This is a genomic window from Marinobacter sp. (assembly GCF_048259445.1).
GTDB lineage: Bacteria > Pseudomonadota > Gammaproteobacteria > Pseudomonadales > Oleiphilaceae > Marinobacter.
In genome coordinates, this window is the sequence record NZ_JBLXHQ010000004.1 from 173,015 (window position 1) to 261,592 (window position 88,578).

Consider the following 88,578-nt stretch of genomic DNA (forward strand, 5'->3'; position numbering starts at 1 on the left):
GAAGCATAATGCACATCTCCAGCCCAGGTGTAACCCAGCCACTCAACATCTTTCTTGATGGCGTCAATATACTCCTGGCTTTCCTTCTCCGGGTTGGTGTCGTCAAAGCGCAGATTGCACTCACCGGAAAATGTCTCGGCAATGCCAAAATTCAGGCAAATAGATTTAGCATGACCGACGTGCAGGTAACCGTTGGGCTCAGGTGGGAAACGGGTCACCACCTGACCGACGTGCTCACCTTTGTTAACGGCGTCTTCAATCAGGCTCTGAATAAAGTTATGGGCTTTCTTCGGCTCGGCGCTCATACAATCTCTGTTAAAAGAAGTGGGTCGTAAACCGGCTATTATACTCATAAATCAGTGCCGGACTCATGCATCGCCGGAAACTCTTGAGTACAATATCGGCTTTAACTGATTTAAACCCAACGAACAGGAAAACCTGATGATTCTGCTGACAACCAATCACGGTGATATCAAGCTCGAACTGGATTACGAAAAAGCCCCGGAAACCGCAAAGAACTTTGAGCAGTATGTTCGTGACGGTTTCTATGACGGCCTGATTTTTCACAGGGTAATCAGCAACTTCATGGTGCAGGGCGGCGGTTTTGAGCCCGGCATGACCGCGCGTAAAACTCGTGAACCCATCAAGAACGAAGCTGATAACGGCCTGAGTAACATGAAAGGAACCGTCGCCATGGCCCGCACAATGGATCCGCATTCGGCCTCTGCCCAGTTCTTTATCAACGTTGAGAACAATGGCTTTCTTGACCACACCGCAAAAAATGCAGAAGGCTGGGGCTACTGCGTATTTGGCAAGGTAGTGGAAGGCATGGAGACAGTTGATGCCATCCGCGCTGTACGAACCACTATGGCCGCAGGCCACCAGGACGTTCCTCACGAAAACGTGGTGATTGTAAAAGCTACTGTTCTAGAGGACGGAGACGCAGCGTGAATACGCTGTTCATTTCCGATTTACATCTGGAAGAGTCACGCCCCGATATTACCGGGGCGTTTCTTGGCTTTCTGGATAAAACAGCTCCCGGCGCAGAGCGGTTATACATTCTGGGTGATTTTTTTGAAGCCTGGATCGGTGATGATGAACGCACTCCGCTGCAAGAACAGATTGCAGCCGCCCTGCGCGCGCTGAGCGACAGTGGCACTGACATCTTCCTGATGCACGGTAACCGGGACTTTTTGCTGGGTGAGGATTTTTGTGCCCGGGTCGGCGCGACACTGCTGGACGACCCCACGCTTATCGATCTTTACGGCACCCCTACCCTGCTGATGCACGGTGACAGCCTTTGCACCGCGGATGTCGAGTACCAGAAATTCCGCGCTAACATGCGCAATCCTCAAACGCAGAAACTCATTCTGGCCCGCCCTCTCAAAGACCGCCAGCAAATGGCCCGGCAACTCCGGGAAATGAGCATGGCCACAAACCGGGGCAAAGCCGAAGACATTATGGATGTGACGCCAGATGAAGTGGTGCGTGTTATGGAAATCTCTGATGTACCGCTGATGATCCATGGCCACACCCACAGACCGGCCGAGCACGATCTGACTGTAAACGGAAAAGCGGCAAAGCGGATTGTGCTGGGCGACTGGGACCAGTACGTTTGGTGGCTGAACGTTGAGCCCGGCAAGAAGCCGGAGCTGAATAAAACGCCACTCTGAGGCTTCCAAAAGCTATCTTCCCTGAGAGTTACAGTTAGAACACAGGGCCGCCAACGCGAGGACTGCAAAAAAATGAAGCAACGCCCGACCCGTTATGCAGTTCTGACAACATGGCTGGCCGGGGTTCTTCTTCTCTGCATGCCTACCTTATCTGCATTGGCCGAAGAGCCCGGGAATACCCGGGAGCAAACAGAGGAAGCTCGCCCGGCGGTAAAGCCGGAACTGGAGGCCAGCAACGAAGCGCCTCCGGAAATCAAACTGCCGGACGCGGTCAACGCAGATATTCAGGATCAGGTCCTTGCGTTGCTGGCGGCACTTGAACAACGTCAGGCTGCCGTCAAAGACACCCGCGAACGATTGACCTATGCCGAATCCATTCTGACCCGCCTGCAGGATGAGTATAAGAGTTTTGAGTTAAGGCTGGAGAAAGCGGGCCTCAACCTGACCGCCCGCTATGCTGACCTGTTAAAGCAGCGGCTTGAGCGTCTGCAGAGGCAAAGCGTTGCCAGTGATCTTATTCAGGGAATTGAAGACAAACTCTCCGTAGCAAGGGAGGCACAGCTGCGACTGGAAGAGTTTGAAGCCATTGCCGAGCCTGGCGACGATGCGCGCAACCAGCTTCGCAGCCGTCGCTCGCAACTACTGCGCGAACTGCACAGAGCCGTTACCGAACACATAGATGTGCTCAATGAATACTACGGTACTGTGACGACCCTTCAGGACCAGGTTCAGGAATACCAGAAGCTTTTGCAGCAAAGACTGTTCTGGCTTCCCAGCGCGGCCGCCGTCAACCTGGAAACCGCCGGGGAGCTATACGAATCTGCCAGTTGGTTCATCTCGCAGCTAAGCTTCAATGCCCTGAGCGAAGCGCTTTCCCGATCTGTAGGCGAGCGCGGAGCGCGCATAGGTCTGGTGGCGCTGCTCCTTATCGTATTGCTGATAAAACGCAAGACGATCAAAAACAACCTCCTGGCCAACAGCCGCCACATTGGAAACGTCGGTCACGACCGAACCGCCTATACCCTGCAAGCGCTGATCAACAGTATTCTGCTGGCATTGCCGGGAGTTATTGTATTTTCTCTGACAGCTTTGTTGCTGATGGAAGGTAACGCCTTTTACTCTGCACTTTCAAAAGGCTTTACGGGGGCTGCCTTTATTATGTTTTTGCTCGCGTTTATCCGAAACGTGGCCCGTAAGCAGGGGCTTGGAGAAAGCCACTTTCACTGGAACACCAATTCTCTGCTGGTCATCCGGCGGGAGTTGCCGCTGCTTATGGCGTTTGTTATTCCCGTAGCCGTCATCACCACGTCAACAAGTTCAACGCCCGAAGGCGCCCGGTTTGATGACAGCCTTGGCCGTCTGCTTTTTACTCTCGTATCCATCGCACTGTCCGTTTTCGCGCACCGGATCATCAAAGCAGTTCGGGTTGGAAAACCCGACAGTAGTGCTTTGCTGTTGCTTCATGTGACAGCTATATCGGCGCCTCTTGTGCTGGCCGTCGCATCCCTGATCGGCTACCACTACACAGCCTTGCAGCTTGAACGCAACCTGTTCATCACCATCTGCTGGCTGGCCTTTAACACTATGATTTACTATTTAGGTTTGAGAGCACTTTCCGTTCGTGAACGCAGGCTAACCCTCGAACGTCTCAGGGAGCAACGTGCTGCTGAACGCAGGGCAGCGGAAGCCAGGGAGGCCGCCGACAACACCGGTGAAGGTGTGATTCAGAACCTTGAGATGCCAGAGATGAACCTCAAGGACATCAGCCAGCAAAGCTCTTCGCTACTGAGGATTCTGGTATCGGCTCTCGCTATCACTGGCTTGCTGCTCCTGTGGGCCAGCGTTATCCCCGCACTGCAACTGTTCAACGACATTACTCTGTGGACGATTGCGACTGACCTGCAGGGCGGCGACCCACTACCCATTACGCTTGCAGACATGCTCCTCGCTCTGCTTGTTGCAGCCGGCACGGTGCTTGCGGCAAAAAACCTTCCGGGAACCCTGGAGGTAATCTTACTGAGCCGGATGAATCTGGCCCCGGGCACAGGCTACGCCATTACAACCATTACAACCTACGTTCTCGTACTCGTGGGTGTAGTGATCTGTCTCGGCGTAATCGGTGTTCAGTGGTCTAAACTCCAGTGGCTGATCGCAGCTCTCGGGGTGGGGCTTGGCTTCGGGCTGCAGGAAATCGTCGCCAACTTCGTATCCGGTATCATTCTTCTGTTTGAACGCCCTATTCGGGTGGGCGACACGGTGACCATTGATGGCATAACCGGAACGGTTTCCCGCATACGTATTCGTGCAACAACACTGGTCGACTGGGACAGGAAAGAACAGATTATCCCCAACAAAACTTTCGTTACCCAGGATCTGACCAACTGGACGCTCTCTGACCCGATTACCCGCGTTATCCTTCGGGTGGGTGTTGCTTATGGTTCTGATGTGGACAAGGTTCAGGAAATACTCACCCGGGTGGCCCGCAGCAATGAACGCGTAGTGGATGATCCTGCGCCTGCAGTTTTCTGTGTCGGGCTCGCGGACAGCAGCATCAACTTCGAAGTCCGGGTTTTTGTCAAAGACTTGCTGGACATCATGCCACTATCCCATGAAATACATGCATCCATCACAAGAGCCTTGATGGAAGCCGGAATAAGCATTCCCTTCCCTCAGAGAGATATTCACGTGCGCACCCTGCCGGAGCCCCATTCAAGAGCATCCTGACGGGACACTAGGGCTTTGCCTGGCTGAATGTATGCGGTGGCGCCGTCCGGCTGCCTGTATGTTTCGAGGCGTTTCAGCCAACCTTTCAGCCAGCGGCTTTTTTCGATCGGGTTCACTGCGTTTTCAGCTCTTCTGGTGAGGACTTTTGCCGCCGCCTCCCGGAACCTATCCAATGTTGTGATTTCAGGATTGGTCTCCATAGCCAGAAGCACGTGCCGGAGCCCCCAACCTTCGCCCTCATATCGCTCAGCGTCTGAAAGGCCTTCGCCCTTGAAGTTGACATAATCTATCAAGGCATAGATTCCACCCGGGGTAGAACTCAGGGCCTCCAGATCAGCTTTCAATCGGGTTTTCCGGTCTTCAGGCACAGATTCGAGGATTTTGGCAAACGAGGCTTTGGTGCGCCGAACAATAAACTCTGCCTGAACCCCCTGGGTGCCAGCCAGAAATTCCCTTAGCTCGGCAACATCGACTGAATTTTCCACCGCCTCAAAAGAAGCCTTATCTGGCCAGGGCGCTTCAAACGGCTCAAGCTCCCTCAGCCACGAGGGGATGTTGAGTTGCCGCTGTTTCATGTATTCAACGAGCGCCGGAAAACTTTCTATAAATCGCTCGTTAACGCCCTCCGGATACCAGATAAAGTGGCCAATACCCAGCGAGGGAAACGCCTCACCATCGTTCCAATGTACGAGACACTGGAACTGGCCGGCGCATTCGTTCTGGAATATCTTCTGGCCAACCCAGTCCAGTTGGGCAGGCTCAAGGGCAAGGGATATATCGATTGAGGTTTCCTCAGAAACCCCAAAAGCCTCTTCCGGGGCAACAGCTTCCGCTCCGGCATCAGCAGGACTGTTTTCGGAATCACAACCGGAAAGCATTAAAACGCAAGACAAAACAGTCAGCCGGAATGCTTTATAAACCACTTGAGCACCTCATCAATAACGTCGTTTGCAGCTACTCATGGCGTAGCGCATCAATAGGATTGAGCCGGGCAGCTTTACGGGCAGGAAAAAATCCAAAAATGACGCCGATCGCAACCGAGAAGCAAAAACCCAGCAGCATGACCCCCGGCGCCAGCAAAAACGGCATATCGAGCCGGGATGTTAAAAGCCATGTGCCTCCGACCCCCAGAATCAGGCCGATAATCCCGCCCAGAGTCGACAGCGCAATCGATTCAACGAGGAACTGTGTCAGCACATCACGGGTTCTGGCTCCTATAGCAAGGCGAATGCCTATTTCCCGGGTTCGTTCGGTGACGGACACCAGCATGATATTCATGATTCCTATACCACCCACCAGAAGACTGACTGCGGCAATGGCACCCAACAAAATAGTCATGGTATTGGTGGTACTGGCCAGGGCATTTGCGATGTCCTGAGTATCCCGGACATAGAAATCATCATCTTTCGGGGAGGCAATATTCCGGCGCTGACGAAGCAGCGACTCGATGTCCTTCTGCACCCGGCCTGTACTGCCGTCAATAAGCGCCGATACATAGACTACCTGCACATCCAGACTGCCGAGCAACCTTCGCTGCACCGCCTTGACCGGCATAAGAATAGTCTTGTCCCGGTCCTGGCCCATGGACTGCCCTTTCTCTTCAAGCACACCGATCACCCGACAAGCGGTACGCCCGACACGAAGAGTTGTTCCCAGGGGCTCCTGGCCAAGGTACATCTCATCAATTAACGTAGTGCCGATAATGCACACAGCTGATCCGGCATTCAGTTCGTCCGGATCGAAAGCCCGGCCGTAGGCGATCTCGTGGTTGCGCACGGCAAAGTAATTGTTATTTGTTCCAATGACAGGAATCGTTTCGTTGGCGTTGCCAATGACCACCGTCGGATTGACCGTAATTGCCGGAGCAACAAGGACTTCCGGCACTTCCTGTGCCATGGCATCCACGTCTTCAAGATCAAAAGGCTCCGCGGACGTGCGCACACCTCCGGGGCCACGTTGTGCGGTTCCCGGAATAACAAACAGAAGGTTAGAACCGATGCTGGCAATCTCGTCGGTAACGCTTCGGGTAGCGGACTGGCCAAGATGAACCATGGCCACCACACTGCCAACACCAATGATGATACCCAGCGTTGTCAGAAACGAACGTAGCTTGTTCCTGACAATCGCCTGGAAGGCCATGACAAAGATGTCCAGCCACCTCACGACAAAACCTCTTCCGGGGTTCCATCCTTGACCAGCTTTCCATCAACAAAGTAAAGCACTCTGTCGGCATAGCGGGCGATGTCCGGCTCATGGGTTACCATGATAATGGTGATACCCCGTTCAGCACGGATCTGCGCCAGTTGCGCCATAATGCTATCTGCCATGGCAGTATCCAGGTTGCCGGTAGGCTCGTCCGCCAACAAGACAGGCGGCTCAGTGACCAATGCCCGGGCAATGGCTACCCTTTGCTGTTGGCCACCGGAAAGCTGATTGGGGGTAGCGGCTTCGCGCCCGGAAAGCCCGACAATTCGCAAAGCTTCTTTTGCCCGGGTCTTGCGCTCTGAACGCCGGACGCCGTCATAAATCAGAGGCAGTTCTACATTAGCAAGAGCATTAACCCGTGGCAGAAGGTTGAAGCTCTGGAAAATAAAACCCATAAAATGGCGGCGTAACAAGGCGAGCTCATCACGATCCAGGCCGCCTACATTTACCCCACGGAACAGGTATTCACCGGTCGAAGGCACGTCAAGACAGCCAATCATGTTCATACAGGTAGACTTGCCTGATCCACTGGGGCCCATAATGGCTACAAATTCGCCTTCCCGTATGGTCAGGTCAACACCATCCAGGGCTCTTACCTCGGCAGATCCACTGCCATAGATCTTGAAGATGTTACGCATTCGGATTATGGCCGGTGGCAAATCAGGCACATCCGGTTGGTTATTTCGAAGCTGAGCGCCGCTACTCAACGGAGCCTCGCAATATTCCGGTCAGTACCTCATCGCCTTCGGACAACTCATCGCTCAGAACTTCCGTATATCGACCATCTGTATAGCCACTGCGCACAAGTACCCGGCGGGGTTGATCATCCTCAAGCACCCAGAGAGTATTTGAGGATGCCAGCGAACCCTCCCTTGAGCGGTCCGCTGGGTGGCTGAACATGCCACCGCCCTCTGTATCGGTTGCGGGCGGCGTAAAACGGAAAGCGATATTCGGAACCCTCAAAGCCTGATCGCGTTGCCCTGTATTGATGGTTGCAGTGGCGGTCATTCCGGGCTGAAGGAGATGCCCTGAATTTTCGACCGCCAGCACAGTGGTATAGGTAACAACATTGTTTTCAACCGTGGGGTAAAGGTAAACCTTCAATACCTCGGCCTCAAACTCCCTGCCCGACCAGGCATCCACGGTAAACGTCGCAGGCTGGCCGGCTTTCACCAATCCCACATCCGCTTCATCCATAGAGACATGAAGCTCCATCTGCGCCAGATCTTCAGCCAGCAAAAAAAGCACAGGTGTCTGGAAATTTGCGGCCACTGTTGCACCTGGTTCGATACTGCGCTGAAGTACCACGCCATCAATAGGCGACGTAATGACAGCTTTCTCCAGTCGGGTTCGGGCCTGGGAAACCGTTGCTTCAGCCTGGCGCACAGTAGCCCGGGCATAGGCCGATCTCGCTTCAGCACGCTTCCGGGTAGCAACGGCTTTATCCAGCGTTGCCTGGGGCGAAGTTCCCCGCTGCACCAGAGACTCCGTTCTGCGTTCGTCTACCAGGGCTTCTTCCAGAGTAGCCGCGGCCTCGGCCAGAGACGCGCGCGCCAGCTCAAGGCCCGCTGCTGCCTGCAACAAAGCAACTTCAAGCTCTTCCGTATCGAAAAGCGCAAGAACCTGTCCCCGCTGAATTTCATCATTTTCCGAGACCAGAACCTCGCTCACCAAACCGGAAATTTCGGCGCCTACCGACACTTCACTCTTGGGCTGAAGATTCCCGGTCGCCATGGCTGTGAGTACCATGTCGGCTCTGTCCAGCTTGTGCGTCTGCCACTGAATGCGGGAGTCCTCAGGCCATAGCCACCATGCCAATCCAGCAATAAGGGCCGCTCCAAGCGCAACCCAGACCAGAATCGAGAATCGCCCCCGGTTCTTTTCAGCCCGGATAACAGAGTTCACCTCGTCCGCCATGCTCTTCAAAGAAGGATCAGTGTCAGATGCCATTAGTCACTCGATACGGTGTTTAGCCAATTGATTGCGGATTTCATCAGGTATAGGCACTGCTTTTTCAGTTTCATAATCAAAGTGAATCAGAACTGCCTGGCCCCGCGCAATCTGCTTACCATCCTGCCAGGCTTCCTGAACAGCCTGAAACGAACTGTTGCCGATCTTCCCGACGCCCGTGCGAATCTCAACCGGAAGGTGCCAAAAGCTCTGTGCGACAAAATCGATTTCCACGCGAGCAATAATCAGCGGCCAGGTTTTCACATCCAGTGTCGGATGGAAGATGCTGAACAAAGGCATTCTGGCCTGCTCGAACCATACCGGCAGCGTTGTATTGCTGATGTGGCCCAGGGCATCTGTGTCGCTGAAGCGGGGCTGAAGCTCATAATAAAACATGCAACTCTTCCTGATCGTTAAAACCAAATACTATACACTTAGTTCCCGACTTCATAAAAAAACCCGAAGCTTTCGCTCCGGGTTTCGAATCTGACGATTCAAGCCTGCAGGCGTGGGGTTTACTGCTCCACAAAAGCCCTTTCGATCACAAAGTGCCCCATGTCGCCGCCGCGAGCTTCTTTGAAGCCCATTTTGTTAAGGATCGCACAGGTATCCTTAAGCATACTGGGGCTGCCGCAGATCATGAACCGGTCGTTTTCCGGGTCGAAATCCGGCAGGCCCATATCACGGGTTATCTTGCCACTTTCCATTGCAGCGGTCAGTCTGCCTTCATTACGGAACGGCTCCCGGGTTACCGTGGGATAGTACTCAAGCTTGCCCTTGACCATCTCACCGAAAAATTCGTTTTCCGGCAACTCTTCAATTTCATGCTGATAGGCAAGCTCCGAGATATAACGCACCCCGTGAGTCAGGATGACCTTATCAAAGGCATCGTATACATCCGGGTCTTTAATGATGCTCATAAAGGGCGCAAGGCCGGTGCCAGTGCTTATCAGCCAGAGATTCTTGCCGGGTAGCAGGTTATCCAGGATCAGCGTACCCGTAGGCTTGCGGCTGACGAGGATTTCATCCCCTACCTGAATCTTCTGCAAGCGCGACGTGAGCGGTCCGTTTTGCACTTTGATAGAGAAGAATTCCAGCTCCTCTTCATAATTGGCGCTGGCAATGCTGTAGGCACGCATCAGCGGCTTACCTTCAGTTTCAAGACCAATCATCACAAAGTGGCCATTCTTGAACCGGAACCCCGGATCGCGACTGGTCTTGAAGCTGAACAGTGTATCGTTCCAGTGATGCACGCTGGTTACAGTTTCTTTTATCAGGTTACTCATTTAAACCTCTGGCCTGTCCGGTTTGTTATCGGCGGCGAATGTTGCAAATATGAATTGCCTTAATTCTATCCCATCTCTAACCTATCGATGAAATGGGTTATTCCCATAACCTTATTCGGATACATCGATTTAGAGCATTTTGTTATGAAATACAGTTTCAGACAACTCGAAGTCTTTCTGGCGGCCGCTCACTTCCAGAACATTACCCGTGCTGCGGAATCGTTGGCCATGTCCCAGTCTGCCGCGAGCAGCGCGCTCAAAGAGCTGGAGAACCAGTTCGACATCCAGCTATTTGATCGTGTTGGCAAACGCCTCCAGCTGAATGAACTCGGGCGACTCTACCGGCCCAAGGTGGAAGCTGTTCTTGCCCAGGCAGCCGAGCTCGAGCAGGCCTTCAGCAAACATTCTGAAGTAGGCGCCCTGAAAGTCGGAGCCACCTTGACTATAGGTAACTATCTGGCCGTAGGCGTTATGGCCCAATACATGAATACCCCTACTCAGCCACGGGTTTCGCTGGAGGTAGCTAATACGAGCACCATCGCTCGCCGGGTCAAAGATTTTGAACTGGATATCGGCCTGATCGAGGGCGAACTGCAATCTTCGGAACTTGAGGTTTTACCCTGGCGCGGCGATAAACTGGTGGTGTTCTGCTCACCTAGCCACCCACTCGCCGAAAAGGAGGAAGTTTCGGATGAAGACCTTCGGAGCGCCACCTGGATTATGAGAGAGCAAGGCTCCGGAACACGTCAAACCTTCGAACGGGGTATGCACGGCCTGCTTCCGGATCTGAACGTACTTCTGGAACTGGAACATACCGAAGCCATCAAACGTGCCGTGGAAGCTGATCTCGGCATAGGATGCCTGTCAGAAGTTGTTCTCGCCGATGCATTCAAACGTGGCAGCCTGATGCCACTCAAAACACCGGAAAACCGGAACTTTGAACGCCAGTTCTATTTCATCCTGCACAGGCAAAAATACCGCAGTGCTGGCATTGATGCCTGGATGGGCCTTTGCCGCGCGCTAGCCTGACGGCTCTTAGCCAAGAGGGCCGCTGTGAAACCGGAACTCGCTATCTGGTTCGAGAATCAGTTCTTTTTCAATAGCCAGAAAGTCTGCGACCCTGGCATCAACACATTCTCCGTTGGCCTGCTCTGCCAGAGCCAGATAATCGCGGTAATGACGGGCTTCGGATTTGAGCAGACTGCTATAGAAATCCGCCAGCTCTGCGTCCAGGAACGGAACCAGTGCAGCAAAGCGTTCGCATGAACGAGCCTCAATGATAGCTCCCACCACCATAACATCGACCAAACGACCCGGATCATCCGTGCGTACTTCTTTGCGCAGCCCCGCCGCGTAGCGCGCCGGAGTCAGGTGGCAATAGGATATCCCCCGCTTGTTGATAATGGCCAGAACCTGCTCGAAATGGCGCAGTTCCTCCCGTGCCAGGCGCGACATTTTGTTGAGCAGATCCGAGTTATCCACGTAGCGGTACATAAGGCTGAGCGCGGTAGATGCGGCCTTTTTCTCGCAATGGGCGTGATCGATCAGCATCAGATCCTGATTGGCCAGCGCGTCATCAATCCACTGCCGGGGCGTAGCGCAAGGCAAAAAGTCGTGAATCTCTTGCAAGGCCTGAGCCATGGTGTCGGTTTTGCTGTTCATGGTGGGTAACTATGTCAATAAATTGGGTGCGCGATTATAACCCAGCTAACAGACTTCTCCGACCTCTGTCCAACTTAACTTTATAAGGGGTTTCCTATAGAATGCAGCGCCAACTTAAGGTCTTTCCGCCAAAAAACTCCCGCCAGGCGTATTGCCAGAGCGCGGGACATACCAACTGATGAGGGTCCATATCGTGTTAGAAGCCTACCGTGAACACGTTGCAGAACGTGCGGCTCTGGATATTCCGCCGAAGCCGCTGAATGCTGAACAGACTGCCGCTCTGGTTGAGCTGCTGAAGAACCCGCCGGCCGGCGAAGAGGAAACTCTTGTTGATCTGCTGGAAAACCGTATTCCGCCAGGCGTGGATGAAGCAGCCTACGTTAAAGCTGCCTTCCTGAGCGCTATTGTCAAAGGTGAGGCCTCATCCCCACTGATCGACAACAAAAAAGCAGTCCAGTTGTTGGGCATGATGCAGGGCGGCTACAACATCGCCACGTTGGTTGATCTGCTGGACAACGCCGAACTGGCTGAATTGGCGGGGAATGAACTCAAGCACACCCTTCTTATGTTTGACGCATTCAACGACGTCAAAGAAAAGATGGATGCTGGCAACGCAGTTGCTAAATCCGTTGTTGAATCCTGGGCTAACGCCGAGTGGTTCACCAACAAGAACAAGGTTGCGGAAAGCACCAAAATGGTGGTTTTCAAGGTTACCGGCGAAACCAACACTGACGACCTTTCTCCCGCGCCGGATGCCTGGTCCCGCCCGGACATCCCCTTGCATGCCCGCGCAGCCTATAAAATGGAACGCGATGGTCTGAAGCCGGAAGAGCCAGGCGTTACTGGCCCCATGAGCCAGATTGATGAAATCAAAGCCAAAGGCCTGCCCGTTGTTTTTGTAGGTGACGTTGTAGGTACTGGTTCTTCACGCAAGTCTGCAACCAACTCTGTTCTGTGGTTCTTCGGTGACGACATCCCGGGTGTACCGAACAAGCGCGCAGGCGGTGTCTGTATCGGCAACAAGGTTGCCCCGATCTTCTTCAACACCATGGAAGACGCTGGCGCTCTGGTATTCGAAGCACCGGTAGACGACATGAACATGGGCGACGTGATTGAAATCCGCCCATACGAAGGCAAGATTCTGAACGAAGCTGGTGAGGTTATCTCCGAGTTCGGCTTCAAGTCTGACGTTATCCTGGACGAAGTTCAGGCTGGCGGCCGTATTCCTTTGATCATCGGTCGTGGCTTGACCGCGAAAGCTCGTGCAGCTCTGGGCCTCGGTGCAACAGATCTGTTCCGTCTTCCGAACGATCCCGAAGCCGGCACCAAGGGCTTCACCCTGGGCCAGAAAATGGTTGGCAAAGCCTGTGGACTGGAAGAAGGCCAAGGCGTTCGTCCGGGCACCTACTGCGAGCCACACATGACCACCGTTGGTTCCCAGGACACTACGGGCCCAATGACCCGTGACGAGCTGAAAGACCTGGCTTGCCTGGGCTTCCAGGCTGACCTGGTTATGCAATCTTTCTGTCACACAGCGGCTTATCCGAAGCCGGTTGACGTCGAAATGCAGCACACCATGCCAGACTTCATTCGTAACCGTGGCGGTGTTTCCCTGCGTCCGGGCGACGGTATCATCCATTCCTGGCTGAACCGTATGCTGCTGCCAGATACGGTTGGTACCGGTGGTGACTCTCACACCCGTTTCCCGATGGGCATCTCCTTCCCGGCCGGCTCTGGTCTGGTTGCATTTGCTGCTGCTACCGGTGTTATGCCGCTGGATATGCCAGAGTCTGTACTGGTTCGCTTCAAGGGCGAAATGCAGCCAGGTATCACTCTGCGTGATCTGGTACACGCCATCCCCCTTTACGGCATCAAGCAAGGCATGCTGACCGTTGAGAAGAAAGGCAAGATCAACGAATTCTCAGGCCGCATTCTGGAAATCGAAGGCCTTGAGCAGCTGACCGTTGAGCAGGCGTTCGAACTGTCTGACGCATCTGCTGAGCGCTCTGCAGCGGGTTGTACCATCAACCTGTCTGAAGAGTCAGTAGCCGAGTACCTGCGCTCCAACATCACCATGCTGCGGTGGATGATTGCCGAAGGTTACGGCGATGCGCGCACTCTCGAGCGTCGCGCCCAGCAGATGGAAGAATGGATTGCCGATCCCAAGCTGATGCGGGCCGATAAAGACGCGGAGTATTCCCACGTTGTAGAGATCGATCTGGCAGATATCAAAGAGCCCATCGTTTGCTGCCCGAACGATCCAGACGATGCCCGCTTCCTTTCAGAAGTCGCTGGCGACAAGGTAGACGAGGTATTCATCGGCTCCTGCATGACCAACATTGGCCACTTCCGTGCCGCAGGTAAACTGCTGGAGCAGAACAAGGCGCCTCTGAAGACCCGTCTGTGGATGTCTCCTCCTACCAAGATGGATCAGGCACAGCTGATGGAAGAAGGCTACTTCAACATCTACGGCACCGCTGGTGTGCGCACGGAAATGCCGGGCTGTTCATTGTGCATGGGTAACCAGGCACGTGTAGCAGCCAAGAGCACTGTGCTGTCTACCTCTACCCGTAACTTCCCGAACCGCCTGGGCGATGGTGCCAATGTGTACCTGACCTCTGCGGAACTGGCTGCTGTGGGCGCGATACTTGGAAAACTCCCGACTCCGCAGGAGTACATGGAGTACGCCAAGGATCTGAACAGCATGTCAGCAGAGATCTACAAGTATCTGAACTTTGACCAGATGGAGAACTACACCAAGAAGGCGGCTGAGGCGGATGTTGCTTAAGCGCTGACCTTCAAGGTTCAGCTCCACGAAAAACGCCAACCTCCGGGTTGGCGTTTTTTTTGCCGCTTTAATTGCAGCTTGCCGCCACTCCCCGATTAATAGACCACGAGCCGGATCAGTATTGCACCTGCCATTACAAGGGTAATCCACTTTACCCAGTGGGCGCCCTTCTCACTCAGATTCACTTTCACGGCAACAAATGCGCCCGTGATATTACCGATTGCGAGCACCAGCCCCATGCCCCACCGCACCTGCCCGTTAAGGGCAAAAATCAGCAGCGCTGGTAGGGTATAAAGCAGAATGATCGACACTTTGAACACATTCACCTGGCGCAGATCAATGCGCAGCATGCGGTACAAAACGACAATAAACAGTGCGCCTACACCTACCTGAATAAAGCCTCCGTAGACACCAATCAGAAACATGGCGATATAGATCACCGGGCCAAGCCGGTCCGGCGTCAGCGGATTGGTATCCAGCCTGGGCTGAGGCAGCAGCATGAACACGGAAGCGCCGATCATGGCGGTGATCAGCACCAGTTCGAATATGGCGTCTGCGACCCAGGTTGCTACCCAGGCGCCCAGCAGCGACCCCAGAACCGCAGGCACCGCAAGATGCAAGCTGACCCGGAGATTGCCGTGCCCCATGCGCCTGAAGCCCGCTACAGCGGTTGTGCTCTGCAGAATGATGGCAACCCGGTTGGTACCATTCGCGACCTGTGGCGGCAGCCCCAGAAACATCAAAAGCGGCAGGGTCAGCATCGAACCACCTGCCGAGAGTACGTTTATAAATCCTGCAATACCGCCCAGCGCCAGCAATGCTATTACTTCAATTGCAGTCATGTGGCGCTCGAAAATCCCGCCTTGTCAGCATCCAGACGCTTTCCACAACGACTACTCCAGACCAGAACAATGAGAAAAATAACCAGCCCCGCACCGTCGACCAGAATCTGTCCATGGGGCCAAAGCATCAGCGCGCCGAGTGGAAACATCAGTAGCCGCACAAGCCAGTTGAGTTTGTGTTCAAGATAACCTTCAAGGCCTGCGATGATCGCGTAAATACCGAACAGGGCAAAACAGAATACCCGGATCATTTCGGTAAAGTCTCCAGTGATCAAAGGCGAGTACGCGAAAAGAAGAGGCACAATATAAAGCCCTTTGGCCAGCTTCCAGGCGGTAAAACCCGTACGCATCTGGGGTGTTCCCGCGATCGCTGCGGCGGCAAAGGCGGTGAGGCAGACCGGCGGTGTCACGTTCGAATCCTGGGACAGCCAGAAGATAACCATATGGGCCGCCACCAGCAGCATGGAAAGAGCTTCCATCGATAGCGCCTGCTCAAGAAGCTGGCTGCTGAACGTATCCGGCACCAGAGCGAGCATCTGCTGAGCAGTTGCAGCATCCATGGGCCCGTCGAGCAGCGACAGCTTGTCAGGCGCCGCCAGCATGAAGATGGCTTTGGCCTGCTCTGGCAGGTTGCCGCTTACCATCAGCTCAACCAACTGGCTTTGCGCGATCAGGTTGTATATTGCAGGTGCAGAAAGCGTAGCAAGTACAATATAGGCTGCAGTCACAGGTAAGCCCATCCCGAGAATCAGGGAGGCCAGAGCGACCAGCAGAATCGTAATCAGTAAACTTCCTCCTGCCCAGTCAGTAATCATCAGCGAGAATGTATTACCAATGCCGGTAGTGGATACGACCATTACAATGAGACCAACTGTAATCAGCAGAATCGCTGTCGTTGTTATGTTCCGCGTACCCATCGCCAGAGCATCCAGAATATCCCGTGGCCCCATCGGATGTTTTGAGAGCCAGGACGCCACCACCACCGACAGAATAGCAATCCCCGCCGCATAGGTTGGCGTGTATCCGTATACAAGCGCTGCAACAAGAACAACCAGCGGCAACAAAAAGTGCCAGCCACCTTTCAGGACCTCCTTGAGCGAAGGAGCAGAATCGTCTTCCAGTTTAACGGCGTGGCTGCGCTTGGCCTCGATCCGCACAAACATTCCCACCGAGATGAAGTAAAGCAGAGCCGGCAGGGCGGCAACGCTGATTATGGTGAGGTAGGACACCTGAGTATAGGAGGCCATGATAAACGCCCCCGCCCCCATCACCGGTGGCATCAGCTGGCCCCCCGTTGATGCCGCAGCTTCTACACCCGCCGCAAAACGCGCAGGAAAGCCCGCCTTGCGCATCAGCGGGATAGTGATAACACCTGTAGAAACCGTGTTGGCAACGCTGGAACCCGAGACTGACCCCATAAGGCCGGAGGCGAACACCGCTACAAATCCCGGACCACCCACAAACCGGCCTGCCGCGCAGCGCGCCAGCTCTATAATAAAGTCCCCCGCCCCGGACTTTACCAGGAAGGCACCGAACAAGATAAACATGAACACGTAGGTCCAGGAAATACGGGCGATCGACCCCAGCATCCCCTGGCCGCCGATATAAGAGCGATAAAGAACCGTCTCCCAGGACAGACCGGGGAAATTGAAAATGCCGTCAACATACTGGCCCCACCAGGCGACGTACGTCAGCGCAACCACACAGAGCACCGGAATAAACCAACCAACCGTGCGGCGGGCCAGCTCAAGCACCAAAGTTACCGACACAATTGAGACAACCCAGTCACCCGTATTAAAGTTGAATCCACGTTGATACAAATCATCTTCAAAGAAAATCAGGTAAAAAGCACAGGCAAGCGCGGTGAACCCCAGTACCACATCAACTCCCAGAACAATCCTCTGGCCACCGATAGAGCGTGCTCTGAACATCGGGGTCGCAAGCGTGCAGATCAAACCGAAAAGGCCGAAGTGCAGAGAAGAACTCCACAGCTCCGACAGGGTAGAGATAGTATTGAAATAGAGATGAACGAGCGCCGTGCCGACGGCGAGCCAGAAGACCACCGGCCCAATCAGCCGGTGCTCCAGACGTTCGCTCGCCTCGCTGGCACTCTCATCGCGAACCGTAACAACCGGTTCGCTTTCTGTTTTATCCGGCACCATTACTCTGCAATCAATCGGTCAGGAATTGTCAGCCCCTGCTCCTGATAGAAGCGCGCGGCTCCGGCATGAAGCGGCATTGGCAGACCGGCAATTGCTTTCTCGAGCGCCATCGCTTTGGTTGCAGGATGGATGTTGTTCAGGAACGGGAGGTTTTCGTAGATTGTTTTGGTGATCTCGTAAACATCGTTCTCCGGGACATCGTCACGGACGGCCAGGATATTGGGCTGCGCAATGGTGTTGATATCCTCAGCCTGCTGCGGATAGGTACCCGCCGGAATGGTGTAAGGCGTCCAGAGCTCGAAATCACTGTTCACCTGAGCAACCTGCTCCGGGGTGAAGTTCAGAGTGGTAATCTTGTCACCCATGTTGGCATAGGCTCTTGTTACCGCAGCAGCAGGAACACCCGCCGGTATGTTCATACCATCAATATTTCCGTTCTGCAGAGCATCAGCACTTGGACCATAGCCCTGGTATGCAAGATTTACCTTTTCCAGATCGATACCGACCTTACCAAGAATAAAGCGGCCCGAGCCTTCTGTGCCCGAATTTCTGGCTCCGATGGAAAAGCTCTCACCATAGAGGTTGGCCATGTCTTCGATTGTGCCGGTTTTCGTGACTTTTCTGGTAACCACGAAATGCTCAACGTTCTGCCACAGCATGGAAACCGAACGCAGGTTTTTGTAGGCTTTGGGGACTGGCCCGGAACCATTCCAGGCATAGGCGCCATAAAGCCCCTGGAGAATGCCAAACTGGATCTGGTCTTCGTCCATTAACTTCAGATTCTCACCAGAGCCGGCCGAACTGATTGCCGAAACCGATATATTGGTAGAAGGCTCAAGTTTAACCTTGATCAGCGTTGAAATAGCGACACCCACAGGATAATAGGTGCCTCCCGTTGTGGCAGTGCCCATCACATAATTACCTTCCGCCTGGGCGCCGGCAGAAAGAGATACCATGGCGGCTGCCAGCAGCCCCGAGGCGTATTTCAGCGTTCTTTTCTTACTCATGAAGTGGTTCCTTTTTATCATTATTCTGGTTCAAGCCTGCAGTGTAACCCTGTAAAGATAGCTGCCAAGCGCCCTATGTACCAGTTGTGTGCCATACACCTGGCACCCAGACAGAAAAAGGGCTCCCGCAGGAGCCCTTTTCAATTTCAAGCGATTTACGCTCTGTCTTTAGCTATGGTCGACTGCCTGATACTCATTGGCATCAGAAGTGGCAAGACTCACCACAATGATAGCAATGAAGGAGGCAATGAAGCCCGGAATGATCTCATAGACGCCAGGGCCGCCCATGAACTCGCCATTCCAACCCAGAGACACCCAGATCATTGCGGTACCTGCACCCACAATCAGACCCGCCAGTGCACCTGCGCCATTCGTGCGCGACCACATCAACGACAGAATGATCAGCGGACCAAACGCAGAACCAAAACCTGCCCATGCATTACCCACCAGCGCCAGAACCTGCGAGTTGGGGTCGGAGGCGATAACAGAAGCAACAAGGCCTACAAGCACTACGCATACACGACCAACGTTTACGCACTCTTTATCGCCAGCTTCCTTACGCAGGAACAAGCGATAGAAGTCTTCCGTCAGAGAGGACGAAGACACCAGCAGTTGGCTGGAAATGGTGCTCATTACCGCCGCTAACAGAGCTGCATAAAGGAAGCCCGTGATCAGCGGATGGAACAGCAAGTCCGCAAGAATGATAAAGATGGTTTCCGGATCTTCAATATCCATGCCGTTGCGCACTGCATAAGCACGGCCGAAGACGCCCAGGCCAATTGCACCGATCAGGGAGATAGCCATCCACGACATGCCAATGTTTCTGGCAGCCGGAACTTCTTTCACCGAACGGATTGCCATGAAGCGCACAATGATATGCGGCTGGCCAAAATAGCCCAGACCCCAGGTTACTGCTGATAGCCAGCCGATGAAGGTCAACCCTTGCGTCCAGGAGAGCAGTTTCGGATCAACCTCGTTCAGAGTCTGAGTTGCCTGCGCAAAACCACCGCCGCCTTCGCCGAAAAGAACAACCGCTGGCATCAGCACGAGCGCCACCATCATGATGCAACCCTGAACAAAGTCCGTCATGCTCACGGCCAGAAATCCGCCAACAACCGTGTAGGCCAATACAACGCCAAGTGTTATAACGATGCCAACGCTGTAGTCACTCAGACCACCGAAGTTGAATATTCCTGCGAATGCACTTTCAAACAGCTTGCCGCCCGCTACCAGGCCAGATGCTGTATAAACCGCGAAGAACACCACGATAACGATTGCCGATACTGTTCGCAGTGGCAATGCCTGGGTAGGAAAACGGTTCGCCAGAAACGCCGGAATCGTCAAGGCGTTACCGTAATGAACGGTTTGTGCACGCAGCCTGGGAGCAACAAGAACCCAGTTGAAGAACGCACCCACAAACAGACCAACGCCGATCCATGCCGAAGCCAGGCCCGAGACATACATGGCGCCCGGCAAGCCCAGAAGCAACCAACCACTCATGTCAGAAGCACCAGCAGACAAAGCCGCTACTTTCGGACTGAGCCCCCTGCCACCAAGCATATAGTCTTCGGATGAAGACGTAGATGTGCGCATCGCATAAACGCCAATAGCGATCATGAGCGCAAAATAACCAATCAGACTAATCCAGACACCAATAGCCATGGGGTTCCTCCGGTTTAAAGAGCGGACAATATCCGCTCGCAAAGCACAGGCCTGACATGCACGTCAGCTTACTGTGTCGTTCTTCTTGTTTACTGGAATGCCTTTCGAATCTGAGCGAGGCAACGTACCGCACACTCGACCTTAACTATAGTTAAGTATTGCCAATTTGCGACCGCAACGACCACCAGATCGAAAGGATGAGATTTGACACAACAAGCCTAGTATTACTACGTATTATCGGCTTACAAAATCCTACGATTTTTTTATGGAATTCTACGGGAGTAAGGTAATTGACAAGCAGATCAGGCAACGTTGTCGCGAGCTTGCAGCCTGGTAGGGGTCGTTCCCTTGTGTTTACGCAAAGCATTGGTCAAAGCGCTCTGCGATGAAAAGCCTACCCGATAACTGATTTCCGACACAGAAAGTGGCGTCGAGGCCAGGAGTTTTATGGCCTGATTAAGGCGGGCTTGTAACAAGAACTGGTGCGGTGTGGTTCCAACCACTTCACGGAATACCTCATGGAAACGGCTTACGCTCAGACAGGCCTCGCTGGCCAGTTCCTGCACCGTAATTTTCCGATGGAGATTGTCCCTAATATAATGTTGCATGGCGTCTGGACTGAGGCTATGCCGGCTCGGTGCGCTCACCTTCGGGTCAACAACCCTGTCTGCCATACAATAGAGGATACTGGCAGCAAGATGGCCATGCATTCCGAGGTTGCCGGGGGATCGATCAAACTCACCGGCTGCAAACTGGACCAGCCCCTGCAAACGACTGTCCATATGAATCGTCCGTGGCTTTTCGAAGACACGCACCATCCGCTCATAGTCGGCGTGGTGTGGTGACGTAATAGCAGGAGTTGAGGGATCCAGATTGATGACCATCACGTGATTCTGATGATCACCGCAATAGTCGTGCCTTGCATCTGTTGGTACGAGGCAAGCCTTCCAGGTATCAAGATGAGATCCGGTTCCGTCAACGCTCAAATCCGCTTCGCCCTGAACACCAATCACTATCTGATGATGCTCATGGCGGTGCTGGTGAGATGCAATTGGCAGTTTGAGTAAACGGGCATCCAGCATAGACGCGACCGGTACCTTTAATTGAGAATATGGCTCAATTAAAGCAGATCTGGCTGGAACTTGCACATAAGTTCGCGGACTCGGGCGCTTACTTCCTCCAATGGGGAAGCTGCGTCCACGATATTGTAGCGCTCGGGTTCACTCGCAGCACGAGCCAGATAGGTTTCTCGAATACGTTGGAAAAAAGACACTGCTTCCTGCTCAAAGCGATCCAACTGCCCCCGGTGCCTCGCCCTGGTCATGCCGGTTTCGACTGGCGCGTCCAGCAACACCACATGATCGGGGCGCACCTCGCCTTGCACCAGGTTTTCGAGCAATGCAATGCGCTCGTATGGAACGCCGCGCCCTCCTCCCTGGTAAGCAAACGTTGCATCGGTAAAGCGATCACAAAGCACCCACTTTCCTTTTTCAAGCGCGGGAAGGATAAGCGTGTGCAGGTGCTGTGCCCGGGCTGCGAACATCAGTAGCAATTCGGTGAGCTCGTTCACAGGCTCATCCCGTGGGGCCAGGAGCAGCTCCCGGATTGCCTCGGCCACAGGCGTGCCACCAGGCTCACGGGTAACAATACAATCAACGCCAAGCGCTTTCAGAGTTTCAGCGGCATTCGCGATCTGGGTGGATTTGCCAACACCCTCGGTTCCCTCAAAAGTAATAAACCGGCCACGGGCAGTCATTCTTTTTCTTCCTTCTCGGGAGCAGGTGAAGACCGGTAATCCGACCGCCGGTTCAGCTGAAACGCCCGGACCGCCTTCTGGTGTTCTGCCAATGTGCTGGAAAACTTATGGGTACCATCGCCCCGGGCTACAAAGTAGAGGGTTTTGCCGGGGTCCGGGTGCAGTGCGGCATGGATGGCCTCTCGCCCCGGCAACGCTATTGGTGTGGGCGGAAGGCCGTTGATACGATAGGTGTTATACGGAGTGTGAGTGCGCAGATCCCGGCTACCTATTTTTCCTTTGTACTTGTCTCCCATGCCATAAATAACAGTGGGGTCTGTTTGTAAGCGCATGCCTTTTTGCAGGCGGCGTACAAATACTCCTGCAACCTGCCCCCGCTCATGGGGAGCACCGGTTTCCCGCTCAACAATGGAGGCCATTATCAGAGCCTCATAGGCATTGTCGTATGGCAGACCCTCTTCCCGGCCCGCCCACTCTTCCGAAAGGACGCTTTCCATGCGCTGGAAAGAACGCCGGAGCAGGTCGAGATCAGACTCGCTACTGGTAAACAGGTATGTGTCCGGAAAAAAGCGCCCCTCCGGGTGTTCACCTTCCGCACCTACGGCCTTCATGATCTGTGCATCCGTCCACTCGGAGGTCAGCACTTCAAGGCGATCCGTTGCGGAAAGCGCCGCGCGCATATCGCTGAATGTCCAGCCCTCAATAAACTGCACAGACCAGTGTTTGGTATCACCTGCCACCATTTTTTCGAGCATGGTTTCAGCGGTCATACCGTCAGTAAATTCATACTCTCCGGCTTTGATTCTTGCCTGATCAGGAAACAAACGACCGTATACTCGCACCCAAAAGCTCTTTTCAATCAGGCCACGAGTTTCCAGCTGCCTGGCAACCTCGCTGAACGCTGTACCTCCAGGCACGTTGAATAACACCGGTTCAACCAGGATCACTGGCCTGGATAATGAGCCCAGCCCTTGCCAGACCCACAAACCTGTCCCTGCGCCAACCAGCACAGCAGCGCAAATTCCTGCAATCAAAAGTTTTTTGAACAAACGAATTATTCCAGCAGCTCGAGAGGATTAAAGATTGTCGCAAGTCCATCATCTACAGGCAAATCCTGCCCGGCAAGACTTCGCGCAGGTACAACTCCGATAACGCTGTTTAACAGGTAGAGTCCTCGACAATCAGCCCCCAATACATCCCCGATACTGACAGCCCGCTCTACGACCAGCTCTCCCCTGGCTCTGAGCCTTTCGAGCACCCACTGGCGCAGCACGCCGGCAACCGCGAGATTCCTGGCTGGAGGTGTTACCCAGCCTTCTGACATTTTCAGTAGCAGATTGGTACGAGTACCCTCAACCAGATTACCGGCGCTGTCTGACATGATCACTTCAAACAGATCACCTTCAATCTCTCGAGCGGCCATAACCTGTTCCAGCCGGTTGAGCGACTTGATCCCCGCAAGCAGCGGATTCACCATCAAAGGGACCGGGGACAGGTCAACCGCAACACCATAGGCAACCGGAGGAGCTTCCGGCATAGGCCCGGCAGACACCATAAGATTTGGCCTGACTCCCGGGCCCGGCCGATATCCCCGGCCGCCCTCGCCCCGGGTGAGAGTCAATTTGAGCACCCAGTCGCCGTCCGTCTGCTGGTTTATAAAACGGTCATAGTAACGGTTAATCGCGGCGGTACAGGCTTTTCGAAGATCGGTCAGAGAAACCGGGATACCCAGTCTCCCGGCATCACGAACCATCCGGTCAAGGTGACGGGAAAGGAGCACACCCCGATTTCCGTGCATTCTTATGGTCTCGAACAGGCCATCGCCATAAGCAGCACCCCGATCGCTGGCCGGGAAGCCACCTTCTTCAGCCCAGCGCAGATTGAACATACCGGATCAGCCTTCGTATCGGCTGACAATCAAGGTACCGTTGGTGCCGCCAAAGCCAAATGAATTGGACAAAGCCACGCGGACATCGGCGTTGCGGCAGACATTGGGAACAAGATCAAGATCGCAACCCTCAGCGGGGTTATCGAGATTGATCGTTGGGGGCAATACACCATCGCGTATGGCAAGCAGGGAAAAAATTGCCTCTACGGCTCCCGCAGCACCAAGCAGGTGCCCGGTCATGGATTTTGTACTGCTCATAGCCACCCGGCTTGCGTGGTCACCAAACACACGCTTGACCGCCGCAATTTCAGCTAGATCCCCCACGTGCGTTGAGGTTCCGTGCGCGTTGATGTAATCGACGTTTTCAGGCTTCAGGCCGGCATCCCTGAGCGCATTACTCATGGAACGTGCCGCGCCTTCTCCGTCTTCTGGCGGCGCTGTAATATGGTGTGCGTCATCACTCATTCCAAAACCGACCATCTCACCGTAGATGGTTGCACCACGCCTTTTGGCATGTTCCAGCTCTTCCAGCACCAGCACCCCTGCACCGTCACTGAGTACAAAACCATCCCTGTCTCTATCCCATGGGCGGCTGGCTTTCTCAGGTTCATCATTTCGGGTAGACAGGGCGCGAGCAGACGAAAATGCGGCTATACCTGTGCGCGTCGTAGCCATTTCAGAGCCACCGGCAAGCATCACATCTGCATCGCCATAGGCAATGGTTCGGGCGGCGTAGCCTATATTGTGGGTACCCGTCGTACAGGCGGTAACAATGGCAATATTTGGTCCCCGGTAGCCGAATCGAATGGCGGCATTACCGGAGATCATGTTGATCACTGACGCCGGAACAAAGAACGGTGATACTTTGCGCGGACCCGACTTTTCCATCGTCAACACGCTCTTCTCGATATATTCCAGCCCACCAATACCTGAGCCTATGGCTATACCGACGCGATCACGATCCAGCTCGTCGTATTCTGCAAGCCCGCTGTCATCCACCGCTTGCTGAGCCGCAACCAAACCGTAGTGAATAAACGCATCAAGCTTTCTGGCTTCTTTCGCAGAAAGGTAGGGTTCCAGATCAAGATCCCTGATCGCACCACCAATACGGGTATTGTATTCAGAGGCATCAAAGCGATCGATCTTTCCGATTCCGCTACGACCTGCCCGGATACCTTCCCAGGAAGACGTCACATCGTTCCCCAGAGGAGACAACATACCCATGCCAGTGACTACAACCCGCCGTTTACTCATAACCCGTTCACCTGTTATTCCGTCTTTGCGCTGTTACCTAATGCACCCGAAGCATGGGTATTTCTCAGGCAATAAAAAAGCCGTCCCTCGCTGAATAACAAGGACGGCTTTGTGCCTAGCTTACTTGAATGCAGAGTATCAGGTGTGCGCGACGATGTAGTCGATCGCGTCCTGTACACTGGCAAGCTTCTCGGCTTCTTCATCCGGAATTTCGGTTTCAAATTCCTCTTCCAGTGCCATGACCAGCTCAACGGTGTCCAGTGAGTCAGCGCCAAGATCCTCTACAAAAGAAGATGAGTTCTGAACTTCGGACTCTTTAACGCCCAACTGTTCACAAACAATCTTCTTCACGCGCTCTTCAACTGTACTCATAATGTCCTCACTTTGTGTATCAACCAAGCAACTCAAGTGCTGCCAGTTTAGTGTAAACCCTACCTGCAAACAAGCAGGGATCCGGTTAAACATGTTGTGCGACAAGGGGTTGCGCACGAGCTCCGAAACCGGAGCTTATCCCATGTACATTCCGCCGTTTACATGAATGGTTTCACCAGTCACATAACCAGCAATATCAGAGGCCAGAAAAGCAACGATAGCCGCCACTTCTTCAGGCTGCCCCAGACGACCCGCAGGTATAATTCCCAGCATAGCTTCGCGCTGCCCGTCGTCCAGTTTTTTTGTCATATCTGTATCGATAAATCCGGGCGCAACACAATTTGATGTGATGCCACGATTCGACATTTCCTTCGCCAGACTGCGAGTAAAGCCTTCCACGCCAGCCTTTGCGGCACAATAATTGGCTTGTCCGGGGTTACCCATGCTGGCTACGACGGAGCTGACGTTGATAATTCTGCCCCAGCGCGCCTTGGCCATGCCTCGCAATACGGCTTTGCTGGTACGGTACACGCTTGAGAGGTTCGTTTCGAGCACCGAATCCCAATCGTCATCTTTTAAACGCATCAGCAGGTTGTCACGGGTTATACCCGCGTTGTTGACCAGAATCAGAGGTGCACCGGATTTACCGGCAATCTCTTTCAGGCCCGCTTCAATACTTTCGGGATCAGCGACATTCATTACGATGCCATAACCGCTGACGCCTGCAGCCTGAAGGCTATCCGTAATCGACGCTGCCCCATCGGCGCTGGTCGCGGTACCAACTACTTCTGCACCCTGCTTTCCAAGTGCCAGAGCGATAGCTTTTCCAATTCCTCGGGTAGCACCTGTTACCAGTGCTGTTTTGCCTTCCAGAGACATGCGCAACTCCCTTTCTTCAAGACGGTTCAAATGCCGCAAGTGCAGCTGTCAGAGCATCAGGATCCTCGATCCCATGAACAGCAAGCCCACGGTCAATTCGCTTGGCCAGCCCTGCAAGCACTTTGCCGGTGCCACATTCAATAGCGACAGTAACATCGCTATTCACCAGAGCGCGCACCGAATCGGTCCATAGCACCGGGGAATAGAGCTGCTTGAGAAGATTGGCCTTAAGTGTAGCCGAATCTGTGACGGCTGCCGCGTTAACATTCTGTATAACCGGCGTGACCGCATCGCTGAAGCGAACCTCATCAAGGGCCTGAGCCAATTCCTCGGCAGCGCCTTTCATCAAAGCACAATGTGAGGGAACACTGACGGGCAAAAGCATGGCTTTGCGAGCGCCCCTGGATTTGCAGGCTTCAATAGCCCGGTCGACGGCCGCGGCCGAGCCGGCAATCACTACCTGACCCGGGGCATTAAAATTCACCGCTGATACAACATCGCCATTAGCAGCTTCTTCACAGGCTGCGACAACATCAGCATCTTCAAGACCAAGAATCGCTGCCATTTTGCCCTCACCAGAGGGCACAGCTTCCTGCATCAGCTCACCGCGCAAACGCACCAGTTTGACGGCTTCGACGAAATCCAGGCTTTCAGCGGCAACCAGCGCACTGTATTCACCGAGGCTGTGTCCAGCCAGAAAATCGGGTTTAACCCCCCCTGCAACTAACCACTGTCGCCATAATGCAATACTGGCCGTCAGCAGTGCTGGCTGGGTGATCATTGTCTGGTTAAGTTCTTCTGCCGGCCCTTTCTGGCAAAGCTGCCAGAGATCGTAGCCAAGCACATTAGAAGCTTCTGCAAAGGTTTTATTGATCATGGGCCAAGACCCAGCGGCCGCGGAAAGCATGCCAACTGACTGGGAGCCCTGTCCGGGAAATATAAACGCTGATTTCATAAGCGGGATCTTATCGTCAATGGAAGTTTCAGGAGATTAGCCAATAGTACAAGCTGGCATGATTTTGCGCGAGTAAGCCGTAAAAACGAAAACGACTTTAGTCTGACGCTGTCACAGCATCAGGTCGTCAAGACGCTCATTGATACGCCTGGGCACTTCCAGCTCAACCTCACGGACGGCCTGGCGAATGGCAGCCAGCATGGCGCGCTCATTGGCATTTCCATGACTTTTTATGACCACACCCTGCAGCCCGAGCAAACTGGCACCGTTATGGCGTGAAGGATCCATCAGCCTAAGCAGTCGCCCGATTATGGGGCGGGCCAGAACGCCCACAAAACGGCCATAAAGCGTGCGGGTGAAAGCCTGCTCCATGAGCTCAATAAGCAACCCTGCAACTCCTTCGCCGGTTTTCAGCGCAATATTGCCGACAAAACCATCGCACACCACAACATCGGCAACATCCCGGAACAGATCACTACCTTCAACATACCCGATATAGTTAACAGAATCGCACTGGGCAAGCATGTGTGAGGCAAGGCGAACCTGCTCATTGCCCTTTATTTCTTCTTCGCCAACGTTCAACAACGCAACTCGCGGCTCACCCTGGCTGCATATTGCTGAAGCCATGAGTGAGCCCATCAGAGCGTACTGGTAAAGGTTTTCCGCGCTGGAATCCACATTGGCGCCAAGATCCAGAACATGACACCGCCCCCGAAGCGAAGGGATCAATTTTGCAATTGCCGGACGCTCAATACCCGGGTACATACGGATAATAGATCGACCAAAAGCCATAAGGGCCCCGGTGTTACCCGCGCTGACACAACCCTGGGCTTCACCATCGCGAACGAGGGCCAGAGCAATGGCCATGGAGGAGTTTTTCTTGTGACGCAGCGCATGGGAGGGTCGTTCATTCATGCGGACAACATCCGCAGCCTCCACGATACGAATTCGCGGGTGTCCTTCACGCAAAAAAGCCTCGAGTTCACTCCGGATTCCCACCAGAATGAAACTCAAGGCTTTATTTTCACGCACCGCTTCGAGGGCAGCGGCGACCACCACTGCAGGCCCCCGATCGCCACTCATCGCATCAACCGCAATGGTGACCGGCTTCACCGCTCTTCCATTCGATTGATTGATGTGGCTATGCAACGAGATTACTCGTCGCTGGCTTCAATTACCTGCTTGCCACGGTAGAATCCGTCCGGAGACACGTGGTGACGACGATGAACTTCGCCAGTTGTTGAATCAGTGCTCAGAGCTGCCGGGCTCAAAGCATCGTGGGCACGGCGCATGCCACGCTTGGAACGGGTCTTGCGGTTCTTCTGTACAGCCATGGTTATACTCCTGACCTGTTAACGTAAACTTTGCTTGAATATCGTTACAAGTAACGTGTGTTCGTTTAATTGCGCCGGCTTCTGTAAAGATGCCCACGCCCGCATTAATGCTTTGTTTTTCCGAGACCCGCCAGCACGCTGAACGGGTTATCGCCCGACTTCTTCTCTGCCACTGCCGAGGCATGGTCCGGCTCGTAAGCTTCCAGATCTTCTTTTGCCGGACATTCATTCCGGTCGTGAAGAGGATATGGGGGCAGAACCAGCAACAACTCGTCCTCCACCATAGACCAGAGATCTGCACTGAAATCGTCCGTCAGGAACGGCTCCAGATCTTTTGGCAACCGCTCTGCCTGCGCATCGCTGGTCACCAGCCCGAGTGTAAACCTGGAGGACAGCAAGGAATCCATGGACTCCATGCACCGCTGGCACTCCAGTTTAACCGGAGCCTCCAGCTCACCGGAGACGATGCGACGGCGTTCACCATCCTGATAAAAGGACAGTTTAACACGACATACAGCACCGTCTTCGAACCCCAAAACAGATTCACGGAAACGAGACAATGCACTGACAGGAATTTCTCCCTCCAGCACGCTGTTATGCTCCGCCAACCGGTATGGGTCGACTATTTTCGGCAACTCGGCACTAGACGCATTTGACATAGGCGCGCAATTCTAGGGGCCAAGCTCGCTGCTGTCAAAGACTTCGTCGGGTTTTGATCGGGGGTTCCGGTTTCCGTAGGTGTATTCTACGATAAGCACACTTAAAAGTGGCGCATAAAACCCGAAAGGAACAACCTCATGCCCCAAAATCCTCTGCTACTGGCATCCTCATCCCGATATCGCCACGAACTGTTATCAAGGCTTGGGTTGCCGTTCTCCAGCGCCAGTCCGGACATTGATGAGTCACCCCTTGATGGAGAGGCGCCCGAGAACCTCGCTATCCGCCTGGCCACATCTAAAGCCAGAGCCCTTGCCTCAGCCTACCCGGGGCACTGGATTATTGGTTCGGACCAGGTGGCCGCCCTGCCAGATGGCACTCTGCTAAGCAAACCCGGAAACTACGAGAATGCCTGTGAACAACTTAGCCGAAGCAGTGGCCGGAGCGTTAATTTCCTGACCGGACTCGCTCTACTGGACGCAAGTACCGGTAAGCTGCAAAGTTCCTGCGAGCGCTTTACCGCTCACTTCCGGGACCTGACCGCCGAAGAAATCAATGAGTACCTTCGTAAAGAGAAGCCGTACGATTGTGCTGGCAGCTTCAAGATGGAAGGTCTGGGCATCTCTCTGTTCCGGCAACTGGAGGGGCAGGACCCGAACAGCCTGATCGGCCTGCCTCTGATCGCCCTGACTGACATGCTGAGAGCCTGGGGCAGAAACCCGCTGCTAGAACCTTAGCACTCGCCCTGAACGACGAGCCTGACCCCTGTCACTAACGCAGCTCCAGTCGGGACTCAACCAACTGCCCTACAATGCCCTGACCAAAAGAAACTCCCAACTGATCAACAAGGTCGCGCAACGCTCCCTTCCGGTGGCTGTAATCAACCAGGTCTTCCTGGCCGATTACCTGTCTGGCGACATAAGAGGTACTGCCAAGCCCATCAACAAGCCCCAACTCCATCGCCTGCTGGCCACTCCACACCAGACCGCTGAACAAACGCTCATCATCAGCGAGGCGGTCACCGCGACCTTCTTTTACTGCTGCTATAAACTGCTGGTGAGTGTTTTCCAGCACGCTCTGCCAGAAATCCACTTCCTGCTCCTGCTGGGGCGAGAACGGATCCAGAAAGGCCTTGTTTTCACCTGCCGTGTAAAGCCGGCGCTCCACTCCAAGCTTGTCCATGGCACCGGTGAACCCGAAACCACCTGCCACAACACCAATAGACCCCACAAGGCTGGCCCGGTTTGCATAAATCTCATCAGCTGCAGCTGCAATATAGTAGGCACCGGACGCTCCGATATCCGAGATCACTGCATAGACCTTCTTATCCGGATACTCGCCCCGCAGTCGTTTGATCTCATCGTAAACATAGCCGGACTGAACCGGGCTCCCGCCGGGGCTGTTGATACGCAGAATAACCGCCACCGCATCCTCTTGCTCGAAAGCTGAACGGAGCGAGCCTACAATGTTGTCCGCACTGGCAAGCTCGTCTGCAGCGATAGGGCCATTCACTTCAACCACCGCCGTGTGCTTACCGGCCGTTGCGTCCAGGCTGCCGCCAAATGGCGACCAGACGATGGCCAACAGCGCAAACAGATAGGCAAGTGTGAGAAATTTGAAAAAGATGCCCCACCGGCGACTCCGGCGCTGCTCAGACTGCAGAGACATCACAAGCTTTTCAATCAATCGCCAGTCACGCCCCGACTCCGGCGGCAAGCGCGGTTGATTGCGCCCTGAACGAGGTTCTGCAGGTTTGTCACCCCACTCTGGCGGTTTGTCGGAATCCCAGTCACTCATGCATTTTTTCCTGTCAGAAATAAAATCACTAAAATTGACTTACAAGCCGAGCACGCTGCGCAGGTCCCGCACAGAATCGACGATAGCGTGGGGAGCATAACCACCCAGCACATCACGCTTGTGCACGCCCCACTCAACACCAATAGAGGGCATACCAATGCGCTGAGCCATTTCGAGATCGTAGCGGGTATCGCCGATCATAACTGCCTCGGAAGGCTCAATTCCGTAAAAAAGAAGGATCTCTTCGAGCATTCGCGGATCTGGCTTGGAGCGGGTTTCGTCGGCACAGCGGGTAATATCAAAATGCGCTCCCAACCCGCTGGAAACAAGCGCTGACTCCAGACCTTTGCGGCTTTTACCCGTGGCAACAGAACACCCGCGCCCGGCACCACGAAGGTCGGCGACAACATCCGCCATACCCTCAAATAAATTCTGAGGCGTCGTTACCTTACGGAAGAAATAATTTCCGTATCCCTCGCGGATAGCCGTCATTTCTTCGCGACTGATACCCGGGTATAGCCGTTCAAGTGCCTCAACCATGCCAAGGCCGATAATGTCACGGTAGGCCTCCCTCTCCAGCGCAGGGTATCCCAGCTCAGTGGCAGCTTGATGCAGACTGTCCGCAATATGATCTACTGAGTCGACAAGCGTTCCATCCCAATCAAAAATTACAACTTTGACTTCCATTAACCTGCTCCCGTTGCACGCACTTCGAGCTTGTTCAGCACGTGACTGAATACTTCATCATAAGGCGCCTCGAACCGGACTGATTCCCCGGTAACCGGCAGCAAAAGCTCAAGAGCGCGGGCGTGCAGCATCAGGCGCTGACCACCCACGGACCGGAATGCTTTCAGACTAACATCATCCATATACTTATCATCACCCGCTATCGGATGACCGGCGCAGGCACTATGAACACGAATCTGATGGGTACGGCCGGTAACCGGCGATGCCTCCACCAGACTGTAACCGTCATAGCGCGCAAGACAGCGAAAAGTTGTAAGCGAGGCCTTTCCGGCCTCATCCACCCTCACCCTGCGCTCGCCATTGGGCATCTCATAGCGAAGCAATGGCTCATCCACCCGGCCAAGCTTGTCAGGCCAACTCCCGGCTACCAGAGCGTGATACTGTTTACGAATCCGCCTCTGCCGGAGTTCATCCTGCAGGTAGCGAAGCGCTGATCGCTTTTTTGCGATCATCACGAGCCCGGAGGTATCTCGGTCGAGGCGATGCACCAGCTCAAGAAACCGTGCTTCCGGGCGGGCTGATCGCAGCACTTCAATCAGGCCGAAGCTGAGGCCGCTTCCTCCATGCACGGCAATACCAGAAGGCTTGTTAACCACCAGCATCTGATCATTTTCAAATACGACCGCAGCTTCGACCACACCCTGAACCCGACTACCAGGTGCGGTTTGCGGAACCTTCTCCTTACGGATAACCGGCGGAATACGCACCTGGTCACCCGTCGAAAGGCGTGTGTCGGGCTTCACCCTACCTTTATTCACCCGCACTTCACCCTTACGGACGATGCGGTAAATGATGCTTCTGGGCACACCACGAAGCTGGGCCAGCAGAAAATTGTCCAGCCGCTGCCCGTGGTTGTCCTCATCAACAGTGACCCACAGAACCCCCTGCTGAACCGCTTCCCGGCCGCCGCTTCCCGACCTTGCATTCGCAGAGCTGACCGGGCGTGACACCGGTTTTCTGGCCCTGGCACTGGCTGGTTTTCCGGTAGCAGATTTGCGGGACATAAGGTTCCTTTCTCGGGTGGTGTAGCTGGTGATACGAGCGGGATTGAACGACTCCCTGAATGCTGTTATATTCCGGCGTGATCTGTCGTTTGTCTACGGCCTGACCAATTCGAGTCAGAAGCCGGAGCGGCAGAAGTATACCGACACTATTCAAGAGTTTGAACGCCGAACGCCCAATCACTATCGGGCCCGGCGCAAGAAATGCTTCCGAAGCGCCAGAGACAACCCGTTCAAAAAAACGGCGAACTGGCACCGGAATAACTGTAACCGCGCGGAAAACCGCCGGGCGATATCGCGAAGATTCACTGCCACGCAAGGCCGGGCCGTCCAGCTTACGAATAAGACGTGAGACCCAGGCACTTGTGTGAACCTGAAAACGGATTATATGCGCCAACAGACACGAACCCTACGCGACACTTCCCTGCCAGCAGGCATGCGGGATGTCGGCGGTGGTCTCAGATCAACAGGATCATACCCCGACAGGGTGTGATCCGTCTGTCCGTCGCTTTGCCTCTGATTCAGCGAGGCCCGCGGCACGCACATCCTGCTTCGCAGATGCGACGCCTTCCGGTTTTCTGTCAAAATCAAACGACAGGAAAATTCCCTTTCCATGAAAAGAATGCTTATCAATGCAACTCACCCAGAAGAGTTGCGCGTCGCCCTGGTTGACGGCCAGCGCCTGTTTGACCTTGATATCGAATCCAGCTCCCGTGAGCAGAAAAAAGCTAACGTCTACAAAGGGCGCATAACCCGTGTAGAACCAAGCCTGGAAGCCGCCTTTGTTGATTTTGGCGCCGATCGCCACGGTTTCCTTCCCCTGAAGGAAATCTCCAGAGATTACTTCAAAAAATCTCCGGGCCAGATCGAAGGCAAGGTCAACATCAAAGAAGTGGTTTCCGAAGGCCAGGAAGTTATCGTTCAGGTCGACAAGGAAGAGCGTGGCAACAAAGGCGCAGCCCTTACCACTTTTATTTCCCTTGCTGGTCGCTATCTCGTTCTTATGCCCAACAATCCTCGTGCAGGCGGTATTTCACGCCGCATTGAAGGAGAAGAACGGGCCCAACTCAAAGAAGCCATGAACAACGTACAGGTGCCCAAATCCATGGGCATCATCGTACGCACTGCCGGCATTGGCCGGACATCCGAAGAGCTTCAGTGGGACCTCGACTACCTGGTGCAATTCTGGGAGGCAATCACCCAGGCAGCAGGCGAGCGCAAAGCGCCTTTCCTTATCCACCAGGAAAGCAACGTTATAATCCGTGCCGTTCGCGACTACCTCCGCCAGGATATCGGAGAGGTATTGATCGATTCGGAGAGCGTTTATGAAGACGTACTGAACTTCGTACGCGCTGTCATGCCTACGTTCGAGAACAAGATCAAGCTGTACAAGGACGAGATCCCCCTGTTCAGCCGCTACCAGATTGAAGGCCAGATCGAGACTGCGTTCCAGCGGGAAGTCCGGCTGCCTTCTGGTGGTTCAATCGTTATTGATCCTACCGAGGCACTGGTCTCCATCGACATCAACTCATCCCGAGCCACCAAAGGTCAGGATATCGAAGAAACTGCCTTCCAGACTAACCTGGAAGCGGCAGAAGAAATTGCCCGCCAGCTGCGCTTGCGTGATATGGGCGGCCTTATTGTGATCGATTTTATCGACATGACCCCCGCCAGACACCAGCGCGAAGTTGAGCAGAAAATGCGCGAAGCGCTGGAAATCGACCGGGCTCGTGTTCAGGTAGGCAAGATCTCACGTTTCGGACTGCTCGAAATGTCCCGGCAGCGGCTAAGGCCTTCGCTGGGTGAAACCCGCAGCGAAGTCTGCCCTCGCTGTGAAGGCCAGGGCACAATCCGTGGTATCGAATCTCTTGCGCTAAGCATCATGCGCCTGATCTACGAAGAATCATCCAAGGAAAAGACCGGCGAAGTACGGGCCATAGTGCCAGTGTCCGTAGCCACTTTCCTGCTGAACGAAAAGCGCAAACAGCTGGCAGATATCGAAGCACGCCAGGAAGTCAGCGTTGTGGTTGTACCGGTTCCTCATATGGAAACGCCACACTTCGAAATTCTGCGTATGCGCGATGATGAAACGACGCCAGAACACATTTCGAGCCACCAGGTAGCGCAGGAATACAGCGAGCGCGAGGAAGAGGTGCTTGAAGTTCCGTCCGCTGAAAAGCCGGTTCGCGAGCAAGCCGCAGTCAGGGCTGTTCGCCCGAGCGCCGCCGCACCGACCGCGAAAGCTGAAGAAGCCAAAGTACCCGCAGAGCAGGACGACGGACTGTTTCGTCGAATTGGTCGCAAAATTGCGTGCTTCTTCAACAACGAGGAAGAGCAGCCGACCAAGGCTCGCGAAAACTCAGAAGCCAACCGCGGAGAGCCGCGCAACCAGGTGCGTCAGGATCGGCGCAAAACCCGCGTAGCGCGTGATGGCCAAAGCGCCGGCAGCAACAATCGCAATGCCAATGAGCGCCGCCAGGGCAACAACCAGCCAAACCGCAGCGACGATAATCGTTCGCGGGGACGCAACCGCAATGATGATCAGAACCGCCCCAACCAGAGCCGTCAGAACGCCGATAAAGGCGCCGAGAACAAAGGCTCCGACAACCGCGGTGACGATAATCGCCGGGACGGCCGCAAAGAAAGCCAGAGCCGCGGCCAAAACCGTAACCGGCCTCAGCGCGACACCAGAAGCAATGGCGATCAGAAAGACGCGAATCAGCAGGAAGCACCACAAAAAGCGCCAGCGGCCGAAAAATCGGGTTCCGATGACAGCCGTCGCAAGCCGCGCCGCCCACGCAACCGGGACGGCTCATCTTCCGATACTCCAGCTTCAAGCCCTGCAGCTCGCAAGAATGCTCGTAACGAGAAGCATCAGAAAGACACTCAGCCTGAAGGAAGCCGCGATGACGTCAATGCGGATGTGAAAACAACTGCAGTGACGGACAAGAGCGCAGACCAGGCCATTAGCAAATCTCCAGCGGCGCCGCAAAGCGAAAAGAAGCAGCCGGAGCAGAAGGTAGCCGCTGAGTCTGAACCCGCGCAAAAAACAGAGACCGTCACTGAAACGGCCTCCGCCGATGCTACGGCTGACAAACCGAAACAGACCTCGGCGCCTAAATCTGAAGAGCAAGAGGCCTCGAAGGCTCCGAAGCCCGCAGACAAGGCTCCTATAGATACACCCGTGCAGCCAGAAACACCTGCACAGGCAGAAGCACCGGTATCCAGGCCGAAAACAGAACCCACGGCCAAAACATCTGCGCCCGAGACAACCGCTGCGGCAACCGAAACGAATGCGGAGTCCGGTCCGAAGCCTGCCAATAAAACCAGCGAGACCGCTGAGGCCAGCAAACCATCAGCGGAGGCGAGCAAACCCGCACCCGCTGCCAAGGATAAAGAGCCCTCAGCCGAGACTGATAAGAAACCAGCCGTTAAGTCAGATCAAGAACCGGCACCCGAAAAACACTTGACGAAAGAAGACAAAAACGCCCCTGCAGACGCAGAAGCGAGCATCGCTGAAGACGAAAGCAAAGCTGCTCCTGCTAAGAAGCAAAGGTCTGCGCCCGCCAGAAGCCGGAAAAAGACTCCCGCAGCGGATAAGCCAGAGGTAGCGCCTGCAGAAACAGCATCTGCAGACAAGCCTGAAGCTGCGCCGAGCAAGGATGTGGCCGAGACTGCTGAAAAACCCGCAGAACACACGGCAGCTCCAGTGACGCCCGGGCGCGCGTACAACGACCCACGTGAGGTTCGTAAGCGTCAGAGAGCAGCAGCTGAAGAAGCAAAAAAATCCGGGGGTAACTAAAAAATGTTGTCCGATTCCGACGTTGAAGCTCTGGAAGACATCCTCTTTGCCGAACCATGGGGGGATGACGCCCTCGATTTTTTCGGCTTCCATGGCGTGGTTTGTGCCAGCGTCGTAGGGCCGACCAAGCTGAGTGTCGAAACGGTATTTCGCCTGGTTACAGGCGCCGATGAGACACCCGGCGGAGGAATTCCGGAAACATTCCGCCAGTGCGTCACACGGCTGGCGGGGAGCATGGTTCAGGCGCTGGACACGGGCCAGGCTTTAGAGCTGCCGGAACCGGAAGACGGCGATCCAATGAACGCTCTGGAAAACTGGTGTGCGGGCTTCGTGGACACGTTTCTGGAGCACGAGGATGAGTGGCTGGATGCTGCCAGTGAGCAGGAAACCGCCGACTTGATGGTGCCCATGCTGACTTTGTCGGGTCTTTTTGACGACGAAGACTTCCAGAACGTGCGCAACAGTGAAAAACTCTCACGTCAGATGGCCGACGCTATCCCCGACTCCCTGACTGACTTGTACCTGCTGTTCCACGCGCCGGATTAAACCGACGCGTTGACGTCAGGAACCTGCCTGAAATGATGCCAGACCGGCTCCAGCCCGTCTGGCATTTTCATAATCCGCCCAAGCTCACACCAGGGCGCACCCGGAAAGTGAAAATCACTGCCCTGGGAGGCCAACAGCTTTTCCCGCATACACAGTTCGGTCAGAAACCCGAGATCACCGCTGGATTGTCCAGAGGTAGACACCTCAATAGCCTGCCCTCCAGCCCTTCGGAAATCGGCAACAAGATCCCGGAGTTTCGTTGCAGTAAGCTGATACTTCCGGGGATGAGCCAGCACAGCGAGCCCGCCGGCCGAGTTAATCCACTGCACAACCTCCTGCAACTCCGGCCAGTAAGCCTTGACGTCTCCTACCTTTCCACTGCCAAGGTAACGCTTGAACGCCTGCGCAGAATTTTTCACGATGCCCGCCTCAACCAACACTTTCGCGAAGTGCGGGCGCCCGGGAACATCACCGCCGGATTCTGCGACGGCGCGATCAAGCAAATCAGGAATCGCAAGCTTGCCAAGGCGATCAGCAATCATGCCGGCCCTCGCCCAGCGATTGCGGTTCTGCTGCTCCAGTGCATCGCGGAAATCGCTGTTTCCGATGTCAAAGTCAAGACCGACAATATGGATGGTGTGGCTCCGCCACAAGCAGGAGAGCTCAATACCCGGAATGAGTATTACACCGTTGGCTTTTGCGGCAGCCTGCGCCTCCTCAAGGCCGTTAATCGTATCGTGGTCGGTGAGCGCAAGGTGCGTGACCTTTTGATCCGCAGCACGGACCAAGAGCTCCGTAGGCGTGAGAGCACCATCTGACGCAGTGCTATGACAATGCAGATCAATGCACAAAACAGGGTCTTGCGGTATAGTCACAAAAATTCCAGAGTGAAGTGAGTGGCAGTGCGCGCCTGAACCAGGCAGCGCTAATCACGAAGCACAGTGTACCAGCCATTCCACTGCATGCATTATTTAACACGAACTGTCACGGAACCGGAGAGCAGTATGTACTACGCCATTATCAGTGAAGATGTCGATAACAGCCTGCCTCTGCGTCAGACAGCCAGGCCCGCTCACGTTGAGAGACTGCAGCAACTTAAGGCGGAAGGCCGGCTTCTGGTAGCAGGGCCTCACCCTGTTGTCGATACGGCTGACCCGGGAGAGGCAGGCTTCTCCGGCAGCCTCGTTATTGCCGAGTTCGATTCCCTGGCTGCAGCTCAGGCCTGGGCAGACAGCGATCCTTATGTGGATGCGGGTGTTTATCAGAAAGTGACAGTCAAGCCGTTTAAAGTTGTATTGCCCTGACACCATTCAACTCGGTCCATGAGCTTATTGTAATGACAGCTCGCTTGAATGGCCGGAAATCTGTGACAAAATTGCGGCTTTGATAGCAACTTACTTCCAAAACCGCCTTTTAATTTGAACACCTTGGGAATCTTGCCAGTGACGCTTTTTCGCCTTGCCATCAGTGCGCTTTTTATACTGTCTTCTATTGCTGCTGCTCAGGCAAAAACCGCCTGGGTCGATGACCAGCTATATCTTCCCGTCAGGTCCGGTGCCGGCTCTCAATACCGCATCATTGAAAACGCGGTTCCCAGCGGAACGGCACTGGAAGTTATTGAAACTTCAGATTCCGGCTATACTCGCGTACGCACCCCGAAAGGCAATGACGGCTGGGTTTCAAGCCAGTACCTCAGCGACACCCCGATTGCCGCAGACCGACTGAAAACTGTAAGCCGGCAACTTGAACAGGCTCAGACTGAGCTATCCTCTCTTAAAGCGCAGTTATCAGAAGTCTCCAGCGAAAGGGACTCATTGAGTAACGCGGAAACTACATTATCTACCCGCTCAGAGGAGTTGCAGGAAGAACTCAGGCGTATAAAGAACATCGCTTCAGATTCGATTAACCTGAAGCGTCGGAACGGTGAGTTGCTGGGCGAGAACCAGAAACTGCGCAACGACCTGGAAGTGTTGACCGCGGAGAACGAACGGCTGGAAGCCAGCAAAGAATCTGATTTCATGCTGGTGGGCGCTGGCCTCGTGCTGGGAGGAGTACTTCTCGCTTTGGTTATTCCGATGCTCAAACCCACAAGAAAAACCGATAACTGGGCATAAACGTTATGAAGGATTATTCGGAAAAGCGTGATTTTCATCGCATGCAGGTTGAGTCGGAAATCGAGATTACCGACAGCAAGGGGCATGTATTTATTGGTACCTGCAAGGATCTCAGTGCAACAGGAATGCAGCTGCTTGTAAGAAACCCTGTGATGGTTGGAGAAGAACTGATCACGGTGCTGCATCCGAGCAATGATCAGTTCCCCCCCTTGGAGACGATTTGCGAGGTAATCCGGTGCGAGCCGGAGGGTGAGGGCTTTTTGCTGGGAACCAACATCAGCGAAGTCACCCGCTAACCTACCCTCACTCCTGCCCCTGGCTCTGACAAACCAGGGATTGAAACAACTAGACCAACGGCTTTTCTGACACAATGATGCCGTTGTTGTCGGCGTATACATAGTGGCCCGGACGGAAGGTCACACCATGAAATGTCACAGGCACATCCAGGTCGCCCAGACCGCGCTTTTCACTTTTTCGAGGGTAGGTAGCCAGCGCCTGAACTCCCAGATCCGTTTTGCCGATCTCGTCAACATCCCGCACGCAGCCATAGATGATCAACCCCGCCCAACCATTGCTTGCCGCTTTTTCAGCGAGCATGTCGCCTAACAGCGCGTGGCGCATTGAACCGCCACCATCAACTATCATCACGCGACCTTTTCCGGGCAGGCCAACCTGCTCCTTCACCACAGAGTTGTCCTCAAAGCACTTTACGGTGACGATCTCGCCACCGAAGGCTTTTACTCCGCCATAGTTATTAAAGCCGGGTGCGACCACTTCAACTTCCGGAAACTCATCACACAAATCCGGGGTAATAATCGTTGTCACCTTATCGCTCTCCTTACGCACAGAGTTAAATCAGTCGATTTTTTCATCGGCCAGGAAGAACCAGGTATCCAGCACCGAATCCGGGTTAAGGGATACTGTATCAATACCCTGATCCATCAACCACTTTGCAAGGTCGGGATGGTCAGATGGCCCCTGACCGCATATACCGATGTACTTACCTGCCTTTTTGCATGCCTGAATGGCGTTGGAAAGCAGTATTTTAACGGCCTCATCCCGCTCGTCGAAAAGGTGCGCGATAATGCCCGAGTCGCGATCCAGGCCCAGAGTCAGTTGGGTGAGGTCGTTCGAACCGATGGAAAAGCCATCAAAGTGCTCAAGGAACTTCTCTGCCAGCAATGCATTGCCCGGCAGCTCACACATCATGATCACGCGCAGGCCATTCTCACCACGCTTGAGGCCATTCTCAGCCAGCAACCTGACCACCTGCTCTGCTTCGCCCACGGTGCGTACAAAAGGCACCATAACCTCTACGTTGGTCAGGCCCATTACATCGCGCACTTTTTTGAGCGCACGGCATTCCAGCTCAAAACAGTCACGGAAGGTTTCCGAGATATAACGGGACGCGCCACGGAAGCCCAGCATCGGGTTTTCTTCGTCTGGTTCATACAAAGTACCGCCGATCAGATTGGCGTACTCATTGGATTTGAAATCAGACAAACGCACGATGACTTTTTTGGGCCAAAACGCAGCGGCCAAAGTAGAGATGCCTTCAACCAGTTTATCCACGTAGAAATCAACCGGTGAGCTGTAACCGGAGATACGCTTCTCTACCGTCTGCTTGATATCCCGGGGCAGGCCTTCAAAATTCAGGAGGGCTTTCGGGTGCACACCAATCATGCGGTTAATAATGAATTCAAGACGCGCCAGGCCAACCCCTTCGTTCGGCAAAGACTGGAAGTCAAAGGCACGATCCGGGTTACCCACGTTCATCATGATCTTGAACGGGATATTAGGCATGGAGTCCACGGTATTTTCGCGCAGTTCAAAATCCAGTGCGCCTTCGTAGATCAGCCCCGTATCGCCTTCAGCACAGGAGACGGTTACTTCCTGCCCATCCTTCAGGACTTCCGTTGCGTCACCACAGCCCACAACAGCCGGAATACCCAGTTCCCGGGCAATGATCGCTGCGTGACAGGTACGACCGCCACGGTCTGTAACAATCGCAGAAGCACGCTTCATAACGGGCTCCCAGTCCGGGTCCGTCATATCCGTAACCAGCACATCGCCATCCTGCACACGATCCATTTCCTTAATGCTGGTAATGATCTTGACCGGGCCTGCACCAATCTTGTGACCAATACTGCGGCCTTCCACCAGCACTGTGCCGGTTTCGTTCAGCAGATAACGTTCCATTACATTGGCAGACGCCCGGCTTTTAACCGTTTCCGGACGGGCCTGCACAATGTAGATTTTTCCATCATCACCATCTTTGGCCCATTCAATATCCATGGGACGCTGATAGTGCTTCTCGATGATCATGGCCTGTCTGGCCAGCTCTTCCACTTCGGCATCAGAAATACAGAACCGGCCACGCTCTTCCGGATCCACTTTAACGGTTTCAACAAGCTGGCCTTCACCGGGCTCTGAGTGATAAACCATCTTGATGGCTTTGCTGCCAAGATTCCGGCGCAACACGGCCGGACGACCCGCATCAAGGGTGGGCTTGTGAACATAGAATTCGTCCGGGTTAACAGCACCCTGAACAACCGTCTCACCCAGGCCATACGAGCCGGTGATGAATACAACGTCCCGAAAGCCTGATTCAGTATCCAGCGTAAACATAACGCCACTTGAGGCGGTTTCGCTGCGCACCATCTTCTGAATACCCGCAGACAGGGCTACAAGCTTGTGGTCAAAACCATGGTGGACACGGTAGGAAATCGCCCGATCATTAAACAGGGAGGCAAACACCTCCTTCACAGACGTGCGTACCTGTTCAAGCCCGACCACGTTCAGAAAGGTTTCCTGCTGGCCGGCAAACGATGCATCCGGCAGATCTTCAGCAGTTGCTGACGACCGCACGGCCACCGCCATTTCGTCATTGCCATCGAGTATTTTTGCGTAGGCATCCTTGAGCGCGACTTCCAACGCCTCCGGAAAGGGGGTGTCGATAATCCACTGACGAATCTTCGCCCCTACCCGGGCAAGCTCATTCACATCGTTTATATCGAGGCTGTCGAGGACATTATCGATCTTGCCCTTCAGACCATCTTTGGCCAGGAACTCACGATAAGCGTGGGCCGTGGTGGCAAAACCACCAGGAACCGTTACACCTGCATTGGCGAGATTACTGATCATTTCACCGAGGGAGGCGTTTTTGCCACCTACCCGGTCAACATCGGACATTCCCAGGTGATCAAACCAGATTATGTAATCTTCCAAAGCGTGTCTCCCTTAAATCTGTAAGGCTAAGAATTAAACCGGGCCAGCGGTATCAAGCGTAAAAAGCGGATAACAACCACTGCGGAGTATCGAACATGGCGTGTATGATACTGTAACCTTCGGATTTTACCTAGGGAGCCGGACCAACACCATGAAACGCACAGCCTTCTTTATTTCCGACGGCACCGGCCTGACCGCCGAAGCCCTTGGGCACAGCCTTCTGGCTCAATTCGAAAAAATTGAATTTGAGCGGGTTACAGTACCCTATATTGACGATGTTGAAAAAGCCCGCGACATGGTCAAACGCATTAACAGTGCGGCAGAAGCCGACGGCGCTCGTCCTCTGGTCTTTGATACTATTCTGGATGGCGCTATCCGTGAAATCATCTCGGATGCTCAGGGCTTCATGGTGGATATCTTCGGCACCTTCCTGAACCCTCTGGAGCAGGAACTGCAATCGTCATCATCCTATTCTGTAGGCAAATCCCACGCGATTAATAATGAAGGCGTCTACGAGCGCCGCATTCACGCGGTTAACTTCGCGCTGGACAACGACGATGGCGCGCGCACGCGGCATTATGATGAAGCGGATCTGATTCTGATTGGCGCTTCCCGCAGTGGCAAAACCCCTACGTGTCTGTATCTCGCTCTTCAGTATGGCGTTAAAGCCGCCAACTACCCGATTACAGAAGAAGATCTTACAGACCAGCAGATGCCCAAGGCGCTCAGGCCCCACAAGGAAAAGATTTTTGGCCTGACGATTGAGCCTGAGAGGCTGGCTACGATCCGTAATGAACGTCGCCCCAACTCCCGCTACTCGTCCATTCAGCAGTGCATGCACGAAATCGAAGAGATTGAGCTGATTTATCGAAGGGAGCGCATCCCGTTCCTGAACACGACAGCCTATTCTGTAGAAGAAATTTCGACGCGTATCATGGTCGCCACCGGTTTGAAGCGGAACCGCTGAAAAACTCATCCAGGAACATGCAGGCAGGCCTCCAATGGCCTGCCTGCTCTTATCTTACAATTCCTGAATATTCAGACCGAGGCCCTCAACAAGCGCACGATTCTCCGGGCCTGTCACAACAGCAGTACTGGCTTTATCGGGCACCAGCCAGGTTGCAGCAACCCGCTTGAGGTCCTCCAGCGTTACCGACAGAACCCGCTCACGGAATCGCGCCTGCTGCTCAGGGCTGCGTCCGAAGAGCTTGTTATGGAAGGCATGGCGAGCCGCACCTGCCGGTGAGCGCGGTCGATCCAGCTGCCCGATAACGCCAAGGATCGACTCTTCCAGCTCCTGATACTCATGATCAGTTTCCTGAAGCCACACCAGCGCCTTGTCAAAATCATCAAGGGTTTCGGCCAGACGAGGATCCCGGTATGAGAAAAAGCGGAAGTTACCGTTCACACTGTCCTGTGCCGCACCGCCGCCGTAGGCACCGCCTTTTTCTCGAATGGCCCTGTGCAGATAGCCATTACGCAGAAAGCCACCAAGCACAGAGAGCGCGGCAGAGTCAGGATGATCAACCGGCACAGTGCTGTATGCGCGAGCGCAGAAGTTGACTTGGGTAGACGTCAGCCAGGCTTCGCGGGTTACGAAACTCACCGGCTCCATCTTCCAGTTGGATGATTCAACGCCTATATCACCCTGCCAGCAGGACTTGAGATCATCAATCAGTGCCGGTAGCTGTTCCTCCTCACCGATAATCAGGAACTCTCGTGCCTGCTTGCGAATTTTGTCGTGCAGGCCTGCAAGTTGCTGACAAAACTTATCAAGCGCTGCCGGATCCTTGAGGGACTGATCAAGCTCTTTGGTGCCACGAATGCCCGCGAGACCACCGAGGCGGAAGTTCAACCAGGCTCCCGGGCTCACGCCCTGTGCCGCGGCCCCCATGGCCAGCGCGTGACCACTACCTGTGACCGCCTGTTCCCGGCGGGCGCGAATCTGGGCAATTATTTCCCGAATGCGATCTTTTTCATCGAAACGCGCATTGGTGTATACGTCCCGGAGCAGCTTTGTGAGTGCCGTTCTGTTGCGAGCCAAAGCCTTACCACTAAAGATCATATAGCCAGAAAGATCCTGAACATCATCAATGCGGCCTTTGGCGGTGAATGAGGCGCCAATACCGCCGGATTCTGCCGAGATCCTGTCCTGCATCTGCAGGTAGTCCAGGTCGCCGCAGCCGACCTCCGAGATAAGCGCACTGTAATAGGGGAGCAGCAACAACTCGTCTTCAGTCAGCGCCGGCAGTGGCAGCACCACCTGTTCATAAATCAGCCCGTTGGTGCCTCGCGCAAAAACGGTTGCCGAAATATCACCATCAAAGCGGGCTTCCGGCTCTGGCATTTGCAAGGGAACATCGGTCAGATCAACTTTCGGCAAAATGGAATCGTCATCCTTGCGCATCTGGCGCTCTTCCAGAGCTTTGGCACGATCAACGATCTGAGTGACTTCTTCGCTGGTCAGCTCCGCTTTACGCCTGGCCAGAGCTTCGCGAATGGCCTGCTGACGCCGGGCATCCAGCTTGTCATCCGGGCGCAGCGTGAGCGTAACCCGGTGCGGGTTGTCCAGCAGCTTGCGGCGAATAAGATCCGGAACGTACTGCGGATCACGGATTCTCTCACGCAGGGTTGCAAGAACCGGGTCCAGATCGAGCAGCTCAACCGGGTCGCCGCCGTGAACCATGGGCGCAATCGCACTCATAATAAGCTGAAGTCCATAAGGAAAACTGTCGCCGGCAATTTCGCGCTGGTGCAGTTCAAGCTGATGCAGAATGGCTTCCAGGCGCTCCTCACTGACGCCCTCTTCGACCACTTTCTGAAGCGTGCTTTCAACAAGGGCTTCCAGATCTTTTTGTTTCTCTGGCTCGCTGCCTTCAATACCGCAGATAAAAGTCATTTCCCGGTTGGAGTCCTCCAGACCGCACATGGGCGAGGGCGCATGTCCGATATCTGTTGTCTCCAGCGCCCGCATCAGCGGCGATGCGCTGTTCTCCAGTAACACGGCTGACAACAGCTGCCCTTCCAGGTTTTCCTGCAGATCAAAACTGTGACCCAGCAGCCATCCCACAACAATGTGGGTTTTATTGGCAATATCCTCGCCCTCGTTTACGCCATAGCCCTGCTCAACGCGAACCGGCGCGAACATGCGCTTTTCATCCCGTACCGGCAGCTCAATATCAAGTTTGTCGAAACGCTTCAGGACAAGCTCTTCAAACCGTTCGTGATGCTCGCAGGCCGGTATGTTGCCGTAGGTGGCAAAAATCGCATTACTCGGATGATAGTGATGCCGATAAAACCGGATAAGATCGTCATAGCTCAAATCAACGATATGATCCGGTTCACCACCACTGTTGTAGTGATAGGTGGTGGTCGGGAACAAGTGGCTGCTCAAATTCTGCCAGAGCTGCGAAGTAGCAGAGCTCATGGCACCTTTCATCTCGTTGTAAACAACACCCCGGTATACCAGATCGGTGTCAGGGTCATCCGGTTTTTCAAACTCCAGCCTGTGGCCTTCCTGGGCAAAGTCGAGTTTATCCAGTTTTGAAAAAAACACCGAGTCCAGATAAACAGACAACAGGTTATCAAAATCCTTGCGATTCATGCTCGCGAAAGGATAGGCGGTCCAGTCGCTGCTGGTGAACGCGTTCATGAACGTATTAAGGGAACGGCGAATCATCATGAAAAACGGATCGCGAACAGGGTAACGCTCACTGCCACACAGCGCCGTATGTTCAAGAATATGGGCAACGCCGGTAGAATCCATCGGAAAGGTTCTGAGCGCCACAAAAAACACGTTTTCGTCGTTATCCGCTGCAAGATGAAGATGGCGGGCACCGGTTTTCCTGTGACGATACTCCTCAACATCGAGATTAAGCGTATCAATCCGGTGACTGCGAAGCTTCTCAAAAGCCGGATGGGTTGCGTTGTCGATCACTGCAGCCATTCAAACTATCCTGTCGTTAAACAATTGGAGAATTACAGGGTAACACGTAGTATCGATTATCATGCACCAGTCCCCCAGCGATAAGGTAGCCCCCAGATCCATGAGCACACCTTCAGGCCAAGCAAAAGCCCCACAGGCTCCCGAAGTAGCAGCCTATTGGGCAGAGCGTCGCCGATACATCGAGCGCATACGGAAATCTCCGGAAGTGAGGCAAAAGTACTGGCGCGAAGTTGCCATTTATCTGGCCCGTCGTCTGCTCTGGTCGTTTGGCTTCTTCCCCGTATTCATGGCCTTCTGGGTCCCATTGGTGCTATCCAGCTTCAACCCCGTCGTCCTGGCGTCCGACCTGATCCCCGTGCTCCAGGATTTCGTGAACTCGAACCCCGAAGTACAGGCAACGACGCTTAGTACGTTTGCCATTGCCTGGGCATCGGTCGGATTTTTCTTTCTGATCTTCGATTTTGTCTTGACCCCTTTCAAATCACCTTACGAATACGAAGCCGATGTATACATGAGAGCTTGGGAACAACTCAATCATGAACAACTTCCAGCCAAAGTGTGATTTGGCCTGCATTCTCACCAACTTCAGGCGCTTTCAGTTACATAACTCAGCTTTTGCTGGGTAAGATAAAACCACAATCGAATTTGTAGAAGGCTGGATCAAGAGGTTCCATCATGGTCGATTTCAGACCACTTCTGTTTTTGAATGCTCTGGCTCTCATGCTTCTGGTCACAGCCGGTTTTGCTTCGATTCGCAATGATCAACCCGCTGTTGAAGTCGTTGAAGCTGCTGCACCTGCCGTTGGAAATGCTTCAGAGGCACCGACACCTATAATAGAAGCCGTTTCAGAAGCTCCGGCCGAACCTGAGACGGCACCCGCGCTGCCAGAGGTAAACACTGAGCCATTTCACATTCCCGAACCCGAACCCGCCCCGAAAACAGGCATGCTGACGCTGCGCTCAAACGTGGCAGATGATCGAGTGGAAATTAATGGCAATGCCTATGGCGCAACGCGTCTGGACCTTGAACTGGCCCCGGGCAGATATGATATCACCATAAGCAAAACCGGTTTCCGGCCCTGGCAGCAAAGCGTCACAATCGACGCCGGCAGTGAACTGACGCTGGTGGGCAAACTGGAAGCCTACACAACCGTCGATTATCAGTACGGCGTCTGGCGGGGTAATGTAAAAACGGGGGACGGAGCCTATATCGATAGCGACGACCTCCGATACAAAGGCCACTTTGTGGATGGTACTTTTCATGGCACAGGTACCGCCTGGTATGCAGATGGCAGCCGCTACGAGGGCGACTGGGAAAACGGCAAACGTACGGGTGAAGGCATATGGCGCGATGCGGATGGCTCAAGCTATACCGGCCAGTTCAGGGCGGATGCATTTCACGGCCAGGGCACACTGACACTTGAGAATGGTGATATTCTCGCCGGGGAATGGTCGCAGAACCAGCTCAACGGCCATGGTTCTCTGGCCACGGCCGACGGCATGCTATATGTCGGCAGCTTCCGTAACAGCGACTTTCACGGGCGCGGCGTCCTCACCTATCCTGACGGCCGCCATTACGAAGGCGATTTTTCCAATGGGTCATTCCATGGTAACGGCTCGGAGATTTTCGCCAACGGAAAGAAATACGAAGGCGAGTACATCGAAGGCAAATTCCACGGGAACGGTTTACTGCGCAACCCGAATGGCAGTTCGATCGAGGCAACGTTTCTCCACGGAGAGCCCTACGGGCAGGTTCGCCTGACCACAGCCGCTGGAGAAATATTCACAGCTCGAACCACAGAACCCGGCATATGTTATCGGGACAAAAGCTACCGGGCGACACAATGCCCTACACTGGAAGGCTGGTAGCTCCAATAGTAAAACCAGCCCGATAACCAACGCGATTGAAGTAACAGCTTGAGGTAGTTAGATGGCGATCAAGAATGCTCTTCTGGTGGATGATTCCAAGGTAGCCCGGTTTGCCCTGAGCAAACTGCTCGAAAGCCGTGACATGAACGTAAGCATGGCCGGCTCTGCCGAAGAGGCCCTGGAATTACTCAATAACCGTGAACACCCCGATGTCATCTTTATGGACCATCTCATGCCGGGGATGAACGGCGTGGAGGCTACCAAAGCCATCAAAGGCAACCCGGATACTGCCAGCATCCCAATCATAATGTGCACATCCCAGAAGTCCTCATCATTCACAAAAGAAGCCAGAAACTTCGGTGTTTACAACATCCTGACCAAACCGACGCAGCCTGATGGCCTGGGCCTGATGTTGGAACAGCTGGCAAGTGACGTTCTGCAGGGCGCGCTTCCCGAGGCACCCCGGATCGAGCCGGAGCCCGATACCGACGAATACCTGGCCCACGTGCCAGACAATGCCGAGCTGGAGATGTCAGCAGAGCAGCCCGAACAGGAAACCGCCCGTAATGGCAGCACTCAGCCCGGCGTTGTTCCGCTGACCAGCGAGCTGATCGAACAGATTTCACGCTCCGCCGTCAAAACACACATCAATAATCGCCTTCATGAATTACTGAGCTCCTTGTTTGACGAGCAGTTTGACCACCTGAAACGGGCGCTGGACGAATCGCGAAGCAAACAGGAAAGCAACATTGAAGCGCGCCTGAATGCAGTGAGCGAGATGGTGGAAGAACGCACCCGCAACCTGCGAGACAAGGTTGCGGCTGACGTTAACCTTAACCTGGGCCGGGAACTGGCAGATCTTAAAGAGGAGCTCTCACATAATTCCGGCTTCACCAGTGATCATATGGCCGAGCTGAAGGACCACATTACCAGTGTGCAGACCATTGACACCGACTTCTGGCAGACGCTTCAGTCTGAAGCCATTCAACAGGCTCACGAGATTTCCCGAGAGACAGCTGAAGATATCGCCCAACGCACTATTGATCTGTTTGTCGCGCAGCAGCGATCTGCCTCCTCCAAAGTCTATACTGTCGGCCTGGCCTTGAGCCTTGGGGTATTCAGTCTTGGAATCGCCTGGCTTGCAGGCCTTTTCGGGTAACCAATTCGCGAATCCTGTGCCAATCTTCCGGCGTGTCTATGTCGTCATGGACACCCGGAATGGCCAGTCTGGTCGCATTTGCCTCAACCAACAAATGGCCTGCTCCTCGGTCACCCTCAAGTGCCAGAACTTCAGGCCATAGCCATCGAGGCAGGAAGGCCGGAACGCCCGGCCGGCGACCATAGTCTGCGGCAACAGCCTGGCCCGGAAAACATCGCGCCATTTTGCCAAACGCTGCAAGAGCCTCTGGGTCCAGCAGCGGCTGATCTGCCACCAGCACAAATACACCTTTCGCATGCGGCCCCAGGCTGCGGATACCTTCTGACAGCGAAGCCGCCATACCGCTTTGCCAGTCCGCCACGTGCACCCAGCGAGACGCCTGCGCATGGCAACGGAAGCGAATCAGTGGGTACCAGGCGCCACACACAACACGAACATCCCGGCTGAGCAGCCTGCCCTGACCAATGGCGCAATCCAGAAGCGTGCGGCCGCGCCTGTGCTCACCACCCAGGGTCAGCATGGCCTTGGGACGCCCAAAACGACGGGAAGCGCCCGCCGCAAGAACAAGTGCCGGAAACTCCTGATCGCGGTCGTGGCAAGAGGCAGTTATGATTTCGCTCCTTATGAAGAGATGCAAATGGAAATAGTGGCAAGAATCGGCTCAGGCTAACAGCCTGACAGGTCACTCTTTCAGGATTTTTGCTAGAATCCCCAGATCATTCAACCTTACCCGCCCGGAAATTTAATGAACCACCTGTTTGTAGACAATCTCACCGTTATTGATTTCGCTTACCTGGATCCCTCCCGCGGATTAGTTGGGGAAAGCTGGATTGCCGACGTTGTGCTTGGAGGCGAGCTTGATGATCAGGGCATGGTATTCGATTTCAGCAATGTGAAGCGCACTATCAAACGCATCATTGACGAACGTGTGGATCACCGACTGGTAATACCCCGCGGTTACGAAGGCCTCTCGTGGAGCCAGGATACACCCGATACTTTTGCCTGGGCCCTGACCGATGGCAGCCAAATAGTGCACCGCTCGCCGGACGAAGCCATCGTATGGCTTTCGGCAGAGCGGGTTGTCCCGTCGGCGGTAGCAGCCCTGCTTGAGCGTGAGCTGATGGCGGTACTGCCGGCAAACGTAACGTCGGTGGAAATCAATCTTCGGGAAGAAGAGATTGAAGGCGCGTACTACCATTATGTTCACGGACTGAAAAAGCATCTGGGGAACTGCCAGCGCATAGCCCACGGCCACCGCTCACCTATTCGCATTGATCGTAACGGGCGCAGAGATTATGACCTGGAGCGCACCTGGGCCAGGCTGTGGCAGGATATCTACGTAGGTTCTGAGGAAGACGTAGTCCGCAGGCATGTAGCGAAAGATGGCGTTCCGTACATCACCTTCGAGTACGAGGCCAACCAGGGCGAGTTTGCTCTGACATTGCCGGAAAAGCACGTTTATATGATGGGTACTGACACCACGGTTGAATTGATTGCTGCGCACATTGCCGATCAGCTTAAAACAGAGTTCCCTTCCGATACGATTCTTGTAAAAGCCTATGAGGGTGTTGGCAAAGGAGCCATAGCCTCGCGTTAATGCCGGCCACTCCAGAGCCAAGTGAGCAGGGCACCACCTCCCAAAACTGTGTGTTGCCAGGGATGGCAACACCAAGCCCCCATGGATGGGTTTACGGCGTGTTTTGGGAGGTGGTGCCCTGCTCACGGTTCGCGGCACTCAACTAAACTGCCTTTTTCATGCAGACACAAAAAAACCGCCCGAAGGCGGTTTTTTTGATGGCTATCCGGTGGACTAAACCGTCAAGCCGTATTGGCGTCCCCTAGGGGGTTCGAACCCCTGTTGCCGCCGTGAAAGGGCGGAGTCCTAGGCCACTAGACGAAGGGGACTAGAAATTGGTGGAGCCAGGCGGGATCGAACCGCCGACCTCAACACTGCCAGTGTTGCGCTCTCCCAGCTGAGCTATGGCCCCTCAACGGATGCGTATATTAAGGATCCACCCCATGGGCGTCAACCTTTCGCCCCACTTTTTTCCAGTTTTCTGAACATCCTTGTCCAGACCGCTTACTTCTTCACCAAAGTGGCTATTAAGCACCCAATGCTGCGTACTCTTTTTCCACTTTCTTCGTTTCTTTCTTGGAAAAACCACCAAGCACTTCAAGAGCCTGCCGTAACCGCGCACGGGTCATATCCGGGCCCAGCACATCCATGGAATCCATAACAGACCAGGAGTTCGGTGTGCCTGCAATTGCCACGAACACAGAGAACATGAAGTCGCCCATTTTCAGATCCATGGCCTTGGCCAGGAATTTGATATCAGCAAAGATGGTTTCCTTGCTCCAATGGCGCTGAGCTTCGAGTTTCCACAAAGTGAACTGGAGTACCCGCTTGATCGTGCCTTCTTCAAGCTTGTTGTGCGCAAAGTCTTCCGGCTTCAGGTCAAGCATGCCAGAGAACATGAACTGCGCCATGGGCGCTACATCCGAGAACACCTCAGCCCTGCCCTTGATATGCGGCACCAGTGTCTTGAGTGAGCCTTCGTTGAACCACCACTGGCGCATGCGCTCGATAAACTGATCTTCCGTGAGCTCGTCACGCAGCCACTGTCCGTTGAGCCAGCGCAGTTTATCAACATCAAAGACCGGGCCACCAAGAGATACACGCTGAATGTCGAAGTTCGCAATCATTTCGTCCAGAGTGAACTTTTCGCGCTCATCCGGCATGGACCAGCCCATACGGCCAAGATAGTTGGTAACGGCTTCCGGCAAAAAACCCATGCGCTCATAGAAATTGATGCTGGTAGGGTTCTTGCGTTTGGAAAGCTTGCTCTTATCCGGGTTGCGCAGCAATGGCAAATGGCAGAGCACCGGCATTTGCCAGCCAAAATACTGGTACAGCAACTTATGCTTGGGCGCAGAATTGATCCACTCTTCGCCGCGCAGCACGTGAGTAATTTCCATCAGGTGGTCGTCAACCACGTTAGCAAGGTGGTAAGTCGGCATACCATCTGATTTCAGCAGAATCTGGCAATCTACCTGTGCCCAGTCGATTTCAATGGTACCGCGCAGCATGTCATCGATTTCACAGACACCCTCATGGGGCACCTTCATGCGAATAACATAGGACTCACCCGCATCCAGGCGGCGCTTCACCTCTTCCTGAGAAAGCTCCAGATTTCCTTTGATTCCGGGGTTCAGACCCTGCGCTTTTCGCTCCTCGCGAATCACATCCAGCTCTTCCGGCGTGCGGAAGCAATAAAAAGCATGGCCAGCGGTAACCAGGTCTTCAGCGTACTGGCCGTAAGAATGCTTGCGCTCAGACTGACGGTACGGCCCATGGGGCCCACCTACATCGGGCCCCTCATCCCAGTTCAATCCAAGCCAACGCAGCGCCTTGAGGATATCCTTCTCAGATTCCGCAGTACTGCGTACCTGATCGGTATCTTCAATGCGCAGGATAAACTGTCCGCCGTGCTGCCGGGCAAAACACAGATTGAACAGGGCCACGTAGGCGGTACCCACGTGTGGATCACCGGTGGGTGATGGAGCAATTCGGGTACGTACAGTCATGAAACCTTCCTGAAAATCGATGGCCGTGTGATAAACCAGGCATTATACCGGTCCGGGCATTATTTCGCATGGCCCCAACGCATCAATGCACAGCCACCCGCCAAGTCAGAACAGGTTTTGCGAGTTCTGAACGTTTGGTGTTATATTATAACGTTTCAACTACATATCAGGACTCAGATAGCCATGCGCATCGTCAAAACAGCTATTTCTATAACTCTGAGTGCCAGCGCCCTCCTTTACGGAAGTAACACGCTTGCAGATACCCAGATACTTACCTCCATCAAGCCGCTGGAACTTCTGGTTCGCGCGATTGCAACGGATGACATGCAAACGACCACGTTGGTACCCCCTGGTTCCAGCCCGCATAACTATTCAATGGCACCATCCAAGCGCCAGGCGCTGGAAAGCGCAGATATCATATTCTGGGTTGGCCCGGAGATGGAGACGTTTCTGACCCGACTTTTAACTGGCGGTGAATTTGCTGAACGCTCAGTCGCACTGATGAACTCAGGCATCAAAAGTTCTGAACAAGAAGACGAAGACCATGCCCATCATGATGACCACGATGAGCATGGCGAACACAGCGAACATGACGAGCACGAAGAACGCGCAGCCCACGACACTCACGGGCATGACGAGCATGAAGAACACGCAACTCACGATACTCATGGGCATGACCATGGAGACGGAGAAGATCCGCATATCTGGGTAGACCCCCAAATAGCGATTACCATGGCGGAAAGTATCCGGGATGCTCTGGTGCAACTGGACGACGTTGACCAACCGGCTCTGGATCGCAACCTGGAAAGCTTCAAAGCCGCGGTTGCGCAGAAAGAAAAGCAAATCCGGAAGCAACTGGAACCCTTGAAGGATATCAGCCTGTTTGCCTACCACAGCGCCTTCACTCCTTTCGGAGAACACTACAACCTGAACGTGGAAGGGGTTTTGACGCTCAACCCGGAACTTTCCCCGGGAGCACGACACATTGCTGAGGTTCAAGACCAGCTACGGAGTGCACACCATCCATGCCTGCTGACCGAGCCGCAATTTAACCGTCAGTGGTGGCACTCAGTCACCGAAGGACTGGATGTAACATTCAGCACCTGGGATCCACTGGCGACCGACATAGCAGCAACTAAAAATGGTTATGAAGCATTTCAGCAAAGCATCGCTGATGCCGTGCTCAAATGCCTACCAGAGAATACTGAGCATTAAAGGAATGGAGACCATGGCCAGAAGCGTCTGGCCACTGATTATGCCTGCCATCAGAGGTGCATCACCGCCTAACTGGCGGGCCAGTATATAAGCCGATGTTGCCGTCGGAAGCGTGGCCATCAGTATCGCCACCTGCACAAGGGTGCCCTCAAGGCCCAATAAAATCGCCAGCCCGGCTGCCATCAGCGGAAACAGCAACAGCTTCAATACCGAAGACACCATAAACGGCACGGAGCCGCCGCGCAGGGCTTTAAGCTGAAGCCCTGCGCCGACTGTCATCAACCCCATAGGCAGCGCGAGGTTGCTTAATGGCTCCAGCGTGCCGGCAAGCAGCGGATGAAAGCCGATCTCGAAGAAGCTCCAGGTAACACCGAGAACCGACCCGATAATCAAAGGATTTGATGCTATCGCACGAAGCATCGGCCTGACCCGCACTGGCCCGTCCGTTGCCACAAGAGAAAACATGAGAATGCACAGTAAATTGATCAGCGGCACCATGATGGCAACAGCGATGGCAGTCAGCGACAAGCCTTCATCACCCAGCAGCATTCCACCCGCCGCAAGGCCCACGTAGGAGTTAAACCGAATAGCACCCTGATAGACAGAGGAAAAAATCGGTCCGCTCCAGCGCCAGAAAAATTGCGCGGCAACTAACAGAAGGGTCATCGCCAGAAGCATGCAGCCTATCAGCAAAGCGGTATCGCCATAGGCCGAAGCTGGCAAACGAGCCTGACCCAGCTTGAACACCAACATCGCGGGAAAGAGCACGTAGTAAGTGAAACGCTCCGCCTGAGGCCAGAACTCGACCGAAGGAAACGCCCAGCGCCTGAAAAGATGCCCCAGTACGATCAGCGCAAAAACAGGCACCAGCGCCTGGACCATAACCGGCATACCAAAGACTCCAGCATCTGTGATTCAAAATGGGTAACTATTCTGGTTCGTAAACCATTGAGCCGATAAGCATATCAGATGGCCAACAGGCAGTCTCCGGGCCGAAGCAGTTGCCGCACCCCTTGCCGGTGATCAACTCACCCGGTGGTCAGGCGCAACCTGGCCTGCCAGAATGACTCACATCAAGCCAACAAATCGCGTTTCAACCTTTCATTCAGCGCCAGGAAGAGCCCATGCAGCCTGAGTCCGAGCCCAATCCAGAACCGGGTAAAGCAACCCGCATTATTCATAACCGCCGTCACAAGGATAGCTTGGGCAGCCCCTATTCACCGGTCTACAACACCACCACTTACCGCTTTGCGGACACGGCTTCATTGCAAAATGTGATTGAGGGTCGTATGCCGGGCAATCTATACACACGCTGGGGCAGCAACCCGACCATCCGGGAGCTTGAGCAAGGTCTGGCAAGTCTTGAAGACGCAGACGATGCACTGGCGTTTGCCTCCGGCATGGCGGCCATTTCGGCGACATTATTTGCTCACGGCCGCAACGGCATTGTCTGCATCGGTGACCTTTACGGCGGCACTCAGGAACTGCTGACCAAGCACCTTCAGCCTCTGGGTATTCCTGTTACCTTCCTGTTGCAGAATGAGTGCGAACAACTGGCCAGTGCACTGAACGTGCCCGGTATGCTGGTGTACTGTGAAACCCCGGCCAACCCGACCCTGGGCATACTGGATATCCGGAAGCTGGCGCAGCAGGCTCACTCCGGGGATGCCCTTCTTGCAGTGGATAACACATTTGCCTCGCCGGTGAATCAGCGCCCGCTGGCGCTGGGTGCCGACTTCAGTATACACAGTGCTACCAAGTTCCTTGGGGGCCACAGCGACCTCACCGCGGGTGCTGTCATGGCCTCCGCCGACCACATCAGACCCATTGCACAGTGGCGCAAGAATCTCGGCCAGATACTGGCACCCGAAACCGCCGCCCTGCTCTCACGCAGCCTCAGAACCCTGCCTGTGCGAGTGCGACAGCATAATGAGAATGCAATGGCCGTAGCCCGCGCGATGCAAAATCACCCGGCAATCAAGCGGGTACTCTACCCGGGATTACCTGATTTTCCCGGCCACAGCCTTGCCTCACAACAGATGGAAGGGTTTGGCGGGGTGCTGACGCTGGAGCTCAACGGAGGCCGGGAAAAAGCGGCTAAAGTAGCTGACAGCCTGAAGGTTTTCCTGCTGGCCACCAGCCTGGGGGGCGTTGAAAGCCTGGTGTCCCAACCCTGTGCCACCAGCCACCACGGCATCAGCCGGGAGGAACGGGAGCGCCGCGGAATCACCGACGGAATGCTACGACTGTCTATTGGGCTGGAAGATGCGAAAGACCTGATTGCAGACCTGAATCAGGCTCTGGGCCAGTTATAAATCGCCGTTGTTGAGGAAGTCGCGAAGGGCTGCCGCGTTGTTATGCTCGGTATCCTTGGCAGCGAACACAAGCGTTATTCGCTTGTGTTCGTTCAAGATCGACTGCAACTCTTTCAGGTCATCAGCCGCATCAGTTTTTTTCAACTCCTTCAGATACCGCTGCCGGAACTCGTCCCATTTCTCAGCGTCATGGTCAAACCACTTGCGCAGATCAGTAGACGGGGCGAGCCCTTTCAGCCAGCTTTCGAGTCCGGCATCTTCCTTGGCAACACCGCGGGGCCATATTCTATCTACCAATATACGTGGCCCATCAGAACGCGCAGATTCTTCGTAAGCTCTTTTGATTCGAATTTCCATCATCAAGCCTCCGTTTTTTGCTCAGACAAGATCGTCCGCGTTCAACTGTTCTACCGAATTTTTACCTAACAGTGCAAGGGTCAACTCTACCTCGTAGCGGAAGTTTTCCAGCATCCGGGAGACGGCCTTTTCGCCACCAGCCGCCAGCGCATAGGCCCATGCACGGCCCACCAGACAGGCGTTTGCACCCAGACAAAGTGCCCGCACAACGTCTTGGCCGGATTGCACGCCGCCATCAAACAGAATCTCGGTTTTTCCTGACACAGCTTCGACAATACCCGGTAGCGCCGAGATAGTTGAAGGCGCACCATCAAGCTGTCGCCCACCGTGGTTAGAGACAACAATGCCATCGGCCCCGACATCCACAGCAGACCGGGCGTCGTCGGGGTCCATAATCCCTTTGATCACAAGTTTGCCGGGCCAATGCTGCCGTACCCAGTCGAGATCTTTCCAGGTGACAGACGCATCAAACTGCTGGTCAACCCAGGCTTTAAAATCTTCGGGATTGCGACCCGAGGGAACGGCCTCGGAGAGATTGCCAAAGGTCAGAGGTTTGCCCTTGATGGCAACGTCCCAGAGCCAGAGAGGATGGGAAAGGAGGTCAGACAGCTTTTGTATTTTGCCCCACGGCGACAGGCCGCCGTTCATGCCGTTGCGGACATCCCGGTAGCGCACACCCAGCTTCGGGAGGTCTACCGTAAACACCAGCGTTGAGTAACCGGCTTTGTGCGCCCGGTTGAGCAGAGCTTCCGAGTAGCTTCTGTCTTTTAATACATAAAGTTGAAACCAGTTGGCCGCGCCGGTTGCCGCCCCGGCAACCTCTTCCAGCGAACAGATCGAGACGGTACTCAGGCAAAATGGCACATCCCCTTTCTGCGCTGCCCGGGCCGCCTGAACCTCACCCCGCCGCGCAAGCATGCCGGCAAGGCCGACAGGCGCGAGCACAAGCGGCAGTGAGGCACTCTGGCCAAGTATCTGCGTTGCCGCGGAAGCGCTGGAAACATCCCGCATGACCCGCTGACGAAAGTGCAGGCTCTGGAAGTCCGCCGTGTTCTCTCTGAGCGTCTGTTCGGAGAAAGCACCGCCATCAAAGTAGTCGAACATCATCCGGGGCAACCGGGCTTTGGCAAGTGTACGGTTATCGGTTGTATTTGCAGGTGTAATCATTGTAAAGCCTGTTCTCCGGAGGACCACTCAGGGTAGGTTTTCCATTCATCTTTCCAGGCACCCATTTTCTCTGGTTTCATTGGCCTCGCAATGGCATATCCCTGCGCATAATGGCAACCGAGGCTGAGCAGAAGTTCGCCATGCTCCCGGGTTTCTACACCCTCTGCAACCAGCTTCCTGTCAAATGCATCAGAGAGGCCTATGATGCCTTTGAGAATGGAAATATCGTCCTCGTTGGAGAGTGCACCTCGAACAAAACCCTGATCTATTTTCAAAGTCTTTACCGGCAACTGTTTGAGGTAAGACAACGACGAATACCCCGTGCCAAAATCATCGAGAGAAAAGGTCACCCCAAGTCCCTCACAGCTACGGATAATGCCGCTTGCATTATCCAGCTCACCGAGCGCTGCAGTTTCGAGTATTTCAAGATCAAGCCGTTGCGGGGCCACATGGGGATAGCGGGCGAGAATCTTCTTCATATTCTCGATAAAACCCGGTTGTTGCAGATGCATTGCCGCAATGTTAACGCCAACATCAAGGCTTAATCCCTCGCTGTCCCAGACCGTGATCTGCCTCAAAGCCTGCTCAATAACCCACTCGCCAATCTCGATAATCAGCGGGTGGTGCTCCAGAGCCGGCAAAAAATGAATCGGGCTCAACTTGCCCTTAACAGGGTGATCCCAACGGATTAGTGCCTCGGCGCCTAAAACCTTGCCCGAGCGCATGCACACCTTGGGCTGATACGCTAGCCGGAACTGATTCTCAGCCAGGCCTGTTCGAATGTCAGCCAGAAGCTCCTGGCGTTCGACAGACTGACGCTGCGCACTTGCATCCACGAACAACCAACCACCCTTTTGTTCCTGTTTGGCCCGAAACAGCGCATGGTAGGCCTGCCGCAACACCGTATCAGCATCGTCAGCACCCTCATGAGGAAACAGGGCAACCCCTGCCGTGAAACCCATTGAAACGCTGTCACTGTTCAAGGCGAACGATTGCTCTGCAGTCAGCCTCATGGTGTTGAGCTGGGTGTCGACTTTCCTGCTATCCGGCAGCAACACCACAAACTCGTCTCCGCTGATGCGAGCAAGATGCGCACCTGGTGCGAGGGCGTCTGACCAGCGCTTCCCGAGCAGACCAAGTAGCCGGTCAGCGGATTCCTCGCCAAAGCGCGCATTCACATTACCAAAATTATCGAGATCAATAAGGACCAGCGCGACGGATTCCGCCGCCAGATGTGTTTGCTGGATGACACTCCGGATTTCCCGGACAATTCCGTTACGGTTCATCAGGCCGGTAATCGGATCTGAGTAGGCCAGAAACTGGAGTTGCCGCTCATGGTCTGAGGCCTGCATCTCCAGCGCAGCATCAAGTTTCTCGCTCTGCAATCGGGCCAGTTCGTCCTCGGCTTTGAGCCTCGCCATTTTCTCGCGCATCAGCTGTATTGTACTGGCAGACAGCTTGCCGTATATCTCAAGAAGTGCCGATACCATTACCGAAACCGAACCGCTCAGTTGGCCGTCGACCTCTTTTTTCGCCTCTGACAAGGAAACACCACGCTCAAGCGCCTTGATCGTCAGGGCCATTCTGCGATCGGACTCCAGAATATGAAACGCCAGCCATCGGGTCAGATAGTTGAACAGTTCTCCCATGATCTTCTCATCCGGCTCATCGCTGGAGCGATACATCTGAATCTGCACAAAAAACAGCTGGTGACCGTCGTGGTGGTTTTTTACCATTTCTTCATGACCGATCGACGCTTTCCAGATCTCTTCCTCGGCTCTGAAATGATAGGCGGCATATGACAGCAGTTCGTCCAGAATATGGCCACATTCGAGCTCTGAGGTACTTGATGCAAAATGCCAGGCGAGCCGGTTCAGAATCTCGACCAGAACCTTGTGCTGCTCGTCAATTTTTTCGATACCTGTCTCGAAATTCCGGTTCCAGGGGAATATTTCGAAAACGGTGGTGTCATTATCATGCATAGCGGGTGGACCCGAGGATCAAAAGAGGCATTTTCAACAGCATAGCTTATGCAGGTACACCTTACATCGGGTTTAACCAATTTCTGGCGTGGTCGCCTTGACGCCGTAAAGGCATGGGCTAGACTTTCTTAAGAACATTTATTTTAAAAACTTCTTTTAAGGGTCTCGCCTACAAATTCAGGAACTGACTACGACCCGAAGATGGTGGTTATGCCATGGACTCATTTACCGTTCGACTCTATCGCTACAACCCGGAAACCGACAACGCACCCTATGATCAAGACGTACAGGTAGATTCGAGTTTTCGCAATCGTATGGTGCTGGATGTTCTTGAACACCTGAAAACAGTTGACCCTACCCTGTCCTTCCGGCGTTCCTGCCGAGAGGGCGTATGCGGCTCCGATGGTTTGAATATCAACGGTCGCAACGGACTCGGCTGTGTAACCCGCGTCGATGACGCTCTCGGCAAATCCGGCACACTGGTGATCCGGCCCTTGCCCGGTATGCCGGTTATCCGTGATCTGGTCGTCGATCAGACTCTTTTCTTCAAGCAATACAAACGCATTCAGCCCTGGTTGATCAATGACAGCCCCAAACCCGCCATCGAGAGGCTACAAAGCCCCGAAGATCGCGCAAAGCTGGACGGGTTGTATGAGTGCATTCTGTGCGCCTGCTGCTCTTCTGCCTGCCCCTCCTGGTGGTGGAACCCGGAAAAATACGTGGGACCCTCCGGTCTGCTGCAGGCTTACCGTTTTCTGATCGACTCGCGAGACACCGCGACCACAGAGCGACTGGCAAAGCTGGAAGACCCGTTCAGCGTGTTCCGCTGCCGCGGGATCGGCAATTGCACGGCCTATTGCCCGAAAGGTCTCAATCCGATGAAGGCGATTGGCAGAATCAAGGCAATGCTGGTTCGAGCTCAGGTCTGAAAAGGTAAACTGACAGCCGCTGCAACTTCTGCATGCACGTCAGCACCAGAAGTATGGACAGTGGCCAGAAGCGGAGATCTGACTAATCGGTTTCGGTCGGGCTATCGACTGCTGGCTCTTCGCCTAAAAACAGCCTCTCAAGATTCAGCAGGCCATCCTGAATAAGATCGAAACCCTCGTCGATTTCCGCACTGAGTGTCTCGTTCATCATACCCAAGGCTACAATCTGTTCTCGGGCTTCCGCATAACCTTTTTCAATGCCGGCCCTCGCCTGCTCCATCAGGCCTGCCAATTTCTCGACATCTGCGCCAGCGTCCGCTTCGGTTTGTAAACGGTTCTGCACAAACCCGAGAATCACGCTGGCAACATCAGAAGCTGAAGGTGGCTGAGCCTGCGCAGCGTATTTGTCGGCGCCCGATACGGTCTTGTTCTGGCCACCCATGGCTTCCTGCAGTCGCTGCTCCATGCGAGCGCGCATGACATTGATGGCGTCCGCCGGTGTACGAATGGAAGTCTGTTTATCCGTACGCACTTCAGCTGCTACCTGGACTGCCGGCTTCGCCTCGTTTGGGCCCGTATTCACTCGACCGGTCACATCCGGCCCGCGACCAATGATTGGCGCTACCATAACCTTCTCCTTCTGAAAGGCATTATATGTAATGGCTATCGGCAGACCCTTGCCCGGCATTAAGATCGATTGGTTATAACTCAGCAAACCGCTGCCGGTTCACCCCTATTTTTTTATCCAGTGGTCATCAACCTGAATGTACTGCCCCGGCGGCGTTTTCTCGACCGCCTTCTGGCCTGCAACTGTTTCCACCTTGGTTACTGCAATGCCATGCTTTTCTGCAATCGCTTTGTAAGCTTCGCGACGCGCATCGTTGATCGCACTCACAATTTCTTTAGCCCGCTGGTCGGAGCCTACTGCAGCCAGGTAACCTGTGGGTGTCTCACCCACCAGCCCATCGCTTTTGGCCGATTCGAGGGCATTCTTTGCTTCATCCAGGCTCATGGCCATTGCCGGCAGAGCCAGGCAGAACGCTAGAATCAGGGCACTGAATCGCGCAAATAATGTCATGGTCAACTCCTTAATAATTCGCTAAATACAAAACACCAAGGCAATCAGAACAGGCCCTTTTCACTGAACAGTTCGTCTACGTCTTTATCAACCTTCACGTAAATTTCATGCTGAATTTTCACGTTCAGGTTCACGGTGATCGGCTCTTTGGGCGCAGCCACCTGAACGGTCGGGGTACAAGCTACCAGCAGGCCACCCATCACCAAGCCCATACACAGGGCGGACACATGTCGGGAAAACCTGGAACCAGATTGCGTCATATCGGTTTACTCCTTTGTTACCCTTCACTCTAACAGGTCGCCTGACCCGTGGTCAGGATTTTGCTCGCGCTTGTTGAATAACTCTTTGACTCTCTCTGTCACGGCATCGCTCACCTTGCCACTCAGCTGCAGGCTCCTGAGCAGCGCCGGAATGTTCTCCTCAAGATTGATATTCAACACCACCGGCTGGCCTTCGCCAACGTTCGGGCTGCTGCCTTTCAGATGAAGCGTCAGTATCAGAGTGCCGTTCTCATCATAGTCAATACCACTGCCCAGAACCGAGTAATGGAAATCCTCAAGCGCTTGTGCAACCAGCTTCATGGCCTCGTTCTGGCTGGCCAGCGCCTTCAGCCGCTCGGCCGTGAGCTGCAATCGCCCGCCGGGCTCGAGCGCATCAATGCGCCCGCGTTCCACTCTTATCCCGGTCGCCGGGTCGAACAGCACCGGTACGGTGCCACTGAGAATACCGGTGCCGGCAAGCCCCTCAGTCGGATACAACTGTAAAAGGTATGCAAGGCTGAGCTGTCTGAGTTCAACCGGAATCGTCACCGGCGCCTGCGCCAGATCCCAGCTTCCGGGCTGGATGTTTATCTTGCCTCCGAGAGCATCGGAGCTGGCTTGTTCGAGAGTCAGCTTTCCGGAAGCCAGCTGCGCCAGAGGCGCTTCGTAGGTTCCGGCGAGGAGCAATGGCCCGATCGGCAACCCGGAGTTCACTTCCTGCACGGTCAGTTCCGGCGTGGATACCCTGATGCGATCGCGCGCAAGACGGAATTCAGCGGAGCCATTCATCTTGCTCCATGCGGTGCGATCGTATGTGCCACTCCAGTCGGAAAACACCAGTTTGCCCTCCACCCCAACCGCCTCGTTTTGCGGCTGCTGGTAGGTGGCATTGGCACTGACGGTACCGCCGGACACCGTGAGCGAAGGTGGCCAGGCTGAGAAAATACGAGACAGCGCCCCGGCTTCCCGCTCACCACTCACCCGTGTCTTCCCCTCAAGCCTCAAAAGACCCTGGTATGGGAACGTCAGATCCAGGTTCATCGTTGTTCCGGTGCTGGCTGTAAGAACACCTGAAACATCGGCATGAGCCAGGTCGCTGTTCACCCTGCCACTGAACTGCCAGGGTTGCGGCAACAACTGCGGGTGCCTGACCTGTTTTGCCTGCGCGCTGACCCGCCCCTCGAGGCTCAGCTTATCGAGTTCACCCTGTTCCATCCTGTAGTTTGCGTTCAACGTTGTTTTGCCGAGATCTGCTCGCAGGCCTGTTAGCAGCGTTTCATTCGCAGATGTCACCGCTGTTCCAGGAAGCGGCTCTAACCTTTCAACTTCGAGAATTGTAGGTTCACCAAATTTCAGTGCCGCAGTGGTAGTGTCCAGCCAACCGGTCAGCGCAATTTGTAATCGGGGTTTGGTCAGCCGCCAGCCAGCTGCCTCCAGGTTTGGAAGAGCCGCTCCCAATCGGGTTTCCCCTAATTGCACCATCCATGGAGCTCTCGTGGTTACTGCAAGATGTGAGCGCAAAGAAACATTTGCGCCGCCACGGCTGCTCAGCTCGACGTTCAGCGGCATTAATGCTTCGGCAGACCCGGCTAGAACTGCAGAAGCTTTAGCAGAAGGAGGCGCCAAAGCCTGGGCGGGCCGTAGAGACAACGTGAGAGAGTCTGGCCGAATCAGCTCCGGCACCCTTCGGATCCACGCTGCCGGTTGGATGAGCTCCAGATCTGCCTGCAGGGTTTCGGGTTGCCACTGGCCCTGATTTGCCTCCAGAGCGATCTCCAGATTACCGCTGATCGTTCCCAGCCCGGGCGCTGGCCAGGGCTGGGGCACTCGCATCTGAGCGCTCACGCTTCCCGCCGCCTGCGCCAGAAAATTCTCATTACCCGGGCCCTGCAAATTCCAGCTGGCTTCCATGGATCCCGTCTCCGGATGTTCCGGCCACTGGTCTGCCGGAATTTTCTGCCAGGTTTGCAGCCAGGCCAGTAACCAGTCGGTCTGTGGTAAATCGGGCATTTTCACGGAACCGCGCCAGGACACCAGGCCACCCGCATCCTGTTTGCGGTAGCCCGACTCAGCAGACAGGTACCGAGTGCCATCAATCGTCAGTTCTGCAGATAAATCCAGATCCTTATCCGAGGCACCACCGAGGGTGGCCCGCAAAGCGATCTGGTGGCCGTCATGGTCGAGCCGCACATTGGCCGTGATTGGAACCAGACCGGATTCCGGGCGGGCAATCGACAGGGCTCCTGTCAGAGGACAGCGCACCGCCTCACATGGCAGGGTCACTTCAAACTGCTGAACAGTCATTTCGGAAGGCAGCCAGGCGGGTATTTCAGGCGGCCACTGTTTCGCTTGCGGTTGCTCCCCTGAAGGCTGTTCTCCGGGTTTCGTGTACCAATCCAGCTCCAGGTATCTTGCCGAAAGCGACGTTAGCTTCGGCAACCAACCTTCGCCCCATTGAGGGCTCCGCCATTCCAACTCAAGCTCCTTGCCCAGCAACACAATTTCTCGCGTCGGCAACGACTGGGTGAGCCTCAGTTCACGTACAGACACCCCATCGAAAGATACTCCCAGCCCCTGCCACTCCAGAGTCTCTATTCCGTTCTGTTGCAGCACCTCGCTCCAGAGATACCGGACAGCCAGGATGCCGAGCAGTATGGAGAGCACCAAGACCGTAAACAGTCCCCATCCAATTGGTTTCCATGCAATGCGCATTGCGGGCTATCTCCTGACGCGTTGCCGGTTTTACGTAAATCCTACCGTACATTGGTTGATATAACTGAAACAGTTACAGTATCGGCATCTATGAACCAGGAAAGCCATATTCCATGACAATCGCCGACATTGATTTCGGGCAGTTATACCGCGACCAGATGGCACAGGCCGGCGGCAGAGAAAAGCCCTCCAGCGTATGGGACACCAAAGCGGCCAAAATGCCGAAAACGCCCGTCGACAGCCCCTACAGCCAGGCGTTTATCGACCTCACGAATCTGCGCGGTTGCGACACGCTGTTGGACATGGGTTGCGGTACCGGGGCCATTGGGCTGGCACTGGCACCTCAAATGAAGCAGGTTACAGGCGTGGATTACAGTGCCGGAATGTTGCAGGCTTTTCAGGACAATGCGCTCGAACTCGGCCTCAGCAATACCCGCACCATTCAATGCGCCTGGGAAGACAACTGGGATAACATCCCCCAGTGCGATCTGGTCATCGCCTCCCGCTCAACGGCGGTGATGGATATGGCGGATGCTCTGCAAAAACTCGATCAAACAGCCCGCAAACGGGTCTGCCTTACCAATCTGGTTGGCGGCAGATTCATCGATCGCAGCCTTCTCAAAACCATCGGCCGGGAAGTGCACCCAATACCGGATTACATATACATCCTGAACATTCTCTACCAGATGGGGCGCCACCCCCGCCTGGATTATATTGAAGCCAGAGGACGGCTTGCGGGTGCTGCGAATTTCGACGAGTTCGTGGCAAAAACCGAATCTGCTCTGGGCAAGTTAACCAGCACGGAAAAAGAGCGTGTGTCGGACTGGTATCATGCAGATACGGAGCGCGCTCTTCGCGGCGGAGAGGGCTTTAAATGGGCGTTTGTTTCGTGGAATACGGATCACGACGAATCTTATCGGGCCTCCTTCTGAGCCATGAGATAATCGGCGAAAGCATGTCGCAGGCTGAGGATTCGCGCGCACATGCCGCCCAACTCAAGCTGCCACTCGGCGCGCAATACGTTGTCATCCAGAATGATTTCAACGATGGCCGCACCATGTGCCGGCGGCATCTTCCTCGAGGCCTTCGCCGAGGCCCTGATACGCCATATATACGAAGGGCAAGAGCGCGACCGTATGGACAGCGCTCCGCAACCGCCCGGCGTTTGAATGACCGAGGTGCGGCCATCGCGTATCAGGCTGTTGCTGTCGCCCATAATAAGGCGAGCCATGGCATCGTTGAAGCCTGCCGCTCCGGCCGGGCCCACATAGCTTTTGGTCGTTTCACCCTCCAGCAGGCGCCGCTCGGCTTCATGAACCGCGGTCATAATGGGCGTATTGCCTTCGTCGTCCTTATATACCCCGATTCCCAGATCGACTTTGTCGGACCGGATGTCGTAGCGAAACATCTGCATCAGTTGCAGGATCGGGTCCTGAGGTAACTGTTTTAGGGCCTCAAACATGATCTGTTTCCTTGTTGTCTGCCTGACTGGTTCGAATCAGTGTCGGCCGCCCCGTATCCAGAGCTTTGATCAGCTGTGACTGTTTTTCCTGAACAGCTTCTGCCGCCTGTTCGCGCACAGGGCCATATCCCCGAACTTCACTGCCAAGTTCCGCCAGCTGCAGAAAGGTATCGTAATTGCTGGCATCCAGCTCACTGACAATCCGCTCCACCAGTTGCTGGTAGTCTTTCAGCTGCGCCCGGTCCATCTTACGGTCGGCGGAGTAGCTGAACGGATCGACAGGCGTGCCACGCAACACCCGGAATTTTGCCAGCAGCTTGAATACCCGGAACATCCAGGGGCCGAACTGGCGCTTTTTGGGCCGGCCCTGGGCATCGGTACCCCGGTTCATGATCGGTGGCGCCAGATGAAAGTGAACCTTGAAGTCGCCCTCAAAGGTGTTATTCACTTCCTTCATGAAGTCCGTTTCTGCAAACAGACGAGCCACTTCGTATTCATCCTTGAAAGCCATAAACCGGTACAGCTGCTGGGCCACAGCGCGAGTCAGTAGCTGATTGGTCTCGCCCAGACTGTTCTCTGCTTCACGCACCCTTTTGACCATATCCGTATAACGGTCAGCCCAGCGACGGCTCTGATAGCCCACCAGATGCTTATGGCGAATGCTGATCAACTCATCCAGACTCGGCTCCGCTTTCACTTCCTCTACCCGCGCCTCACCGGTATTGAGCAGGTCGGTGATAACTTTCACATCTGTCGCTGCTACCCGGCCCCAACCAAAGGCTTCCTTGTTGCGCTCGACCGCAACCCCATTCAACTCAATGGCTTTCATCAAAGCAGCCTGCGATAGCGGCAACAACCCGCGCTGCCAGGCAAAGCCCAGCATCATCACGTTGGAAAACACTGTGTCGCCCAACAGCTTCTCGGCAATGCCATTGGCATCCATGCGGGCAAAGTTGGTGTCACCAACGGCATTGCGAATCAGATCAAGGCGCTTTTCAGACTGCATGTCTGCGTCGCGGAAAAGCACATAATCTCCAGTGGGCAGTTCGGCCTCGTTGGCGACCACACGGGTGTGATCCGGGCGTAGAACGCTCAACGCCTTCTGCGAAGACGCAACCACAAGATCGCAGGCGATCACTGCATCTGCCTGGCCGTTACTGATACGAACCTGATGCAATTTGTCCGGAGACGGCGCCATGCGAACATAACTGAGTACCGTACCGCCCTTCTGGGCGAAGCCGGTGAAATCCAGTACAGACGTACCTTTAGCCTCAAGGTGTGCCGCCATGGTAATCAGCTGACCCACGGTTACCACACCGGTACCTCCAACGCCGCCCACCAGCACATCGAACGAGCCTGTGAGTTCTGGCAGAGCTGGCTCCGGAATATCCGTGAGTTTGCCTGTAAGCACAGAGCCGGTATCCATACCCCGGGACTTGCGCAGCTTGCCACCTTCGATGGTGACAAAACTCGGGCAGAAGCCATTAACGCAGGAGAAATCCTTGTTGCAGGAGGACTGGTCAATCTTGCGCTTGCGGCCCAGCTCGGTCTGCCGTGGCACCACAGAAAGGCAGTTCGACTGCACGGAGCAATCGCCACAACCTTCACACACGTGATGGTTGATAAACGCTCGCTTGGCGGGATCCGGGTACAGGTTACGCTTGCGCCTGCGGCGCTTCTCGGCGGCACAGGTCTGGTCGTAAATCAGCACCGTGCAGCCGGGAATATCGCGTAGCTCCCGCTGCACCTTATCCAGCTCTGTGCGATCGTGGAAAGTTACGTCACCCGGGAACAGTTTCTTGTGGCCATCGTACTTTTCCGGCTCATCACTGAGCACCACAACCCGGCGCACGCCCTCCGCTGCGACCTGCTGGGCAATCATGGGCACGGTAATCTGACCGTCTACGGGCTGGCCGCCGGTCATGGCCACCGCATCATTAAAGAGGATCTTGTAGGTAATATTGATGCCGGCCGCGACCGCCTGGCGAATCGCCATGGAGCCGGAATGGAAATAGGTGCCCTCCCCCAGGTTCTGGAATATATGGGGGTTGCCGGTGTAACGGCTCTTGCCGATCCAGTTGACCCCTTCACCACCCATCTGGATCAGTGATTCGGTGTTACGGCCCATCCAGGACGCCATAAAGTGACAGCCAATCCCGGCAAGCGCCTTACTGCCTTCCGGCACTTTGGTTGACGTATTGTGAGGGCAGCCTGAACAGAAATACGGCAGGCGCTTAACGCCACCCGGATCCTGAGCGTTGCTCATACTGTTGATCGCCATCAGGCGCTCGTTGTAGTCCTCATCGAAGAAACGACCAAGGCGGGCCGCCAGGAAACCGGCAACCAGTTTCGGGCTCAGCTCGCCGACATAGGGAATCAAAGGCCGGCCCAGCTCATCCTGTTTACCGGTAATCAGAACCTCGCCGGGGCGATCCGGCTCGGACATTGCCTCCTTGATCTGGCTCTCGATAATGCCCCGCTTTTCCTCGATAACCAGCACTTCTTCCTTGCTATGAACAAAGTTGAGCATACCCCGGCGCTCAATCGGCCACACCAGGCCCACTTTGTAGATATCCAGGCCCATCTCACGGGCACGGTCTTCATCAATGCCCAGCAGATCAAGCGCTTCCAACAGGTCCAGATGGCCTTTGCCGGTGGTCACAATACCGAAGCGCGCCTCGGCATTATTGAACAGGCAGCGATCAATGGGGTTTGCGCGAGCGAACGCCTGCACAGCCGCGAGCTTGTGCTCAATGCGGGTTTCCAACTGGGGGCCCGGCAGGTCTGGCCAGCGATAATGCAGGCCGGTTTCAGGCGGAGTGAAATCGTCCGGGGTCACAAACTCCGGCAGCGGCGGAAGCTCAACAGAGGCAGCACTTTCAACGGTTTCAGACACTGCTTTGAAACCCACCCAGCAACCGCTGTAACGAGATAAGGCAATGCCCCAGAGGCCAAAATCCAGATACTCGGCAATGTTGGCCGGGTTGATCGTTGGCATGAAAAAGCTCATGAACGCCACATCGGACTGATGCGGCATGGAGGAGGACACACAGCCGTGGTCGTCGCCAGCAACAACCAGTACGCCACCGTGAGGGGAACTACCGTATGTAGTGCCGTGTTTCAGCGCATCGCCCGCACGATCAACCCCCGGACCTTTGCCGTACCAGATCCCGAAGACACCATCCACCTGGCGGTCGTCGTCGGTTTCTACCTGCTGGGTGCCCAGCATGATGGTTGCCGCGAGGTCTTCGTTGATGGCCGGCACAAAGTCGATTCGGTTTTCATCAAGATATTTTTGTGCTTGCCACAGGGCCTGATCGTATGCGCCCAGAGGCGAACCTCGATAGCCACTCACCATGCCAGCCGTCTTTAGCCCCAGCTTTCGATCCAGTGCGGCCTGCATCAAAGGAATGCGTACCAGCGCCTGGGTTCCGGTAAGGAATACCCGGCCCGAATCCCGCAGATAGCGATCTTCAAGCGTGTAGTTGTCCAGCTGAAAGGTGTCGGTGGACATAGCGCCCTCCTTGTTGTCGGTTTTATGATCAAAATTCTAGAGGGAAGTTCGCAAAAGGTGCTTGCTTATTGAGAGATAATTCTTTCAATTTGCGAAAGGATGTTCGATCAAAGACAATAGAACCGAATATCCTTTGATAAAAATCAGGTGTTACCAAATGAAACACGTTGAGCTGGATAAACTCGATCAACGCATTCTTGCAATACTGCAGCAGGATGGGCGTATCAGTAACCAGCAACTGGCAGAAGACGTAGGCCTGTCTCCGGCGGCTTGCTGGCGACGAGTAAGGACTCTTGAAGAAAGCGGCGTTATTACGAGCTACAGCGCGCACCTGGCCCCGGAACGTATCGGCCAGGGGCTGTGCGTATTGATCAACCTGTCCCTGCAACGGCACACCATAGATAGCACCGCGGAGATCGAACAACAGGTAAGCAGCTACCCGGAGGTACTGCAATGCTTCGCGGTGACCGGCAATGCCGATTTTGTATTGCGGGTGATCGTACCGGACATGGCCAGCTATGATCGCTTTCTGAACGAAAAGATATTCACCCTGCAGGGCATCGCCCAGGTGAACTCCAACTTCGTGCTACGAGAAATCAAAAATACCCAGACAATCCCGCTGGGAGGCGCTACGTAAGCCGGCGTTGGCGCTGAAGCCAAAGCAGCACAGCGGCAACCAGGGCAATAAACACACCCGAAAGCCCAAACGACAAACCAAAGCCACTCACACTGAGAATGGCGCCAAACATCAGCGGGGCCATAAAGTGAACTGCCCGATTGGCCATCAGGCGCATACCCAAGGCCCCGGATCTCTGTTCCCGCGCGACACTCTCAGCCAGGACCACTATCGACAGAGGTTGCGTGAGCCCTCCACCCAACCCCACCAGAACCGATAAGAGCGCTATAGCCGGGGCATTGCCCGCAAGCCCCATACAGGCCAGGCCTGCAGACAAAGTGCACAATGACAGAATAGTTGCCTTTTCACGCCCGCCAGCAGCGTGAATAATCCGTGGAATAAACGGTCGTATCACCATGGAAACAGCTGATCTGATGCTGACCAGCACGCCAATCATCACCGCGCTCATTTCAAGGCTATCAAGGTAAACAGGGAGGTAGCTGCCATACACACCCAAGGCAAACATGCCCGCCACCGTAATGGCGATGGAGACCTGAACGCCTGTATTGCTTCTTACCAGCGATGCCTGGGCACGAAAGCCGGTCTGTTTGCGGGTAACCGACATGCCCGCGGTTGCATCGCCCGTCAGCGCCAGCCCGGACAGCCCGCCCAGTAAAGCAATAGCGGCCATAACCAGAAACAGGTTATCGACGCCGCCAGCCCAATGAATCCAGCCGCCCGCAAGCAAAGGCCCAACCACCTGCCCGCCAGACAGCCAAGTGGCGTACCAGCCAAAATAGCTTTCCAGTTTCGGCCCGGTCGCCGACGACGAGATAATGGTCTGGGCCGACAGCACCATCTGCAAGTGCGCCAACCCGATTAACAGCTGGCCGCCAATAAGCCCGTAATAACCGGGCACCCCCTGCATAAGCAAAAGGCCTGCAGTCATCACAAACGCGCCGGCCAGCAGTGTTATGCGGCCTCCGTGGCGCGCCACCACGCCGCCCAGGGGGATGGCCAACAAAAAGGGAAGCAGGTACTGGGAGCTGAGAATGACACCCAGCATCAAGGGTGAAGCACCGAGTTCCAGACCGTATACCGGAACGGTTACCAGCAGCATTGAGTAGACAACGAAGCAGAATGTGAGCGATACACACACAGCCACGAAGTTCTGGCCGGCTTCATCGGCCGGCCGCATCAGGGCGTTTTTCAGGGTTGGTCGCTTAATACGTCACCGGGCAGCAGCTGTGAGGAATCCACCAGCCCGAAGTTTATTACTTCTGGATCAATATTTCAGAGCGTCGTTGCTCCGCTTCATGGTCGCCACAACCGATCCGGCAACAACCAACACTGCAGCAAGGGGCAAACGCCAGTCTGGAGCCGCAACGCCAGCGATAACCAGAAACGTGGCCGCCAGCACGGGAACGCCATAGGCCAGGCTGCCCACCAGCGCTGCCGGCCCGGTACGAAGCGCCAGATCCCAGGCCACCATGGCAAGCCCGTAAGGCCCGACACCAAGTGCAACTCCGGCCATAAGTGCGAGACCCGAAGGCAACCCGAACGGGCTACCCGAGAGCACATCGGCGATTGCAGCGCCTAATGCCGCCAGCAGGAAAAGCCCGGGCATTAAAGGTGCAATCGGGACAGGCGCGGCCTGGCAGATCCACGAATACAGCGCCCAACAGCAGCCTGCCATCAGAGCCAAAGCGTAGCCTGCCATGTATTGCGTGAACGCCTCACCTCCCGCTTCTGGAGAAAGTAAGAGTGCAGCGCCAGAGAATGCGATGAGTGCACCACCAAAAACAGGAAGCGGAAGCCGGCGATGAAAAAGCCACTGACTGATAACGATGAACATGACCGGCCAGGTGTAAGTTATCAGCGCGGCTTCTGCGGTCGGAGCCATCCCGACACCTGTGAGATAGCCCCCGATAGCTCCAAGTATCAGAGCCGGCACCAGGCCATAAATCGTCAGCCTCCACTTCAGGGAAACCGGAACCTGAATTGCTTGCGCGCCGCGATTGCGCCGCCTACGAATGCTCATCGGCAAGGCCACTATGGCGCCACTGATCAGCGCAATGGTGGTGAGCTGAAATGGCGGTACCGAACTGGCTAAATCCACCAGCAGGGGCGCACCTGCCCAGAGCACAACGGCAAAAAGTGCGGCAATGATACTGATAAAAAGTGGGCGGGAGGGGCTGGTTAATGTGCGCACCGTCATGACTCCTCTTGCTGTAGGTGAATTGGATTCGACAGCTACAGGCTATACACTTGGCAATCATCACAAAATCAATTGTTTTTGATAGTACACATCACAAGGATTGATACATTGAGAAACCGGATACTGGATCTGAATATGCTCCTGACGCTGGTGACCATTGCAGACACCGGCACAGTGACGGCCGCAGCTGAGAGGCTGGCTTACACACAGTCCACCGTGAGCATGCAGCTGAACCGTCTGGAAGCTGCACTCGGCGTCCCGTTGCATGAAAAAGACGGGCGTCGCATCCGGTTTACAACCGAAGGCCAGAAGCTGGTGGGGTATGCCAGAAAAATGCTGGAACTCAACAACGAAGCCGTTGATGACGTGCAGCAGCGCCAGGTTTCCGGAGAACTGAACCTTGGGATTCCAGAGGACTATGCATTCCTGCTGACCTCGGTACTGTCTCACTTCAACCGGCAGTTTCCCGCGGTGCAGCTGCAGGTTACCTGCAGATCGAGCGTTGAGTTGGTAAAGCAGGTGCAGGCAGGGAACATGGATCTGGCCGTGGTGACCCGGCAGGCACGCTCACCGGGTGGTGAAGTTATCCGGCGCGAGCCTCTGATGTGGGCTGTTGGCGCCAACGCCCAGCCATCGCTGACCGACCCGATACCTCTCGCGTTCTATTCACCGGGAGCAGACGTATTCCGCGACGTCGCCGAGCAGGCATTAAAAAACGCCGGGCGGGATTGGCGAATGGCCTATTCCAGCCAGTCCATGACCGGCCTGATGCCAGTGGTCGCAGCGGGGCTCGCGGTGGCTGTCATAACCCGCAATATGCTGACACCCCAGTTAAGAGTACTGGATGAGCGCAGTGGCATGCCTGCACTTCAGTACGTTGAGATTGCTCTGCACCGGCCAGCCGGCAGGCCTTCGGAGCCTGTGAAACAGTTGGCCGAACTGATTCGGAGCCACCTGGCAACAGGCGATTGAGCGCACTGGTCGACGCAATCAGGCGAACGGCGAAGGCGCTTCCTTGAATTCAGCATAAAGCTCAGGATAATCCTCACGAAGCCTCGACAGGTTGGACTGCGCACTATCCGGCAGCATTTTCAATAACTCCTGCTGCTCTGCATCAGTCAAGTATAAACGAAGGAACGGGAACAGCTTCTCACGTTCTGCCTTCAGGTACGCCTGGTGAGCATCCAGATAGGCTTTGAAATCGTCAATAAAACGTTCCATAGGCACCACAGCATCCATCAGGATCATATCGAGCGTCTCGGAAAGCAGTTTCAAGCGCTTATGCAAAGCCTGATAGTCTTCGGTCATTCGGCGGCTCAGCGCCTCACCATCGGGTTTCCCGGACAGCAGATTCTCACTGTACAGACGCTCCAGAGGCTTCAAGAAGCCATCCATATAATCAAGAATATAATCCACGATCTCGCGTATCTGACGAAAGTCCGGGCGCTCGCCCTCCTCCAGCGTCGTGTGCCTGAGCGAGAGCACATACAGCAACCGAGCCATGTTGCCGTGATCGCGGCGCAGTTTGTTAAGCGTAGACATGTGAAAACCTCCTGAGCTAATGGGCTGAGTCTTGCCTATCCTTAGGACCCATATTGAATCGTTCGTTATTGGAATACCATAGCCAGCAAGTTACGCAATCTTACACTTCTTTTGTTCCTTCAAACAAAGGCCTCGTCCAACGTAGGTTTTTGCCAGGTTTCGACGTTGCCGGTCGCTAGTCAACGATCATTTCGCCCTGCTAAATATGCAAGGTCGCCTCATTGCCACCAATCGAGGCAGTGTAGCGGTCGTAGCCTGCAACCCCTGCCCCGCCTGAAGTTCCCAGCGACTCGTCGCATCCAGCGAGATACTGTCTTTTTCAGAATCGCCCAAAATCCTCAAAAGACTACGGCCACTGGTCGTAGAGATAACATTATCCACGCTAAGGCCTTCGATTTTGTGATCGCCGGAACCTTGCATATCGATGATGGACCGAGCCTCAGCAACCTTCAACGCATACTTATCAAAACCAGTCGATCTACGGGAGCTGCGCCTGACGCTTGCGGAACTCTGTAACATGACCTCGGATACCCCAGGCCAACTTGGTGAGATTAATTAGCCTGAGTACCGACATTGAATGATAAATATGCGGAGCGGAAACAGGCTATACGTCGGCGGAAATCTTCTTTTGAACAGCTTTGCGGGAATTCACAGCCTGGGCGACCAGGATCATTTCGCCAATGTTCGAATTAATGCCAGAAATGGCAGGCACTTCGAGCCGACATCAGGCCGCACCTGGTACGCCGGGCTCGAGTCCATTTTTTTGACGATTTTTCTCTGAATCAGAAACGCGCCGAGAGCCCCAACCCTCCGGAAACAGCAGTGACATCGACGCCACCGCCGCCGAAGTCTTCATAATCACTGGCATCACGGACGTTTACCCAGAACTCAAGAGAAACGGGGTTCCAGTTATAGCCAATTCCACCACCCAACATCAGACCACTAAAGTCAAACTCTGCATCATAACCGCTGTACTCAAGCGTCTCACTGAAGAACCCGACCGAGCCATATGCCTTGAAACCATTGGTTGCGAGGCCAGTACCTGCAATCAGACTGCCTTCTACTGCCGTCAGATCGAGGTTCGAATCATCCTCATTGCTTTGATCAGCGTAAGTCAGACGAAATCCAACGTTGTCATTCACCGCAGCTGTTCCGAATATAGCAAAGCCCGAGAAATCATCCGTCTCGGTGCCATAGCCAGCATCTGCGCGAACAACCGTGGCAAATGATGCAATACCAACAGAAAACCTTTTATCCTCGCTAATCTCTTCTGCAAAAACAGTGGTGGAGGAAACTGCCAGTACTGCAACCATTGCTACTCTTTTAAACATGAATACATCCTTTTTTTGCACAGTTTTCATTCGATAGCGAGTTCTGTAGACGGCTAGGACTGCCAGAGGGCCGGCATACGCTGTCGCTTTCTAATAAGTTACATTTTCAATGCAAACAAAGGATGCCCCAAGCTGGTGCAAAGAGAAAGAAGCATAATGTTAAACTTAGTAATATATTCTTTTATTTCAGAACCTTACAAAAGTTAACCAATACACCATGTGTCGATATCATCACGAAGTAACACGCATACGACGGACTGTGTTGCATAATATGCCCAGTTCGAACCTCCGCGATTTGAGCTTTGATACACGCGAAAAGAAGGAAAGCCCTGCCGATGCCCTACCCCATCGAAGACAAGCTCGTTATTGCGGTTGCATCCAGCGCTCTGTTTGATCTTTCCGGGTCGGACCAGGTATTTCGGGAACAGGGTGAAAAGGCCTATCGAAAATATCAGGAGGCTCACCTCGATGAACCCTTGCGCAAGGGCGTTGCCTTCCCTTTCGTAAAGCGCTTCCTGAGCGTAAATCAGAAGTTTCCGGAGCAGTGCCCCGTAGAAGTGGTTTTGCTGTCACGAAACTCGGTGATTACCGGTAAGCGGGTTTTCCACTCTATTCATCATCACGGCCTGGACAATATCCGGGCGGCATTTCTGGAGGGCAAATCGCCCTACGCTTATATTCCCGCATTCAATGCCTCGCTGTTTCTCTCTGCCAATGCCAACGATGTGTCGCAAGCCATTGATTATGGTCACCCGGCGGGTACGGTTCTGCCGAGTCATGTCGTGGATGATGAGGGTGATTCAGAACTGCGCATTGCTTTCGACTTTGATGGAGTGATTGCAGATGACGCCTCAGAGCGGGTATTCAAAGCCGGCTCACTGGAGGATTTTCAGGAGCATGAGACGTCCCGCTCGCAAATCCCCCACAGTCCTGGCCCCCTCGCAGATTTGTTCCGTAAACTTTCGCACCTGCAAAAACTGGAGGACCGGGCGGTAATGGAAGATCCGGATTATCGGCGGGTATTAAGAATCGCCATTGTGACCGCCCGCAACGCGCCTTCCCATGAACGGGTGATTACGACGCTGGAGCACTGGGGCGTCGACGCCAACGAGGTCTTCTTCCTGGGCGGGATGAAGAAAGATCGCATTCTGAACGTGCTCAAGCCCCACATGTTTTTTGATGACCAGCGGTCGCATCTGGAATCCGAAGCTGGAGATATTCCTATGGTGCATATTCCGTTCGGGGTGGCGAATCTGGAAGAGAACCCAGGCTGATCATGCCTTTCGCGCTTCAAGCGCCTTGTAACGCTCTGCCAACTCCGCACGAATAGCACGGCGTTGCTGGCCGTTTGCGAAGCGTCTTATTTCATCAGGAGTGTGCGGTTCAAGTTCGGGTACTTTGACCGTTGCCCCGGAATCATCAACTGCCACCATGGTAAAAAAGCAGCTATTGGTGTGTCTGACCAGCTTTTCACTGATGTTTTCCGTGATCACCTTTATGCCCACCTCCATTGAAGTCTTTCCTGTGTAATTCACGCTCGCGAGGAAAGTCACCAGCTCGCCGACATGGACGGGCTGGCGAAAGGTTACCTGGTCAACAGACAGTGTAACGACATAAGTGCCCGCATAACGGCTGGCACACGCATAGGCTACTTCATCAAGGTATTTAAGCAGGGTGCCACCGTGCACGTTGCCCGAAAAATTGGCTTTATCCGGTGTCATCAAAACAGTCATGGTGAGTGTTGCTGATCCAAGAGCCATAGTGTTTTCTTAATTGGAGGGCGGGAGAGTTAACCCTCAGAATCAGCGATAGTAAGACGACCGTCAACCGTCTTGTCAGTAGCGGAGCTTAACCAGCCCCCAGTGCTTGCTCTGCTTCGGCGTAACGTGAACTTCGCGCCGAAAGCACGGCCTGAATTATGCCCGCGACGATAATCAAGGCACTGCCAGAAATTTGCAAAGTGTTCAGGCTTTGATCAAACAGGAACCACGCCAGAGCGACTACGGTAATAGGCTCCAGATAAGCCAGAGTACCAAAGGTCGCTGCCGGGAGGGCCTTCAGCGCAACCACCGCAAGCATGATCGCAAGAAACCCCGGAACAACGCCGGCGGCCACCAGCCAACCCCAATGCTCAGCGCCTATGCTGTCACCTTGCTGTAGCATGAAAGGCAATACGCATAAGGCTCCAGCGAGCATCTGGTAGCCACTGCGAGTCAGCACATGCACGCGGTCGTGAATTAATCGATTGGTCAGTATAAAAGCCGCGTAACACATCATGGCGCACAGCGCGTAAAAGAGACCGATCGATTCTTCCTTTCGCCCTGTAAGGTTAAAATTGAACTCCATCATCATCGCAAAACCAAACAGTGCCACGCCTATCAATGTAGCGCTTAGCCCGGACAACCGCTCACCCATAAAGAAGTGGGCCACGACGGACGCTGTTACGGGGGCCAGATACAACAACATCACAGCGTTCGCCATGCTGGTGTAAGTCAAAGCCATTACATAAAAGACGACAAAAGATGCGAGGAACGCGCCGGTCACCAAAACTTTAATGCCGGGCCAGATAACTATTTTATCTTTCTGGCCTGTAAACAACAGGAAACAACCCATCAGAACAGCGCCAATGAACAGGCGGTAGAAGGTAACAGTCTCGGCACTGACATCGGCATAAACAGCAATTGCGCCAATTGTGCCCATAAAAACCGCAGCGAACACGGCCGCCAGTATGTGTGGGTTCATTCTTTCAAAGTTCCTTAAGGGGCATTTTCCATGAGTAAAGCGACTGTTCCGAAATCAGGGATGGAGACTCTCTTTCGAGGCCGGGATCGAACTCCAGGAGGGTATACTGTTCTAAACAAATCCCAACCACTTGAAGAATTCGGAGCGTTGCGAAATGCTAAGTTGGATATAGACGCGTGGCAGGTTACAGCCCGACTTCCGGTTTGTCGACCACCTCAGGCGATTGTGGGGCTTTCCTGAATTGGCACGAAGTCCTTACGTTTCGCTCGAGCATCTGCACCAGGCTGGACCATTCAGACCTTTCAGTAAATTGAGAGAAAAATCATGAGTAAACTGATTAGTCTTTTGCTGCTTCTCTATATTTGCAGTGTCGTTTCAGGCTGTGACGAAAACACGCTCGCTCTGCAAGTCGGAACTAATCAGATAATCGATACGAAAATTCCCAGGGGGGACTCTCAGGTTACAATTCCATTCCTGATACCAGAGGGTATTAACGAAAGCGCACTGTCCTATGCAGTTCACTCTGCCCACTCTGAATTAACTATCGAGTTGCTTGATCCTGATGAAAAGCTGATTGCTTCGAGCTTGTCCGAAGAAGGCTGGTTCATGCCGGCTAAACATCTTTCCCCCAACAACCCCGAAAACACTTGGGGATTCAAGAAAATAGTTAACCCTACGTCGGGCATGTGGTCGGTCAGATTCACCAGAAGCACCGAGGCACCAAAGGGCGCAATACCCTTGCAACTCAGCATGGGTCTGGTGCCCAAATACTCAGCATTCATCAAACCCTACAATACCCGGGTTCAGGTGGGCCAGCCGATTCTGGTCGAGATGCGTTTGTCGGCACACGGCAAAACCGAACCAATTGAAGGACATCAAATAGACGTATTTAATGAGTATGACGAGAAGGTAGACGAGTTGCGGGTATCGAATCGCCTGACACGTGCGGATAACGTTCGAATCAATTCAACGGGCTCAAGTTATTTGGCAATATACACGCCTGAAACGATCGGGACGATGACCTTAAAAGCGGCGCTGCCTGTGAGCATAGACAATCAGCCTGCGGTTAAAGAGGTACGAAATAGCCTGGAAGTGGTGGCGCCGATTTTGAAAGTAACCGGCGTTACGTTTATGCGGTCATCAGAGAAGAGTAAAACCGTCGGGATACATCTGAGAGTCAATGTGGTGGTGAATGAACCCATTTGGTTAGTAGCCAGGGCAACGCTGGCTGTTGACGGGAAAAACATCACGACATCCAGAAATAAGGAGACGGCGGCGGGCGAAGCTGCAACATTCACATTCGATATTTCTGACATCCCTGAAGAACTGCTTAACACTCACGCTGTGCGGCTGGTACAACTTGATTTTACTGACTTTAACGTTGAGCAGTCGGCCGTTCTGTTGCAAAGCATTCCAATCGAAAAAGAGATTACCGATACGCCGTTTACCATCAGGTTTTAATGCTGCTGACATATTCAAGGCAACGCGCGTCCCCTGCAAAACGCTCCCGATAAATCAACGAATCGGATTTCCTGATAGAATTGCCTGAATAAACATCCGTTCTAGCGAAGCATTCAGGCTCTGCGCCTGGCTTTTAGTTATGACCACACACAAACGGTCAGAATTGAGCATTAAATGATCAAATCCGAATCTTTAGAAGACACCCAAAAACTCTCCGGAACCCCTGATAGAACAGGGATAGAGCCTTCCCGGCGCTTCTGCGTGGCCCCGATGATGGATTGGACCACCCCACACTATCGCTACCTCGCTCGCCAGTTAAGCCGGCACACCCTGCTCTATACAGAGATGGTTACTACTGGCGCATTGATTCACGGGGATACTGAGCGGTTTTTGCATCACAATTCCGCCGAATACCCGTTAGCACTTCAGCTTGGCGGCAGTGATGCCGGTGAGCTGGCGCATTGTGCAAGGTTGGCGGAGCAGTTTGGCTTCAGTGAGGTAAACCTGAACGTTGGCTGCCCCAGCGACCGGGTTCAGAACAACATGATCGGCGCATGCCTGATGGCGCACCCGGATAAAGTGGCAGAAGGCGTCAAAGCGATGATTGAAGCCACGCAGCTGCCGGTTACCGTCAAGCATCGTATCGGCATTAATGGCCGCGAATCCTGGGAAGATCTTTGCGAGTTTGTGGACAAGGTAAGCGACGCCGGGTGCCAGACATTTATTGTGCATGCCCGCATTGCCGTGCTTGAAGGCCTGAGCCCCAAGGAAAACCGGGATGTTCCCCCATTGAAATACGATTGGGTATACCGCCTGAAGCAAAAATATCCGCACCTTGAGATCATTATCAACGGCGGTATCAAAACCTTTGAAGAATGCCATGAGCACTTGAAGCATACTGATGGCGTGATGTTAGGTCGCGAGGCCTATCACAACCCCTGGCTTCTCGCTGGCGTAGACCCTGAGTTCTTTGGTACCGAGGCTCCCATTGGCTCACGCCATGATGCTCTCAGAGCCATGTACCCGTTTATTCAGAGCGAGCTGGAGCGCGGCGTTTTCCTCGGTCATATATCCCGACACCTGCTGGGGCTTTTCCACGGCGTACCCGGTGGGCGCCAGTTCCGTCGCTATATCAGCGAAAATGCTCATAAGCCCGGCGCAGATCTGGGAGTAATCCAGACCGCTCTGGAAAAAGTTCGGGAGCCCGTGCAGCAGGTAGTGAGTGAGGCGACAGAGAGCGCCTGACCGCGACCTTTTGGCATTATTACCAGAACCTTACTTTTTGCTGTCTTGTTCCTGTCTTGGCAGCCCGCTATTGTAGATGTACAACCCACATCCGGGATTCGGATGTGCTGAAAAAAATAACTCGGACGACAGCACGAATGGCCAACAAGCTCGACCAACTGAAAACCATGACCACGGTAGTGGCGGATACCGGTGATATTGGCGCCATTGCCCAGTGGCGCCCACAGGACGCCACAACAAATCCATCACTTCTACTCAAGGCCGCCGCTTCCGACGCCTATCGGCCTATGCTCGATAAAGCGGTTGCGATGGCGCGCAAACAAGGCGGCTCTGATACCGAACAGCTGACTGTGGCAACCGATATGCTGGCGGTTCTGGCGGGCCAGGAAATACTGAGCCTGATACCCGGTGTGGTTTCGACAGAAGTTGATGCGCGGTTGTCATTTGATACGGAGGCTACGCTCAGGCGCGCCCGTCGTCTGGTCGAGCTCTATGACCAGCAGGGAGTGGATACCCGCAGGGTTCTTATCAAGATTGCGTCTACCTGGGAAGGCATCCGTGCGGCGGAGATACTCGAACAGGAGGGCATTCGCTGCAATCTCACACTTCTGTTTTCATTTGTGCAGGCTGCAGCTTGCGCTCAGGCAGGGGCATTCCTGATTTCGCCTTTCGTCGGGCGCATACTGGACTGGCACCTGGCCAGCAGTGGCCGGGATAGTTTTCCTCCCGTCGAGGACCCCGGTGTGCTCTCGGTCGCCCGGATCTATAATTATTATAAGGCCAATGGTTTCAGCACAGTGGTTATGGGTGCGAGTTTCCGCAATACCGGAGAAATTGAAATGCTGGCAGGCTGTGACCGTCTTACCATCAGCCCGGCATTACTTCAGGAGCTGCAAGACGACAACGGTAATCTTGAGCAGAAGCTTTCGGCCTCTGGAGCCACTTCAACCGATGGCTTCGGAATTCTGGATGAAAAGCGGTTTCGTTGGGAATCCAATGAAGACGCAATGGCCACCGAAAAGCTGGCAGACGGTATTCGCCGCTTTACCAGCGACCAGATTGAGCTGGAGAACCGGGTTCGCCAGCTGGCCAGTAAAGCGGCCTGATTTTCAATGCACCTGAATGGTCATATCCGATTATGATTGAGAGCCTGAAAAAACTGTTTAGTGCACCGCAAACAGAGCATCCTAAACTTGATGCCCATCAGCTTGCGGTTGCTGCAACCGCTTTAATGGTGCAGCTTTCGCGGGTAGATCACAATGAAGACGAGCGCGAACTGCAGGCTATCGTGGAATGTGCGATTAAAGCCCACCAGGTAACCCGGGAAGAAGCGGAAGAGATTCTCAGTGATGCGCTGGCGCATGCTGACGATGCCACTTCACTCTATGAATTTACCGGGCAGATAAATGAAAATCTGGATCAGGAGGGCAAACAGTCGCTGCTGGAAAATATCTGGCACGTCGCGCTCGCGGATGACCGCGTCGATAAATACGAAGAACACCTTATTCGCCGTATGGCAGACCTGCTGCATCTTAACCATCGGGAATTCATACAGGCGCGACACAAGGCAGAGAGCGCTCGCTCCTGACCGGAACATAACAAAGGAAATCGCATGCTAGCCATTCTTCATCCAAACACAACTCTGGACAGTGAAGCCTACCGCCAGACGATGCACTTCCTGGAGAATCTGCCGGGCGTATCGGTGCGGGTGCATGAGATTCAGGGTGTCAGCCAGCGGCTGACAGAGATATACCTGCTGGGCGATACAAAGCCCCTCGACATGGCAGAAATTGAAGCCCTGCCGGCAGTAGAACGAGCCATTCGGATATCCGACGACTACCGGATTCTGGGGCGCCATAGAGATGACAACCGTCAGACAGGCTTCAGCTATAACGGTGTGGATTTCAACCAGTCCAACCTTAATATTTTCGCAGGGCTCTGCGCCGTGGATGTTCCCGAGCATGTGGAAATGATGCTGAAGGCCCTTGAAGATAACGGTCAGGTTTGCACGCGCATGGGTGCCTACAAGCCTCGCACAAACCCCTATTCGTTCCAGGGTCACGGCAAAGGCTGCCTACCATGGGTATTTGAAAAAGCAGGCAAGCACGGTATCAAAGTGGTCGCCATGGAAATAACCCATGAAAGCCACATTGAAGAAATCGATACCTGCCTTGAAAAACTCGGGCGCCCTACCGGTGTCATGCTTCAGGTAGGAACCCGGAACACCCAGAACTTTGAACTGCTCAAAGCGATTGGCCGGCAGAGTACCTATCCGGTTCTGCTCAAACGTGGCTTCGGTATCACCCTGAACGAATCCCTTAATGCTGCGGAATACCTTGCCAGCGAAGGCAATGCAAACGTCATTTTCTGCCTGCGCGGGATGAAAACCGAAGCTGGCCAACCGCATCGTAACATGGTGGATTTTGCTCACGTGCCGGCGGTTAAACGGCTGACCCGTATGCCTGTTTGCGTCGATCCGTCTCATTCGGTAGGCACCCGTGAGAAGTCGCCGGACGGGATTCTGGATGTTATGCACGCAACGGCTCAGGGTGTCATCGCAGGGGCCAACATGGTTCTCGTGGATTTCCACCCTAAACCAGAAAAAGCTCTGGTAGATGGTCCTCAGGCGCTGCTTATGAACGAACTTCCGGCCTACCTGGAAGACATTCAGCTTTGCCACGACACCTGGATAAAGCGCCAGGCCATTTACCAACGTCTGAAAGGTGAAGCATCGGAATGATCGTCTACGGTCACCGGGGCGCCAAAGGTGAAGCCCCAGAGAACACCCTGGCTGGTTTCAGCCATGCCTACCGGCAGGGTGTTCGGCATTTTGAACTGGATCTGGTGCTATCGAAAGATGGCAAGCCCGTGCTGGTTCACGATCTGACCACTGATCGCACGACAGGCCAGAAAGGCCAGGTGAGCCAGTATACGGCAGCAGAACTTGCGGCCATGGACGCCCGTCGCAACACAATCTCGTGGCCGGTAAGAACCGGAATCCCTACGCTGGAAGATCTGCTTGATCAGTTTGGTGATGTCGAGCATTTCCAACTGGAAGTAAAAAAAGATTCTCGTGCCAGACTGAACATTCTCTGCAATCGTTTAACGGAAATCATCCAACACCGTAATCTCTACAAGACGGCGGCAATTACGTCGGCAGACACCTGGTTTCTGAAAGAAATACGAAGAAGAAACAAGCGCATTCGTACCGGGCTGGTAGCCGAGCGTAGGTTCCCACGGCCGCTCGGCGTAGCAACGCGGCTAGGCTGCCACTACCTGTGCATAAATTGGAAGCTTTGTTCGCCAGAGCTGGTTGAAACTGCTCGTAAAAGAGAAATGCATGTTTCCTGCTGGACGGTTAATCGCATTCAGGACATGCTTCAGCTGGAAGCCATGGGCGTAGACAGTATCATTACAGATTACCCTACAAGCACGCGTATGTACTTTGATAACCGCTCACGTGCTGCCGTTTCATTGCCTGACCGCCAGGAGAACACAACGGCGGGTAATGAGGCATTACCCGCCAACTGAGCACCAACCGCTCAAAAGATCCGGTTCAGGCCATTCAATGCAGCTACCCGATAAGCTTCTGCCATGGTCGGGTAGTTAAAGGTAGTGTTGATAAAGTAGTCGAGAGAATTGGCTTCGCCCTTCTGGTTCATGATGGCCTGGCCGATGTGAACAATCTCGGCTGCCTGGTCCCCAAAGCAATGAATGCCGAGAATTTCTCTGGTCTCACGATGGAAGAGCAGTTTCAGCATACCAACAGCCTCGCCGGTAATCTGGGCCCGGGCAAGATCCTTGAAAAAGGCCTGACCAACTTCATAGGGCACCTTGGCTTCTGTCAGCTCACGCTCGGTTTTACCAACAGAACTGATCTCGGGAATCGTGTAGATGCCGGTCGGCACGTCTGAAACAAACCGGAAGTGTTCATCCTGGACAATAGCCGAGGACGCAGATCGCCCCTGGTCATACGCGGCACTGGCAAGGCTTGGCCAGCCGATGACATCACCGGCTGCGTAGATGTTTTCCACCTCTGTGCGATAGTGTTCATCAACCGCCAGCTGGCCACGACCGTTGGCAACCAGCCCTACGTTCTCAAGCGCCAGACCATCCGTGTTCCCTGTTCGACCATTACACCAGAGAAATGCATCCGCCCGGATTTTCTTGCCAGACTTCAGGGAAAGCACGATGCCATGATCATCGCCGTCCACAGACGCATATTCTTCGTTGTGGCGTACCAGCACGCCATTGTTGCGCAGGTGGTAGCTCAGAGCATCCGAGATTTCATCATCAAGGAATGACAGCAGGCGGCTCCCCGGGTTAATCAGATCAACCTTCACACCCAGGCCGGCAAAGATAGATGCGTATTCCGAACCGATAACGCCGGCACCATAAATGACCAGCGTGCGAGGTGTGTGAGATAGATTGAGAATCGTATCCGAGTTGTAGATCCGATGATGACGAAAATCCACATCGGGCGGCAAGTACGGGCGTGAGCCGGTCGCAATCACTACCTGTTTGAAGTGCAGTGTCTCAACAGACTTGCTGCCGCGGACTTCGAGCCGGTTGTTGTCGAGAAACGACGCGCGCCCGTTGATCAGATCTACACGGTTGCGGGAATAGAACTGGGTTCTCAGTTTTACCTGTTTGCCAATAACCTTCTGTGCGTTTTGCAGCACCCGGGGAAACGAGAACCAGCGCGGCTCGCCGATATCCCGGAACATCTGATTGGTGTTGAAGGTAATGATCTGTTTGACCGAGTGACGCAAAGCCTTGGAAGGAATCGTGCCCCAATGGGTGCAGTTGCCTCCCACTGTCGGCTTGTCTTCAACGATAGCAACACGCTTGCCATGCTTCGTCGCGTTCATTGCCGCACCTTCACCGGAAGGACCAGCACCGATAACGACGACGTCGTAATGATGTTCTGCCATGCGCGCAGTGACTCCTTATTTACGTCATGAAAAAATAATTGTGATTATTTGAAATCTGCCAGCGTTTACTGCTTGCGACCAGCCCTGGTCGCATCATAGGCCAGTTCTTCTGGGGCTAGAGCCTCTGAAGCCACGCGCTGGTTCTCCTCTTCACACTTCTGGGTGTTACCACCACAAATATCACAGGACGAGCTGATGCCAAGCGCACCAATACCGCCACAGGTGCCGCTGATCGGCTTACGACCGAAAATCACGCCAACAGACATGCCGGCTACCAGCAGAACCACAATCAACAGAACCAAAAGAAAGGTACCCATGTTGCCCTCCCCTTACTGAGTAACATAGGACGAAAACGCCGGAGTCTGATGACCCTCAAAACCGTTTTCTGTCCGGATAATAAAATAGGCGGGAATATTCTCCCGCGTTGCGAGCGCACTCGCCCGCTCATAACCCATTACAGTGAAACCGGTCGCCAGTGCGTCGGCACTCATGCTGTCATCTGCGATAACCGTTACAGAAGCCAGATTATGCGTTATCGGCTTTCCCGTCTCAGGATCTATTGTATGGGAGAAACGTCGCCCTTCCGATTCGTAATAGTTACGATAGTCTCCGGAAGTGGCCATTGCGCGGGAAGGCAGTGCAACAATAAGGTTGATCATATGCTCTGCACCTTCCACCGGCTGCTCGATAGCAAGCCTCCACACGCTACCGTCGGGCTTCACCCCGCTGGTGCGGACTTCTCCACCTATTTCTACGAGATACGACTCTATTCCCTCACTATCGAGATAACGGGCCACCACGTCTACACCGTAACCTTTTGCGATCGCAGAAAGGTCAATGTACTGGGGCAACGCTGCCTTTACTGCGGGCGGATCAGCCCGGAGCGCAAGCTGTTCGAAACCCGTTGAAGACAGAACTCGGGCCAGGCTTTCTTCTGAAGGGATCTGTTCAGGTCTTGCATCCGGCCCGAAGCCCCAGAGATTCACTACTGGCCCGATGGTTACGTCGAACGCACCGGCTGTCAGCCGCGAAATCTCATCGGCTTTAGCCAGCACCTCATAAAGCCCTTCAGATACCGAAACCCAGTCCGACTGATCTTCTTGACGGTTCAGCTTTGAAAGTTCTGAATCTTTCCGCCAGGTCGACATGGAAGCATCAACGCCTTCCAGCGCTTCATCAATGCCGTTTGCAAGTGTTTCCAGCTTCTCGTGATCTGTCGGAGCGACAACGCTGATATGGTATGTAGTGCCGAACACCGGGCCTGAGATTTCCCAGACTTCTTCGTCTGGCTGAAACGAGCAACCCGCCAGGGCCACCAGTGCCAGCATCATAAAGATGCTGACAGAGGCCGCCCTGGCGGGTTGAAACATGCGGAATGTCATCTGAAAGGTTTAACCTCCGAAGTCATCCAGCATGATGTTCTCGTCTTCAACACCCATATCCTTCAGCATCTTGATAACCGACGCGTTCATGATAGGGGGGCCACACATGTAGAACTCACAGTCTTCAGGAGCAGGATGATCCTTCAGGTAGTTCTCGTAGAGTACGTTATGGATAAAGCCTGTAGGGCCTTCCCAGTTGTCCTCCGGCTGTGCGTCAGAAAGGGCAACGTGCCACTCGAAGTTATCATTCTCTTCGGCAAGCCCGTCAAAATCTTCCACATAGAACATCTCACGGACGCTTCGGGCACCGTACCAGAAGCTGATCTTGCGCTTAGAATTCAGGCGCTTGAGCTGATCAAAGATATGGGAACGCATGGGCGCCATACCGGCACCACCGCCGATAAACACCATTTCGGCCTCGGTCTTCTTGGCGAAGAACTCACCGAATGGCCCCATCACCGTAACCTTGTCACCTGGCTTCAGGTTGAACACATAGCTGGACATAATGCCCGGCAAGTGGTCAGTGCCCGGAGGCGGTGTAGCAATACGGATATTGAACTTGAGAACACCCTTCTCTTCCGGATAGTTCGCCATGGAATAGGCGCGGATGGTCTCTTCCTTGTTGATGGCCTTGTAGCGCCAGATGTCGAGCTTGTCCCAGTCACCGTGAAACTCTTCTTCAATGACAAAATCCTTGAAGCCGATTTCATACGGAGGGCACTCAAGCTGGACATAACCACCAGCGCGGAAATCTACTTCCTCGCCCTCTGGCAGTTTGAGCACCAACTCTTTGATAAAGGTGGCCACGTTATGGTTGGAGACAACCTCACACTCCCACTTTTTAACACCAAAGAACTCTTCAGGAACCTCAACCTTCATGTCCTGCTTGACCGGCACCTGGCACGACAGGCGCCAGCCTTCCTTCTCTTCACGATTCGTGAAGTGGGTCTTTTCCGTCGCCAGCATCGCGCCGCCGCCTTCAAGCACCTTGCACTTGCACTGCGCGCAGGTACCGCCGCCACCACAAGCTGAAGACAGGAAAATACCACTACCAGCCAATGTGCCCAGAAGTTTGCCGCCGGCTTCCGTTTTCACGGTGTGTTCCGGGTCGTCATTGATTTCGATGGTCACTTCACCGGTGCTTACCAGTTTGGATCTCGCCGCGAGGATGATCGCCACAAGCGCCAGAACGATAACGGTGAACATGACCACGCCGAGTATTATTTCTGTATACATGGTCTCGCCTTTTCGTTAAACCGAATCACC

Annotated in this window: 81 protein-coding genes and 2 tRNA genes (1 of these 83 running past the window's edge); 29 read left to right on the plus strand and 54 right to left on the minus strand. The window is 54.3% G+C overall.

The window, feature by feature from the left end; all coding sequences use genetic code 11:
- Positions 1 to 305, minus strand: the 5' end (the start) of a protein-coding gene (locus ACN0RL_RS04795) for a glutamine--tRNA ligase/YqeY domain fusion protein (RefSeq protein ID WP_417514239.1). The gene continues 1,366 nt to the left of window position 1, outside the view; 305 of the gene's 1,671 nt are visible here — the first part of the coding sequence; it begins with the start codon at positions 303 to 305; its stop codon lies off the left edge, out of view.
- A gap of 136 nt (positions 306 to 441) precedes the next feature.
- Here ACN0RL_RS04795 and ACN0RL_RS04800 point away from each other — a divergent pair, with 136 nt between their 5' ends.
- From ACN0RL_RS04800 to ACN0RL_RS04810, 3 genes are all read left to right on the plus strand, one after another.
- Complete coding sequence (locus ACN0RL_RS04800; RefSeq protein WP_417514241.1) at positions 442 to 951, plus strand: peptidylprolyl isomerase; 510 nt, start codon at positions 442 to 444, stop codon at positions 949 to 951.
- Entirely contained in the window at positions 948 to 1,673 is a 726-nt protein-coding gene (locus ACN0RL_RS04805; RefSeq protein ID WP_417514243.1) for a UDP-2,3-diacylglucosamine diphosphatase, read from the plus strand. The genes ACN0RL_RS04800 and ACN0RL_RS04805 overlap by 4 nt, the downstream gene beginning before the upstream one ends.
- A gap of 72 nt (positions 1,674 to 1,745) precedes the next feature.
- Positions 1,746 to 4,397 carry a mechanosensitive ion channel domain-containing protein gene (locus ACN0RL_RS04810; protein WP_417514245.1) on the plus strand — a complete coding sequence of 884 codons (2,652 nt, stop codon included), beginning with the start codon at positions 1,746 to 1,748 and terminating at the stop codon, positions 4,395 to 4,397.
- Here the strand turns inward: ACN0RL_RS04810 and ACN0RL_RS04815 are convergent.
- From ACN0RL_RS04815 to ACN0RL_RS04840, 6 genes are all read right to left on the minus strand, one after another.
- Positions 4,355 to 5,320 carry a hypothetical protein gene (locus ACN0RL_RS04815; protein ID WP_417514247.1) on the minus strand — a complete coding sequence of 322 codons (966 nt, stop codon included), beginning with the start codon at positions 5,318 to 5,320 and terminating at the stop codon, positions 4,355 to 4,357. The genes ACN0RL_RS04810 and ACN0RL_RS04815 overlap by 43 nt on opposite strands.
- A gap of 31 nt (positions 5,321 to 5,351) precedes the next feature.
- Positions 5,352 to 6,560 (minus strand): ABC transporter permease, encoded by a 1,209-nt coding sequence (locus tag ACN0RL_RS04820; RefSeq protein WP_417514249.1) that lies wholly within the window; start codon positions 6,558 to 6,560, stop codon positions 5,352 to 5,354.
- Positions 6,557 to 7,240 carry an ABC transporter ATP-binding protein gene (locus ACN0RL_RS04825; RefSeq protein WP_417514251.1) on the minus strand — a complete coding sequence of 228 codons (684 nt, stop codon included), beginning with the start codon at positions 7,238 to 7,240 and terminating at the stop codon, positions 6,557 to 6,559. The genes ACN0RL_RS04820 and ACN0RL_RS04825 overlap by 4 nt, the downstream gene beginning before the upstream one ends.
- Before the next feature lie 61 nt (positions 7,241 to 7,301).
- Complete coding sequence (locus tag ACN0RL_RS04830) at positions 7,302 to 8,552, minus strand: efflux RND transporter periplasmic adaptor subunit (protein WP_417514253.1); 1,251 nt, start codon at positions 8,550 to 8,552, stop codon at positions 7,302 to 7,304.
- Between the two features lie 3 nt (positions 8,553 to 8,555).
- Positions 8,556 to 8,948, minus strand: a complete 393-nt coding sequence (locus ACN0RL_RS04835) for an acyl-CoA thioesterase (protein WP_417514255.1) — start codon at positions 8,946 to 8,948, stop codon at positions 8,556 to 8,558.
- A 119-nt stretch (positions 8,949 to 9,067) separates the two neighbouring features.
- Positions 9,068 to 9,838 (minus strand): ferredoxin--NADP reductase, encoded by a 771-nt coding sequence (locus ACN0RL_RS04840; RefSeq protein WP_417514257.1) that lies wholly within the window; start codon positions 9,836 to 9,838, stop codon positions 9,068 to 9,070.
- Positions 9,839 to 9,982: 144 nt separating this feature from the next.
- On the opposite strand from ACN0RL_RS04840, the gene ACN0RL_RS04845 reads away from it, so the two are divergent.
- Positions 9,983 to 10,867 (plus strand): LysR family transcriptional regulator, encoded by an 885-nt coding sequence (locus tag ACN0RL_RS04845; RefSeq protein ID WP_417514259.1) that lies wholly within the window; start codon positions 9,983 to 9,985, stop codon positions 10,865 to 10,867.
- Positions 10,868 to 10,873: 6 nt separating this feature from the next.
- Here the strand turns inward: ACN0RL_RS04845 and ACN0RL_RS04850 are convergent, their stop codons facing one another.
- Entirely contained in the window at positions 10,874 to 11,479 is a 606-nt protein-coding gene (locus ACN0RL_RS04850; RefSeq protein ID WP_417514400.1) for a tRNA-(ms[2]io[6]A)-hydroxylase, read from the minus strand.
- Positions 11,480 to 11,693: 214 nt separating this feature from the next.
- On the opposite strand from ACN0RL_RS04850, the gene ACN0RL_RS04855 reads away from it, so the two are divergent.
- A complete protein-coding gene (locus tag ACN0RL_RS04855) occupies positions 11,694 to 14,288 on the plus strand; it encodes a bifunctional aconitate hydratase 2/2-methylisocitrate dehydratase (RefSeq protein WP_417514402.1) in 2,595 nt (864 codons plus the stop codon).
- Between the two features lie 95 nt (positions 14,289 to 14,383).
- Here the strand turns inward: ACN0RL_RS04855 and ACN0RL_RS04860 are convergent, their stop codons facing one another.
- From ACN0RL_RS04860 to ACN0RL_RS04930, 15 genes are all read right to left on the minus strand, one after another.
- Positions 14,384 to 15,130 carry a sulfite exporter TauE/SafE family protein gene (locus ACN0RL_RS04860; protein WP_417514261.1) on the minus strand — a complete coding sequence of 249 codons (747 nt, stop codon included), beginning with the start codon at positions 15,128 to 15,130 and terminating at the stop codon, positions 14,384 to 14,386.
- Positions 15,127 to 17,289, minus strand: a complete 2,163-nt coding sequence (locus ACN0RL_RS04865; protein WP_417514263.1) for a TRAP transporter permease — start codon at positions 17,287 to 17,289, stop codon at positions 15,127 to 15,129. The genes ACN0RL_RS04860 and ACN0RL_RS04865 overlap by 4 nt, the downstream gene beginning before the upstream one ends.
- 2 nt (positions 17,290 to 17,291) lie before the next feature.
- Positions 17,292 to 18,299, minus strand: a complete 1,008-nt coding sequence (locus tag ACN0RL_RS04870; protein ID WP_417514265.1) for a TAXI family TRAP transporter solute-binding subunit — start codon at positions 18,297 to 18,299, stop codon at positions 17,292 to 17,294.
- Between the two features lie 168 nt (positions 18,300 to 18,467).
- The gene (gene putP / locus ACN0RL_RS04875; protein ID WP_417514267.1) at positions 18,468 to 19,961 is read right to left on the minus strand and encodes a sodium/proline symporter PutP; all 1,494 of its coding nucleotides are present in this window, start codon (positions 19,959 to 19,961) and stop codon (positions 18,468 to 18,470) included.
- A gap of 302 nt (positions 19,962 to 20,263) precedes the next feature.
- A complete protein-coding gene (locus ACN0RL_RS04880) occupies positions 20,264 to 21,043 on the minus strand; it encodes an AraC family transcriptional regulator (RefSeq protein ID WP_417514269.1) in 780 nt (259 codons plus the stop codon).
- A 38-nt stretch (positions 21,044 to 21,081) separates the two neighbouring features.
- Positions 21,082 to 21,717, minus strand: a complete 636-nt coding sequence (gene tmk, locus ACN0RL_RS04885; protein WP_417514271.1) for a dTMP kinase — start codon at positions 21,715 to 21,717, stop codon at positions 21,082 to 21,084.
- A complete protein-coding gene (gene mltG / locus ACN0RL_RS04890; protein WP_417514273.1) occupies positions 21,714 to 22,766 on the minus strand; it encodes an endolytic transglycosylase MltG in 1,053 nt (350 codons plus the stop codon). The genes tmk and mltG overlap by 4 nt, the downstream gene beginning before the upstream one ends.
- A gap of 5 nt (positions 22,767 to 22,771) precedes the next feature.
- Entirely contained in the window at positions 22,772 to 23,605 is an 834-nt protein-coding gene (locus ACN0RL_RS04895) for an aminotransferase class IV (RefSeq protein ID WP_417514275.1), read from the minus strand.
- Positions 23,606 to 23,611: 6 nt separating this feature from the next.
- The gene (gene fabF, locus ACN0RL_RS04900) at positions 23,612 to 24,859 is read right to left on the minus strand and encodes a beta-ketoacyl-ACP synthase II (RefSeq protein WP_417514277.1); all 1,248 of its coding nucleotides are present in this window, start codon (positions 24,857 to 24,859) and stop codon (positions 23,612 to 23,614) included.
- Between the two features lie 138 nt (positions 24,860 to 24,997).
- Positions 24,998 to 25,231 (minus strand): acyl carrier protein, encoded by a 234-nt coding sequence (acpP, locus tag ACN0RL_RS04905; RefSeq protein ID WP_012136033.1) that lies wholly within the window; start codon positions 25,229 to 25,231, stop codon positions 24,998 to 25,000.
- A gap of 135 nt (positions 25,232 to 25,366) precedes the next feature.
- A complete protein-coding gene (gene fabG, locus ACN0RL_RS04910; RefSeq protein WP_417514279.1) occupies positions 25,367 to 26,110 on the minus strand; it encodes a 3-oxoacyl-ACP reductase FabG in 744 nt (247 codons plus the stop codon).
- Between the two features lie 16 nt (positions 26,111 to 26,126).
- Positions 26,127 to 27,065 (minus strand): ACP S-malonyltransferase, encoded by a 939-nt coding sequence (gene fabD / locus ACN0RL_RS04915; protein WP_417514281.1) that lies wholly within the window; start codon positions 27,063 to 27,065, stop codon positions 26,127 to 26,129.
- A 111-nt stretch (positions 27,066 to 27,176) separates the two neighbouring features.
- Positions 27,177 to 28,178 carry a phosphate acyltransferase PlsX gene (plsX, locus tag ACN0RL_RS04920; protein ID WP_417514283.1) on the minus strand — a complete coding sequence of 334 codons (1,002 nt, stop codon included), beginning with the start codon at positions 28,176 to 28,178 and terminating at the stop codon, positions 27,177 to 27,179.
- Between the two features lie 41 nt (positions 28,179 to 28,219).
- Positions 28,220 to 28,399 carry a 50S ribosomal protein L32 gene (gene rpmF / locus ACN0RL_RS04925; RefSeq protein ID WP_071267855.1) on the minus strand — a complete coding sequence of 60 codons (180 nt, stop codon included), beginning with the start codon at positions 28,397 to 28,399 and terminating at the stop codon, positions 28,220 to 28,222.
- A gap of 104 nt (positions 28,400 to 28,503) precedes the next feature.
- Positions 28,504 to 29,058, minus strand: coding sequence for a YceD family protein (locus tag ACN0RL_RS04930; RefSeq protein WP_417514285.1), 555 nt, complete (start codon positions 29,056 to 29,058; stop codon positions 28,504 to 28,506).
- Between the two features lie 138 nt (positions 29,059 to 29,196).
- Here ACN0RL_RS04930 and ACN0RL_RS04935 point away from each other — a divergent pair, with 138 nt between their 5' ends.
- Complete coding sequence (locus tag ACN0RL_RS04935; protein WP_417514287.1) at positions 29,197 to 29,793, plus strand: Maf family protein; 597 nt, start codon at positions 29,197 to 29,199, stop codon at positions 29,791 to 29,793.
- A 34-nt stretch (positions 29,794 to 29,827) separates the two neighbouring features.
- On the opposite strand, the gene ACN0RL_RS04940 is transcribed toward ACN0RL_RS04935, so the two are convergent.
- Genes ACN0RL_RS04940 through rluC form a run of 3 tightly spaced genes read right to left on the minus strand, consistent with a single transcriptional unit; the run spans position 29,828 to position 32,604 of the window.
- Positions 29,828 to 30,853 carry a S49 family peptidase gene (locus ACN0RL_RS04940; RefSeq protein ID WP_417514289.1) on the minus strand — a complete coding sequence of 342 codons (1,026 nt, stop codon included), beginning with the start codon at positions 30,851 to 30,853 and terminating at the stop codon, positions 29,828 to 29,830.
- 39 nt (positions 30,854 to 30,892) lie between these two features.
- The gene (locus ACN0RL_RS04945; RefSeq protein ID WP_417514291.1) at positions 30,893 to 31,540 is read right to left on the minus strand and encodes an HAD family hydrolase; all 648 of its coding nucleotides are present in this window, start codon (positions 31,538 to 31,540) and stop codon (positions 30,893 to 30,895) included.
- Positions 31,540 to 32,604 (minus strand): 23S rRNA pseudouridine(955/2504/2580) synthase RluC, encoded by a 1,065-nt coding sequence (gene rluC, locus ACN0RL_RS04950; RefSeq protein ID WP_417514293.1) that lies wholly within the window; start codon positions 32,602 to 32,604, stop codon positions 31,540 to 31,542. Before rluC ends, ACN0RL_RS04945 begins: the two co-directional genes overlap by 1 nt.
- Positions 32,605 to 33,214: 610 nt before the next feature.
- Between rluC and rne the strand changes: the two genes are divergently transcribed.
- Complete coding sequence (gene rne, locus ACN0RL_RS04955) at positions 33,215 to 36,403, plus strand: ribonuclease E (protein WP_417514295.1); 3,189 nt, start codon at positions 33,215 to 33,217, stop codon at positions 36,401 to 36,403.
- Positions 36,404 to 36,406: 3 nt separating this feature from the next.
- Positions 36,407 to 36,949 (plus strand): YecA family protein, encoded by a 543-nt coding sequence (locus tag ACN0RL_RS04960; protein WP_417514297.1) that lies wholly within the window; start codon positions 36,407 to 36,409, stop codon positions 36,947 to 36,949.
- On the opposite strand, the gene ACN0RL_RS04965 is transcribed toward ACN0RL_RS04960, so the two are convergent.
- Positions 36,946 to 37,824, minus strand: a complete 879-nt coding sequence (locus ACN0RL_RS04965; RefSeq protein WP_417514299.1) for a PHP domain-containing protein — start codon at positions 37,822 to 37,824, stop codon at positions 36,946 to 36,948. The genes ACN0RL_RS04960 and ACN0RL_RS04965 overlap by 4 nt on opposite strands.
- 129 nt (positions 37,825 to 37,953) lie before the next feature.
- On the opposite strand from ACN0RL_RS04965, the gene ACN0RL_RS04970 reads away from it, so the two are divergent.
- The 3 genes from ACN0RL_RS04970 (at position 37,954) to ACN0RL_RS04980 (ending at position 39,359) form a co-directional block, all read left to right on the plus strand.
- Positions 37,954 to 38,253, plus strand: coding sequence for a YciI family protein (locus tag ACN0RL_RS04970; RefSeq protein WP_417514301.1), 300 nt, complete (start codon positions 37,954 to 37,956; stop codon positions 38,251 to 38,253).
- 138 nt (positions 38,254 to 38,391) lie between these two features.
- A complete protein-coding gene (locus ACN0RL_RS04975; protein ID WP_417514303.1) occupies positions 38,392 to 39,063 on the plus strand; it encodes a TIGR04211 family SH3 domain-containing protein in 672 nt (223 codons plus the stop codon).
- Positions 39,064 to 39,068: 5 nt separating this feature from the next.
- On the plus strand, positions 39,069 to 39,359 hold the full coding sequence (locus tag ACN0RL_RS04980) for a PilZ domain-containing protein (RefSeq protein ID WP_417514305.1): 291 nt from the start codon (positions 39,069 to 39,071) through the stop codon (positions 39,357 to 39,359).
- Between the two features lie 49 nt (positions 39,360 to 39,408).
- On the opposite strand, the gene rraA is transcribed toward ACN0RL_RS04980, so the two are convergent.
- Complete coding sequence (rraA, locus tag ACN0RL_RS04985; RefSeq protein WP_417514307.1) at positions 39,409 to 39,888, minus strand: ribonuclease E activity regulator RraA; 480 nt, start codon at positions 39,886 to 39,888, stop codon at positions 39,409 to 39,411.
- 30 nt (positions 39,889 to 39,918) lie between these two features.
- Positions 39,919 to 42,291 (minus strand): phosphoenolpyruvate synthase, encoded by a 2,373-nt coding sequence (gene ppsA, locus ACN0RL_RS04990; RefSeq protein ID WP_417514309.1) that lies wholly within the window; start codon positions 42,289 to 42,291, stop codon positions 39,919 to 39,921.
- A 151-nt stretch (positions 42,292 to 42,442) separates the two neighbouring features.
- Between ppsA and ACN0RL_RS04995 the strand changes: the two genes are divergently transcribed.
- Positions 42,443 to 43,258 (plus strand): pyruvate, water dikinase regulatory protein, encoded by an 816-nt coding sequence (locus tag ACN0RL_RS04995; protein ID WP_417514311.1) that lies wholly within the window; start codon positions 42,443 to 42,445, stop codon positions 43,256 to 43,258.
- A 54-nt stretch (positions 43,259 to 43,312) separates the two neighbouring features.
- Here ACN0RL_RS04995 and ACN0RL_RS05000 read toward each other — a convergent pair whose 3' ends face one another.
- Positions 43,313 to 46,237 (minus strand): insulinase family protein, encoded by a 2,925-nt coding sequence (locus ACN0RL_RS05000; RefSeq protein WP_417514313.1) that lies wholly within the window; start codon positions 46,235 to 46,237, stop codon positions 43,313 to 43,315.
- Positions 46,238 to 46,337: 100 nt separating this feature from the next.
- Here ACN0RL_RS05000 and ACN0RL_RS05005 point away from each other — a divergent pair, with 100 nt between their 5' ends.
- The 3 genes from ACN0RL_RS05005 to ACN0RL_RS05015 all read left to right on the plus strand — a co-directional run bounded on the left by ACN0RL_RS05005 (position 46,338) and on the right by ACN0RL_RS05015 (position 49,265).
- On the plus strand, positions 46,338 to 46,799 hold the full coding sequence (locus ACN0RL_RS05005; RefSeq protein WP_417514315.1) for a hypothetical protein: 462 nt from the start codon (positions 46,338 to 46,340) through the stop codon (positions 46,797 to 46,799).
- Between the two features lie 113 nt (positions 46,800 to 46,912).
- Positions 46,913 to 48,106, plus strand: coding sequence for a PEGA domain-containing protein (locus tag ACN0RL_RS05010; protein WP_417514317.1), 1,194 nt, complete (start codon positions 46,913 to 46,915; stop codon positions 48,104 to 48,106).
- Positions 48,107 to 48,167: 61 nt separating this feature from the next.
- Positions 48,168 to 49,265, plus strand: coding sequence for a response regulator (locus tag ACN0RL_RS05015; protein WP_417514319.1), 1,098 nt, complete (start codon positions 48,168 to 48,170; stop codon positions 49,263 to 49,265).
- Here ACN0RL_RS05015 and ACN0RL_RS05020 read toward each other — a convergent pair.
- Positions 49,225 to 49,902, minus strand: coding sequence for a nucleotidyltransferase family protein (locus ACN0RL_RS05020; protein WP_417514321.1), 678 nt, complete (start codon positions 49,900 to 49,902; stop codon positions 49,225 to 49,227). The two genes, ACN0RL_RS05015 and ACN0RL_RS05020, sit on opposite strands and share 41 nt — an antisense overlap.
- A gap of 108 nt (positions 49,903 to 50,010) precedes the next feature.
- On the opposite strand from ACN0RL_RS05020, the gene ACN0RL_RS05025 reads away from it, so the two are divergent.
- Complete coding sequence (locus ACN0RL_RS05025) at positions 50,011 to 50,862, plus strand: 6-carboxytetrahydropterin synthase (RefSeq protein ID WP_417514323.1); 852 nt, start codon at positions 50,011 to 50,013, stop codon at positions 50,860 to 50,862.
- A gap of 232 nt (positions 50,863 to 51,094) precedes the next feature.
- Here the strand turns inward: ACN0RL_RS05025 and ACN0RL_RS05030 are convergent.
- The 3 genes from ACN0RL_RS05030 to gltX form a co-directional block, all read right to left on the minus strand.
- Positions 51,095 to 51,170 (minus strand) — tRNA-Glu (locus tag ACN0RL_RS05030).
- Positions 51,171 to 51,177: 7 nt separating this feature from the next.
- Positions 51,178 to 51,253: transfer RNA gene (locus ACN0RL_RS05035), tRNA-Ala, on the minus strand.
- A gap of 115 nt (positions 51,254 to 51,368) precedes the next feature.
- On the minus strand, positions 51,369 to 52,850 hold the full coding sequence (gene gltX, locus ACN0RL_RS05040) for a glutamate--tRNA ligase (RefSeq protein WP_417514325.1): 1,482 nt from the start codon (positions 52,848 to 52,850) through the stop codon (positions 51,369 to 51,371).
- 183 nt (positions 52,851 to 53,033) lie between these two features.
- Between gltX and ACN0RL_RS05045 the strand changes: the two genes are divergently transcribed.
- Positions 53,034 to 54,065, plus strand: a complete 1,032-nt coding sequence (locus tag ACN0RL_RS05045; protein WP_417514327.1) for a zinc ABC transporter substrate-binding protein — start codon at positions 53,034 to 53,036, stop codon at positions 54,063 to 54,065.
- On the opposite strand, the gene ACN0RL_RS05050 is transcribed toward ACN0RL_RS05045, so the two are convergent.
- Entirely contained in the window at positions 54,042 to 54,956 is a 915-nt protein-coding gene (locus ACN0RL_RS05050) for an AEC family transporter (RefSeq protein WP_417514329.1), read from the minus strand. The genes ACN0RL_RS05045 and ACN0RL_RS05050 overlap by 24 nt on opposite strands.
- Before the next feature lie 233 nt (positions 54,957 to 55,189).
- On the opposite strand from ACN0RL_RS05050, the gene ACN0RL_RS05055 reads away from it, so the two are divergent.
- A complete protein-coding gene (locus ACN0RL_RS05055) occupies positions 55,190 to 56,380 on the plus strand; it encodes a trans-sulfuration enzyme family protein (RefSeq protein WP_417514331.1) in 1,191 nt (396 codons plus the stop codon).
- Here ACN0RL_RS05055 and ACN0RL_RS05060 read toward each other — a convergent pair.
- Genes ACN0RL_RS05060 through ACN0RL_RS05070 form a run of 3 tightly spaced genes read right to left on the minus strand, consistent with a single transcriptional unit; the run spans position 56,375 to position 59,886 of the window.
- Positions 56,375 to 56,740 (minus strand): DUF488 domain-containing protein, encoded by a 366-nt coding sequence (locus ACN0RL_RS05060; protein ID WP_417514333.1) that lies wholly within the window; start codon positions 56,738 to 56,740, stop codon positions 56,375 to 56,377. The two genes, ACN0RL_RS05055 and ACN0RL_RS05060, sit on opposite strands and share 6 nt — an antisense overlap.
- Positions 56,741 to 56,758: 18 nt before the next feature.
- Positions 56,759 to 57,904 carry an L-lactate dehydrogenase gene (locus tag ACN0RL_RS05065; protein WP_417514335.1) on the minus strand — a complete coding sequence of 382 codons (1,146 nt, stop codon included), beginning with the start codon at positions 57,902 to 57,904 and terminating at the stop codon, positions 56,759 to 56,761.
- Complete coding sequence (locus ACN0RL_RS05070; protein ID WP_417514337.1) at positions 57,901 to 59,886, minus strand: putative bifunctional diguanylate cyclase/phosphodiesterase; 1,986 nt, start codon at positions 59,884 to 59,886, stop codon at positions 57,901 to 57,903. The genes ACN0RL_RS05065 and ACN0RL_RS05070 overlap by 4 nt, the downstream gene beginning before the upstream one ends.
- A gap of 215 nt (positions 59,887 to 60,101) precedes the next feature.
- Between ACN0RL_RS05070 and ACN0RL_RS05075 the strand changes: the two genes are divergently transcribed.
- Positions 60,102 to 60,815: a succinate dehydrogenase iron-sulfur subunit gene (locus ACN0RL_RS05075; protein ID WP_417514339.1), complete on the plus strand. Its 714-nt coding sequence runs from the start codon at positions 60,102 to 60,104 to the stop codon at positions 60,813 to 60,815.
- An 82-nt stretch (positions 60,816 to 60,897) separates the two neighbouring features.
- Here ACN0RL_RS05075 and ACN0RL_RS05080 read toward each other — a convergent pair whose 3' ends face one another.
- From ACN0RL_RS05080 to ACN0RL_RS05095, 4 genes are all read right to left on the minus strand, one after another.
- A complete protein-coding gene (locus ACN0RL_RS05080) occupies positions 60,898 to 61,443 on the minus strand; it encodes a DUF5610 domain-containing protein (protein WP_417514341.1) in 546 nt (181 codons plus the stop codon).
- Between the two features lie 105 nt (positions 61,444 to 61,548).
- On the minus strand, positions 61,549 to 61,893 hold the full coding sequence (locus ACN0RL_RS05085) for a YdbL family protein (protein ID WP_417514343.1): 345 nt from the start codon (positions 61,891 to 61,893) through the stop codon (positions 61,549 to 61,551).
- 44 nt (positions 61,894 to 61,937) lie between these two features.
- Positions 61,938 to 62,105 (minus strand): YnbE family lipoprotein, encoded by a 168-nt coding sequence (locus tag ACN0RL_RS05090; RefSeq protein ID WP_417514404.1) that lies wholly within the window; start codon positions 62,103 to 62,105, stop codon positions 61,938 to 61,940.
- A 72-nt stretch (positions 62,106 to 62,177) separates the two neighbouring features.
- Positions 62,178 to 64,865 carry an intermembrane phospholipid transport protein YdbH family protein gene (locus ACN0RL_RS05095; protein WP_417514345.1) on the minus strand — a complete coding sequence of 896 codons (2,688 nt, stop codon included), beginning with the start codon at positions 64,863 to 64,865 and terminating at the stop codon, positions 62,178 to 62,180.
- A 113-nt stretch (positions 64,866 to 64,978) separates the two neighbouring features.
- Here ACN0RL_RS05095 and ACN0RL_RS05100 point away from each other — a divergent pair, with 113 nt between their 5' ends.
- On the plus strand, positions 64,979 to 65,797 hold the full coding sequence (locus tag ACN0RL_RS05100; protein WP_417514347.1) for a methyltransferase domain-containing protein: 819 nt from the start codon (positions 64,979 to 64,981) through the stop codon (positions 65,795 to 65,797).
- Here the strand turns inward: ACN0RL_RS05100 and ACN0RL_RS05105 are convergent.
- Complete coding sequence (locus ACN0RL_RS05105) at positions 65,779 to 66,327, minus strand: aminotransferase class I/II-fold pyridoxal phosphate-dependent enzyme (protein ID WP_417514349.1); 549 nt, start codon at positions 66,325 to 66,327, stop codon at positions 65,779 to 65,781. The two genes, ACN0RL_RS05100 and ACN0RL_RS05105, sit on opposite strands and share 19 nt — an antisense overlap.
- Positions 66,320 to 69,841: an indolepyruvate ferredoxin oxidoreductase family protein gene (locus tag ACN0RL_RS05110; protein WP_417514351.1), complete on the minus strand. Its 3,522-nt coding sequence runs from the start codon at positions 69,839 to 69,841 to the stop codon at positions 66,320 to 66,322. Before ACN0RL_RS05110 ends, ACN0RL_RS05105 begins: the two co-directional genes overlap by 8 nt.
- 157 nt (positions 69,842 to 69,998) lie before the next feature.
- Here ACN0RL_RS05110 and ACN0RL_RS05115 point away from each other — a divergent pair, with 157 nt between their 5' ends.
- Positions 69,999 to 70,478, plus strand: a complete 480-nt coding sequence (locus tag ACN0RL_RS05115) for an Lrp/AsnC family transcriptional regulator (RefSeq protein WP_417514353.1) — start codon at positions 69,999 to 70,001, stop codon at positions 70,476 to 70,478.
- On the opposite strand, the gene ACN0RL_RS05120 is transcribed toward ACN0RL_RS05115, so the two are convergent.
- Positions 70,471 to 71,655 (minus strand): MFS transporter, encoded by a 1,185-nt coding sequence (locus ACN0RL_RS05120; protein ID WP_417514355.1) that lies wholly within the window; start codon positions 71,653 to 71,655, stop codon positions 70,471 to 70,473. The two genes, ACN0RL_RS05115 and ACN0RL_RS05120, sit on opposite strands and share 8 nt — an antisense overlap.
- An 87-nt stretch (positions 71,656 to 71,742) precedes the next feature.
- Complete coding sequence (locus ACN0RL_RS05125; RefSeq protein WP_417514357.1) at positions 71,743 to 72,669, minus strand: DMT family transporter; 927 nt, start codon at positions 72,667 to 72,669, stop codon at positions 71,743 to 71,745.
- 114 nt (positions 72,670 to 72,783) lie between these two features.
- Between ACN0RL_RS05125 and ACN0RL_RS05130 the strand changes: the two genes are divergently transcribed.
- A complete protein-coding gene (locus tag ACN0RL_RS05130; RefSeq protein WP_417514359.1) occupies positions 72,784 to 73,647 on the plus strand; it encodes a LysR substrate-binding domain-containing protein in 864 nt (287 codons plus the stop codon).
- A gap of 18 nt (positions 73,648 to 73,665) precedes the next feature.
- On the opposite strand, the gene ACN0RL_RS05135 is transcribed toward ACN0RL_RS05130, so the two are convergent.
- Both ACN0RL_RS05135 and ACN0RL_RS05140 read right to left on the minus strand, forming a co-directional pair.
- A complete protein-coding gene (locus ACN0RL_RS05135) occupies positions 73,666 to 74,217 on the minus strand; it encodes a hemerythrin domain-containing protein (protein ID WP_417514361.1) in 552 nt (183 codons plus the stop codon).
- Between the two features lie 782 nt (positions 74,218 to 74,999).
- Positions 75,000 to 75,578, minus strand: coding sequence for an outer membrane beta-barrel protein (locus ACN0RL_RS05140; RefSeq protein ID WP_417514363.1), 579 nt, complete (start codon positions 75,576 to 75,578; stop codon positions 75,000 to 75,002).
- A 305-nt stretch (positions 75,579 to 75,883) separates the two neighbouring features.
- Here ACN0RL_RS05140 and ACN0RL_RS05145 point away from each other — a divergent pair, with 305 nt between their 5' ends.
- Positions 75,884 to 76,822 (plus strand): 5'-nucleotidase, encoded by a 939-nt coding sequence (locus ACN0RL_RS05145; RefSeq protein ID WP_417514365.1) that lies wholly within the window; start codon positions 75,884 to 75,886, stop codon positions 76,820 to 76,822.
- Here ACN0RL_RS05145 and ACN0RL_RS05150 read toward each other — a convergent pair whose 3' ends face one another.
- A complete protein-coding gene (locus tag ACN0RL_RS05150) occupies positions 76,823 to 77,308 on the minus strand; it encodes an acyl-CoA thioesterase (RefSeq protein WP_417514367.1) in 486 nt (161 codons plus the stop codon).
- A gap of 88 nt (positions 77,309 to 77,396) precedes the next feature.
- Positions 77,397 to 78,290: a DMT family transporter gene (locus tag ACN0RL_RS05155; RefSeq protein ID WP_417514369.1), complete on the minus strand. Its 894-nt coding sequence runs from the start codon at positions 78,288 to 78,290 to the stop codon at positions 77,397 to 77,399.
- Positions 78,291 to 78,614: 324 nt separating this feature from the next.
- Between ACN0RL_RS05155 and ACN0RL_RS05160 the strand changes: the two genes are divergently transcribed.
- The 6 genes from ACN0RL_RS05160 to ACN0RL_RS05185 all read left to right on the plus strand — a co-directional run bounded on the left by ACN0RL_RS05160 (position 78,615) and on the right by ACN0RL_RS05185 (position 84,527).
- The gene (locus ACN0RL_RS05160) at positions 78,615 to 79,751 is read left to right on the plus strand and encodes a hypothetical protein (protein WP_417514371.1); all 1,137 of its coding nucleotides are present in this window, start codon (positions 78,615 to 78,617) and stop codon (positions 79,749 to 79,751) included.
- A 174-nt stretch (positions 79,752 to 79,925) separates the two neighbouring features.
- Entirely contained in the window at positions 79,926 to 80,996 is a 1,071-nt protein-coding gene (dusA, locus tag ACN0RL_RS05165; protein ID WP_417514373.1) for a tRNA dihydrouridine(20/20a) synthase DusA, read from the plus strand.
- Between the two features lie 137 nt (positions 80,997 to 81,133).
- Positions 81,134 to 82,102 carry a transaldolase gene (gene tal, locus ACN0RL_RS05170; protein WP_417514376.1) on the plus strand — a complete coding sequence of 323 codons (969 nt, stop codon included), beginning with the start codon at positions 81,134 to 81,136 and terminating at the stop codon, positions 82,100 to 82,102.
- Between the two features lie 32 nt (positions 82,103 to 82,134).
- Complete coding sequence (locus tag ACN0RL_RS05175) at positions 82,135 to 82,584, plus strand: TerB family tellurite resistance protein (RefSeq protein ID WP_417514378.1); 450 nt, start codon at positions 82,135 to 82,137, stop codon at positions 82,582 to 82,584.
- A 24-nt stretch (positions 82,585 to 82,608) separates the two neighbouring features.
- Positions 82,609 to 83,736: a 3-deoxy-7-phosphoheptulonate synthase gene (locus ACN0RL_RS05180; RefSeq protein WP_417514380.1), complete on the plus strand. Its 1,128-nt coding sequence runs from the start codon at positions 82,609 to 82,611 to the stop codon at positions 83,734 to 83,736.
- The gene (locus ACN0RL_RS05185; RefSeq protein WP_417514382.1) at positions 83,733 to 84,527 is read left to right on the plus strand and encodes a glycerophosphodiester phosphodiesterase; all 795 of its coding nucleotides are present in this window, start codon (positions 83,733 to 83,735) and stop codon (positions 84,525 to 84,527) included. The genes ACN0RL_RS05180 and ACN0RL_RS05185 overlap by 4 nt, the downstream gene beginning before the upstream one ends.
- A gap of 11 nt (positions 84,528 to 84,538) precedes the next feature.
- Here the strand turns inward: ACN0RL_RS05185 and sthA are convergent, their stop codons facing one another.
- The 4 genes from sthA to nqrF all read right to left on the minus strand — a co-directional run bounded on the left by sthA (position 84,539) and on the right by nqrF (position 88,548).
- Entirely contained in the window at positions 84,539 to 85,930 is a 1,392-nt protein-coding gene (sthA, locus tag ACN0RL_RS05190; RefSeq protein WP_417514384.1) for a Si-specific NAD(P)(+) transhydrogenase, read from the minus strand.
- Between the two features lie 65 nt (positions 85,931 to 85,995).
- Complete coding sequence (nqrM, locus tag ACN0RL_RS05195) at positions 85,996 to 86,247, minus strand: (Na+)-NQR maturation NqrM (protein ID WP_417514386.1); 252 nt, start codon at positions 86,245 to 86,247, stop codon at positions 85,996 to 85,998.
- A 12-nt stretch (positions 86,248 to 86,259) separates the two neighbouring features.
- Positions 86,260 to 87,312, minus strand: coding sequence for an FAD:protein FMN transferase (locus tag ACN0RL_RS05200; RefSeq protein WP_417514388.1), 1,053 nt, complete (start codon positions 87,310 to 87,312; stop codon positions 86,260 to 86,262).
- 9 nt (positions 87,313 to 87,321) lie between these two features.
- Positions 87,322 to 88,548 (minus strand): NADH:ubiquinone reductase (Na(+)-transporting) subunit F, encoded by a 1,227-nt coding sequence (gene nqrF / locus ACN0RL_RS05205; RefSeq protein ID WP_417514390.1) that lies wholly within the window; start codon positions 88,546 to 88,548, stop codon positions 87,322 to 87,324.
- Between the last annotated feature and the right edge of the window lie 30 nt (positions 88,549 to 88,578).

Bases quoted from the DNA above. Each gene is read 5' to 3' on its own strand.
- ACN0RL_RS04860 (WP_417514261.1), bottom strand. From the start codon at position 15,130: ATGACTGCAATTGAAGTAATAGCATTGCTGGCGCTGGGCGGTATTGCA.
- ACN0RL_RS04895 (WP_417514275.1), bottom strand. From the start codon at position 23,605: ATGTTCAATCTGCGCTGGGCTGAAGAAGGTGGCTTCCCGGCCAGCGAT.
- ACN0RL_RS05200 (WP_417514388.1), bottom strand. From the start codon at position 87,312: ATGACATTCCGCATGTTTCAACCCGCCAGGGCGGCCTCTGTCAGCATC.
- rne (WP_417514295.1), top strand. From the start codon at position 33,215: ATGAAAAGAATGCTTATCAATGCAACTCACCCAGAAGAGTTGCGCGTC.
- ACN0RL_RS05050 (WP_417514329.1), bottom strand. From the start codon at position 54,956: ATGCCGGTTATGGTCCAGGCGCTGGTGCCTGTTTTTGCGCTGATCGTA.
- ACN0RL_RS04960 (WP_417514297.1), top strand. From the start codon at position 36,407: ATGTTGTCCGATTCCGACGTTGAAGCTCTGGAAGACATCCTCTTTGCC.
- ACN0RL_RS05095 (WP_417514345.1), bottom strand. From the start codon at position 64,865: ATGCGCATTGCATGGAAACCAATTGGATGGGGACTGTTTACGGTCTTG.
- rluC (WP_417514293.1), bottom strand. From the start codon at position 32,604: ATGTCCCGCAAATCTGCTACCGGAAAACCAGCCAGTGCCAGGGCCAGA.
- ACN0RL_RS05145 (WP_417514365.1), top strand. From the start codon at position 75,884: ATGCCCTACCCCATCGAAGACAAGCTCGTTATTGCGGTTGCATCCAGC.
- ACN0RL_RS05140 (WP_417514363.1), bottom strand. From the start codon at position 75,578: ATGAAAACTGTGCAAAAAAAGGATGTATTCATGTTTAAAAGAGTAGCA.
- dusA (WP_417514373.1), top strand. From the start codon at position 79,926: ATGATCAAATCCGAATCTTTAGAAGACACCCAAAAACTCTCCGGAACC.
- ACN0RL_RS04835 (WP_417514255.1), bottom strand. From the start codon at position 8,948: ATGTTTTATTATGAGCTTCAGCCCCGCTTCAGCGACACAGATGCCCTG.
- nqrF (WP_417514390.1), bottom strand. From the start codon at position 88,548: ATGTATACAGAAATAATACTCGGCGTGGTCATGTTCACCGTTATCGTT.
- ACN0RL_RS05090 (WP_417514404.1), bottom strand. From the start codon at position 62,105: ATGGGCTTGGTGATGGGTGGCCTGCTGGTAGCTTGTACCCCGACCGTT.
- ACN0RL_RS05070 (WP_417514337.1), bottom strand. From the start codon at position 59,886: ATGCATGATAATGACACCACCGTTTTCGAAATATTCCCCTGGAACCGG.
- ACN0RL_RS05075 (WP_417514339.1), top strand. From the start codon at position 60,102: ATGGACTCATTTACCGTTCGACTCTATCGCTACAACCCGGAAACCGAC.
- ACN0RL_RS04845 (WP_417514259.1), top strand. From the start codon at position 9,983: ATGAAATACAGTTTCAGACAACTCGAAGTCTTTCTGGCGGCCGCTCAC.
- ACN0RL_RS04830 (WP_417514253.1), bottom strand. From the start codon at position 8,552: ATGGCATCTGACACTGATCCTTCTTTGAAGAGCATGGCGGACGAGGTG.
- tal (WP_417514376.1), top strand. From the start codon at position 81,134: ATGGCCAACAAGCTCGACCAACTGAAAACCATGACCACGGTAGTGGCG.
- ACN0RL_RS05080 (WP_417514341.1), bottom strand. From the start codon at position 61,443: ATGGTAGCGCCAATCATTGGTCGCGGGCCGGATGTGACCGGTCGAGTG.
- ACN0RL_RS05005 (WP_417514315.1), top strand. From the start codon at position 46,338: ATGAGCACACCTTCAGGCCAAGCAAAAGCCCCACAGGCTCCCGAAGTA.
- ACN0RL_RS05015 (WP_417514319.1), top strand. From the start codon at position 48,168: ATGGCGATCAAGAATGCTCTTCTGGTGGATGATTCCAAGGTAGCCCGG.
- ACN0RL_RS05115 (WP_417514353.1), top strand. From the start codon at position 69,999: ATGAAACACGTTGAGCTGGATAAACTCGATCAACGCATTCTTGCAATA.
- ACN0RL_RS04880 (WP_417514269.1), bottom strand. From the start codon at position 21,043: ATGCTGGATGCCCGTTTACTCAAACTGCCAATTGCATCTCACCAGCAC.
- ACN0RL_RS05135 (WP_417514361.1), bottom strand. From the start codon at position 74,217: ATGTCTACGCTTAACAAACTGCGCCGCGATCACGGCAACATGGCTCGG.
- putP (WP_417514267.1), bottom strand. From the start codon at position 19,961: ATGGCTATTGGTGTCTGGATTAGTCTGATTGGTTATTTTGCGCTCATG.
- ACN0RL_RS05150 (WP_417514367.1), bottom strand. From the start codon at position 77,308: ATGGCTCTTGGATCAGCAACACTCACCATGACTGTTTTGATGACACCG.
- ACN0RL_RS05055 (WP_417514331.1), top strand. From the start codon at position 55,190: ATGCAGCCTGAGTCCGAGCCCAATCCAGAACCGGGTAAAGCAACCCGC.
- ACN0RL_RS05100 (WP_417514347.1), top strand. From the start codon at position 64,979: ATGACAATCGCCGACATTGATTTCGGGCAGTTATACCGCGACCAGATG.
- gltX (WP_417514325.1), bottom strand. From the start codon at position 52,850: ATGACTGTACGTACCCGAATTGCTCCATCACCCACCGGTGATCCACAC.
- ACN0RL_RS05185 (WP_417514382.1), top strand. From the start codon at position 83,733: ATGATCGTCTACGGTCACCGGGGCGCCAAAGGTGAAGCCCCAGAGAAC.
- ACN0RL_RS05180 (WP_417514380.1), top strand. From the start codon at position 82,609: ATGCTAGCCATTCTTCATCCAAACACAACTCTGGACAGTGAAGCCTAC.
- ACN0RL_RS04935 (WP_417514287.1), top strand. From the start codon at position 29,197: ATGCCCCAAAATCCTCTGCTACTGGCATCCTCATCCCGATATCGCCAC.
- ACN0RL_RS05175 (WP_417514378.1), top strand. From the start codon at position 82,135: ATGATTGAGAGCCTGAAAAAACTGTTTAGTGCACCGCAAACAGAGCAT.
- ACN0RL_RS04980 (WP_417514305.1), top strand. From the start codon at position 39,069: ATGAAGGATTATTCGGAAAAGCGTGATTTTCATCGCATGCAGGTTGAG.
- ACN0RL_RS05025 (WP_417514323.1), top strand. From the start codon at position 50,011: ATGAACCACCTGTTTGTAGACAATCTCACCGTTATTGATTTCGCTTAC.
- ACN0RL_RS04930 (WP_417514285.1), bottom strand. From the start codon at position 29,058: ATGTCAAATGCGTCTAGTGCCGAGTTGCCGAAAATAGTCGACCCATAC.
- ACN0RL_RS05010 (WP_417514317.1), top strand. From the start codon at position 46,913: ATGGTCGATTTCAGACCACTTCTGTTTTTGAATGCTCTGGCTCTCATG.
- nqrM (WP_417514386.1), bottom strand. From the start codon at position 86,247: ATGGGTACCTTTCTTTTGGTTCTGTTGATTGTGGTTCTGCTGGTAGCC.
- sthA (WP_417514384.1), bottom strand. From the start codon at position 85,930: ATGGCAGAACATCATTACGACGTCGTCGTTATCGGTGCTGGTCCTTCC.
- ACN0RL_RS05065 (WP_417514335.1), bottom strand. From the start codon at position 57,904: ATGATTACACCTGCAAATACAACCGATAACCGTACACTTGCCAAAGCC.
- ACN0RL_RS04945 (WP_417514291.1), bottom strand. From the start codon at position 31,540: ATGGAAGTCAAAGTTGTAATTTTTGATTGGGATGGAACGCTTGTCGAC.
- ACN0RL_RS04940 (WP_417514289.1), bottom strand. From the start codon at position 30,853: ATGAGTGACTGGGATTCCGACAAACCGCCAGAGTGGGGTGACAAACCT.
- rpmF (WP_071267855.1), bottom strand. From the start codon at position 28,399: ATGGCTGTACAGAAGAACCGCAAGACCCGTTCCAAGCGTGGCATGCGC.
- ACN0RL_RS04810 (WP_417514245.1), top strand. From the start codon at position 1,746: ATGAAGCAACGCCCGACCCGTTATGCAGTTCTGACAACATGGCTGGCC.
- acpP (WP_012136033.1), bottom strand. From the start codon at position 25,231: ATGAGTACAGTTGAAGAGCGCGTGAAGAAGATTGTTTGTGAACAGTTG.
- ACN0RL_RS05110 (WP_417514351.1), bottom strand. From the start codon at position 69,841: ATGTCCACCGACACCTTTCAGCTGGACAACTACACGCTTGAAGATCGC.
- ACN0RL_RS04825 (WP_417514251.1), bottom strand. From the start codon at position 7,240: ATGCGTAACATCTTCAAGATCTATGGCAGTGGATCTGCCGAGGTAAGA.
- ACN0RL_RS05120 (WP_417514355.1), bottom strand. From the start codon at position 71,655: ATGCGGCCGGCCGATGAAGCCGGCCAGAACTTCGTGGCTGTGTGTGTA.
- ACN0RL_RS05160 (WP_417514371.1), top strand. From the start codon at position 78,615: ATGAGTAAACTGATTAGTCTTTTGCTGCTTCTCTATATTTGCAGTGTC.
- fabD (WP_417514281.1), bottom strand. From the start codon at position 27,065: ATGAAATCAGCGTTTATATTTCCCGGACAGGGCTCCCAGTCAGTTGGC.
- ACN0RL_RS04850 (WP_417514400.1), bottom strand. From the start codon at position 11,479: ATGGCTCAGGCCTTGCAAGAGATTCACGACTTTTTGCCTTGCGCTACG.
- ACN0RL_RS05155 (WP_417514369.1), bottom strand. From the start codon at position 78,290: ATGAACCCACACATACTGGCGGCCGTGTTCGCTGCGGTTTTTATGGGC.
- ACN0RL_RS04870 (WP_417514265.1), bottom strand. From the start codon at position 18,299: ATGAGTAAGAAAAGAACGCTGAAATACGCCTCGGGGCTGCTGGCAGCC.
- ACN0RL_RS04840 (WP_417514257.1), bottom strand. From the start codon at position 9,838: ATGAGTAACCTGATAAAAGAAACTGTAACCAGCGTGCATCACTGGAAC.
- fabG (WP_417514279.1), bottom strand. From the start codon at position 26,110: ATGTCTCTGGAAGGCAAAACAGCACTGGTAACAGGTGCTACCCGAGGA.
- ACN0RL_RS05085 (WP_417514343.1), bottom strand. From the start codon at position 61,893: ATGACATTATTTGCGCGATTCAGTGCCCTGATTCTAGCGTTCTGCCTG.
- ACN0RL_RS05105 (WP_417514349.1), bottom strand. From the start codon at position 66,327: ATGTTTGAGGCCCTAAAACAGTTACCTCAGGACCCGATCCTGCAACTG.
- ACN0RL_RS04800 (WP_417514241.1), top strand. From the start codon at position 442: ATGATTCTGCTGACAACCAATCACGGTGATATCAAGCTCGAACTGGAT.
- tmk (WP_417514271.1), bottom strand. From the start codon at position 21,717: ATGACTGCCCGTGGCCGGTTTATTACTTTTGAGGGAACCGAGGGTGTT.
- ACN0RL_RS04995 (WP_417514311.1), top strand. From the start codon at position 42,443: ATGAAACGCACAGCCTTCTTTATTTCCGACGGCACCGGCCTGACCGCC.
- ACN0RL_RS04970 (WP_417514301.1), top strand. From the start codon at position 37,954: ATGTACTACGCCATTATCAGTGAAGATGTCGATAACAGCCTGCCTCTG.
- ACN0RL_RS05000 (WP_417514313.1), bottom strand. From the start codon at position 46,237: ATGGCTGCAGTGATCGACAACGCAACCCATCCGGCTTTTGAGAAGCTT.
- ACN0RL_RS05060 (WP_417514333.1), bottom strand. From the start codon at position 56,740: ATGATGGAAATTCGAATCAAAAGAGCTTACGAAGAATCTGCGCGTTCT.
- ACN0RL_RS05045 (WP_417514327.1), top strand. From the start codon at position 53,034: ATGCGCATCGTCAAAACAGCTATTTCTATAACTCTGAGTGCCAGCGCC.
- fabF (WP_417514277.1), bottom strand. From the start codon at position 24,859: ATGAGTAAACGGCGGGTTGTAGTCACTGGCATGGGTATGTTGTCTCCT.